This window comes from Streptomyces sp. UG1 (genome assembly GCF_049974585.1).
Classification (GTDB): domain Bacteria; phylum Actinomycetota; class Actinomycetes; order Streptomycetales; family Streptomycetaceae; genus Streptomyces.
In genome coordinates this window covers 57672-138782 of the sequence record NZ_JBNGGG010000033.1, presented here as the reverse complement: position 1 = coordinate 138782, position 81111 = coordinate 57672, and the positions used below count along the sequence as shown (strand labels likewise).

Genomic DNA, 81111 nt, shown 5'->3' with positions numbered 1-81111 from the left:
GAGCGAAAACCCATCGGCATACGCCCCCGGCGCACCCCCTCACCTTGATCGGCTACACCACGTCAAGGGACGCCATCTGTGCCGACGGGCAGCAGCAATGTGCGCGGTGCGAGCGCAACCAAGAACAACGCACGTATGCGGCAGCTCGCGCGCAGATACTGGCCGACGATCCTCACTGCGCCTACTGCGTCTACTGCGGCGAGCGAGTAACTCATGCCGACCACATCATCCCCAGGGCGCGGGGCGGAACCCACGCGCGCGAGCACCTCGCTGCCGCATGCCAGGACTGCAACACGTCCAAGGGCAACCTGACGCCGTACGAGTGGCTGCAATGTCTGGAGGGCGGCCTCCGAAAGGCCAAGATCCCGAGGCCACTCACTTGACCCCGAGTAGACAGGCGTCGACTTCCAGGACGGGCCCCGCTGTTGCCCCGATGCACAGCCCGTCGGATTCTGCTGCTGGTGCCGCAGGCGGAGGTCCGGGCCCATAGGGCCAGGCGGGTCGGGCCGGCCGCTGGGGCTTGGGCTGGTCGGCGGCGCAGCCCCAGGCCCACTGCCGTCCGGCTCCCCGTCATTCGGTGGCGAATCGGCTGGCCGCCTGTGGGTGACGGCTCCCCTATCGGCACCACCGAGCCGGTGGGGGTCACGCTCGGCGATGGGATGCTTGAGACTCGTGTGGTGTGCCCGAAGCGCTGGCGCTCGGCCCAGTTTCGCTCGGCGGGGGCGAGGGAGTGGCCGTCGGCGGCGTGCTGCCTGGCGGTGGTGGCGGTGGTGGCGGTGCGGCGGTCGGCGGCGGCCACAACGTGGGCGAAGGGGCCGTCGTGGGTGCGGAGGATGGAGGGCCGTTTTTGGCTTCGTCGGTCCACGGCTGGACGGTCACCATGGTGACCGTCGCGGCAGTGACAGCGGCTCCCGTCACCGCGCCGATGACTTGGCCCTGATGCTCACGCACGGCGTTGCGTGCGGCTTCGCTGATGGTGGCCAGAACGGCGACCGCACCGCCCAGGTGCAGTCCCAGATGCTTCTTGCGCCGGACCGGCACGGGCCCGGGTGGCTCTCCGGCGGCATGTGGCGGATGCTCCATGCCGCCGTTGGCGACGGCGGCTTCCTCCGATGGCCGGCCGCCGTTCTCTGTGGATCTTCACGCCGCATTTGATCACCTTCGAGTTTCCGCAGGTCAGAGGCTTGCGGCGTCTACGGTGAAGGTGGTCCGCCGCTGCGCGGCGCGGAGTTCGTTGTTGCGGGCGCTGCTGCAGCGGCGGTGTGCGAGGCGAGGGTTCGCTCTGTCGAGCGGGTCACCGCCGAGCCAGAGCGGGTGGATGTGGTCCACGGTGCGGGCCATGGGGTGGGCGGTGCCGGGCAGGGACTGGTCCACCCACTTGTGGCACCACCAGCAGTGGGTCTCTTCTGCGTACACCTGGCTTGGACGCGTAGCCAGGGCCGTCCACTGCGGGCCTGCTTGGTGCGGCGGGCGATCTCTTCTGCGGAGAGCTGCGGCATGGGCGATCACCGTGTGCGCTGCTGCGCCCGGAGCTGCTCGCAGTAGGCGGCCTTGCAGCGCCGGTGGGCGAGGTGGGCGTTGGTCCTGTCGAGGGCGTTGCCGCCGGCCCACGCCGGTTTCGGGTGGAGGATGACGGGACCCCAGGGGTGGGTGCTGCCTTGGATGCTCTGGTCGACGGGGCCGCCGCACCTCCAGCACTCGGTTTCCTCGGCGAGTACTTGGACTTCGAGTCGCCTCTGTTGCTGGGTGGCCCGGCGCTGCTGTGCGGCTTCTGCGGTCTTGCGTCCGGAGCGGCCTTGGTTCTGGCGGGCCTGGTCGGCGGTGTCCTGGCTGGAGGTGCGGGCCAGGGTCGTCACCCCCGGACATGCCGGAGCCCGGCTCTGTGGCCGGGCTCATGAGGCACTACGTGCACCATGACAGATCATGCGCTGCACTGTGCTTGCTGGTCAAGCGGCGCTCCTGTGTTTGTCAAGGGCTTCCGCAATATCGGCGAGGTCCCAGAGGGCAGTGGGCTGGCCGCCGTTGGGGTTGGGCTGGGTGTCCGCGGACTTCACGCCGTGCCTGACCGCCCAGCCACTGAAGCTGCCGGGCTTGATGCCGAGGCTGTAGGCGGTCAATGGTGGCAGAGCCACTTCAGTAGGAGGCCGTGCGGACGTTCACCTCACCGTTCACGGTGTCGGCGTAGCCCCGAGCGAACGAGCTGAGTGGGTCAAGGTCATACACCTGGCGGGTCCAGCACCGTTTGTCGCCTTCGTCGAGGGTGCAGCGGTAGGTGCGGCCATCGTTGTTCCGGACGATCCACGCCCTGGAGCAGGCGAATCCGGCTGCCGGGTCACCGCACTGCCACTGTTGCCTGTCCATGGTCAAGCGCGCCCAAGCGGTCTTGCAGTAGGAGCTGAAACGTAGCTCGATCACGCCGACTCTGGTGCCGACACTGTTCCTCAACACAGCGGACTCCACCGTTCGGGCGCTGGACGCGCATCCGGTGGCCCGCGGGCCCGTCCCGTCGTAGTCGTACGCCTGCGCCTGGCCGGAGCCGACGAACAGCGGGCCGAGCGAACTCACCAATACGGCGGCACGGGCTAAGACTCGTTTGCGCTTTGCCATGACGTCCCCCTGTGTCGTGAGCATGCAGTGAGTCTTTCCGCCGCCCACCCTGAATTCAGGGACGATGGACCGTCAACGGTGCGACCTGCTGTCGACCGGATCGTGTCTGCGGCTGTCCGGAACGGGGCGGGTCGTTGCCGGGTGCGGCCTCGTCGCGGGCCACGCATCGGTGAGTGAAGCGTCTGAGCTCTCGCCTCTCACCCCTACAGTGTGCCCAACTACCAGTCGTACTAGTGATCTCCTGCTTCGCCCCAGGCTGGTGGATGGGAGTACCTCTCTTGTGGGTCAAACGACCGGCACGCTCAGCAACTCGGCCGGGCTACGGTGCACCCGGATCGTTCGACGACGATCCGGGTCCACCTGTGCGCCAAGCCGGGAGAAGACCCCGGCCAACGGAGGGAAGAGCGTGGAGCAGAGCAGGCAGAACGGCGTCTCGCGGCGCGGGCTGATCCGAGGCGGGCTGCTGGCGGTGGCGGCATCCGGCGTGGCGGTGGTCGGCTTCGCGGGGCCGGCGAGCGCGGCCGTGGTCAACCTCGGCCTTGACCGCCAGGGTGCCAAACGGATCCAGCGGTGGATCCTCACCATGTACGGCTACACCGGCGCGATCGACGGGGCGCTCGGGACCAACAGCTGGAAGGCGCTGCAGCGCTGGCTGGCTACCTGGCCCTCCCAGCCCTCTCCCTACAAGGGTGACATCGACGGGATCGTGGGACCCAAGACGATCGTGTCGCTCCAGGCCAACCTGAAGAAGTTCAACGGCTACACGGGTGCCCTCGACGGCATCGCCGGACGGGGGACCAAGGCGGCGTTCTGGCGCAAGGCCTACTCCATGCCACCGGTCTGACCGGCTGAGCATCGCGAGTGGCCCGACCCCCAGGGGTCGGGCCATTTGCTCTCTGGAGTGGACGACTTGCAGACCGGCGCCCTCGGCCGCACCTGACGATCCACCCCCGCCAACGGCCACGCGGGCGCTATCAGCCCGGCCACACGGTGTAGACGGCGCGGGTCGCCTTGCCGACGGCGGGGATGCCGGTCCACTGCTCGCGGTAGCTCATCCCATCCCGGCGGGCAAGCTCTCGGGGACGTTGTCCGAGAAGCCGCTGTCGCCGCCGACGACGCTGCCGTCCTTGTCGTAGAGAACGACCTGCTGTGTGACGCCGTCGGCCATGTCGCGGCCGGTGCTGTTGGTGACCTTCACCGACAGGTTGTAGGAGTACGGGGCATCGGAGAACAGATCATCGCGACCGCCCTCGGTGATTTTCAGTTCGCCGGTCTTCAGCATCGGGAGATCGACAGCGCCAGCTCGGCCGAAGGCATCCTTGGCTGCCGAGACCTCGATCTTCGCCGGGGTTCCGGTGAGTTCGGTGAATCCACCGCCGAGGTTGCCGAAGTAGTCGAAGGTGTCACCGGCCGGGATGTTCGGCAGGGTGTCCTGGGTGGAGCCGACGATGGTGCCGGTCTTGTCGAGGGCGCGGGCGTCGATGGCGACGGAGGCCGCGGACTTGCCCGGGTTCTTGGCGCGTGCCACGTACCAGATCTGCATGTCGCCGGCGCCGTCCTTGCTGGTGTGGCTCCAGGCGAGTTCCACGGTGGCGGCTGCGGGCTTGGCTCTGGGCTGGTTCAGCTCGCTGGCGCTGGTCCCCTTCGGTTCTGCGGTCTGGTCGGTGTCGCTGCCGCAGGCGGTGAGGGTGGCGGCGAGGATGGCGATGGTGGCGAGCGCGGTGGTTCTGGCGTGCATGGTCCCCCCAAGGACGTACTGACTGCCCGTCATTGTGGGGGTGTTGTGCGGGTTTCGGTTGATGTGTGCACGGTTCGTGGCGGAGCCGTGGCACGAGCGAGCCCCGCCACGGGGCGGGGCCCTTCTCGGTGGGCGGGGCACGGAGACGGCCCTGCGAGCCTACGGCCGCCTCACCGGGTCACCACCCCTTGCAGCGGTTCTCCGCACTCGTCATGTCGCTGAGTGAGTGAGCAGCAACCGAGGCACCCTGGAACTTTTCAGGGTGCCTGCTCCCGTGCCCGCCAATACGGTTCGGTGGTTCAACGCGAAGGAGAGAGAGAATGAAGACTCGCTCGAAGCTTGCGTCTCTAGCCCTGTGCGGCGCGGTGGCCGCCCCCGTAATCGGCCTGTCGGCTTCGTCCGCGCAGGCCGCGTCGTATCCGACGTGCGACAACGTGAAGTACGTGTGGCTGACGGACTCGGTGTACACGTTGCAGCCGTTCTACACCGCAACTGGTTCACGGAACTGCGTCATGGGTTACGGAGCCCAGTCGAACGGCGTGCGGCACCTTCAGAAGGCCATCGACTACTGCTACGAGAACATCGGGGTCGACGGCATCTACGGCAACCAGACGAAGAACGCGGTCTACCGCGTCCAGGAGGACGAGAGCATCGGCAGGGACGGTGTGTACGGTCCGGAGACCAGGAAGGCGATGTGGTGGCCTCGGTACCAGCGGGGCGACGTGTTCCTCGGCTGCGTCAAGCCACACAAGTGAACGATCAACGTACGTCTTCGTCCTCAGCGCGGTAGCCGAGCACGCGCAGGCGCCAGCACTCCAGGGCCTGGTGAGCGAGCCGGCAGGTGGGCAGGTAGAGCCGGTGGGTGGTGTGTTCACGGCCATGGACGCCTGCGAGTTGCCGCGCCAAAGCGGAACCCCGGCCACCCATGTGGTGGCCGAGGGCTCTGTGCTGGGTGCCGGGTTACGGCTCGATGCTGGGCGGTGCCGGGGGAGGCGCCGTGCCCGGGGTGTTGTCGGGGGGCGCCGACTGGTGGAAGCGCCCGGTGTTCGGGGAAGGTGTGACGTGCTGCTGTTCCACCGTGTCGCGGGTTCCCGACCACATCACGCCCAGGAGACCGACGGCGCACACCCCTCCGGCGGCCAGTACGATCGGTGGGCGTTTCCGTGATCTCGCCAAGCGCAACCAGAGCCAGCCAGCGCACGCCCCAGCGAAGATGATGATCAACGGGGTGAGCCCACCACGCTTGTACGTGCTCAACAGCGCGGAACGACTCGCGATCAACGGCAAGAGCGCCGCATAGAGCACCCCCAGCACCACGACAACCGCAAGCACCCCTTCCAGGAGGCGCAGCGCAGGGCGACTGGCGTTCATGCTGTCTCCTACCCTCCCAGCCGACCGCACGGGACTGGCAACCGACTCCCATCCGTGCCAACCAGTGCAGGCTACGGCCTGGGACGTGTCAACTGCGCGACAACCGTCTCGGTCACGTTGCCGTCAGCGTCCTTGGTGAACGTCCGCTCTCCCGCGGGGGTCTGCGCCGCAGCCATGATCTCAGCCGCCGTCGGCTCGGGAAGATTCGGCGACACGGTGAACAGCGAGCCGTCGCTGTTCCTCACCGGCTCGCCGTTCTCGTCGGCCACCGGCACGGACGCGGGGTCGTCGCTTGTGTCCGTGGTCTTCAGCCAGTCGGGACCACCGGTTTGTCCTCGGCAGCGGCCGCCATGGACTCTTCACTGAAGTCCGGGAGCCAGTGGTAGCCGGACCAGACGGTGGCGTTCAGCCCCACCCACTCACCGCTGTCCATCATGCCCGCGTAGTTCCGGATCCCGTAGTAGCCCGTACCACACATCGTCTCCCGCGGAGACCTCCAAATGAACTCGAACGCGGAGGCCGGCTCGGTGTAATATCCACCCTTTTCCGTGGTATTGCAGACGAGCCAGCTGCCGTCACCGTTGACGTCCACGTACCACTTGTAGATGATCATCCCTTCGAGAAGCGCTCCGGCGTTGCGCTCCCAGTGACAGCCGCCGATTGCGCTGTGCCCCATCCTGCAGGACATCCGCGAGGTGGCCGCCCAGGTGTCGGCTGAGCTGGGCACGCCGGTGCCGCTGCGGGGATGGACGGACGAGGACGGCTGGCAGAATTGGGACCGTGGATGAGCCCGGCCGCTACCACCTGCTGCTCAGGGCCGCCGGTCGGCCTGCGCAGCACGGCTGGTGGCGAAACGAGGCCGTGGCACGCGACAAGTTCACGCGCTGGATCGGCGAGTACGGCAGTCTGCCCGACGCCCGCGTCATCCTCGCTGACGAGCAGGAAGGCACCGTACTGACGAGCTGGCCGGACACGCCGTAACTGCCGGGGTATCCGGCTCACAGAGCCCTTACCGGCGCGCCGTAGGCTCCCAGGGTGATTGAGACCATCGTGTTGGACATCGGCGAGACGATCCCCGGGACGACCGTTACTGGGCCTCGTGGGCCGACTGGCTGGACACTCCCAGACACACCCTTTCCGCTCTCGTCGGTGCGGTCGTGGCCCGGGGGCAGGACGACGCGGACGCCCTCCGGCTCGCGCGCCCCGGCATCGATGTCGCCGCTGAGTACGACGCTCGCGAGGCCGCCGGCCGCGGTGAGTTTCTGGACGACAGCGACCTCTACGACGACGTGCGCCCAGCCCTGTCCGCTCTGCGGAAGCTCGGAGTGCGGGTGATCATCGCGGGCAACCAGACTTCCCGCGCCGCTGAGCTGCTGCGAGGCCTGGACCTGCCCGTCGACCTTGTCGTCACCTCGGGGGAGTGGAATGTCGCGAAGCCGCAACCGGAGTTCTTCCAGCGGGTCCTAGACGTGGCGCACGCGGCCCCGAGGGCAACTCTCTACGTCGGAGATCACCCGGCAAACGATCTCTTGCCAGCGAAGGCGGCTGGGCTGCGCACAGCGCATATCCGCCGGGGCCCGTGGGGGCACCTGTGGGCTGACGACGCCGACATCGTGGCGGCAGCGGACTGGCGCATCGACAATCTGTACCAGCTCACCGAGATCGTCGAAGGTTGACCCAAAGCGAACGGCCGCACCAAGCTTCGCCGGTGCGGCCGTTCGTGTACACGCGGCGTTTCGGCGCGGGTACGGTTCGGAGTGGATGCACCGAACCGGAGCCAGTATGCCCGCACTTAGGAGAGGCGGAGTGGGCGGGCGGATCGCCTACTACCGCAGCGTCATGCGTCCGAAGCTGACACAGGAACAGCTTGCCGCAGCGGCCAACGTGTCTCTTGGAACCATCCGCAAGATCGAGCGGGGCGAGCGGGGCCTGAGCGAATCCACGCTCGAAGCCGTCGCTGAGGCCCTCGGGATCGATCCCATACGCCTGCGCGCCTATCGCGAACCGGCTCAGACCCGCGTCCATGAAGCGCTACCCGCACTCTCCGCGGCGATCGCTACGTACGATCTCCCCGAAGACGGGCCAGTCCGGCCTGCCCATGAACTGCGCGCTGCGGTCAGCGAGGCCGCTCGCCGGCGACTGGGAGCGCAATACACGCGGATCGCCCGGCGGCTGCCCGACCTGCTCGCCGAACTCGCCCGTGCCTACCACGCGGCCCCCGCCGAGGAGCGAGCCGAACTGGCCGGGCTCCTTGTGCGGGCGTACCGGTCCGCGGACGCCGTCGCCTACAAGTTCGGCGCGCATGACCTGTCAGCCCGGCTGATCGAACTCATGCGATGGGCAGTTCCAGAGGCTGACGATCCAGTGTTGTCAGCCGCCGTTGCCTACGTGCGGACGGAGACCTTCTTCGCTGCCCGCGGCCACGCTGTCGGCCTGCGCGCGTTGGAACTTGCTCTGGACGCCACCCCCGCCACCACGCCGGCGGGGACCGCGAGTCGGGGCGCCCTCCCCATGCGGGCCGCCGTCGTCGCAGGCCGGGCACGTGATGCCTCGGCGGCAGCCATGCCCCTCGATGAGGCCCGCACGCTGGCCGACCGGGCGCCCGAGGACATCTACTGCGGAACCGCTTTCGGCCCAGATTCCGTACGCATCCACGAAGTGTCGGTCGCCGTGAGCCTTGGTGGCGACCATATCGGCCGTGCCCTTGCCGTAGCGAGCGAATGGAAGCCGCCCCACGACCTTCCGGCTGAGCGGCGCTCCGGGTTCTACATCGAACTAGGCCGCGCACAGTTGTGGTCCGGGCTGGCGGACGACGCCTTCGAGTCGCTCAAGGTCGCCCGCCGCCCCAGCACACCCGTGAGCACCCGTGGGTGCGTGAGGACGCTGCCACCCCTGCGCCGTTTGAAGCGCGCGGACTCGGAGAGCCTCAGCAACTTCGCTGAGTGGTGCGCCGCCACCTGACCGAGCTACCCCAACTACCCCTCGCCGGGGTACTTGTGGCCTTCCCGTCCCTCCACCATCTGTTGCACGCGTAGGAACCAGCAGATGGGAACCGGGATGTCTGACGCACCCTTTCCCGCGCCGACGGTCATCGACGGGCGCGTGAGCATCGTCCGACTACACGGTGAAGCCTGCTTCGACTGCGGAGGTGTCGTAACAAGGCGGTCGCGGCGTGAGGACGACACAGACCAGTAAACCCCGGCGACCGCTTGCGACGGCCCCGGGGATGGCCAACGCTCAAACCCGTGAGGGAGCGTCGACATGACGAACGCTACAGCCCCGAGAAGCCCCGGGGTCAAGATGACGATGCGCGTGTACACCGTGACGCGGGACGGCATCATCAAATCGGACAGCGGCACCCGGGAGATCCTGGCCGCGCAGGAACTGCCGGATGTGCAGCACCAGGCCGGACAGACGGCGGTGACCCGGTGAACGCCACCCGCGAGGAGACCGACGCGATGCCGGGCACCGTGTCGATGCGCGCCTCGGCCACATGGTTCCTGGATCAGGACACGCTGCCCCGACACGAGAGCGCGAAGCTCTACCACCGGGACCTCAAGGCCTTCGCGGAGCACCTGATCCCAAAGGTCGAGCAGCTCGCCCGCGGCCCTGCCCAAGGACGACGTGCCCGCGCGGGTGGCCATGGCCGGAGTTGGTGAGGCTCGCCGTCGGCTGCACGAGCCGGAGGCCGCAGGACTGCTCGGAGAAGTGGAGCGCGTGAAGCGGCTCGCGCGCTCCGTCGTGGCCCTGTGCGACCACCACGATGCGCTCAGGGCGCGGCCATGTGCTTGGCATGCGACAAGCCGATCGAGGACGGCCAAGCGTCGCTGCCGTACGAGCACGTCAGTCCCTCCGGGGGCGCGAATCAGTCCGGCCGTATCCACGCGGGGTGTGCGAGCACGGGCCGCACCCGCCGCTGACGCCATCCCGCCCTGCCCCGGCGTGAAGGGGCCCCGGGCGACCACCGGGTCAGGGTCGCACCACGAGAACGCCCGTCCCGCCGGAGGTCCGCAAGCCTCCGGCGGGACGGGTTCCACAACTCCTGCCCTGAGCAGGACGACACGACCGATCGGGGCGGCCCATCCCACCGACTACGGAGGCACCACCACATGACCGCAGGGACGTTCCCGATGATTCGGCCGTTCGGCCGCCGCGGCCGGCAGTGTGGCCGATGCCGTGAGCAGGGCCGCGGCCATCACGAGAAGGCGTCTCGGGCGAGTGGTGCGCATCTGTGCCTCCCAACGTCATTGAGGGAAGGAGCGGTTGAGCGTACCCATGGGTCGGACCGCACCATCCGGGTGCTTGACCCGCCTCGGTCACACACCGAGGATCATGAGTCATGACGCAGGGACAGGGCAGCACGGTTGACGGGGTGCTGCGGCGCAGCGCACGGCGCACCCCGGCGCGGATCGCGGTGGAGTACGGCGACCGCTCATGGACGTACGAGGAACTCGACGAGGCCGTCTCCCGCGCGGCGAGCGTCCTGCGCGATGCGGGCCTCGCCCCCGGCGACCGGGTCGGCGCCTACGGCCACAACTCGGACGCCTACCTGATCGGCTTCCTCGCCTGCGCCCGCGCGGGCCTCGTCCATGTGCCGGTCAACCAGAACCTGACCGGCGACGACCTCGCCTACATCGTCGGCCAGTCCGGCGCCCGGCTGGTCCTCGCCGACCCCGACCTGGCCGGCCGACTGCCCTCGCAGGTGCGTACGTCGCCCCTGCGCGACGCCGACGACTCGCTCCTGGCGCTCCTGGCGACGGCTCCCGCGTACGACGGCCCGGAGCCGCGCTCCGAAGATCTGGTGCAACTGCTCTACACATCCGGTACGACGGCCCTGCCCAAGGGCGCGATGATGACGCACCGCGCCCTGGTCCACGAGTACCTGAGCGCCATCACCGCCCTCGACCTCAGCGCGGGCGACCGCCCCGTGCACTCCCTGCCGCTCTACCACTCGGCGCAGATGCATGTGTTCCTGCTGCCCTACCTCGCGGTCGGCGCCACGAACCTCATCCTCGACGCCCCCGACGGCGACCGGCTCCTCGACCTGATCGAGGCCGGCCGGGTGGACAGCCTGTTCGCCCCGCCCACCGTGTGGATCGGCCTGGCGGGCCGTCCCGACTTCGCGGAGCGCGACCTCGGCGGGCTGCGCAAGGCGTACTACGGCGCGTCGATCATGCCGGTGCCCGTCCTGGAACGGCTGCGTGAACGGCTCCCGAAGCTCGGCTTCTACAACTGCTTCGGCCAGAGCGAGATCGGCCCGCTGGCCATGGTGCTGGACCCGGACGAGCACAAGGGCCGGATGGACTCCTGCGGGCGCACCGTCCTCTTCGTCGACGCCCGTGTGGTGGACGAGCAAGGGGAGGACGTGCCCGACGGCACTTCCGGCGAGATCGTCTACCGCTCCCCGCAGTTGTGCGAGGGCTACTGGGACAAGCCCGAGGAGACCGCCGAGGCCTTCCGCGACGGCTGGTTCCGCTCCGGCGACCTCGCCGTGCGCGACGCACATGGCTACTTCACCATCGTCGACCGGGTGAAGGACGTCATCAACTCCGGTGGCGTACTGGTCGCCTCACGTCAGGTCGAGGACGCGCTGTACACCCACGAGGGCGTCGCCGAGGTCGCCGTGATCGGCCTGCCCGACGAGCGCTGGATCGAGGCCGTCACGGCGGTCGTCGTGCCGCGCGGCGAGGTGAGCGAGGCCCAACTGATCGACCACGCGCGCGAGAAGCTCGCCCACTTCAAGGCGCCGAAGCGGGTGGAGTTCGTGGACGCGCTGCCGCGCAACGCGAGCGGGAAGATCCTCAAGCGGGAGCTGCGCGACCGCTTCGCCGGTCACTGACGGGGGCGCAGGTCCTCGATGCGGCGGATCTTGCCCACGGAGCGTTCCAGCGACTCCGGTTCGACGATCTCCACCGCGACCGACACCCCGATCCCGTCCTTCACGGCCGCCGCGACGGCCCGCGCGGCGGCCTCCCGGGTCTCGGGGGACGCGTCGGGGCGTGCCTCGGCCCGCACGGTGAGAGCGTCGAGGCGGCCCTCCCGGGTCAGACGCAACTGGAAGTGGGGTGCCACACCAGGAGTGCGCAGCACGATCTCCTCGATCTGGGTGGGGAAGAGATTGACCCCGCGCAGGATGACCATGTCGTCGCTGCGCCCGGTGACCTTCTCCATCCGCCGGAACACCCGGGCGGTGCCGGGCAGCAGTCGCGTCAAGTCCCGTGTGCGGTACCGGATGACGGGCATCGCCTCCTTGGTGAGCGAGGTGAAGACCAGTTCGCCCTCCTCGCCGTCGGGCAGCACCTCACCGGTGATCGGGTCGACGATCTCGGGGAAGAAGTGGTCCTCCCACACATGGAGACCGTCCTTGGTCTCCACACACTCCTGTGCGACCCCTGGCCCGATCACCTCCGACAGCCCGTATATGTCGACGGCGTCGATCGCGAACCGCTCCTCGATCTCGTGGCGCATCCGCTCGGTCCAGGGCTCGGCGCCGAAGACGCCCACCCGCAGGGACGTACCGCGCGGATCGACGCCCTGCCGTTCGAACTCGTCGAGGAGGGTGAGCATGTACGACGGCGTCACCATGATGATCTCGGGCCTGAGGTCCTGGATGAGCTGGACCTGGCGGGCCGTCATACCGCCGGACGCCGGGATGACCGTACAGCCCAGCCTCTCGGCCCCGTAGTGTGCGCCGAGCCCACCGGTGAACAGCCCATAGCCGTACGCCACATGCACCTTGTCCCCGGGGCGTCCGCCCGCCGCCCGGATGGAGCGGGCCACCATGTCGGACCACAGGGAGAGATCGGCATCGGTGTAGCCGACGACCGTGGGGCGTCCGGTGGTGCCGCTGGAGGCGTGGATACGGCGGATACGGTCCTGGGGCACGGCGAACATCCCGTACGGGTAGTTCTCGCGCAGGTCGGCCTTGGCCGTGAACGGGAAGCGGGACAGATCGGCGAGCGAACGGCAGTCGTCGGGGTGTACGCCGGCCCTGTCGAAGGACGCGCGGTAGAACGGCACGTTGTCGTACGCGTGCCGCAGCGTTCCGCGCAACCGCTCGAGCTGCAATGCCCGCAGCGCCTCAGGGGCGAGCAGTTCGCCCGGGTCCAGCAGTTCCGTCGTATCCGCCATGGGGAAGCTCTCCCTCGCCAACACGCGTCATTCCGGACGACCGATCGTTCGGTCCAGGTGTTCGGGATCAGTAATCCAGGCGGCTGTTGATCAGGCAAGGGGGCGGGCCGCACCTTCTAAGATCGGGCCCATGCCGACCTTCCGCGCCACCGACGGAACCGAGATCGCCTACCACCTGCGAGGGGAGGGCGAACCGCTCGTCGTCCTGCCCGGTGGGCCCATGCGGGCCTCCGCCTACCTGGGCGACCTCGGCGGACTGGCCGCGCACCGGCAACTCGTACTGCTCGACCTGCGCGGCACCGGGGGCTCGGCCGTGCCCGCCGACCCGGCCACGTACCGCTGCGACCACCTGGTGGACGACGTGGAGGTGTTGCGCGACCACATGGGGCTGGCCCACATGGATGTGCTCGGGCACTCGGCGGGCGGCAGCCTGGCCATGTTGTACGCCGCCCGGTATCCGCAGCGGGTGGCGCGGCTGGTACTGGTGACCGCGAATCCTTGGGCGCTGGGGATGCCGGCCGGCATCGAGGAGCGGCTGGCCGCCGCTCGGCTGAGGGCGGGCGAGCCATGGTTCGCGCAGGCCTTCCCGGCGTTCGAGGCCTGGCTGGCGGGGACGCGCGCCTTCGACCCGGTGATCGCGCCCTTCTCCTACGGGCGTTGGGACGATGTGGCCCGGGAGCACGATGCGCGCGGCGACATCGAGTTCAACGACGAGGCGTCCGACATCTACGGCTCCGACGGCGCCTATGACCCGCCCGCGACCCGCTCTGCGCTCTCCCGGCTCGCCGCCCCGGCCCTCGTCCTCGCGGGCGAACTCGACGCAGCGCCCAGCCCCGAACTCGCCCGCCGCACCGCCGACGTCTTCCCGAACGCCGAGTCGGCCGTGCAACCCGGCGCCGGGCACCACCCGTGGCTGGACGACCCGGAGTGGTTCGTGCGGTGCGTCGTCGCTTTCCTGAACGGGAGTGGGGGAGTACCCCAGGCCGTCAGCGGTGGAGCGTGGCCTCGCCCGTGAGGCGGATGCCCGTCTCCTCGCCGGGCCGCACCGACACCGGACCCGCGACGCGGACGTCGACCGGGGCGTCGACTCCCGCCACGGACACGGTCACCTTCGCGTCGTGGCCGTAGAAGCACACATCGGTCACCGTGCCCCGCGCTCCGCCCGTCTCCGCCTCCGTCAGCCGCAACTGTTCCGGCCGCAGCAGCACCGTGCCCGGCCCGGAGCCCTCGGACGAGGCGGCCAGCGGCACGGTGCCCAGAGCCGTGGCGACCGTGCGGCCTCCGCGCTCGACCGTGCCGGGGAGCACCACGGCGTCGCCGACGAACCCGGCGACCCAGGGGTCGGCGGGGCGCCGGTAGAGCGCCTGCGGGGTGTCGCACTGGGCGACCCGGCCCTGCCGTACGACGGCGACCAGGTCCGCGGTCGACAGGGCCTCCTGCTGGTCGTGGGTGACCAGTACCGCCGTCGCCCCGGTGGCGCGCAGGGCGGCGCGCACGTCGGCCCGCACCCCGGCGCGCAGTGCGCTGTCGAGGGCGTTGAACGGCTCGTCCAGCAGCACGAGCTGGGGCCGCGGGGCGAGCGCCCTGGCCAGGGCGATGCGCTGCTGCTGGCCACCGGACAGCTCATGCGGCATCCGCTCGCCGTATCCGGCGAGTCCGACCAGGTCGAGCATCTCCTCCGTACGGCGTCGCCGCTCTCCCCGGTCCAGGTCGGTCAGCCCGAAGGCCACGTTGCGGCCCACGCTCAGATGCGGGAACAGGGCGCCCTCCTGCGGCACGATGCCGATGCGCCGGCGCTCGGGCGGCAGATGGACACCGGGCCCGGTCAGCAGCCGTCCCCCGACGGTGACCGAACCGGCGTCGGCGTGCAGGAATCCGGCGACGATGCGCAGCAGGGTGGTCTTGCCGCAGCCGGAGGGGCCGAGCACGGCGGCCAGGGCACCGCCCGGCACGTCGAGGTCCAGTCCGCGCAGCACGGGGGCCTCGGGGCCGTAGGACTTGGCCAGTTGCTCGATGTGGAGATCGTTCGTCATCGGCGGTGCCCGTCTCTGAGAGTCATGTGCGGTACCCGTCTCGGAGTGTCATGTGCGGTGCCTGCCTCGATCGTTCATGTGCGGTGCCTGCCCAGCAGATACGAGGGGACGGCGGCCAGCAGGATGAGTGCCGCGGCGTAGGGGGCGGCCGCGGCGAAGGACCCGGCGCCGGTCTCGGTCCACAGCCGGGTGGCGAGGGTGTCCATGCCGGTGGGGCGCAGCAGCAGCGTCGCGGGGAGTTCCTTCATGCAGACCACGAAGGTGAGCGCGGCCCCGGCGGCGACGCCCGGAGCGGCCAGCGGCACCGTCACCTCCCGCAGCACCCGCAGCGGACGTCGCCCCAGCGAGCGGGCGACGTCCTCGAGGACCGGTGGCGCCTGCAGTACGGCGGCCCGGGTGGCGGCCACGGCGACCGGAAGGAACAGCACGGCGTAGGCGCAGATCAGCAGCGGGAGTTGCTGGTAGAGCGGGTAGGCGTAGCGGACGGCGAAAAAGACCAGGGCGAGCGCGACCGTGATGCCGGGCAGCGCGTGACCCGCGTACGCCGCCTGCTCCAGCAGCCGGGCACCGCGGCCCCGGTGGCGTGCCGCGATCACGCCCACCGGAAGGGCGAGCAGGGTGGTCAGGGCCGCCCCGGCCGCGGCGACACCCAGCGTGGCCCAGGCCGTCTCGGCGAGCCCACCGAGGTCCCAGGTCGCGGAGGTGCCGACGGCCAGCCAGTAGCCGAGGGTGCCCAACGGGAAGGCGACCGCGACGGCCGCCACCGCCGAGCACCACGCGAGGGCCGGGATCCGCCAGCGTCCGAGGGGAACCGGGACGACGGGACGGGCACTGCCGGTGCCGGTCCTTGCGTGGCCCGCGCGGCCCCGGGTACGGCCCTCGGCGGCGACCAGCGCCACGGTCATCACCACCAGCACCACGCTCAGCGCGGCGGCCGGGGTGCGGTCGAAGGAGGCGCGGTACGAGGTGTGGATGGCCCAGGTGAAGGTGTCGTACCGCATCAGTGAGACCGCGCCGAAGTCGGACAGGACGTACAGCGCGACGAGCAGTCCGCCACCGGCCGCAGCGGGTCGCAACTGCGGCAGCGTGATCCGCCGGAAGGTACTCAACGGGCCGTGCCCGAGGGAGCGCGCGGCCTCCTCCTGCGCCGGGTCGATGCCGCGCAGCGCCGCGGCGACCGGCAGATGCACATAGGGGAAGCTGACCAGCGTCAGGGCCAGCGCCGCCCCGGCGAACCCGGCGGTCCGCGGAGCGGCGGACAGCCAGGTGAAGGCGGCGACGTAACTGGGCACGGCGAGCGGCAGGGTGGCCAGCACCGACCAGGCGCGCGCCCCGGGCAGGGCGGTGCGCACGGTCAGCCAGGCCAGCGAGACGCCCAGCACGAGGCAGGCCGCCACCACGGTGAGCGCGAGCCCCAGGCTGCGGCCGACGAGTTGGAGGGTGCGTTCGTCGGCGACGACGTCCCAGGCGTAGCCGGGGCCGCGTTCGAGCGCGCGGACGGCGAGGTAGCCGAGCGGGAGCAGCGCGAACAGGGCCGCCACGCAGGCGGGGACGATCAGCACCCACGGAGGCCTGCGGTCCGTGGAGCGGGAGCCGGTTCCGGCACCCGGGAGCAGCCGTGTCACGGTGGTGCGGGTGCGCCGGAGCCCGGCCGCGGGGGACACCCGGGCCGGGCGGCCTTCGGTGTCCGGGTCGGCCGGGTCCCGTACGGACTGAGGGGTTGTGCCCACGTCGGATCAGACCAGTCCGACGTCGCGGAGCATGGCCAGGGTCTCCTGGAGCGACTCCAGCTTGCTCAGGTCGATGTCCGGGGCCTGAAGCGAGTCCAGCGCGGGCAGGTCCCGCACCGGGCTGGTCACGCCGGCGGCCAGCGGGTACTCCTTGGTCTCCTCGGCGAAGTAGGTCTGCGCCTCCTTGGACAGCAGGTAGTCGACGGCCTTCTTGGCGGTCGCGCTCTGCCCGCCGTCCTTGAGGACGGCCGCTCCGGCGACGTTGATCAGCGCGCCGGGGTCGCCGCCGGGCAGGAAGTGCAGCTTGGCGCCCACCTTGTCCTCGCCCTTCTCGGCGACCCGCTCGTACCAGTAGTAGTGGTTGACCAGGCCGAGGGAGACCTCGCCGGACTCGACTGCGTCCAGCGTGGCGAGGTTGTTGCTGTAGGTCTTGCCGTTGGCCTTCAGGCCCTTGAGCCAGGTGCGGGTGGCGTCGTCGCCCTCCAGGACCCGCATGCCGGTGACGAAGGCCTGGAAGGAGGCGTTGGTGGGCGCGAAGCCGACCTTGCCCTTCCACTCCGGCTTCACCACGTCGTGGACGCTGTCGGGAGCCTTGTCGACCTTGTCCGGGTTGTACGCGATGACGCGGACGCGGCCCGACAGGCCCACCCAGTCGCCCTCGGCGCCCCGGTAGGCGGAGTCCACCTTGTCCAGGGTGGCCTGGGGCAGCTTCTCCAGCATGCCCTCCTTCGACAGGGCCCCGAGCGCGCCGGCGTCCTGGGAGAAGAAGAGCCCGGCCTTGGTGCGGTCGCCCTCCTCCAGGATCTGCGCCGCCAACTCGGCGCTCTCGCCGTAGCGGACGTCGACCTCGCTGCCGACGGCCTTCTCCAGCTTGTCCAGAATCGGCTTGACGAGCTTCTCGTTGCGGCCGGAGTAGATGACCAGCGCGGTGTCGTCACCGGCGCCCGAGCCGCCGCCCTTGTCGTCCGAGCCGCAAGCGGCGAGGGCGGGGACGAGCAGGCCGATCGCGGTGAACGCGGTGATCAGGCGGGCCGTGGGGCGTCGCATGTGCTGCCTTCCTGCGTGGCTCGCCACCTGCCGCGCTCGTCGCGTCAATCAGAAGGGCGAGCGGCTGATTGGTGCCGCTGGGGGAACCTTGTGAACGAGCTATGAATAAGGTAAAGCTAACCTCACCGTCAAGTGATCTGTGCTACCAGCGGACGACGCCATGGAAGCGGAAAGGGCGCGCCCCGTGACCATCCCCTCCGACTCACGCCAGGACATTCCACCGCTTCCGTCTCCTTTCGCACCCCTCCGGCCCGCACGTCCGGCCTCCGGACGACGTGTCAGGGAGCGGTTCGCCGGTCTGTTCGCCCCTCCGTCCAGCGGGCCGTCCGTCCTCGGCGGTGCCACCCCCGCCAGGAGAGCGCAACCGTGCGCGGCACCCCGGACCGTGCCGTTCGCCCGGAACCTCGCCGCGTTCGGCGACCGCACCGCGCTGATCACCGAGGACGGTGAGCTCACCTACCGGCAACTGGCCGCACGCGTGGCCGAGACGGCCGACCGCCTCGGACCCGGCCGGCGCCTGGTGCTGCTGGCCGGGGCCAACCGGGTCGACGCCCTCGTGGTCTACCTCGCCGCCCTGTCGGCCGGGCATCCGCTCCTGCTGGTCCCCGGCGACAACGACAGCACCGTCGAATCGCTGACCGCCGCCTACGCCCCCGACGTGGTCGCCGTACCGCAACAGGCCGAGAACGGCACCACGACCTGGGCCCTGGACGAGCGGCACCCCGCCTCCGCCCACACCCTCCACCCCGACCTCGCCCTGCTGCTGAGCACCTCCGGCTCCACGGGCTCACCCAAACTGGTCCGGCTCTCCCACGACAACCTCCAGTCCAACGCCGAGTCCATCGCGACGTACATGGACATCAGGGACAGCGACCGGGCCGCCACCACCCTGCCCATGCACTACTGCTACGGCCTGTCGGTCATCAACAGCCATCTGCTGCGCGGTGCCGGACTGATCGTCACCGGACGGTCCGTGGCCGACGCCGGCTTCTGGGAGCTGTTCCGCGCCGCTCGAGGCACGGTGCTGGCCGGGGTGCCGTACACCTTCGACCTGCTCGACCGGGTCGGCTTCGAGCGGATGCGGCTGCCCGAGCTGCGCCGCGTCACCCAGGCCGGCGGCCGGCTCGCGCCGGAACGCGTCGTGCGGTACGCCGAGTTGGGGCGCCGCGCGGGCTGGGAGCTGTTCGTGATGTACGGGCAGACGGAGGCGACGGCCCGGATGGCCTATCTGCCGCCCCGGCTCGCGGCCGAACGCTCGCAGGCCGTCGGCGTGCCCATACCCGGCGGTTCCTTCCGGATCCGGCCGCTGGACGAACCGGACGGAGCCGGCGAGCCCGACACCGGCGAACTCGTCTACGCGGGGCCCAACGTCATGCTCGGCTACGCCGAGACCCCGGCGGACCTGGCTCTCGGCCGGACCGTCGAGGAACTGCGCACGGGAGACATCGCCCGGCGCGCACCCGACGGTCTCTACGAGATCGTGGGGCGGCGCAGCCGGTTCGCGAAGATCCTCGGGCTGCGCGTCGACCCGCAGCGCGTCGAAGGGCTGCTGGAGCGGCACGGCGTCCGCGCGTACTGCGCCGGGGACGACGACGCGCTGGCCGTCGCGGTGGCGAGCGAGGAGAGCGCGGAGACGGATGCCTCGCGGGTGCGGCGCCTGGTCGCGGACGAGTGCGGACTGCCGGTGCGCGCGATACGCGTCCGCGTGGTGCCGGACCTTCCCCGGCTGGCCACGGGCAAGCCCGACTACGAGGCCGTACGACGCCTGACCCGCCCCGCGGCGGAACCGTCCCGGGACAGCGCACGGAACCGGTCCGGTGAGGCCACGACCGAGGAACTGTGCCGCCTCTATGCCGAGATCCTCGACCGCGGGGACGTCACCGAGGACAGCAGCTTCGTCGGCCTGGGCGGAGACTCCCTGTCCTACGTCGAGATGTCGCTGCGCCTCGAAGAGGCACTGGGCACCCTGCCCGCCGACTGGCACACCACCCCGATCCGCGAGCTGCGGCCCCCCGGCCCGCCGCCGACCCCCCGCCCGGCCCGCCGAAGACGCACGCTGGAGACCGGCATCGCCCTGCGGGCCGTCGGCATCGTCCTCGTGGTCAGCGCACACATACCCGTCTTCTTCGTCCAGGGCGGTGCGCATGTCCTGCTCGGCGTCGCCGGATTCAACTTCGCCCGCTTCCACCTCACCGACGCCGCGCGCGGCCGCCGGGTGCGCGCCCTGGGACGCAGCATCCTGCGCATCGCCGTGCCGAGCGTGGTGTGTCTGGCCTTCGCGCTGGCCCTGACCCGCGAGTACGACCTCGCCAACCTGCTGCTGGTCAACAGCCTCTTCCCACAGGACAATTCGCACCCCGAGTGGCGGTACTGGTTCGTGGAGGCGCTGGTCCACTTCCTGATCGCGCTGACCGCGCTCCTCGCCCTCCCGCTGCTGGACCGGGCCGAGCGGCGCAGCCCGTTCGGTTTCGCGCTGGGCGTGTTGGCGCTGGGCGTGGTCGGCCGGTACGACCCGCTGGGGCTGGCCCACGTCCGGTTCCATCTGAGCCCCACCGTGGTGTTCTTCCTGTTCGCCCTGGGCTGGGCGGCGGCGCGGGCGCGCACGGTGCCGCAGCGGCTGCTGCTGACAGCGGTACTGCCGGCCACCGTGCCGGGGCTGTTCCCCCAGGCTGCGGGCCAGTCGCTGCGGACGTCCATCGTCGTGGCGGGGCTGGCCCTGCTGATCTGGGTGCCGGTGCTGCCCAGCCTGGACCCGGTCAACCGGCTGGCGGGGCTGCTGGCGGGCAGCTCGCTGTACATCTACCTGACGCATTTCCACGTCTACCCGTACATCCGGGATGACTCGCCCATGCTCGCGCTGCTGGTCTCGCTGGTCGTCGGCGTGATGTACGGCGCCTTGATGACCCGTCTGATGCGGTGCGTACCCAGGTGGCTCGACAGGAGGCGAGCGGCCGCGTTCGTGCGGGCCCCCGGCCCTCGTTAGGGTTCGGTCGGAGAACCGAACACCACACCTGACCGAGACAGGGGGGACAACCGTGGGCGCGCCACGCCTGAGCAGTACGCCGTTGCCCGGCATCGGAGTCCGCTACGACCTCACCACGCGCGAGCAACGCCGTATGTCCGTGGTCGCCCACCGGGACGGCTCGCGGACGCTGAGCGCGTACCGCACGGACGATCCGGACGCGTGCGCGCTGTCCGTCAAGCTCAGCCCCGCCGAGGCGGCCACGCTGGTCGACGCGCTGATGCCGGCCCACCACAGTCCGAACCTGCTGTCCACCACCGAGTTGGGCCTGGTCGCCGAGCGCGTCGAACTGTCCGCCGCCTCGCACTGGAACGGACGGCTGCTCGGCGAGACCCGGATGCGCACCGAGACCGGCGTGTCCATCGTGGCCGTACTGCGCCGCGCCGACGCCATCCCCTCGCCGGCACCGGACTTCCGGCTGGCCGGCGGCGACACCCTGATCGTGATCGGCACCCGTGAGGGCGTGGAGGCGGCCGCCGAGATACTCGGGCGGGAGTGAGCCGCGATGCACAACTCCGCGGTCTTCCTCATCGAGTTCGGTGCGATCATCCTCGGTCTCGGCCTGCTGGGCCGGTTCGCCGGGCACCTCCAGATCTCGCCGATACCCCTGTACCTGCTGGCCGGGCTCGCCTTCGGCGAGGGCGGACTGCTTCCGCTGGGCACCAGCGAGGACTTCGTCGCCATCGGCGCCGAGATCGGCGTCATCCTGCTGTTGCTCATGCTCGGCCTCGAGTACACGGCCAGCGACCTCGTCACCAACCTCAAGACCCAGTACCCGGCCGGACTCGTCGACGCCGCGCTCAACGCGCTGCCCGGCGCCGCCATGGCCCTGCTGCTCGGCTGGGGTCCGGTCGCCGCCGTCGTCCTGGCCGGCGTCACCTGGATATCGTCCTCCGGCGTCATCGCCAAGGTCCTCGGCGACCTCGGCCGGCTCGGCAATCGCGAGACCCCGGTCATCCTGAGCATCCTCGTCCTCGAGGACCTCTCCATGGCCGTCTACCTGCCGATCATCACCGCCCTGCTGGCCGGCGCCGGTCTCGCGGCGGGGAGCGTCACCCTCGCCGTCGCGCTCGGCGTGGCCGGGCTAGTCCTCCTGCTCGCGGTCCGCTACGGCCGCCACATCTCGCGGTTCGTCTCCAGCGACGACCCCGAGAAGCTGCTCCTGGTCGTGCTCGGCCTGACCCTGGTCGTGGCCGGGCTCGCCCAGCAGCTCCAGGTCTCGGCCGCGGTCGGCGCGTTCCTGGTCGGCATCGCGCTCTCCGGCGAGGTCGCGGAGGGGGCGCACCATCTGCTGGCTCCGCTGCGGGACTTGTTCGCCGCGGTGTTCTTCGTCTTCTTCGGGCTGCACACCGACCCCGCGAGCATCCCACCGGTGCTGCTGCCCGCGCTCGCGCTGGCCCTGGTCACCGCGCTCACGAAGGTCGCCACGGGGTACTGGGCCGCCAAGCGTGCCGGAATCTCCGTCAAGGGCCGCTGGCGGGCGGGCGGAACCCTGGTGGCCCGCGGCGAGTTCTCCATCGTCATCGCCGGACTCGCGGTGTCCGCCGGCATCGAGCCGTCCCTGGGGCCGCTGGCCACCGCGTATGTGCTGATCATGGTGATCGTGGGCCCGCTCACCGCCCGCTACACCGAACCCGTGGCCATGCGTCTGATGAGGCGGCGCGCGTACGCCTCCGCGTCGCCGGGCGTGGCAACCGTCGAGGGCGAGGCCCGGACCGAGGCGGCGGACGCGTCGTACGACACGGTCGACGGGCAGGACGTGCTGGGCCGGTCCTGACCTCGCGGAGGGTCCGTCACGGCCGGGAGTGGGCGTGCTCAGCGGTGGAGTCGACGCCGGTACACGATGACGCCGGCGGTCAGCGCCGCCGCGCCGAGCGCCAGGCCGGCTCCCAGCGCCACCTCGAAGTCGGCCGGGCCCGAGGTGCCGCCCAGTCCGCCCCTCACTCCCTGGGTGGGCAGCGGCGAGCGGGTGGGCAGAGGCGACAGGGTGGGAAGCGGCGACAGCGTGGGGTGCGGCGTGGCGTGCGCGCCGCGGTGTGGCAGCCTCTCGCAGGCGATGTCGTCGTCCCTGCCCTGGTCCTGGTCCAGCCGGTGCGGGTCGCTGGGATCACGGTCGAGCTCGGCCTGCGCGTCCTCCTGGAAGGCGAAGTCGCGGCAGTTCAGATCGCCCCGGGCGTGCGCCACGTGGGCCGCCGGGCCGACGGTGACGAGTACGGTGATCGCGGTCGCGCACAGCACACGTATGGGTCTCTTCACGGACGTGCCCTTTCGGTCCTGAGGTCTTGGACGACCGTCATTGCGACCGTAGGAACACCCCCTGTGCACCGTCGCATTCTGCTGCGCCGTTCGAGTCACCGCACGTCGGCGATGCCCGAACGGCGCAACGCCGGTTGCTCAGCCCCCTTGCGGCCCGTACGCCGTCAGGAAGCGGTCCCTGAAGCGGTCCATGCCCCAGGTCGGCGCGTTCTCGGCGGGCTTGAGGCCATCCGTCCAGTTCCACTCGGCGATGCGGTCGAGGACCTTCGGGTCGCGGGCGACGATCGTGACGGGGACGTCCTTGCTCGTGCTGCCGGCGGTGACGGTCGGCACCGGCTGGTGGTCGCCGAGGAAGACGAGGACCGTGTCGTCGGTGCCGTAGCGCTCGACCCACTCGGTGAGGCTGTCCAGGGAGTACTCGATGGCGCGGCGGTACTCGGTGCGGACGCGCTCGGGGTCCTGCCAGACCTCCTTGGGGTCCGTGCCCTCCTTCTTGATCCGGTGGAAGATCGAGCCGTCGCCGAGGTCGTCCCAGTCGACCATGCGGGCGATGGGGGACCAGGGGTTGTGGCTGGAGGCCAGGATGATCTCCGCCATGATCGGGTCGCGGTTCTTCTTGCCGTGCTCCAGCCGCTGGAACGCCTCCAGGCTGAACTGGTCGGGCACCGGCGTCCAACTGAAGTACGGGCCCTGGTAGCCCAGGTGCTCGGAGTCGTAGATGTGGTCCAGCGCGAAGAACTTGCCCTCCGGCCAGGCCCGCCGCACACCCGGCACGATGCCGACCGTGCGCCACGCCCCCGTCTTGCGGAAGTAGCTGTTCAGCGTCGCGCGATCGCTGGTCGTCAGGCTCCGGTACCGCTGCTGGTTCTTGATCCACAGGCCGGAGAGGAACGTGGAGTGGGCGAGCCAGCTTCCCGCCCCCGTCACCGGCGCCTCCAGCCAGGCGCTGCGGGACTGGAATCCGGCCGCCTCGAGGGAGTTCGTGCCCTGCTTGAGCGCCGCGTCGATCTGCGGTGCCATCGCCGGGTCGTCGATCGCGACCCGGCCGTAGCTCTCGATGAACGTGAACAGCACGTCCTTGCCGCGCAGCCCCGTCAGCAACTGATCCGGCGGCGTCTTCGCGAAGGCGTCGACGGACGCCTGCTTCTCGAAGATCCGTCCGTCCTTGAGGCCCGCCTGCACCTGCTCGATACGGTTGTTGACGAACTCGGCGTTGCCCTTGGTGGCGAGCGGGACGCCGGCGATCTGGATGCTCAGGGTCATGCAGGTGATCCACGCGGTGCCGAGGATCAGCGTCGTGCGGGTGGCGAGGGCACGATGGCGGACCATCAGGTTCGTCACGCGCACCATCGCCAGCGTCATGAGGACGAGCACCGCGACGAGTACGACGATCGCCCCGACCACTGCGAGCACCTGTCCGGTACGGCCGAAGGACTCCCGGACGAACTCGGCCGCGTCGTCCAGCAGTATCCAGTCCAGGACCAGGTCGAAGGGGCGGGCCAGCACCGAGTAGAAGCCCATGTCGACGAACTTCAGGACGGTGAACAGACCGAGGAACGCTCCCGAGGCGACCGCCAGCAGCCGCCGTGACCGGGGTGGCACCGCCAGCAGCAGACCCGCCAGCAGGATGCCCTCGGCCGGGAGGCGGAAGAACGCGTCGGGGCCGAGCCGTTCGAGACGGTTGGGCACGAGGAGCGCGAACAGCAGGAGCGCGGCGGCCAGCACGCTCGTGCCGACGGCGACGCCGTGTGCCGTACGGGGGTAGCGGCGCCGCCAGCCGAACCAGCCGGGCCGGGGCGCGGAGCCGGCCGGCTGCTCTGCGGGGCGGGCCGCCTCAGGGGCGTCGACAGTCTCCGAGGCCTCCGACGCCTCGGCGGGGTCGACCGGCGAGCTTGTGTCGACGGGCGAGGCCGTGTCGTCGGGAGAGGCTTTGCCATGCGGTGAGCTTGTGTCGTGCGGTGAGCTTGTGCCTACCGGCGCCGTGTCGTCGGGGGATGCCTTGCCATGCGGCGAGGCCGTGTCGCCCGGCCAAGCCTTCTCGGCGGACGAGGCCTTCTCGGCAGACGAGACCGCGTCGTCCCCGTCCCTGCCACCCACCTCCGCGCTCTCGGTCTCGATCTCGCTCCCGGCCGCGACCGCGTCAGCCGTATCGACCGCCTCTGGCGTCCCCGCCTCTCCCGACTCCCGTGTTGCTGCCTCTGTTGCCTCCTGCGACACCCGGAGGACCTCCCGTGCGGTCTTGCGATGGCATGGCGAACAGCGCCCGTTGACCGGGCCTGCCACCACGAGTACGTCCGCACGTCACCTTAGGTTCAATCCGACCTGCCCGGAATTCACCCGTCCGCCGCCACCGCGACCTCCCGCGCCCACCGGTAGTCCGCCTTGCCGCTGGGCGAGCGCCGGATCGCGTCCGTGATCACGAGCTGGCGGGGGATCTTGTAGCCCGCGAGATGGGTGCGGCAGTGGGACTGGACGTCCTCCAGCGACGGCCGTACCGCGCCCTCCCGCAACTGCACCACCGCCGCCACATGATGCCCCCACTTGGCGTCCGGCACCCCGGCCACCAGCGCGTCGTACACATCGGGGTGGGACTTGAGCGCCTGCTCGACCTCCTCCGGGTACACCTTCTCGCCCCCGGTGTTGATGCACTGCGAGCCGCGCCCCAGCACGGTGACGACGCCTTCCTCGTCGACGGTGGCCATGTCGCCGAGCAGCACCCACCGCTCGCCGTCCTTCTCGAAGAAGGTCTCGGCGGTCTTGCGCGGGTCGTTGTAGTAGCCGAGCGGCACATGGCCGCACTGGGCGATCCGGCCCACCTCACCCACGGCGACCGGCTCGTGGGTGGCCGGATCGACCACCTGGGTACGGGCGTTGACGCGGATGCGGAAGCCGCGCTCGGGGCCGGAGTCCTCCGTCGCCGTACCGTTGAAGCCGGACTCGGAGGAGCCGAAGTTGTTCAGCAGCATCACGTTGGGGACCAGCTCCTGGAACTGCCGGCGCACCGTGTCCGACATGATCGCCCCGGACGACGACACACTGAACATCGAAGAGCAGTCCGTGCCCTTCAGGGGCCCGCTCAGCGCGTCGACCAGCGGCCGCAGCATCGCGTCGCCGACCAGCGACACGCTGGTGACCTTCTCCTTCTCGATCGTGCGCAGGACCTCCTCCGGCGCGAACTTGCGGTGGATCACGATGCGTTGGCCGAAGTTGAAGCCGATGAAGGCGGTCAGCGTGGACGTCCCGTGCATGAGCGGGGCGGTGGGGAAGAAGGTGATCCCGTCGCCGCCGGCCGCCACGCGTGAGGCGAGCTCCTCCGGCTTCTGCACCGGCTCACCGGTCGGCGCGCCACCTCCCAGCCCCGAGAAGAACAGATCCTCCTGGCGCCACATCACGCCCTTGGGCATCCCGGTGGTGCCGCCGGTGTAGATGATGAACTGGTCGTCCGCCGACCGCGCCGGGAACCCCCGCGCCGGCGACCCGGCCGCCTCGGCGTCCGCGAAGGCCACGGCCGGCACGACCGGTGCCCCGGCCGCACCCGGCGCCGCCTCGCCCACCCGCACCAGGTGCCGCAGCCCGTCCACCCGGGGCAGCGCCGCCGCCACCCGGTCGGTGAACTCCGCCTCGAAGACCAGGGCCACCAGATCGGCGTCCCGGTAGAGGTACACCAACTCCTCTTCCACATAGCGGTAGTTGACGTTGACCGGAACGATCCGCGCCTTCAGGCAGCCCAGCACCGTCTGGAGATACTCGATGCCGTTGTAGAGGTGGAGCCCGAGATGCTCGCCGGGACGTATCCCGCTGTCGATCAGATGGTGCCCGATCCGGTTGGCGGCCGCGTCCAGCTCGGCGTACGTCAGACGGCGTTCCGCACCCGTGCCCGGATGGTCGATGTACACGAGCGCCTCGCGGTCCGGCACCGCGTCGACGACCGACTCGAACAGGTCGGCAAGGTTGTACTCCACCGCTCCTCCTGCCCTCGCTCTCCACCGGTGCCGGTCATCAGAGCAAAGGGCGGCACAACTGTGAAGGGTCCGCGCACAAGAAATCTGACTACCTGTCAGAAAACCCTTGAAGTGCCCCGGCGCCTCCTGCAACCTGTTCTCGTTCTTTCAGAGGGGAGATGGGTGATGGGCGGGACGGAACACCTCACCGTGCAGCGCGAAGGCGCCACACTGGTACTCACGCTGAACAGGCCGGAGGCCAGGAACGCGCTCTCGTTGGCCATGCTCGTCGGCCTCTACGACGGGTGGCTCGAGGCCGACGCCGACGACACGGTCCGCTCGATCGTGTTCACAGGCGCGGGCGGCTCGTTCTGTGCGGGCATGGACCTCAAGGCCCTGGCCGGGAAGGGCATGGCGGGGGAGCAGTACCGCGACCGGCTCAAGGCCGATCCCGACCTGCACTGGAAGGCGATGCTGCGCCACCACCGCCCCCGCAAGCCGGTGATCGCCGCCGTCGAGGGGTACTGCGTCGCGGGTGGCACCGAGATGCTGCAGGGCACCGACATCCGCGTCGCGGGCGAGTCGGCGACCTTCGGCCTGTTCGAGGTCAAGCGCGGCCTGTTCCCGATCGGCGGCTCCACGGTCCGGCTGCAACGCCAGATCCCGCGCACCCACGCGCTGGAGATGCTGCTCACGGGGCGCCCCTACAGCGCCCGCGAGGCCGCCGACATCGGCCTGATCGGGCATGTCGTCCCCGACGGCACCGCGCTGACCAGGGCGCTGGAGATCGCCGAGCAGATCAACGCCTGCGGGCCACTGGCCGTCGAGGCCGTCAAGGCGTCGGTCTACGACACCGCCGAGATGACCGAGACCGACGGCCTGGCCACCGAACTCAAGCGAGGCTGGCCGATCTTCGACACCGCCGACGCCAAGGAAGGCGCCCGAGCCTTCGCGGAGAAGCGGCCGCCCGTCTACAAGCGTTCCTGAGGAGTGAGCCACCGTGCCGGAAGTCCTCAAAGCCCCCTTGGTCGTCGAGTTCCCCTTCACCCGCTCCCTCGGCCCCGTCCAGAGCGCCTTCCTCACCGGCCTGCGCGAACGCGTCGTGCTCGGGGTGCGCACCGGCGGCCGCACGCTCGTCCCGCCCGTCGAGTACGACCCCGTCACCGCCGAGGAGATCCGCGATCTGGTCGAGGTCGCCCCCACCGGCACGGTCACCACCTGGGCCTGGAACCTCGCCCCCCGCCGCGACCAGCCCCTCGACACCCCCTTCGCCTGGGCCCTGGTCCGCCTCGACGGCGCCGACACCGCCCTCCTGCACGCCCTCGACGCCCCCGGCCCCGACGCCGTGCACACCGGCATGCGCGTCCGCGTCCGCTGGGCCGAGGAGCGCACCGGCGCCATCACCGACATCGCCTGCTTCGAGCCGTACGACGGCGATCCGGTCCACCCCACTGGCAGCACCGTCGAGTTCGAGGACCCGGTCACCGGCATCGTCGCCCCCGCCCGCCTCGACTACACCTACTCACCGGGCCGCGCCCAGACCGCCTACATCAACGCCCTGGCCGAACACCGCAACGTCGGCGAACGCTGCCCGTCCTGCCGCAAGGTGTACGTCCCGCCGAGGGGTGCGTGCCCCACATGTGGGGTGGCCACATTGGAACAGGTCGAAGTGGGTCCCCACGGCACAGTCACCACGTTCTGCATCGTCAACATCAAGGCGAAGAACCTCGACATCGAAGTGCCGTACGTCTACGCCCACATCGCCCTCGACGGCGCAGGGCTCGCCCTGCACGGCCGCATCGGCGGCATCCCCTACGACCACGTGCGCATGGGCCTGCGCGTCGAACCCGTATGGACGGAAGACGCCCGCTACCCCGACCACTACCGGCCCACGGGCGAGCCCGACGCGGACTACGACACCTACCGGGAGCTGCTGTGAACCGCGAGATCGCCGTCGTCGCCTTCGCCCAGACCGACCACCGGCGCACCAGCGAGGAGCTCTCCGAGGTGGAGATGCTCATGCCCGTCCTGCACGAGGTGCTGGCGCGGACCGGCCTGAGGACCGCCGACATCGGCTTCACCTGCTCCGGCTCCAGCGACTACCTCGCCGGCCGCGCCTTCTCCTTCACCCTCGCCCTCGACGGCGTCGGCGCCTGGCCGCCGATCTCCGAGTCGCACGTCGAGATGGACGGCGCGTGGGCGCTGTACGAGGCGTGGACCAAGCTGCTGACCGGCGACGCCGACACCGCGCTCGTCTACTCCTACGGCAAGTCCTCACCCGGCCCCCTGCGCGACGTCCTCACCCGCCAGCTCGACCCCTACTACGTCGCCCCCCTCTGGCCCGACTCCGTATCCCTGGCCGCCCTCCAGGCCCAGGCCCTCATCGACGCCGGCGACACCGACGAACCCGCCCTCGCCGCGGTCGCGGCCCGCAGCCGCACCGACGCCACCGCCAACTCCCACGCCCAGCTGCGGGGTTCGGTGCCGCACGGGGACTACGTCGTACGACCGCTGCGTACCGGCGACTGCCCGCCCATCGGCGACGGAGCCGCCGCCGTGGTCCTCGCGGCGGGGGAACGGGCCCGTGAGCTGTGCGAGCGGCCCGCCTGGATCCGGGGTGTCGACCACCGCATCGAGGCGCACAGCCTGGGCGTGCGCGACCTGACCGACTCGCCCTCGACCCGCCTCGCCGCCGAGAAGGCGGGCGCCTTCGAACGGCCCGTCGACACCGCCGAGTTGCACGCGCCCTTCACCTCCCAGGAGATCGTCCTGCGCAAGGCGCTCAAACTCGGCGACGGCGTGCGCGTCAACCCGTCCGGCGGGGCCCTCGCCGCCAACCCCGTCATGGCCGCCGGGCTCATCCGCATCGGAGAGGCCGCCGCCCGCATCCAGCGGGGGGAGTCCGACCGGGCGCTCGCGCACGCCACGTCCGGCCCCTGTCTGCAACAGAACCTGGTCGCCGTACTCGAAGGGGATCCGCGATGAGCAAGGAGCCCGTGGCCGTCGTAGGGATCGGTCAGACCAAGCACGTCGCGGCGCGCCGGGACGTGTCGATCGCCGGGCTCGTCCGGGAGGCCGCCCGCAGGGCGCTCGACGACGCCGAGCTGACCTGGGCGGACGTCGACGCCGTCGTCATCGGCAAGGCGCCCGACTTCTTCGAGGGCGTGATGATGCCGGAGCTGTACCTGGCCGACGCGCTCGGCGCGGTGGGCAAGCCCATGCTCCGGGTGCACACCGCAGGCTCGGTCGGCGGATCCACCGCCCTCGTCGCCGCCAACCTGGTCGCGGCCCGCGTCCACGGCACCGTGCTGACGCTCGCCTTCGAGAAGCAGTCCGAGTCCAACGCCATGTGGGGACTGTCCCTGCCGATCCCCTTCCAGCAGCCCCTGCTGGCCGGGGCCGGCGGCTTCTTCGCCCCGCATGTGCGGGCGTACATGCGGCGCAGCGGCGCGCCCGACACGGTCGGCTCGCTGGTGGCGTACAAGGACCGGCGCAACGCGCTCAAGAACCCCTACGCACATCTCCACGAGCACGACATCACCTTGGAGAAGGTCCAGGCCTCGCCCATGCTGTGGGACCCGATCCGCTACTCGGAGACCTGCCCCTCCTCCGACGGCGCCTGCGCGATGGTCCTCACCGACCGCGCCGGAGCAGCCCGCGCGCCCCGGCCGCCCGCCTGGATGCTCGGCGGCGCCATGCGCAGCGAGCCCACCCTGTTCGCGGGCAAGGACGCGGTGTCACCGCAGGCCGGCAAGGACTGCGCGGCCGATGTGTACCGGCAGGCCGGCATCGCCGACCCGCGCCGGGACATCGACGCCGTCGAGATGTACGTGCCGTTCTCCTGGTACGAGCCCATGTGGCTGGAGAACCTCGGCTTCGCCGCCGAGGGCGAGGGCTGGAAGCTCACCGAGTCCGGGGTGACCGAACTGGACGGCGATCTGCCCGTCAACATGTCGGGCGGGGTCCTGTCCACCAACCCCATCGGGGCGTCCGGCATGATCCGCTTCGCGGAGGCCGCCCTTCAGGTGCGCGGACAGGCCGGGGAACACCAGGTGGAGGGGGCCCGCAAGGCGCTCGGACACGCCTACGGCGGCGGATCGCAGTTCTTCTCGATGTGGCTCGTGGGGTCCGAACCCCCGGATGCGTGAAAGTCTCCGGAAAGGTCCCCCTCACGTGGCCTGTTGGCGGTTGAGGTCGATCGCTAGGCTGACCGCGGACGACGCAATCGGGAGGAGCACGGACGTGGCCGAGACCACCATCCAGCAGCAGCCGCTCGCAGGCTGGGACAAGCCCGAGCTGGACCTCAGCAACGCCGAGTGGCACTCCAGCAGCCGTGGCCTGGGGGATGTCCAGATCGCCTTTGTCGAGGGATTCATCGCGATGCGCAACAGCGGCCGCCCGGAGAGCCCTTCTCTCATCTTCACGCCCGCCGAGTGGGGCGCCTTCGTGTCGGGAGCACGGGAGGGGGAGTTCGACCTCACGTGATCACGCGCGCGGTCTGACGGGCCGATCCGGGGGTGTTCCGCCCCTTTTTCCGGACACGCGATCTCGAGAGCCCTGCCGGGGCCGACGCCTGAGCCAGGCTGGGCCCGGTAGCGGAGACGGTCGTCATCCGGAGGTGAGGAACCCATGAGCACCCTGCCGGTCATCGCTGCGGTCGACGGTTCGGACGACAGCCTCGTCGCCCTGGACTGGGCCTTCGACGCCGCCGTGCTGCGCGGGGCGCCGCTGCGGGTGGTCCATGTGCAGCAGTACGCCGCCTGGGCGGGGCCCGAGATCGTGCCCGCCGGGCCGCCGGACATCGAGGACGATCCGGTGATCGGCGACGTACGCCGGTATCTGGACGGGCGCGTCGAGCGGCCGGTGACGGAGTACCTCGCCCTGGCGGGGGCGCCCGGTGCGGTGCTGCCCGAACAGGGCTCCAGCGCCCAGCTCCTGGTGCTGGGCAGCCGGGGCCGGGGCGGCTTCGTCGGCCTGCTGCTCGGCTCCAACGGCATGACCGCCGCACGCGACGCCGAATGCCCGGTCGTGGTGGTGCCCAAGCCCGGACGCCAGGTGCACGGCGACATGCCGGTCGAACCGGGCCCCCGCGTCGTCGTCGGCCTCCAGGTCGACAGCCCCGACGAGGCCACGCTGTCCTTCGCCTTCGCCGAGGCCGCCCGGCGCGGCGCCCGGCTCCAGGCCGTCGCCGCCTACGCGTGGCCGCTGCACCTGTGGGCGGCGACCACCGCCCAGGTCGCGCCGCCGTTGGCCGACCAGGACACCATCGAGGCCGAGACCCGCACCCTCGCGGAAGGTCTCCTCGCCCCGTACCGCGAACGTCACCCCGACGTCCACGCCGAGCCCTATGTGGCCCCGGGCCACGCGGCCGGCCACCTCGTCGCCGCATCCAAGGGCGCGACCCTGGTCGTCGTGGGCCGCCACCGGCGCCGTCTGCTGGCCCCCGCCCGCATGATGGGCTCGGTCACCCAGGCGGTCCTGCTGCACGCCGCGAGCCCGGTGGCGGTGGTGCCGCCCGCGCCGCCGGAGGAGTGAGCGGACGAGCCCCATGCCGGTCGGCGCCGAACCAGGCCCGGGCCAGGGGCGGCGGCGTGCCGTCGGCGGGGGCGCCCAACTCCCGTAGGTCCCAGGGGAGGTCGCTCTACACGTGCAGCAGGCTGTACGCGATCGCCCTCGGCCTCGCCGTCCCGGGCGGCGGCTCCCGGGAACAGCTTCAGCACGGCTCGTCGCCGAGGGCGTGGACGACTGTGATCCCTCCGGGAAACGGGTCAGTGGGAGGCCGGCCGGACCCAGGCGGGCGCACGGGTCCGCCCGGGCGTCACCCCCGGAGCAGTGCTCCAACCCCTGCCCTCACGTCACGGAACATGCCCGGCCACGTACCATGGCGACATGTCGTTCCTCCGCCGCCGCAGCGCCACGCCCGCCGGGCCCGACTTCGACGTACTGGCCATGGACCCGGGCGACTGGCCCGGCAATCTGGGTGCCGGGCTGCTGCCCGCTCCCGACGGCAGTTGCCAGGGCGTCTTCCTGCGTTACGACCTGTTCGGCGGCCGCGGTCCGGCGATGATCATCGGCAATCTGCCCGAGGGTTCCCCGGCCCGCGAGGTGGCAGAGGGCGAGATCCCGTTCGAGGTCGCGCAGCTTCTGCTGGCGCTGGACAACGACGAGGAGATCACCGTCGTCGGCAGCGAGGACGTGCCCGTGATGCAGGGCGACAACCTCCTGATCGTGCGCCGGCTGAAGCTCTCCGAGAGCCGGATCTCCTGCGTCCAGTTCGACCGCAGCGACAACGTCCTGGTCACCATCGCCGCCTGGGACCGCCCCATCACCGACGACCTGTACGCCCTCCTGAAGCCGCTGCCGGCGGAGCTCTTCCAGCAGGGCTGAGGCACCACCTCGCTGTCGTCTCCCGCGCGATAGACCCCGGACCCCTGTTCGTCTTGTCATGACCCTTGCCGCAGAGTCATCGGATCTCTAGCGTCAGGGGTCATGTCGTATGAGCCTCGTGGGGTCAGCCGAAGGACTACCTTGATAGCAGGGATCGGAGGGGCCGGAGGGCTCGCTCTGGGAGCCGGGGGCGCGCAGGCCGCCGCCGGTGATTCCTCCGATGTGTCGAGACAGTCATCAGTGCTCTGGTACGCCACCCCGGCCGCCGACTGGGAACGCGAAGCCCTGCCCATCGGCAACGGCGCCCTCGGCGCCATGGTGTTCGGCACCCTCGCCTCCGAACGGCTCCAGTTCAACGAGAAGACCCTCTGGACCGGCGGTCCGGGCTCCGGCCAGGGCTACGACCACGGCAACTGGCGCACACCCCGCCCCGGCGCGATCACCGCCGTACAGGACGACCTCGACACGCGGACCGCCCTCGACCCCGAAGCGGTGGCCGACCGGCTCGGCCAGCCGAGAGTCGGCTACGGTGCCCACCAGACCTTCGGCGACCTCCACCTCGACCTGCCCGGCGCGCCGACGACGCCACCGGCGGACTACCGCCGTCAGCTCGACCTCGACAACGCCGTCGCCACGGTCGTCCACACCCACCAAGGCACGCGCCACCAGAGGGACTTCTTCGCCTCCCACCCCGACGGCGTGATCGTCGGACGGCTGGCGGCCGACCGGCCCGGCAACGTCACCTTCACCCTGCGCTACACCTCGCCGCGCGCCGACCACACCGTCACCGCCGCCGACGGCACCCTGACCGTGCGCGGCACGCTCGCCGACAACGGACTGCGCTTCGAGGCACAGGTCCGGGTGCGCGCCCAGGGCGGCACCGTGACCTCCGGTGCCGACGGCACCATCACCGTGACCGACGCCGACAGCGCCTGGTTCGTCCTGGCAGCCGGCACGGACTACGCCGACACCTACCCCGACTACCGCGGCCCGGACCCGCACGCCGCCGTCACCCGCGCCGTGCGCGAAGCGGGCGACCACTACCAGCCCCTGCTCCTGCGGCACATCCGCGACCACCGAGCCCTCTTCGGCCGCGTCGGCCTCGACATCGGCCAGTCGCTCCCCGCGGACGTCCCCACGGACCAACTCCTGGCCCGCTACACCGGCGGGACCAGCGCCGCCGACCGCGTACTGGAAGCCCTCTACTTCCAGTACGGCCGCTACCTGCTCATCGCCTCCTCACGCCCCGGATCCCTGCCCGCCAACCTCCAGGGCGTCTGGAACAACAGCACCACACCCCCCTGGTCGGCGGACTACCACACCAACATCAACCTCCAGATGAACTACTGGCCCGCCGAGGCCGCCAACCTCGCCGAGACGACGGCGCCCTACGACAGCTTCGTCGAGGCCCTGCGCGCGCCCGGACGCCGTACCGCGCAGGAGATGTTCGGCTCGCGCGGCTGGGTGGTGCACAACGAGACCAATCCCTACGGCTTCACCGGAGTGCACGACTGGGCGACCGCGTTCTGGTTCCCCGAGGCGGCGGCCTGGCTCACCCAGCAGATGTACGAGCACTACCGATTCGGCGGCTCCACCGACTACCTGCGCACCACCGCGTACCCGGTGATGAAGGAGGCCGCCGAGTTCTGGCTCGACAACCTGCGCACCGACCCGCGCGACGGCACCCTCGTCGTCACCCCCAGCTACTCGCCCGAGCACGGCGACTTCACGGCCGGCGCGGCCATGTCGCAGCAGATCGTGCACGACCTGTTGACCAACACCCTCGAAGCGGCCCGGATCCTGGGCGACGCGCCCGACTTCCGCCGCCGCGTCGAGGAGGCGCTGACCAGGCTCGACCCGGGTCTGCGCATCGGTTCCTGGGGTCAACTCCAGGAGTGGAAGCAGGACTTGGACGACCCCACCGACACCCATCGCCATGTCTCGCACCTGTTCGCCCTCCACCCCGGGCGGCAGATCGAACCCGGCAGCGAGTGGGCCGAGGCCGCCGAGGTCTCCCTGACCGCGCGCGGCGACGGCGGCACCGGCTGGTCCAAGGCCTGGAAGATCAACTTCTGGGCCCGGCTGCGCGACGGCGACCACGCCCACCGGATGCTCGGCGAACAGCTCAAGTCCTCCACCCTGCCCAACCTCTGGGACACCCACCCGCCGTTCCAGATCGACGGCAACTTCGGCGCCACCTCCGGCGTCGTGGAGATGCTCCTGCAGAGCCAGTTCGACGTCATCGAGGTACTGCCCGCCCTGCCCGCCGCCTGGCCGGCCGGCTCGGTGCGCGGCCTGCGCGCCCGCGGCGGCGCCGTCCTCGACATCGAGTGGGCGGACGGACGGGCCACCCGCATCGCCCTCAAGGCGACCCGCGCCCGTGAACTCACCGTACGCAGCGACCTGTTCAAGGGCGGGCAGTTGACCTTCAAGGCGGTCGCCGGGCGCCGTTACACCTGGGAGGCGGCGGACTGAGACCCTACGAGCCGGAGGGCACCACCCGCACGTCCGCCGCCCGCACGTACCCCACCCGGTGACCGAACTGGATCTCGTAGTACAGGTCCTCGCCGGCCACGACCCGGTGCGAGGCCTCGTCGAAGGTCACCGCGTAGTAGTACTCGCCCGGCACCTTGCCGCCCACCACATACCGCTGGCCGGCCGGCAAGGTGTACGGCAGCGCCGACACCGTCTGCGCCGGGACGCCTGCCGGGTAGGCGGAGGCCTCGGGATAGGCGCGCCCGTACACCGGGACACTCGTCAGGCCGGCCTTCGGCGTCACCACCTGCCCGGCCGCGTGCACCGCGGTCGGGTTCTTCTTCGGGTTCTTGAACCAGGCCTTCTGGCCCAGGTACCAGATCGCCGTCCAGTCCCCGTCCCGGCCGGCGACCGCGTACTGCTGCCCGGTCGACACCCGCGACGACAGGTCGTTGACACCCTTGGACGGGGTGGAGCCCAGGCCGATGTCCTTGATCAGGGGATACGACTCACCGGGTCCCGAGTACAGCCGCACCGCGCTCGAACCGTGGTCCGCGCAGGGCCGGCCGGCGGTGACACAGCCCGTGTACCCGGGCCGGTTGGCCGCGTAGTCGGGGCGGATCGTCACCAGACCGCCGTTCGGGCCGGCGGTGGGCACGAGGGGGCGGCCGAGCAGCTCGAAGTAGTGCCGCCAGTCCCAGTACGGGCCCGGGTCGGTGTGCATCCCGCTGATCGCCGACGCGGTCGGACCGGGCACGGTGTCATGGCCGAGGATGTGCTGCCGGTCCAGCGGAATGCCGTACTTCTTGGCGAGATACGTCACCAGACGCGCCGACGACCGGTACATGGCCTCCGTGTACCAGGCGTCCGGCCGCGCCAGGAAGCCCTCGTGCTCCAGGCCGATCGACTTGGCGTTGATGTACCAGTTGCCCGCGTGCCAGGCCACGTCCTTGGCCTTCACATGCTGGGCGATGTGACCATCGGTGGAGCGCAGGGTGTATTGCCACGACACATAGGTGGGGTCCTGGACCATGGTGAGGACGCCGTCCCAGGCGCCCTCCGTGTCATGGATGACGATGTACTCGATGCGCTGCGAGGCCGGACGACTGCCCAGGTCGTGATTGCCGTAGTCGCCCTCCCCGAACTCCTCGTACGGCGCCGGGACCCACTCGCAGGACACCGTCGGCGGGCACTCGGTCCCCGCGGTGTCCAGCGTGCGCAGCCCCGCCCGCCGCAACTGCCCGGTGTCGGGGGAGAGGTCCGGCTGGGCGGCCAGGGTCACGAGCCGGCCGGAGTCAGTCACGCGCTCCTGCCCGGTGCGCAGCACGGCGTAGACGTCGTTCGCGTACGCCGCGGCCGTCGCCGTGTCGTCGGCGCCGGAGAACCGGGCCACCGCGCCGTACCAGTCCGCCGGGTCGGAGCTGAGCGGCCGGCCGAGCTCCTTCTGCGCGGCGGCGAGCAGCGCGGCGCCGCCGGCCACGTTGGCGGCCGGGTCCGTACGCAACTGCCTGCGGCTCAGCCCGGTCAGTTCGGCCGCCTTCGGCAGCGTCCTGAGGCGGGCCGGGATCTCGGAGGGCTTCGGCGGCTTCGCCTTCGGGGCCAGGGCCGGGCGGGCGCTGTCGCCGCGCGGGTCCTCGGAGCCGTCACCGTGGTGCGAGGTGCCCTCGGCGAGCGCGGTGCGGGCGTCGGTGAGGTGCATCGGGCCGTAACCGCCGGACACGCTGGGCGCCCCGCCGTGCGCGTCCCAGCGGGACTGCAGATAGGAGACGCCGAGCAGGACGCTCTGCGGCACGTGGTACTCGGCGGCGGCGGAGGCGAAGGCCGACTGAAGACCGGGCTCCGGGTTCCGGGTGTCGGCCGGAGCCGCGCCGAGCAGGGGGAACAGCAGTGCCGCGGCGGCCAGGGCGGTGACGGATCCTCGCAAAGCAGCCTCCTGGGACGGTCGGGCGCGATGAGCCGTGCGGGGCCGGGCGTGGGTCTGTGGTACCGGCTGTCCGACGATCCGTCAATCATGCCAAGAGGCGGGTGAATTCCCTTGTCACCGGGATGTCCGGGAGTTTCGTGGTGACGGCCCGCCGGCCTGCGGGGTGTCAGAGGCGTACCCCGATGGCCGCACACACGAAGGCCCGCGGTACGCCAAGGGCGTACCGCGGGCCACCGTCCCCGTCAGCGAGTGCCGACCGCCGCGCGCACGGCCCGCCGGGCCAACTGACAGTCGTCGTGCAGCCGCCTCAGCAGCAGCCGCTGTTCCTCGCCGGACGGCGCAGCACCCGGGTGGGCCACTCCCGGTGCCGCCGGGGTCGCGTCGTGCATCGAACGCTGCACGGCCGTCTCGTACGTACGGATCTCACGGGTCAGCACCAGCATCAGGTTCACCAGGAACGCGTCCCGTGACGCCGGACCCGCCGTCTGGGCGATCTGGCTGATCTGCCGCCGGGCCACCGGCGCGTCCCCGAGCACCGACCACAGCGTCGCCAGGTCGTAGCCCGGCAGGTACCAGCCTGCGTGCTCCCAGTCCACCAGCACTGGACCGGCCGGTGAGAGCAGGATGTTCGACAGCAACGCGTCGCCGTGGCAGAACTGGCCCATGCCCTGCCGGCCCGCGCTGGCCGCGATGCCGTGCAGCAGCTTCTGCAGATCGCCCATGTCCCGGTCGGTGAGCAGCCCCAGCTCGTGGTACCGGGCGATGCGGGGCGCGTATTCCAGCGGCGCGTCGAAGGTGCCCGCCGGCGGCCGCCAGGTGTTGAGGCGGCAGATCGCGCCGAGTGCCGCCCTGATGTCCGCCCGCGGCGGCACCTCGGCCGGGTGCCGCTGAAGGGCCGCCACCCGGCCCGGCATCCGCTCGATGACGAGGATGCCGTTGTCCGGATCCGCCGCGATCAGTCTCGGCACCCGCACCGGGGGACGGTGCCGGACGAACGAGCGGTATGCCGCTATTTCGTGCCGGATCCGCTCGGCCCAGGCCGGCGAGTGGTCCAGTAAACACTTGGCGACGGCCGTGCTGCGCCCGGTCGTGCCGACCAGGAGCACGGATCGCCCGCTGCGGCGCAGCACCTGGACCGGCGCGAACTCCGGGCAGATCCGGTGCACCGACGCGATCGCCGAACGCAACTGGGCGCCCTGAGGGCCGGACAAGTCGAGTCTCCCGCTGAGCGGTTGAGTGCCGAGCCCCGCGGCGCGCGGCGGCCGGCCCGCACCGAGTACGGGGGTGGCGGCCGGCCGCGCGGGGGCGAGGTAGGGGCCGCCGCCCGCCGGACGGGCACGCAGCGACCGGGGCGGGGCGGACACGGAGGACGATGCTGCGTACATGGGAGAGACAGATCCCTTCGTGTGCCTGCGACGTCAAAGCGCTGCCCGATCCGGTCCCCCGGGTGCACCCTGGGGAATGTCCCTCGGCGAACCGGGTCGGGGTGGCGCGTTCCTACCTGACACCCGATGCGCGGTGGCACACCATCTGGCGCACCCTGGCGAACCCTGGCGAATAGTCCCGAGGCAACTCTGGCGGGGCTACTGTCAACTCAGCCGAGAACCTGGGGGCTTGAAGTGAGCGGAGAACCCAACACCCGCCTGGCGGACCTGTTCGGCCTGGCCGGCTGGTCCAAGGGCGAGCTCGCGAGGCTGGTCAACCGGCAGGCGGCGGCCATGGGCCACCCCCAGCTGGCGACCGACACCTCGCGGGTGCGGCGGTGGATCGACATGGGAGAGATCCCGCGCGATCCGGTGCCGCGGGTGCTGGTGGCCCTGTTCACCGAGCGTCTCGGCCGTGTCGTGACCATCGAGGACCTCGGTCTGGTCCGGCACGGGCGTGCGGGGAAACGGCAGGACGGCGGGAGTGTGGAGCATCCCGACGGTGTGCCGTGGGCGCCCGAGCGGACGGCTGCGGTCCTCACCGAATTCACGGGAATGGACCTCATGCTCAACCGACGCGGCTTGGTGGGCGCGGGTGCCGCGCTCGCCGCGGGATCCGCACTCACCAGCGCCATGCACGACTGGCTGCACACCGACCCGGCCCTCAAGGCCGACGCCCCCCAGTTCGACGACCCCCTGCACGCCGACCCGGCCGGGTTCGACCGCTACGAGGCCGCTCCCATCGGGTCGCAGGAGATCGAGGAACTGGAGCGCTCGGTAGAGGTGTTCCGGGCCTGGGACGCGGCCCGCGGCGGCGGGCTGCAGCGCAAGGCGGTCGTGGGCCAGCTCAACGAGGTGGGCGGCATGCTCGCCTACCATCACCCCGAACATCTCCAGCGGCGCCTGTGGGGCGTCGCCGCCAACCTCGCCGTCCTCGCGGGCTGGATGTCGCACGACGTCGGCCTGGAGCCCACGGCCCAGAAGTACTTCGTCATCGCCGCCCACGCGGCCCGGGAGGGCGGCGACCGGCCCCGCGCCGGGGAGGCGCTCTCCCGAGCGGCTCGCCAGATGGTGCACCTCGGCCGGCCCGACGACGCACTCGACCTCATGAAACTCGCCCAGTCCGGCTCCGGCGACGAGGTGCTGCCGCGCACCCGGGCCATGTTCCACACCATCGAGGCCTGGGCACAGGCCTCCCAGGGCAAGAGCCAGGCCATGCGCCGCACCCTCGGACAGGCGGAGGACCTGTTCGTCTCCGACAAGGGCGACGTGCCGCCGCCGAGCTGGATGCAACTGTTCAACGAGGCGGACCTGTACGGCATGCAAGCCCTGTCCTACCGCACACTGGCGGAGTTCGAGCCGGGCGCGGCCGTGCACGCCCAGCACTACGCGGAGCGGGCCCTGGCGCTGCGCGTCGACGCGCAGGAACGGTCGAAGATCTTCGACTTCCTGTCCATGGCCTCCGCCTGCTTCATCGCCGACGACCCCGAACAGGCGGACAGTTTCGCCCGGCTGGCCCTGGTGTCGATGGGGCAGAACTCGTCCGGCCGCACCTGGGACCGGCTGCGCCAGATGCACCGGCTCACCGCCGAGTACTCCAGCTACCCGAAGATCCATGAACTGCGGGAGGAGATCCGGTTGGCGCTGCCCAAGGCGAAGCGGCCCGGCGGCGACAGCGCACCGGCATAGGGGGCATTTCCCCTAGGCCATCACCATTTCCCCTGGGCCATCACCTAGGACATCACCCTGGCCACGAGCACGCAGGCGTCGCCGTCCGCGCGCTCACTCTCACCGAACTCGTCCACGACCAGCCGCACACAGTCCTGTGCCGTGCCTGCCTCGCCGAGGCGGGGGCCCAGGCCCAGGAGGGGGCTCTCGGAGTCCGCTCCGCCGTGCCCCGGCACCAGTCCGTCGGTGTGCAGCACCAGCAGGTCGCCCACTTCGAGGGTCTCCTCGGCCTGGGCGTACTCGGCACTCGAGGTGGCACCGAGCAGGACGCCCTCCGGCGCGTTCAGCCTGCGCCCCGTCCCGTCGCGGAACAGCAGCGGGGCGGGGTGTCCGGCCTGCGCCCAGGCCAGGGTGCGGGTGTCGGGGCGGTAGCGGCAGCACACGGCGCTGCCGAGGGCGGGCTGGACGGTGGCGTCGAGCAACTGGTTCAGCCAGGACATCAGTTGCCCCGGCTGGGTGCCGGCCATCGCCATGCCGCGTACGGCGCCCAGCAGGGTCGCCATGCCGGATGCCGCGGCGACTCCGTGGCCGGTGAGGTCGCCCACGCTCAACAGCGTCTCGCCATCGGCCAGTTCGAGCGCGTCGTACCAGTCGCCGCCGATCAGTGCGCTCGTCGACGACCGCAGGCGGTGGGCCGCCAGGTCCAGCGTCCTCGGGCCTTGGTGCGGGAGTCGCAGGGAGCCGCGCCACGGCGGCAGCACGGCCTCCTGCAACTCGACCGCGAGCCGGTGCTCGGTCTGTGCCAGGTGCCGGTGGCGCTGGAGCGAGTCACGGGTCTCACTCACGGCGCGTTGGCTTCGGCGCAGTTCGCTGACGTCCCGCAGCACGGCCCACATCGAGGCGGTGCTTCCGTCGGCGTCGAGCACGGGTTCGCCCATCATGTGCACGGTCCGGGCCTCGCCGTCCGGCCGTACGATCCGGAACTCCCCGTCGATGGGCTTGGCGTCGACCAGGCAGCCGGTGACCATCGCCGTCAGCTTCGGCCGGTCCTCTTCGAGCACCACGGACGGCAGTTCGTCGAGGCTGAGCGGCGCCGTCGCGGGGTCGCGTCCCAGGATCTGGTAGAGCTCGCCGGACCAACCGGCCTTGTCCGTCAGCAGGTTCCACTCCGCGGTGCCGACCCGGCTGAGCAGTGATCCGCTCGGGGGCGCGGGCGCCGACGTGGTGGCGGGCGGCCCCTCGCGCAGTTGCCCGAGGTGCTCGTCGAGGTCGTTGAGCTGGTGCAGCGCGAGGTCGCACAGCGCCCGCTGCCACCGCTCCCGCGGATCCGAACCGTCGCTCGCGGTGTCCCGCCGCACGGCGTCGACATCGCCCCTGAGCCGTCGCGTCTGCGATATGAGCGCATCGACCGAGCCGCGCCCGGGCGGCTGGGCGGCGGGGTGGTCCGCAGAGACATGGGGCGGCATGACGCACTCCGAGGCGGGGACGGTACGACCAAGGCTGACGGAAGGACCGTTACGACTGTTGCACAGCCCGCGACGCCCTGTAAGGGATTTGGCAACACCCGCCGCGATGGTGCGTATGGCATATGCCAGAGTCCTCTTCGGTCAGTCGCGTCGCGCGAATGGTGTACGTGACCGAGGGGATCAAGTCGTAGACGGCATACGGGATTTGATGGCACTTCGAGGCGATCGAACGGCCCTCATGTGCATGTTCGACGGCCGCGTGTTCTAAGGGTGGCGCGGCGGTGGCCCTCGATCGTTCGGTTGCATCGATCGGGGGTGATGCAGCTCACAAAATTGACGTGCACGTCGGTGTAATGCGAAGGGCACCTGCGGAGTCGTAAAAGCACAGCGGCAAAACCGTCCGACCGCCGACCCGCAGGGGAGACCGCCCATGGACATCGCCCTCGAGCAGCCCGCCCGCGCCCGTCTCATCACCGGCGAGGAGCGGGAGATCCCGGTACCGGCCACGCTGCGGTACTCCTCGACGGACCCGCTGGCGGTGTACTTCGACTTTCCGAACGACGTCTCGCTCGACGGACAGGGCGCCACCTGGACCTTCGCGCGCGCACTGCTGGAGGCGGGGCTGCGCGGCCCGGCGGGCGACGGGGACGTGCACATCTGGCCGTGCGGTCAGGAGCGGACGGTCGTGGAGCTGCACTCGCCCCACGGCATGGCCCTGCTCCAGTTCGACACCTCCGTCCTCAACCGCTTCCTGCTGCGGACGTACGCCGTGGTCGCGGCCGGTGAGGAGGATCTGGAGGCGGTCGTGGAGCGGGGGCTGAGCGCGCTGTTCGGCGGCGTGTGAGGAGGAGGCGGCGTGCCGCCGCGGTGTCTCCTCCTCGACGCCCCGGCGTCAGTACCGCAGCACTCCCGCCATCCCCTTGGCGTCGCTCAGCGTGCCGTCCGGCACGAAGCGCACCTCGGCGCCGGTCTCCAGGCACTGCTCGACGATCTCGTCCACGATGTCCTCGCGGGCGTCGACGTCGCCGCTCGCCGCCGGGATCAGATGGCCGCCTTCCTCGCCGCGTACGGTCGCCCGGTAGTTCTCCTCGACGGCCAGCAGCCGTACACGGCCCTCGCGGGCGCTGCGCCACAGCTCGTCGAGGCCGGCCGCGAAGGCCTTGCGGCCATGGGCGGATTCGAGTTCACGCATGACGGCTTCGGTGTTCTCGCGGATCTCGGCGGTGATCCGCGGCCGGACGGCCTGCCACACCGCCTCGTGCGTGCCGTGCGCGAGCCCGCCGTGCGGGATGTGCACCGCGATCCTGGTGGCGCCGCCGATCTCGTCCAGCAGGGACAGCGCCGCCTGTTCGCCGGTGACGTAGAGCGGCCGCGGATCGCGCCGCAGGACCGCGCTCATGGCCGAGTCGGCGTCCTTGAGGAAGTGCCGGGTGTCCTCGTCGCGGAACGTGCTCGGCGTGTCGCCGATCTGCTCGCGGCGCTCGGCGTCGAAGTTCTCCGTGCGCCGGGTCAGCGGGAAGCCGCCCGTGCGGGCCTCGGCGATGCGGTCGAGGGTGCCGTTCCACAGGGCGACGCGGTCCGCGGAGACCGACAGGACCCAGTAGGGCCGCTCGGCGGCCTGCGCGGAGACCAGGTGGCGGGTCAGGAAGGTGTCCGAGAGCACCACGCGCTCGGGCACCGTGCGGGCGAGCGACCACACCTGGTGCTCACCGGGGGCCGCGAAGATCACCAGGCCGTCCTCGGCGTAGGTGAGATCGACCTCGGCGAGCGCCTGGTCGAGCTGGCGCTCGACGTCCGTCCGGCGCTCGCGGGTGACCGACGGATCGGCCTCCAACTGCTTCTTGGCCTCGGCCACGACATTGCGCAGCCGGACATGGTCCTGGGTCCGATAGGGCTCCCGGCGATGCGTCGGCGTCAGCACGGACACGGCCGGATAGGGGCGCGGGCGCCGCAGCTCGGTGAGGGTCGTGGGACTGAGTGCGTGCTCCATAACAGCACGATAGGACCGATTCGCCGATCGGGCATTAGGGGCAATCCCATCACTGCGGCCCGCCCCTACCTTTCGTCGTCCTCCGGCCCGCAGGAACTGCCGTCGGGCGGCAGCGTGCCGTACAGCAGGAAGCTGTCCACCTTGCCGTGCACGCACTTGGAGGAGGAGTACCCGGTGTGCCCGCTGCCCTTGTTGTCCAGGACCACGGCGGAGGAGCCGAGGCGCCTGGCCGTCTCCACGGTCCAGCGGTACGGCGTCGCCGGGTCGCCGCGGGTGCCCACGAGAAGCATCTTCGGCGTGGCCACGTCCTTGACCTCGTCGCGTATGAAGTCCGTGCCCCTGGGGCGGCCGTAGCACATCAGCACCCCGCTGAGCCGGTACGGACCGAAGACCGGCGACGCCCGGTCGTACTCGGCGCGCAGCCGGTCGAGGCCGCCGATGATCTGCCGGCCGGTGGGGCGGTCGGGGTCGTCCGCGCAGTTGATCGCCATCAGCGCGGCGGGCATGTTGTCGAGGGGGACGTCCTCCTCGTCCACGAGGGCGCCGTCGTGCGGGGCGTCGGTCTCCTCGCGGCGGGCGGGCGCGGCCCCGCCGCCCGTGAAGGTCTCGATGGCATGCGTGTCGCCGTCCTCCACCAGCGAGGCCAGGGCGCGCTCCAGGGACGGCCACAACTCCTCGCTGTAGAGCGCCTGTCCCAGGGCGCCGACCAGGTCCTGTCCGGTGAAGGGCTCGCCGAAGGCCGACGGCACGGGGTCCGCGTCCAGCGAGTCGACGAGCCGTACCACCTGCTTGCGGGCCTCGCGGACGTCCTGCCCGAACGGACAGGCGATGTCCTTCACGCACCAGCCGATGAACTCGTCCAGCGCCTTCTGCTGTCCCCGCGCGCCCGCCACGCCCTGCTCGGTGAGCGGCTCGGTCAGGGTGTCCACGCCGTCGAGCACCAACCGGCCGACCTTCTCGGGGAACTGGGCGGCGTACACCGCGCCCAGCCGCGTTCCGTACGAGAAACCCAGGTAGTTGAGCTTGTCGTCGCCGAGGGCCTGGCGCATCACGTCCATGTCGCGCGAGGCGTTGACGGTGCCTATGTGGGGCAGCACGGGGCCGGAGTGGCGGGCGCAGGTGTCGGCGGCCTTGCGCAACTGCTTCAGGACGGACTGCGGATCCCGGCCGAGCTCCGTGCCGTCGTCCGGTATCTCGATGTTCTCCTGTCCGTCCCCGCAGCTCACCGGGGAGGACCTGCCGACGCCGCGCGGATCGAAGGTGATGATGTCGTAGTTGTCCGTCAGCTCCATGAAGTCCTTGGCGCCGGTCATGAACTCGGGGACGCCGGGGACGCCCGGCCCGCCGAAGTTCAGCAGCACCGAGCCCCGCCTGTCGCCGGTGGCCCGGTAGCGGGCGAGCGCCAGGTCGAGGGTGCCGGCGCGAGGATGGGCGTAGTCGAGGGGGACGGTGACCTTGCCGCACTGGAGATCCTTCGGCAGGCCTTCGCCCGGGCACTTGGCCCAGCTGATCTTCTGCCCGTAGAAGCGGGTCAGGTCGGGCTCCGGGCTGTCCGGGCCGGTCGGCAGGGCCGTGCCGAGCACGGCGAGACCGGCCGCGCCGGTGACCGCGCAGCGCCGCAGCATGGGCTGCGTTGACAGCTTGGCCAGCATGGATGCCTCCAGGACGCCCGTCGCGGACCGGGAATCGGCGTCCTCGATCACGATAGGCGGGGCCCGGAAGGCACGCCTCCGGACGTGCGGGACCGCCGAAGTGGCCGTACCCTGCGCCCTTTGCGTTCGTATCGGGCGTTTTTGCCACTAGTTCGACAAGCGTGCCACTCGATGGGGTGAAAGGCCGATAAGCCATAACTCGAATGGTTCACCTGCGTTTTATCCGATGCGGGCGAGTGCCCGCGACCATGTCTGGAAGGCAGGGAACCTATGAGACGGGTTACCCGAAACGGTGTGATCGCCATTGCCGCCGCCTCGGGCGCGATGGCCGTGACGATGCCGGCGTATGCCGACTCCGCGGCGGACGGTGCCGCGGTCGACTCACCCGGCGTGCTGTCCGGCAACACCGTTCAGCTCCCGGTGCACGTCCCGGTGAACGTGTGCGGGAACACCGTGAACGTGGTGGGGCTGCTGAACCCCGCCGTGGGCAACGACTGCGCCAACGAGGGCGGCGAGGCCGAGCCGGGCGGCGCGTCGCACGGCGGGGCGTCGGCCGAGGGCAGCGGAAAGGATTCGCCGGGCGTCGCTTCCGGCAATGTCGTGCAGCTCCCGGTGCACCTCCCGGTGAACGTCAGCGGCAACAGCGTGAACGTGGTCGGCGTCGGCAACGCGGCGATCGGCAACGAGTCGGTGAACGGCCCCGGCAAGCAGCCCCCCGCCACCACGCGGCCCGCTCCGAAGCCGTCCACACCGCGAGCCCGGCACCCGCGACCGGCGCCGCCCGCGCCCATGCCGAACGCACCCAGGGCCGCCCTCGCCCACACCGGCGTGGACCAGGCCCTCCCCACCGTGGCGGGCGCCACCGCTCTCGTCCTGGGCGGTGCCGTCCTGTACCGCCGCTTCCGCCCCGAGGCGGTGCGCTGACACGCGTCGCGCAAAGCGGTACGGCAGGCCCCACCGGGCAGGACTTGGGCGGTGGGGCCTTTGTCGTACGACTGTCGTACGACGCGGTACGGAGTCGTGTGAACATCCGTCCGGCGAATCACCCGCGGGGTGGGGCAACGGCTTGATCATGCCGTGACGCCCTCCCGCGTGATCCGCGAGGATGCTGCGAGCGCGGTGGATCACCCGCGCGCACCCCCGGACGGAACGGAGCGCATTCATGGCCGCATCGGCCCCCGAAGACCTCGTCATCACGCAGGCCGGCCTCGACGACTGGCCGGTCGTCCGGGGATGGGCCGTCGACGAGGGCTGGAACCCGGGACTCGCGGACAGCGCGGCCTTCTTCGCCCAGGACCCCGAGGGCTTCTTCCTCGGCCGGATCGACGGCGAGCCCGTCTCGGCGATCTCGGTCGTCAACTACGGCTCCGACTACGCGTTCCTGGGCTGGTACCTGGTCCGCCCCGACCTGCGCGGCCGCGGTTACGGCCTCACCACCTGGAAGACCGCGCTGGCGCACGCGCAGAGCCGCACGGTGGGCCTCGACGGAGTCGTCGCCCAGCAGGACAACTACCGCCGCTCCGGCTTCGAGTTCGCCCACCGCACCTTCCGGTACACCGGAACCGCGCCCGCCGCTCCCGCCCCGGCGGACGTGCGGGCCCTTCGCCCCGAGGACGTCGAGGACGTCATCGCCTACGACGGCGCCTGCACGCCGGCCGACCGCCCCCGCTTCCTCGCGCACTGGCTCACCGGCCCCGGTCACCGGGCCGTCGTCCGCCGCACCGGCCATCGCGTCACCGGCTACGGCGTGATCCGCCCCGGCCACGACTGCCCGCGCATCGGCCCGCTCTTCGCGGACACCCCGGAGGACGCGCGGGCGGTCTTCACCGCCCTGACCGCCGAGGCGGCCGGCCGCGAGGTGGCCGTCGACGTGCCCGAGAACAACCCGGCGGGCGTCGCCCTCGCCGAGGCGGCCGGCTTCACGCCGTCCTTCGAGACCGCCCGCATGTACACGGGCCCGGTGCGGCCGTACGCGCAGGAGCGCGTCTTCGGCGTGGCCACGCTGGAGCTGGGCTAGCGAGGTCCCGGGCCGCCGTTCCCAGGCTGTCGAGCGGTGCCGGACGTGGCCCGTCAGCCCGGCTGCCGGTGGAAGCGGAAGTGCAGTGCGCGGACGTCCTCCGTCAGCTCGGGCACCGGGCCCTCCACGGTCACGCCCGGCGCCACCTCCTGGATCGCCAGGGTCCGTACCGGTGGCGCGGGCACGCCCAACTCGGACAGCCAGCCGCCCAGTTGCTCCGACGAGGCGACGTACACGATGCGTCCCAGGCCCACCCACGCGTGCGCGGCCGCGCACATCGGGCAGTGCTCGCCCGAGGTGTACACCGTCGCGGCGGCCCGCTCCTCGGGCGACATATGGGCGGCGGACCAGCGTGCCAGCTCGAACTCGGGGTGCCGGGTGCGGTCGCCGGAGGCCACCCGGTTGTGGTCCTCGGCGAGCACCTCGCCGTCCGCCCCCACCAGAACCGAGCCGAACGGCTCGTCCCCGGCCTGAAGCGCCTCGGCCGCGAGCGCGACGCAGCGGCGCAGGTGTGGCAGTTCGGTGTCCTTCACGACCATGGTGTACGGCCCTCCCGGCGGCGCGATTCTCGGTGCGCATCCCATGGTCGCCGACGCACGCCCTCACTGGCCGGGAAGGGGCGGCCGGGTCGTAAAGGGCTTGCTGCGGCGGCGGCGCGGTGCTGGAGTGACCCCATGGATCATGCCGGGGTGCTCGCCCTCTTCGACCGGGATCTACGTGAAGGCGCGCGGCCGGACGGCCCCGACACGCGGGTCGAGCGGGTGGGCCGGGTCGTCCGCCAGGTGTCGTCCGCGCACGGCTGGAACGGCGTCGTGTGGTCCGGCCTGGACGAGGCGAGCGCCGACGCCGCGATCACCGAACAGATCGCCCACTTCTCCGGACTGGGGCTCACGTTCGAGTGGAAGCTCTACGGCCACGACCTCCCCGTGGACCTCGGACGGCGGCTCAGGGACGCGGGCTTCGCGCCCGAGCCGGAGGAGACGCTGATGATCGGCGAGGCCGCCGACCTGAACCTGGACGCCGAGCCACCGGACGGCGTCCGCGTCGTCCCCGTGACCGACCGGGCCGGCGTCGACCTCGTCGCCGAGGTGCACGAAAGGGCCTTCGGCGCCGACGGCTCCCGGCTCCGGCACCACTTGCTCGCCCAGCTCACGGCCGACGCGGACACCGTGGTCGCGGTCGTCGCCCTGGCCGGTGACACTCCGGTCAGTGCTGCCCGGATGGAGCTGGTGCCGGGCACGCGGTTCGCCGGGCTGTGGGGCGGCGGGACCGTCGAGGGCTGGCGCGGCCGGGGCATCTACCGTGCGCTGGTCGCCCACCGCGCCCGGGCCGCCGTGGCGCGTGGCTACCGGTATCTCCAGGTCGACGCCATGAGCACGAGCCGTCCCATCCTCGAACGACTCGGCTTCGAACCGCTGACCACGACCACGCCTTACGTGTACACGCCGTAGGCACACGGCGAGACCGGGGGAGCGTTGATGGCCGAGGACTCCCCGTGGACGCGACCAGCCGCAAGGGGCGGACGCGTGCCGAGCTGGATGAGAAGTACCTCGCGGCGCACCGTGCGGGCCGTGACCTGGTACGAGGGGCCGCTCGCTGCACGGTGACCCGAGCCGGTGCGGCCGAGATGTCACATCCGGGGCCGGTCCGTTCGTCGCACCTGCATGACGACGAACCACACAGACGACAGCGGCCGGAGCCGGACCGTCCTCCTCGCGGGTGCCGGCGGTGTCCTCGGCCGGCACATCGCGCGCGCTCTGACCGAGGCGGGCCACCAGGTCACCGGCCTCGGCCGTGGCCCGCGCAACGACATCCAGGCCGACCTGATGGACCGCGACGCCCTCCTGCGCGCCGTCGACGGCCACCGCTTCGACACCGTGATCCACGCCGCGACCGCCCTGCGCAAGCCGCCCATGCGCCATCGCGACATGCACGCCACCAACGCGCTGCGCACCGACGGAACCGCCCACCTGATCGAGGCCGCGCAGGCCACCGGCGCCCGGCGCCTCGTGGCGGAGTCGATGGTCTTCGGATACGGCTACGGAGACCACGGCGACCAAGTGATCACCGAGGACGACCACTTCGGCCCGCGCGGCCGCTCCCCGGAGCTGGAGGCGCACATCGCGGCGATGCGCGTCAAGGAGCAGCTCACCTTCGGCACCCCGGGTCTGGAGGGCGTCGCACTGCGCTTCGGTCTGTTCTACGGCCCGGGCGGCACCGACGCCCTCCTGCCGATGCTGCGCAAGCGGCAACTGCCCGTCCCCGCCGACCACGGCCGCGCCCTGCCCTGGGTCGAGCTCACCGACGCGGCCCGAGCGGTGGCCGCCGCCGTCGAACGCGGGCGCCCCGGCCAGGCGTACAACATCGCCGACCGGGCTCCGCTGGGGTTCGGGGCGCATGTGCGCCGCGTGGCCGAGGAGTTCGGGCTGCCGAAGCCGATGACCGTACCGCTGTGGCTGACGCGGCTCATGCCGTACGCGCACACGGTGATGTCCACGACGCTGCGCGTCTCCACCGCCAAGGCGGAACGGGAACCGGGCTGGACGCCCGTCCACCCGACGTCCCGCGACGGCCTCGCCGCGATGCGGGCCGCCGGGACGCTCACCTGATCGTCAGCGGCGTGCCTTCGCCCGGTCCAGTGCGGCGACGCCCAGCGCGGCGAGGCCGATCTGGATGAGCCACTCGACCCAGTCGACGCCGTCGGTGTCCGCGACGTCGAAGCCGGCCGCGATCGCGGAGCCGAGCAGCGCGGCCGCGATGCCGACGAGGATCGTCCACAGGACGCCGATGCGCTGACGGCCCGGCACCACGAGTCGTCCGAGCACACCGATGATGATGCCGATCACGATGGCACTGATGATGCCCGAGATCTCCATTTGGACCCTCTTTCTCCTGTCCCCGCAGTAGTTCGGGTTCCCCGCGGAGAGAGGGACAGTCCGTTCCGCTTCAACCGGCGGCCGGCGCGGGGCCGGTCGCCGGCGCGGAGCCGTCCACGACCCACCCGGTGGCGGCTACGACCTCCGCGGCGATGTCGATCACGGCACGGCCGTCGGTCACCACGCGCGGCCGTCGGCGGGCGCGTGTTCGTCGAGGAGACGCGCCTTGCGCGCACTGTTGCGCACCTCGTGCTCCAACTCGGAGCCGAGCTCGCGCCCGGTGAGCCGCCGTTCGGCCGTCGCGTCGGTGGCGGTCAGCAGAACCCGCACCAGCCGTACGCCGTCCCCCATGGCCCCGCGGAAGACGGGCGCGGACGCGTCGAGCACGCTCGCGGTGTTCGTGTAGACGAGGCGCCGGTATCCGAGCCCGGCGTAGTTCCCCCACACGGCGGCCAGGTTCCGCGCCGTGATGTCGGCCCGGTGCGCATCGCCGGGCGGCGCCGGGTGGACGGCGCCCATGAAGTCGCCGTCGATCACCGCGTGCGCGACCCGCGCGGCCCGCAGCTGTGCCGAGACCTCCCAGCCGACCGTCGTCTTGCCGACCCCGGCCCGTCCTCCGATGAGCAGTACCTCCGGCTGATCCATGCGGGCAGCGTGCCCGGGTACGGGCATGCTTGGCGAGTGGTTTTGGTGCCCGTCGATCAGTGGAGGTGTGGATGGCCGGGCAGGTACTCGGCGGTGGAGCCGTCAGTCAGGTGGTGCGGGTCGGGACGACCGTGCGCCGCAGACCGTCCGAACGGCCGGAGTATGTGCGGCAGTTGCTCGCGCTCTTCGAGTCACGGGGATGGGAGGGCGCTCCGCGCTACATCGGGACGGACGAGCAGGGCCGGGAGGTGTTGGGGTACCTGGAGGGCCGGGCGGCCGTCACTCCTCGGGAGCGGGCCGCGGCGGACACGGACGCGGCGCTCGTGCGGGTGGCCCAACTCGTCCGCGCCGTCCACGACATGACGCACGGAACACCGCTGGCCGGCGACCGGGACGTCGTGTGCCACAACGACCTCGCGCCCAAGAACACGGTGTACACGGTGGAGGGCGCCGACTGGTGGCCGACCGCCCTCGTCGACTGGGACCTCGCCGCGCCCGGCGAGCGCATCCATGACCTCGCCCATGTGTGCTGGCAGTACCTGGATCTCGGGCCCGGCGTCACCCAGGTGGCCGAGACGGCGCGGCGGATCGCGCTCATCTGCGACGCGTACGGGCCGTACGGCGGCGACGGGATCGTCGACGCGATCCTGTGGTGGCAGGACCGCTGCCGACGGGGCATCGAGGCCGGTGCCGCGCGGGGCGAGCCGGCCATGGTGGGGCTGCGGGACCGTGGAGCCGTGGACGAGGTGCGTGACGCCTACGCGTGGACGGCTGAGCACCGTCGTGAGCTGGAGGTGTTCCTGACCTGACGCCGCCAGTCATTGACATGCAGGTAATTACCTGCATAACGTTGAGTGTGCGATCCGACAGTGGCGACCCCGCGATGGACAAGGTCTTCAAGGCGCTGGCCGACCAGACGCGCAGACGGCTCCTGGACCGGCTGCACGAGGACAACGGGCAGACGCTGGGGGAGCTGTGTGCGCGTATCGACATGGCGCGCCAGTCGGTGACCCAGCATCTGGGGGTCCTGGAGGCCGCCAACCTGGTCAGCACGGTGCGGCGGGGGCGGGAGAAGCTGCACTACCTCAATCCGGTCCCGCTCCACGAGATCCAGGAGCGGTGGATCGACAAGTTCGAGCACCCGCGCCTGCGTGTGCTGGGGGCCGTGAGACGACGAGCCGAGGAAGCCATGACCGACAAGCCCGCATTCGTCTACGTCACCTACATCGAGAGCACCCCCGAGAAGGTCTGGGACGCCCTCACCGACGCCGACCTGGCCGCCGCCTACTGGGGCCACGGCAACGTCTCGGACTGGCGGCCCGGCTCCCGCTGGGAACACGTCCGTACGGACGGCTCGGGCATCGCCGACGTGGTCGGCACCGTCGTGGAGAGCGAGCGCCCCACCCGTCTGGTCACCACCTGGGTGGCGCCGGACGAGGAGGGGCAGGAGGACAAGTACTCCCGGGTCACCTTCGACATCCGGCAGCACGCCGAGATCGTCCGGCTCACCGTGACCCACGAGGACCTGGCGGACGAGAGCGCGCGTGCCGACGTGTCGTCCGGGTGGCCCGCGGTGCTGTCCAACCTCAAGTCGCTCCTGGAGACCGGCCATGTGCTGCCTCAGGAACCGTGGCTCATGCCGGCCCGCTGAGCGGGCCCGCCGAGGTGTGGGCAGGGGAAAGGCCGGTCCGCGGATGGTGCGGACCGGCCTTCGTGCGTACCTGTCCGGTCGCCGCTACGGCCTCGAGGTGCTCCTCGCCGCCGCTCCGGCGCACATCAGGCCCAGGATCACGGCCAGTGCGCCGATGATGACGTTGTTCACGATGACGCCCGCGTCCGGGCTGTCCCCGACGACCCATGGCGCGATGATCATCCAGACACCGATCGCGGAGCAGGCCCAGCTCAGGCCGTACATGCGTTCCGGAGCCCGGGTGAATCCGAGGGCCAGCAGCCCGATCGCGATCCCCACGACCAGGTTGTGGGTCACGAGCGGGGGCTGGCTCGTCGTGTAGTGGAGTATCCAGGGGGACACCGCACAGTACAGACCGAGCAGGAACACCGGTCCGTCCAGCAGCGTCACATCACGACCGCCGAGCATGCGGGCGTAGCGGTCCCGCATTTCGGATACATCGGGGTGGGCGGTTATGTCACCTCTGGTGGGCTGCACGTTGGCCATGACTCGTCTCCTTTGACTCGCAGGCCTGACCGCGTCTGGTGCGGTATGCGGTAAGCGCGCCTACGGTCATTCTGCGCTTATTTCGTCCTTATGTGTAGAGGTCGACGGGTTCATGACGATGTAAACGGAGGAGGTCTCCGAAAAATTCTTCAGGCGCACCGCGTACGGGTGTCGATCCGGGGCCGGGCCGTTCGTGTAGGAGGTGAAGACCACCACGAGGCCCGAGGAGGCCGACATGAAGTACTACCTGCTCAACGTTATGCAGCCGGTCGGGGAACCGCCCGCCCCGGAAGTCCTCGGCGAGATCGAGAAGAACCTCGACGTGCTCAACCGGGAGCTGCGCGAGGCGGGCGCCTGGGTGTTCGCCGGAGGGCTGCACGGCCCGGAGTCGTCCACCGTGCTGCGGCCCCGCGACGGCGACGTCCTGGTCACCGACGGACCGTACGCCGAGGGCAAGGAGATGCTCGGCGGCATCAGCCTCATCAAGGCGCCCGACCTGGACGCGGCCCTCGAATGGGGTCGCAGGCTGGCCCTGGCGACCACCCTGCCGATCGAGGTGCGCCCGTTCATGGGCGAAGCCGACGACTGATGGGCGCCCCGGACGCCCCGGATGTCCGGGACGTAGAGGCCGTCTTCCGCGCGGAGTACGGCCGCGCGGTAGCCGTCCTCGTCCGCTTCCTCGGCGACATCGACCTCGCCGAGGAAGCGGTCCAGGACGCCTTCACCACGGCCCTGCGGCGCTGGCCGCAGACCGGTGCGCCGCCGAGCCCGGCCGGCTGGATCATCACCACCGCCCGCAACCGTGCCATCGACCGGCTGCGCCGCGAGGCCGGCCGGGACGAACGCCACGCCCAGGCGGCCCTGCTGCACGCCCCCGACGCACCGCCCGAGGAGGGCCCCGTGCGCGACGAACGGCTCCGGCTCATCTTCACCTGCTGCCACCCGGCCCTGTCCGCCCAGGCGCGGGTCGCCCTCACCCTGCGCCTGCTCGGCGGGCTCACCACCGCCCAGATCGCGCGAGCCTTCCTGGTGCCGGAGCCGACCATGGCCCAGCGACTGGTGCGGGCGAAGGCGAAGATCCGCAACGCCGGGATCCCGTATCGCGTGCCCCGGGACGCGGACCTGCCGGACCGGCTCACGGGGGTGCTGGCCGTCGTCTACCTGATCTTCAATCAGGGGTACGAGGGTGAGGCGGACCTGTGCGCGGAGGCCGTACGGCTCGGCCGGCTGCTGGCCGAACTCATGCCGGACGAGCCCGAGGTCACCGGACTGCTCGCGCTGATGCTCCTCGTCGAGTCCCGCCGGCCCGCGCGGCAGGACGAGCACGGCGCGCTCGTGCCGCTGCCGGAGCAGGACCGTGCGCGCTGGGACCGCGAGCTGATCGCCGAGGGACAGACACTCGTGCGCCGCTGCCTGCGCCGGGGCAGGCCGGGGCCGTACCAACTCCAGGCCGCCGTCCAGGCCGTGCACAGCGACGCGCCGACCCCGCGGGTCACGGACTGGGATCAGATCCGGCAGCTCTACGACCACCTCATGGCCGTCGCCCCCAGCCCGGTCGTGGCCCTCAACCGGGCGGTCGCCGTGGCCGAGACCGAAGGCCCCGCCCAGGCCCTCGACCTCGTGGACGCGCTGGAACTCGACGGCTACCACGTCTTCCATGCCGTCCGCGCGGACCTGCTGCGCCGCCTGGGCCGGGACGCGGAGGCCGTGCGGGCGTACGACGCCGCCCTCGCTCTCTCGCAGAACCCGGCGGAGAGGGCCTACCTGGAACGCCGGCGCCGGGAGCTCCTCGGTGCCTGACGTCCCCGCGTACGTGGGCCGAGCGGTGCGGTGACCCCGGCGCTTTCCCGACTCCCACAGTGGTCGGGCGGGTTGACTGGTCTACACCCTTGACTGGTACAGACCAACGCGGTTGAGTGTGTCCCCACAACCCCCCACCACGGCCGCCCCCACGCCGTGACCGACTCCGTCGGTGCGTGCGCACGAGGTGCTGATCTCCCCTGCCCTCGTCCGGGTGCGGCCGTGCTCCGCAAAGGAGTTGATCCTGTGAACGGGCGCCGTACCGCCGCACTCGTCTCCTCGCTCGCCCTGGGCAGCGCCGCGCTGCTCCTTCAGCCCGCCCCGAGCGCGTCCGCCGCCGGATTCGTGGTGAGCGAGGCGCAGTTCAACCAGATGTTCCCGAACCGGAACCCCTTCTACACCTACAGCGGCCTGACCGCCGCGCTGAGCGCCTACCCCGGCTTCGCCAACACCGGCAGCGACACCGTCAAGAAGCAGGAGGCCGCCGCCTTCCTCGCCAACGTCAACCACGAGACCGGCGGCCTGGTCCACATCGTCGAGCAGAACACCGCCAACTACCCCCACTACTGCGACCGCACCCAGCCCTACGGCTGCCCCGCGGGCCAGGACGCCTACTACGGCCGCGGTCCCATCCAGCTCTCCTGGAACTTCAACTACAAGGCCGCCGGCGACGCCCTCGGCATCGACCTGCTCAACAACCCCTGGCGGGTGCAGAACGAATCGGCCGTCGCCTGGAAGACCGGCCTGTGGTACTGGAACACCCAGACCGGCCCCGGCACCATGACCCCCCACAACGCCATGGTCAACCAGGCCGGCTTCGGCCAGACCATCCGCTCCATCAACGGCTCCCTGGAATGCGACGGCAAGAACCCCGCCCAGGTGCAGAGCCGCGTCGACGCCTACCAGCGGTTCAGCTCCGTCCTCGGCGTCTCGCCCGGCGGCAACCTCTACTGCTGAAGCCCCGGCTCGCCCGCCCGTGTGTGCGAGACTCCGCCGATGACCTCCGAAACGATCACCGCGGACGCCGCGGGCACCTGGAAGCTCGGCGACCTGCCCGTGAGCCGCGTCGGCTTCGGCGCGATGCGGCTGACGGGCAGCGCCGCCTTCCACCACGGGACGCCGAGCGAGCGGTCACGCTCGATCGCCGTACTGCGCAAGGCGGTCGAGCTGGGCGTCAACCACATCGACACCGCCGCCTTCTACTTCTCCGCCCTGCGCTCCGCCAACGAACTGATCAACACCGCGCTGGCGCCCTACCCCGACGACCTGGTCATCGCCACCAAGGTCGGCCCCTTCCGCGACTACCACGGCGACTGGGGCACCTCGGCGCGCCCCGACCAACTGCGCGGCCACGTCGAGGAGAACCTGCGCCAGCTCGGCCGCGACCACCTGGACGTCGTCTATCTGCGCCGCATGCGGCAGGACTCCATCGCCGAGCACTTCGGCGCGCTGGCCGAGCTGCGCGAGGCCGGACTGATCCGCCATCTCGGCATCTCCGCCGTGGCGCCACGGCATCTCGCCGAGGCGCGGGCCATCGCACCCGTGGTGTGCGTGCAGAACCGGTACGCGCTCGACCGGCCCGACCCCGAGGCCGACGAACTCCTGCGCCGGTGCGGCGAACAGGGCATCGCCTTCGTGCCGTTCTACGCCGTGGCCGGGGAGGCGGGGGAGCAGGGGGCGACCGCCGCCCACGACGCCGAGGTGCTCGCCGTGGCCCGGGCGCACGGCGCGAGCCCCGCCCAGGTACGCCTCGCCTGGACCCTGCACCAGGGCCCGCACGTCCTCGCCATCCCCGGCACCGGCAACCCCGGGCACCTGGCCGAGAACGTGGCCGCGGGCGCCCTGCGCCTCACGGACGACGAGCTGGCCCGGCTCGACGCGGCGCGAGAACAGACCGGTTGAGCCGGACCGCCGGCATCTGCCGGACGTGGTCCAGGTCCTCGCCACGCGTACCTTGATGCCGTTCACGTTCAGCACCACATACGCGAAGCCCTCGTTGGCGTCGGCGGCGCGAAGGGGCGAACGTACGGAAGTTGTTCAGACGAGCCAGATTCCGTCCCGCATGAGGTGCCGCTTTGGCAGTTCGCGCTGCTCGTGCCAGGCCTGCACCGCACGCGGTCGCACCCGGTGGTAGGCGTACGTCGAGGAGTCCCCGCGCGGGTCCCAGCCGGTCTTCGCATGGAACGCCTCGGCCGCCGCGGCCGGCACCTCGTCGCTGCCGTAGGTCTCCACGTCGCCGTCGATGAGGACGACGTCACGCGTGTCCCCGAAAGCCAGCCGGGTCCGGCGGCCGGCGCGGAGGTTGCGGCCCGTGGGGTTGCCGGGGCGGGTGGCCAGCCAGAGCGCCTCGCCGTCCCAGACGAACCACAGCGCGACCAGACACGGCACCCCGTCGGCGCCCGCCGAGGCCACCCAGATGTCGATCTCCCGTTCCAGCCGGTCCAGGACGTCCCGCTTGCGGTGCTCGGGGCTGCGTGGCGCTTCCTTGATCGTCATGGCCGGAACGCTAGCTGCCGGCCGCCCGTCGCACCTCGGGCCGCAGGCGGACCACGGTCCCGGTCATGACTGGCGCCGGAGAAGTTTTACGTATAACCTCTCCCGTCAACCGACTGCCCCGGAAGGCCCCCGATGAGACACGTCGCCCTGGTCGCCCTCGTCGTCGACGACTACGACGAGGCGATCCGCTTCTACACCGAAGCCCTCGGCTTCCGGCTCGTCGAGGACACCCCGCGCCCGGACGGCTCCCGCTGGGTCGTCGTCCAGCCCGGCGAGCAGGGCACCGGGCTGCTGCTGGCCCGGGCCAAGGGCGACGCGCAGCGCGCCCGGGTCGGTGACCAGACCGGCGGGCGTGTCGGGTTCTTCCTGCACACCGACGACTTCGCCCGCGACCACGCCCGGATGCTCGCCGCCGGCGTGACCTTCCTGGAGAAGCCCCGGCACGAGCCCTACGGCTCGGTCGCCGTCTTCCAGGACCTGTACGGCAACCGCTGGGACCTGCTCCAGCCCGCCGGCTGATCCTCCCTCCGCCACCCTGCTCGCCCCGCTCAAAGAAAGACCGCACCATGACCGCTACGCGCGTAGACGCAGATGTGATCCGCCGCCTCCCCAAGGCCGTCCTGCACGACCACCTCGACGGCGGTCTGCGCCCCGCCACCGTCGTGGAGCTGGCGGAGGCGGTCGGCCACACCCTGCCCACCACCGACCCGGACGAGCTCGCCGCCTGGTACTTCGACGCCGCGAACTCCGGCGACCTGGTCCGCTACATCGCCACCTTCGAGCACACCCTCGCCGTGATGCAGACCCGCGAGGGCCTGCTGCGCACCGCCGAGGAGTACGTCCTCGACCTCGCGGCCGACGGTGTCGTCTACGGCGAGGTGCGCTACGCCCCCGAGCTGAACACCACCGGCGGGCTGACCCTCGCCGAGGTCGTCGAGACCGTCCAGGAGGGCCTTGCCGCCGGTATGGCCAAGGCCGCGGCCGCCGGCACTCCGGTGCGCGTCGGCACCCTGCTGTGCGGCATGCGGATGTTCGACCGGGTGCGCGAGGCCGCCGACCTGGCCGTAGCCTTCCGGGACGCCGGTGTCGTCGGCTTCGACATCGCCGGTGCCGAGGCCGGCTTCCCCGCCGCCGACCACCTGGACGCCTTCGAGCACCTGCGGCGCGAGAGCGTGCCGTTCACCATCCACGCCGGTGAGGCCGACGGCCTGTCCAGCATCCACCAGGCCCTGCAGATCTGCGGCGCCCAGCGCCTCGGGCACGGCGTGCGCATCACCGACGACATCCCCGACCTCGCTGCCGGCAAGCTGGGCCGACTCGCCGGCTGGGTCCGTGACCGCCGTATCGCGCTGGAGATGTGCCCGACCTCCAACCTCCAGACCGGCGCCGCCACCTCGATAGCCGGGCACCCGATCACCGCGCTGAAGGACCTGGGCTTCAGGGTCACCCTCAACACCGACAACCGTCTGGTGTCGGGGACGACGATGACCCGGGAGATGTCCCTGCTGGTCGAGGAGGCCGGCTGGGGCGTGGAGGACCTGCGCACGGTCACGGTGAACGCCGTGAAGAGCGCGTTCATCCCGTTCGACGAGCGCAAGGCCCTCATCGAGGACGTCGTCCTGCCGGGGTACGCGGCCGAGCTGTGACGCGGCCCGCGGGTTAGGGAGCCTTTCAAGGCACCCCCTACGGCAGGGGCAGCAGCCCGCGGACGTAGGCGGCCTGTCCGATGTGCTGGAGATCGTCGGACAGGACGCTGACCAGCCGTACGCCCAGCGTGACCGGTGGATCCCAGCGCTCGTCCACGATCCGCTCCAGATCCTTGGCCGCCAGCTCGCGCAGCGCGCCGAGGCTCTGGGCGTGCACGGCGTCGTAGTAGCCGGTCAGCAGGTCACCGGAGTCGACCCGCACCTTGGCGACCTTCGCCGGGGTGTGGCCGAAGCCGGTGTCGTGGCGCGGCAGGTCGAGGCCGAAGGTCTGCTGCCAGTCCTGCGCCAGCCACACCTGGTCGAGGCCGAAGGCGTCGGCGATGTGGTCGTCCTGGACCCGGGTGAGATGCCAGACCAGCCAGGCGACGGAGTTGGCGTCGGGGGAGGGCCGGGCGGTCAGCTCGTCGGGGCCGAGGCCCTCGACGGTGGCGTGGACTTCTTCCTGGATGCGGTTGTACCCGTCGATGAGGATGTCCTTCGCATGCATGGCTCCACCATCGCGCAACCGCCCGTCACTCGCCTTCCGTCTCCAGCAGCGCCATCAGGGCCCGGGCCGCCGGGCTGGTGGCCTGCGCGGGCGGCAGCAGGGCGACCGTCTCGTAGACGGTCTCGTCGGAGGCCTTCACCGGCAGGGCGGTCAGGGCCGGGCGCTTGTGCCGGAAGTGCCGCGGTACGACGGCGACGCCGAGGTTCTCGTCCACCAGGTCCAGGAGGCTGTGCACGTCGTTGACCTCCAGCGCGACGCTGCGCCGTACGCCCGCGGCCGCGAAGACCGCGTCGGTGGTGCGGCGCGGCCCCCAGTCCGGGTGGAAGTCGACGAACACCTCCCCGCCCAGTTCCTCGGGGGTGACCGCCGCCCCGGCCGCCGCGAGCCGGTGGCTCGGATGGCACAGGACGGTCATCGGCTCGCCGTACAGCGGGACGACCCGCAACTGGTCGGTGTCCTCCTGCGCGGCCCGCACGGCGAAGGCCATGTCCAGTCGGCCGGCCGCGACCTCCTCCGCGAGCGCGCCCGAGCCCGCCTGGCGCAGACAGATCTCCACGTCCGGGTGCTCCCGCCGGAAGGCCGCGAGCAGCCCCGCCACATGCACCCCGGCGATGCACTGCTCGGACCCGAGCGCCAGCATCCCGCGCAGTACGCCCTGCACCGCGGCCACCGCCTCGTGCGCGGCCCGCACCTGCGCCAGGATCCGCTCCGCCTCGCACAGCAGGGCGCGGCCGGCCGGGGTGAGCGTCACCCGGCGGGTGGTGCGCACGAACAGCGGGGTCTGCAACTCCCGCTCCAGCGCCCGGATCGAGGCCGACAGACCCGACTGGGACACCAGCAGGCGCTCGGCCGCCCGGGTGAAGTGCTGGTCCTCGGCGACCGCGACGAAGTGCTGGAGATGGCGCAGTTCCATGATTGAGCAGCGTAGCCGCTGAATCCCATCTGATTTACCTGTTGGACCACTGCGCGCAGGTCGCGACAGAGTGGGGGCGAACGGAAACCGGTTCTTCGGAGCCGTCCTTCGTGTGCCAACCCCTCTGGAGTCGCGTTGTACACCGCACACCCCGACCGCTACGCGGACATGCCCTACCGGCGCACCGGACGCAGCGGCCTCAAGCTGCCCGCGCTGTCCCTCGGACTGTGGCACAACTTCGGTCCGGACCGCCCGGTCGAGACACAGCGGGCCATCCTGCGCCGCGCCTTCGACCTCGGTGTCACCCACTTCGACCTGGCCAACAACTACGGCCCGCCGCCCGGCGCCGCCGAGACGGCGTTCGGCGAGGCGCTGCGGACGGACTTCGCGCCGTACCGCGACGAGCTGATCATCTCCACCAAGGCCGGCTATCTGATGTGGCCCGGCCCGTACGGCGAGTGGGGCTCGCGCAAGTACCTGCTGTCCTCGCTCGACCAGAGCCTGAACCGGATGGGCCTGGACTACGTCGACATCTTCTACTCGCACCGCCCCGACCCGGACACTCCCCTGGAGGAGACGATGGGCGCCCTGCACTCGGCGGTGCAGCAGGGCAAGGCGCTCTACGTCGGCATCTCCAACTACTCGGCCGAGCAGACCCGCGAGGCCGCCCGCATCCTGGGCGAGCTGGGCACCCCGCTGCTCATCCACCAGCCGCGCTACTCGATGCTCGACCGCCGTCCCGAGGACGAGGGCCTGCTCGACGCCCTGGACGAGCTCCAGGTCGGCTCCATCGTCTTCTCCCCGCTGGAGCAGGGTCTGCTGACCGGCCGCTACCTCGACGGCATCCCGGAGGGCTCGCGGGCCGCGAGCGACAGCCCGTTCCTGAACTCCGACGCGATCACCGAGGAGCTCGTCGGCAAGCTGCGCGCCCTCGACGACATCGCCAAGTCCCGTGGTCAGACCCTGGCCCAGCTGGCCCTCGCCTGGGTCCTGCGCGGCGGCCGGGTGACCTCCGCGCTCGTCGGCGCCAGCAGCGCACAGCAGATCGAGGACAGCGTCGCGGCCGCCCGCAACCTGGACTTCGACGCGGAGGAGCTGGCCCGGATCGACGCGTTGATCAAGGGTTGAGCCGCTCCGTCAGCCGAACGGTCACGCAGTCGCCCTCCTGCTTCCCGATGGCCCTGCGCACATCGGCCTTCACGGGAAGCTTGTGGGTGCCGTCACCGAGGGCCATGAAGGAACTCCGGAACGGATGTCCGTCGATGGTCCCACGGATCTTGACCAGTCCGCGGGTGCCGAAGAACTCGACGGACTGCGGCCACACGACATAGGTCCAGCCGCCCTTGCCCGGGCTCTTGCGCAGGACGGCGGTGAACTGCGCGTCCACATGCGCGCTCGTGGTCATGATGTGCTCCGTCTCGCGGCGGTCTCTCCTGCCTTCACCGGTACAGACCGCCGCGAGGCGCGGAACTCATCGCTCAAGCCTCGGCGGGCACCCGGTCCAGAAAGCCGAGGACGGAGGTGATCCGCCCGTCCGGGTCCAGCGTGATCACATCGGACCCGGCCACCGGCGCCGACCCGTCGGCCTCGCTCACCAGCTCCCAGGAGAAGCGCGCCGTGTCGTGATGCCCCTCGACCGAGCCGGTGAGCCGGAAGACGAAGCCGGGGAAGCGCGCGTGCGCCGCCGAGACGACGGCCACGATCCCCTCGTGGCCGCGGACGTCGGCCAGGGGATCGGTGTAGCCGCCCCGCGGGCTCCAGGCGGTGGCCACCGCCCGGGCCAGGGCGTCGGGCTCGCGGGTGTTCCACGCCTCGAAGTAGCGGGCGACGGCGCTGTCGTAACGATCGGTGTGCGCGGGCATGGGAGATCAGCCTCCAGCGAGGTCGTAAGTGCTGCTCAGGAGCCGGATCCCGGTCGCGGTGACCCGGCAACCGCCACGATGCCCGCCCGGGCCGGAAAGCTCGATTACGCCCGAGGTAATGCCCGCATCGAAGACGTGATTGACGTGTACCCGCCGCATTTCGGCCAGAACCGGCTGTGAATATGCCAGGAGAGTGGCCGGAAAGTCGTGGTGACAGTGTTTCAGTAGTGAACATACTCGACTACGAGGGCGCTTCACTTGGGGCGACGGCGCCCTTACGCACCGCTCACGAGCCGCATCGGGAAGCGAGGTCCGCCGGCAGGCGAACACGGCACCACGGGGGAGGCTACGTGCACGACGAGTTCCTTTGCCATGTCACCGCATACGGAGTCTGCGGCGGGCGGCGCATCGGAGTGCCCCTGGGGACCTACCGGGCGCCCACCCTGGCCCTAGCCCTGTGGTGGTTACGGGACCGGGCGTCCTGGATGGCCGAGCGATTAGACCCGCGACCGGAGGCAGAGCACTTCCCGCCGAGCTCGCTCGTCCCGGTCGCCGACACCGTCCCCGACGTCCCGGCCGCGCTGCGCACCTGGTGCGGCGACGTCGACCAACAGGAGCTGGTCGCCGACGAGTTGGCGGCCGGCCGCCTGGTCCGGATCGCCGTGAGCGACGACACCACCGAGTACGAACTGCTCGCCGAGTCGGTGGACGCCCTGCGGATGCAGCGGACCATCCCGGCGCTGGTGATGCCCGTCGCCTGACCCCGGATCCGAACGGTTCCCCACCCTGGCGCAAGTGGGCACATATATGGGCAGATCGATAGAATCCTGGCATGGCGGAGCGTTCTGTCGCACCGGCCGCACCCGTACTCGTCATGGAGACCGAGTCGGGCTCGACCGTGCTGACCCCGGGCCGTGACTACCGCGTAGGACGCGACCCGCTCAGCGACATCGTCATCGACGACGCCCGCGTCTCCTGGCACCACGCGGTGTTCCACCCCGAGGCCGGCCACTGGACCCTCGCGGACGACAACAGCACCAACGGCACCTACGCCGACGGCCACCGCATCCAGCACCGGGACGTCGGCCCCGGCTCCGTCATCCGCTTCGGCAACCCCTCCGACGGCCCCCGCGCGGTCCTGCTGGACCGCCACCCGGCCGCGGCGCCGGAACGCCCCTCGGGCGTGTCCATGCCCGGGCGCACGGGCACCTTCCGGCAGCCCACCAACGTCCGGCCGCTGCCCACCCGCACCGTCCGCATCGGCCGCGCCTCCGACAACGACCTGGTCATCGACGACCTGGTCGTCTCCCGCCACCACGCCGAGCTGCACACCCTGCCCGACGGGACGTACGAGATCGCCGACCTGGGCAGCCACAACGGCACCTACCTCAACGGCGGCGCCGTCACCGTCGCACCGGTCGGCCCCGGGGACGTCGTCGGCATCGGACACTCCGCGTTCTGCCTGGTCGGGGACCAGCTCCAGGAGTACGTCGACACCGGCGAGATCTCCCTGGAGGTGCAGGACCTCGCGGTCACCGTCGACCGCGGCCGCAAGACCCTCCTCGACCACGTCTCCTTCCCGGTGGGGGAGAAGTGCCTGCTCGCCGTCGTCGGACCGAGCGGAGCGGGCAAGTCCACCCTCCTGGGCGCCCTCACCGGACAGCGCCCCGCCGAGCACGGCACCGTCCTGTACGACGGCCGCGACCTCTACCACGACTACGCCGAGCTGCGCCAGCGCATCGGCCTGGTCCCGCAGGACGACATCCTGCACGCCCAACTCACCGTCCGCAGCGCCCTGTCCTACGCCGCCGAGCTGCGCTTTCCCCAGGACACCGGGAAGGACGAGCGCCGCGCCCGGGTCGAGGAGGTCATCCACGAGCTGGGCCTGGAGCAGCGCGCCGGGCAGCCCGTGCACAGCCTGTCGGGCGGGCAGCGCAAGCGCGTCAGCGTCGCCCTGGAGCTGCTGACCAAGCCCTCGCTGCTGTTCCTCGACGAGCCGACCTCCGGACTCGACCCCGGCATGGACCGCTCGGTGATGCACATGCTGCGCGGACTGGCCGACGACGGCCGGACCGTCATCGTCGTCACCCACAGCGTGCTCAGCCTCGACACCTGCGACCGCCTCCTCGTCCTCGCGCCCGGCGGACGCATCGCCTACTACGGCCCGCCCGAGGAGGCCCTGCCCTTCTTCGGCTTCGAGCACTGGCCGGAGGCCTTCGAGGCCTTCGAACGCGACCGGGAACGCGACTGGGCGGTCGACTACCGGACCTCGCTGTGCCACCGGCAGTACATCGCCGACGCGACCGCACAGCCCCGCCGGCCCCGCACCGACCCCGTCGTCATCACCCAGCCGCCCCGGCCGCGCACCCGTGGCGCCCAGCTCCGCATCCTGTCCCGCCGCTACGCCACCGCGCTCGGCGCCGACCGCACCTTCCTCGTCATCATGATCGCCCTGCCGTTCGTGATGGGCGCCATGGCCCGCGCCCTTGCGGGTGGCAGGCTCACCCAGGCGACGGCGATGAACGCGCTGCTCATCCTGTGCGTCGGCGGCGTCCTGACCGGCGCGGCGAACGCCGTGCGCGAACTCGTCAAGGAGCGCGTCATCTACCAGCGCGAACGCGCCGTCGGACTGTCCAGATCGGCGTATCTGATGTCCAAGGTGGTGGTCCTGGGCACCATCACCGTCCTCCAGGCCGTCGTGCTGACCCTGGTCGCCCTGCTCGGCGTCGACCTCAACGCCCCCGGCGGCGAAGGCGTGTTGATGCCGCCCCTCGTCGAGATCACCGTCGCCGTCGCCCTGCTGGCCTTCACCGCGATGATGCTCGGCCTGGTCGTCTCCGCGCTGGTGCGCAAGGAGGAGGTGACGATGCCGCTGCTGGTGCTGCTCGCCATCGTCCAGGTCGTCTTCTGCGGCGCCCTGCTCAAGCTCCACGGCGTCCCCGGCCTGGAGCAGCTCTCCTGGCTGGTGCCCTCGCGATGGGCGCTCGGCGCGATGGCCGGCACCGTCGAACTGGCCCGGATCGTGCCCGGCGACCTGACCGGCGATCCGCTGTTCGAGCACTCGGCCGGGGTGTGGCTGTTCAACGTGGCCATGCTGGTCGTGCTCTCGGTGCTCTTCGGCTTCCTCGTCTCCCGGCTGCTGCGCCGCCGCGAACCCGTCGTGATGCGGAAGTAGGCGCAGGCGATGACTTCCCCCGGCTTCCGGCCCACGCACGTCGTCCCCGGCCACGGCATGTCCGCCTGGGAGGCCCCCGACCCCGCCCGGCCGACCGTGCCCCTCGACGCCTTCCTGCCGGTCCAGCTCGTCGAACGGCGCGGCGACTGGGGACGGGTCCTGTGCGCCAACGGCTGGTCCGCCTGGGTCGACGGCCGCCGCCTGGTCGCCGTACCGCAGGACCCGCCCACCGCCGACGCCGGCCCGCTCGCCCGCACCGCCGACCCGCGCCCGCTGCTCGCCCGGGCCGAGCGGGCGCTGTCCGGCTACCGGGCCTCGGTAGAGCACCTGGCGACCGGCGGCCTGGACGGCGAGACCTTCCACGCCCGCACCCAGGGCGTACGGCTCGGGGTGGTCGTCGACGGGGAGTCCGTGTGGCTGTACGACGCCGAGCAGGAGCGGTGGGTGTACGCGGACGGCGCCCGGCTGAGCACCTACGCGACGGACGCCGAGCCCCGTGCGAAGGCGGAGCCCGGCCACGCCCCGACCCAGGTCGTGACGCCCGATGGCCCGTGACACCAGCCTGTTCTCCGGCCGGCCCTCCGAGCTGATCGGCCGGCAGGTCGCGGGCTACCGCATCGAGCGCGAGATCGGCCGGGGCGGCATGGCCGTGGTCTACCGCGCCCGGGATCTGCGCCTGGAACGCACCGTCGCGCTGAAGCTCCTCGCCCCCGAGCTGGCCCGCAACGACACCTTCCGGCGCCGCTTCACCCACGAGTCCCGGGCCGCCGCCGCGATCGACCACCCGCACATCGTGCCGGTCTTCGAGGCCGGCGAGACCGACGGCGTCCTGTACATCGCCATGCGCTACGTCCCCGGCAGCGACCTGCGCTCCCTCCTCGACCGCCAGGGCCCGCTGCCGCCGGGGACGGTCCTGCGCATCGCCGCCCAGGTCGCCTCCGCCCTCGACGCGGCCCACGAGCACGGCCTGGTCCACCGGGACGTGAAACCCGGCAACATCCTCGTCGCACGCGGCACCGACAGCGACCACCCCGAGCACGTCTATCTCACCGACTTCGGCCTGACGAAGAAGTCGCTGTCGCTGACCGGCTTCACGACCGTCGGCCAGTTCGTCGGCACCCTCGACTACGTGGCCCCCGAGCAGATCTCCGGCAAGCCGGTCGACGCGCGCTGCGACGTCTACGGGTTCGCCTGCGTGGTCTACGAGTCCTTGGCGGGCCACCCGCCGTTCCGCCGCGACGACGACATGGCCCTGCTGTGGGCCCACCAGTTCGACGAGCCGCCACCCCTGACCGAGGCGCGTCCCGACCTCTCCCCGTCGGTCGACGCCGTGTTCGGCAGGGCGCTGGCCAAGAACCCCGACCACCGCCAGGACTCCTGCCTCGCCTTCGTCGCCGACCTGCGCTCCGCCATGTCCGGTGGCGCGACGCCGGCGCACGCGCCGACGGAGGTCGACGTCGGGGTCGCGGAGCCGGCGAAGGGGTCCCGGGCCGCGGGACCGCCGAAGGACCCCGCACAGGACCTGCCGAAGCCACCGCCCCGCTGGGCCGCCCCGGTCTTCGGCCGGTGACCGCCGGGGTGGTCGTACGACGGCGTATGGCGAGGCGGTCGTACGGCGGCCTACCCGAGCCGAGTCCCGCAGTCGACCGGCGTCCCGCTCAGCCTCCGGCCGGTGCCGCGACCTCGCCCCTGTGCCGCACCGGCCGCGCCAGCAGCCCGCCGAGGAACCCGGCGACCAGCCCCCACAGCAGCGCCAGGCCGAAGGCCGACCACACCTCTGGTCTCAGGAACAACTCGCCGCCCAGATCACCGCCCAGGTCGCCGATGCCCAGGACCGACAGCCCGTAGTGCGCGGAGATCCGGCCGACGAGGCAGATCATCAGCACCGTCAGCGCCAGCGCCACCGCCATGTGCACGCCGTGCTGCCAGGCACGCATCCGGGCCGGCGAGCGCCTCGCCATCACGAACGCGGCGGCCACCAGCAAAGCCGCGTCCACGGCCACCAGCCACCACACCCGCCCGTCGTGCTCGGAGAGCGTGCCCAGGTTGAGCTCGGCGACCTCCTTGCCACGCAGCACCTCGTCCAGCACATGCGGCATGGGCAGCCCGAACGGCCCGTCCACCCTGCCGTTCCAGGTCGCACCCAGCCCGATCGTCAGGGCGAGCCACACCAGGTTCGGCAACCCGAGCAGGATCACGGCGAACGTCTCCGCCGCGTGCCCGCGCGTCGCCGCGACGACCAGACCGATGACGACGCCCAGCCCGACGTACGCGAGCAACAGCACCACCATGGCGTACGCGGCCGGCCGCACCGACTCCTGGAAGCGCAGCAGCCGCCCCGGCAGCGGGGCCCCGCGCGCGACCAGCAGGGCCAGCACCAGCACGCCCGCCAGCCACAGCAGGCCGAAGAACACGGTCGCCGGCACATCGGTGGTGAAGCCGATCTCGGGGGAGATGCCGAACAGGTCGCCGAGGTCTGCGAGGTCGCCCAGCTCCTCCGGCGTGAGGTCGCCGAGGGAGAGGGAGAAGGTCTGGCGGGCGGAGAAGGCCAGCGCCAGCAGTGCGACCAGCCACAGCACGGCGATCCTCGCGGCCCACCCCGCCAGCTCCGCGGCGCCCGCGACCGCCCGGTGCCGCAGCGGCCGCAGAAAGCCAGCGGCCAGCACGAGGGCGCCGGTGAGCGTGACGGACAGCGGGATCACGGTCAGCCCGGCGTCGGACTCGGCCAGCGCTCCGGCGTTCCCCGAGAGTTCGACCGTGCCGCCGACCGCCGTGACCACGGTCGCCGCGACGACGCGCGGGAAGGCGCCGTCCGGGAGATCGGCCGCGCCCGCCGCCCACAGCCCGAGCGCGGCGACCACCCCCATCGAAACCAGCCCGGCCAGCACCGCGACGAGGGCCTGCACCCAGCCATGGGCGGCCACGGCCGGAGGGGAGGGGGTCGGCGCACTCACCCTGCCCACGCTAAGGAGCACTTCAGCGGTGCGCTCGCCGGGAGGTCCGTCCGCGTCGGCTTGCGGGCCGCGCGGGATCGGAACACAGAATGGAAGCGTCGCGAAAGACCCCAAAGGCTGACAAAAAAGGCCGACAAAACGGCAAGACAGGCCCCGCGTCGGGAAGAAGGCTTCGTGAGCGTCGAACCTCCCTCGTCCGGCCGCCCCACCGGACCGCCCTCGGGCCCCCTTTCGGGCCCCTCCCAGCCGCCGTCCGGCCCGCCCTCGCCGCCCCCGTCCGGCGGTGGCGGCGGCGCGGCGCCCGGCCCGGAACCCCAGCACCCCTGGTGGCGGTCCGTGCCCCGGATCGCGGTGCTCACCGCCGTGGTCGTGGCCGCCGTGGTCATCGCCGTCGTCCTCTCCCGCGGCGACGGCGGCACCGGCAAGAGCGGCGAGGTCTTCCTCCAGGCGGCGGACAAGACAGGCCCCGACCCGTTCACCGCCTCCACGGCGAAGGACAGCTCCGTCGCGCCCGCCACCCCGTCCCCGCCCACCGAGTCGGCGCCGTCGAACGCGGTGCGCGGCGTCGACGGCGGGGCGCCCGGCCTGTACGGCGGCAGTCGCAACGTGGCCGCCTGCGACGTGGAGAAGCAGATCACGTACCTCCGGCAGGTCCCGGCGAAGAACGAGGCGTTCGCCTCCGTCGCCCGGGTCGAGCCCTCCGGCGTCCCGGCCTATCTGCGCTCCCTCACCCCGGTCCAACTGCGCCTGGACACCCGCGTCACCAACCACGGCTACGCCGACGGCGCCGCCACCAGCTACCAGGCCGTCCTGCAGGCCGGCACGGCGGTGCTCGTCGACGCCCGCGGGGAGCCCCGGGTGCGGTGCGCCTGCGGCAACCCGCTGACCCGGCCGGTCGCCCAGCAGGACGCGCCCCGGCACACGGGTGACGCCTGGCCGTCGTTCCGCTCCTCGAACGTCGTGGTGGTCGCGCCCTCGACGACGATCATCAACGTCTTCGTCATCTACGACGAGGACGACGACGAGTGGGTCGCGCGCCACCGGGGCGACGACGGCGGCAAGGACAGGAAGACCGACCGGCCGGCGAAGCCCACCCCGTCGCCGAGCCTGTCGACACCCACGTCGCCGACATCGCCGAGTCCGCCGACGACTCCTGAGACCTCCACGCCCGAAACGTCCCCGCAGACATCGCCGACGGAGCCCACGACCACCGAGCCCGAATCGCCCGACACGCCCACCACACAGCCACCGCCCGACGAGGACACGACCACCACGTCACAATCGGCGCCGACCACCCCCGCACCGCAGTCGCCCGTGTTGTGACGTACGGCGCCACCTGCAGAGTGACTGCTCGGCTCCGCTCTGGGTACGAGGACTGGTGCAACAGCGTCCGGCCAGTCCGGCTTCCGAGAGAGAAACGCATGACCGAGCACGTGGACGGTGCAGTGATTACGACTGGTTTCGACGTGCCCGTGGAACCGCTGCGGCGGGCGGCGCACTACAGCGGTGAACCGGGATGCATCGCCGAGGCGCGGTCCTTCGCCGCGCTGTTCCTCGGGCGGCTGAGGACCGAGTGGTGCGCCACGATCGCGGAGACCGCCGAGGACAAGGTGCTCCTGGTGGTCAGCGAGTTGGTCACCAACGCCGACCGGCACAGCAACGGCCCCTACATCCTGGACCTGGAAGGCACCGACGACGCGGTGACGGTCTGCGTGTACGACAGCAGCTCCGCCCTGCCCCTGCGCTACCCCAGGGACCCGGAGCGGGTCGGGCGGCACGGTCTGGAGATAGTGCACGCGCTCGCGACGGAGGTCGCCGTGGAGCGGGTGCCGGTCGGCAAACGGGTGCGGGCGGTGCTGCGGCTCGCCGACGAGTGAGGGTCGGGGCCTGATTTCCCCCAGGGCGGAACGCCGATTCCTTCCCCTCACGCCCGGCGCTCCTAGGCTGGGAAGGTGAGCGAACAAGCGCCGAACGAAGCCCGCGTCATTCCCCTGCGCCCACCGGCCCGCCACCGGCCGCCGACCCAGCCGTCGGCCCATCCGCCAGGCGTGCGCCCGGGAACGACCCGCCCGCCGTCCGAACGCCCGGGAGCGACCTCCCCACCGGCCGAACGCCCGGCCCTCGCCCCGCCGGAGACCCCCGCCCCCAAGGAACCCCTCTGGCGCGACCTCGTCGGCGACGTACTGCGCCGCGAGCGCCTGGCCCAGGAACGCACGCTCAAGGACGTGGCCGACTCCGCCCGGATCTCCATGCCGTATCTCTCCGAGGTGGAACGCGGCCGCAAGGAGGCCTCCTCGGAGGTCCTCGCGGCCGCGGCCCACGCCCTGGGGCTCGGCCTCGGCGACCTGCTGTCGCTGGCGCAGGGCGAGTTGGTCCGGCTCAGCAGCCGCAGCGTCCCGGGCAGCGGCCGCGGCAGGGCCGGCACACCGCACGACGGGCTGTGCCTGGCGGCCTGAGGACGCGCCGGCGCCTCAGACCCCCACGAGGCGCCGGCTCACCACCTCGTCGGCCAGCCCGTACGCCACCGCCTCCTGCGCCGTAAACACCTTGTCGCGGTCCATGTCCGCGCGCAGCGTCGCGATGTCGTGCTGGGTGTGCCGGGCCAGCACCTCCTCGACCTGCGAGCGGATCCGGACCATCTCCTTGGCCTGCAGGGCGAGGTCGGAGATCATGCCCCGGCTGACCCCCGACGCGGGCTGACCGAGCAGCACGCGCGCGTGCTCCAGCACGAACCGCCGCCCCGGATCCCCGCCGGCCAGCAGCACGGCGGCCGTGGACGCCGCCTGCCCCACGCAGAACGTGGAGATCGGCGCCTGCACATACGTCATGGTGTCGTAGATCGCCATCAGCGAAGTGAACGAGCCGCCGGGGGAGTTGATGTAGATCGCGATCTCGCTCTCCGGCGCCGACGACTCCAGATGGAGCAGTTGGGCGATCACGACGTTGGCGACGCCGTCGTCGATCTCGGTGCCGAGGAAGATGATCCGCTCCGACAGCAGCCGGCTGAACACATCGGAGGAGCGCTCGCCGTGCGCGGTCCGCTCGACGACGTACGGAATCGTGTAGTTCCCCATGTCACAGCCCCATCCGTCGCTTCGAGGCGGCCGGGCGGACGTCCGCGAGGGACTGGACGACCCCGTCCACCATGCCGTACTCCCTGGCCTCCTCGGCCGTGAACCAGCGGTCGCGGTCGCCGTCCCGGGCGATGGTCTCCGGCGTCTGGCCCGTGTTCTCGGCGAGAAGCCGCTCCATGGTCCGCTTGCTGTGGTCCAGGTTCTCCGCCTGGATCTCGATGTCGGCGGTGGTGCCACCGATGCCGGCCGACCCCTGGTGCATCATGATCCGCGCGTTGGGCAGGGCGAACCGCTTGCCGGGCGTGCCGCCGCACAGCAGGAACTGACCCATGCTCGCCGCGAAACCCATGGCGAGCGTCGACACGTCGTTGGGGATGAGCCGCATCGTGTCGTAGATGGCCAGCCCGGCGTGCACCGAGCCGCCCGGGCTGTTGATGTACAGGCTGATGTCGGTGCGCGGGTCCTCCGCCGACAGCAGGAGCAACTGGGCGCAGACCCGGTTGGCGGAGGCCTCGGTGACCTCGGTGCCGAGGAACACGATGCGCTGGCCGAGCAGTTGGGCGGCGAGATGGTCGTCGAACCGTGTCGGCGGGGCGTCGCCCTCCTCGGCCCGGGGCGCGAGCATGGCAAGGGGCGTCATCTGGTCTCCTCGTGGTGGTCGGGATGCCGTCGACTCCACTGTCGACCGCGGACGACGCCGGTGGCGGATTTCTCTGCCCGTGGCAGATCAGCCGACGGCAGAGCCCTAGGCCCTGTCGTCGGATTCCCGCCTGCCGCGCGACGCCATGCACGCTCCCCCACTGCCTTAAGGGCGTGGGAGGTGCCCCCACTCGCCGCACCTGACGCCGCGCGGCCCGCCCTTCGGGCGGATGACGGGAATCCGACGACAGGGCCTAGCGCAACTGCCGGAAGAACGCCCGGACGTCGTCCACCAGCAGGTCCGGCTCCTCCATCGCCGCGAAGTGCCCGCCCCGGTCGAACTCCGCCCAGCGCACCAGGTTCTCGGTGCGCTCCGCCTTGTGCCGCAGCGGGAGCTGCGGTTCGGCGGGGAACAGGGCGAGCGCAGTCGGGGTGGTGGACGGCTCGGCGGGCTTCGCGACCCGGCCGCTCGGGTGCGCCCGCTCGTAGTAGATGCGCGCGGACGAACCGGCGGTGCCGGTCAGCCAGTACAGCATCACGTTGGTGAGCATCCGGTCCCGGTCGACCGCCTCCTCCGGCAGGTCCTCGGAGTCCGTCCACTCCCGGAACTTCTCGACGATCCAGGCGAGTTGGCCCACGGGTGAGTCGGTGAGCCCGTACGCCAGGGTCTGCGGCCGGGTGGCCTGCTGGTGGTAGTAGCCGATGCCGTCGCGGGAGAAGGCCGCCCACCGGCGCCACGAGGCCAGTGCCCGCTCCTGCTCGTCGGGGGTCAGCTCGGCCAATTCCTCCGGCGTCGGCTCGGTGGCCGCCTGCGCGCCCGGCAGCAGATTGACGTGGACGCCGAGCACCCGCTCGGGATGGGACCTGCCCAGCTCCCGGGTGATCGCCGCGCCCCAGTCGCCGCCCTGCGCGCCGAACCGCTCATAGCCGAGCCGGCGCATCAACTCGGCCCACGCGTCGGCGACCCGGCCCGCCTCCCAGCCCGGTTCGGTCGTCGGCCCGGACAGCCCGAACCCCGGGATGCTCGGCAGGACGACATGGAAGGCGTCCGCCGGATCGCCCCCGTGCGCCGCCGGGTCGGCGAGCGGCCCCACGACGTCCAGGAACTCCACGATCGACCCCGGCCAGCCGTGCGTGATGATCAGCGGGGTGGCGTCCGGCTCGGGCGAGCGGACATGGGCGAAGTGGACGTTCGCCCCGTCGATCGTGGTCGTGAACTGCGGCCACTCGTTGAGCCGCGCCTCGGCCGCCCGCCAGTCGTAGGTGTGCCGCCAGTGCCGTACGAGGTCGCGCAGATAGTCGACCGGCACCCCGTAGGCCCATCCCGCGCCAGGGATCTCGTCGGGCCAGCGGGTGCGGTCGAGGCGGTCGTGGAGATCGTCGAGGTCGCTCTGCGGAATGTCGATGCGGTACGGGCGGATGCTGTCCGTGGGCGATGACGTCATGCCCGGATGCTAGTTCGCCTCGGTGTAGCGGCCATCTGGTTTTGCTGCCCTTTCGAGCGATGAGTTTCGCGGCGCGGGCCGGTCGATACGGATGACAGCGGATCCACGCTCCAGGAGGAAGTCATGGCAAGCGACGGTTTCACCACGTGTCTCTGGTTCGACGGGCAGGCGGAGGAGGCCGCCCACTTCTATGTCTCCGTCTTCAAGAACTCCAGCGTCGGCAAGGTCGCGCACTACCCGGAGGGGGCGCCCCAGCCCGCCGGCAGCGTGATGACCGTCGAGTTCACGGCCAACGGCCAGAAGTTCCTCGGGCTCAACGGCGGGCCCCAGTTCAAGTTCACCGAGGCGACCTCCTTCATGATCTTCTGCGAGAACCAGGAGGAGATCGACTACTACTGGGCCAAGCTCACCGAGAACGGCGGCGAGCCCGGCCCGTGCGGCTGGCTCAAGGACCGCTACGGCGTGTCCTGGCAGGTCGTCCCGGACCGGCTGGACGCGATGATCACCGACCCGGACCCGGCGAAGGCGGCCCGGGTGACCAAGGCGTTCATGGCGATGAGCAAGTTCGACATCGCCGCCCTGGACAAGGCCTACGCCGGCGAGTGAGCCCGGCCCTACGGGTTCTCGCGGATCGCCTCGGTGATCGCCTGGGCGATCCGCAGAATCCCGGGGGAGCGGACCGGGCACGGCTTCGGCGTCGAGGTGGTCGGCGCCAGACAGAAGTGCAGATAGTCGTCGTCGCGGTGCAGGGCCGTCCGGTCACGGCCCGGTTGTGTGCAGTACTCCGCGTGCTCCTGCTCGTACGCCGTGCACGGCAGGTACTGCACCCAGGAGTAGCGCGCCCCCGCCGCGCTCACCGCCTCGCCGGCGTCGGCGACCAGGTCGCCCGACGCGGCGGCCTGCTTCTCGTAGAGGGCGTTGACCCGCCGGACCCGGTCGGGGGTGATCGGGTCCGGCCCCTGCAGCACCCAGACGATCCGCGCCTCCCCGGCCGCCGAGATCTGGTCGGTGAGCCGCTTCATGTCCGCCGCGTACCGCTTGAAGTACGTTTCCGGGGAGGCGTCGTGCGTGATCCCGTCCATGCACGGCGTGTAGCCCCACGCGTTCCCCCAGAACTGCAGCACCACGAAGTCCGGCCGCTGCCTGCGCACCAGCACGGCCGCCTTGTCCGCGTCCGGGACCAGGGACCGCTCGCCCGTGCCCTCCAGGTAGTCGCACAGGGTCGTGCCCGAGTACGGGGCGCTCCGGTACGTCGCCCGTAGCTCGCGGCGCAGTTCCTGACCGACGACCTTCTGCGCCTCCATCGCGAGGGAGTCGCCGAGATACAGCACGGAGGGCGCCTTCACGGGCGTGGGGCTCGGTGAGGCGGGCGCGCGCTGCTGCGTGGTGACCGATGCCCTCGGCAGCTCCGGCGGGGGCGCGTCCTGCGGCTCCGACGCCGGGTCCCCGCACGCGCCGAGCAGCACGGCGGCCAGCAGCACCCCCACGACCCACGGTCTGCGCATACGGCGACTCCCGCCCCGGACACCGAAAACGGCTCCCCAGGCAAGCACGGCCGGGCCCCGGAGGGAAGACACGCGTCGGCCACGGAATGGCCGTGGCCGACGCGAGCCCGACGGTCGCTCAGACGCGGTCCGCCGCGATCAGCAGATACTGGAAGCTGCCGTTGCGGTAGGCGTTCAGGAACGTGTCCTCGATGCCCGTCACCAGGTGATCGGCCTCGCGGCGCAGCTCCCAGTAGGGGATGGTCGCCGCGGTGAGGTCCTGCACATGGACCGGGACCAGCCGGTTGCGGGCCATGGCGCGGAAGTACGCCGAGCGTGGATGGATGTCGCAGATGTAGTGCGCGTTGATGAGCGACACCTCGCGGGAGGCGCGCCCATAGGTGTCGTTGTAGCAGCCGGTGATCACCACATAGCGGCCACCGCGGCGCAGCAGCCGGGCGTGCTCGGCGAACAGCAGGTCCAACTCGACGTACATGGTGGACTCGTTGTTCCAGGAGGCCGCGTACGCCCCGGTCGGGAGCCCGGTGTCCAGCATGTTGCGGTGGTGGTAGCGCACCCGGTCGTCGATGCCCCGTTCGCGGGCCTGCGCGTTGGCGAACTCGGCCTGCTTGTCGGAGATGGTGACGCCGTCGGCGTGGCAGCCGTAGCGCAGATGCGCCACCACGCTGCCGCCGCCGCGCCCGCAGCCGGCGTCGAAGACGCGGTCGGTGGGGGAGAGCGGGCCGAGGGAATCGGCGAGGAGTTCGGCCTGGGCGTGCTCCAGCCGGTGCAGTTCGGCGGTGATCCGCTCCCGGCGCAGCGCGGGATCGGGCTCGTCGAGCACCGAGCGGTCGGCGTCCCCGATGCCGTAGTGGTGGTGGTACAGGTTGTCGAGCTTTCCGAGTTCGAGGTTGACCGGGTTCTCCTCGGCGTTCCAGTAGTCCGCGACGCGGTTCTGGTACGTGGACTGGGTCGGCACCGATTTCGCCTTGGGGTTGGCTTCGGGGGCGATGGTCAACGGTGACTCCTCGGGTTGGTGCGTGTGACGTTCTGTCATTCGCTCGCGCTTTACCAGTAGTCGGGCAGGTGGTAGCGGTGGGTGTTGGTGGCGTGCCACTCGTGGTTGCCGGCCACCCAGTCGGACAGGCCCCGGGCGTAGCGCTCGACGAGCGGTGAGGTGGCGGCGAGCAGGGCCGACTCCTCCTCGAACGCCTCCATGATCCGGTTGTGGATCTCGACCGCCTTCAGATAGGCGGCCTTCAGGCCACAGCGCTCGTTGGCCGCGATGACCTGCGGCAGGTTCAGATGGTCGGGGTCGCTGGCCAGTTCCTTGGTGAAGGAGTACAGGTCGTTGACGATCGTGGTGGCGTTGCAGGCGAGGGCGGTGATCCGCTGCATCTCGGGGCGGGCGTACAGCGCCTCGGGCAGTTCGTAGCCATCGATGGCGTCGACGATCGACAGACAGGGACGGAAGTTGTTGAACTGCCGCATCACCAGGTACTCCCACACGTGCGGGACGTACCGCGTCTCGCTCCAGGCCGCCTCGGCGAGATAGCCCAGGTGCAGCCGGGCGAGATCGTGCACCAGCCGGTCGGTCTGGCTGGGCGTGGCGACGGCGGCGTAGTCCTTCAGGGCCCAGTGGTACGAGCGCAGCGGACCGTCCCGCTGCACACCGTGTGCCCACTGTTCCTGGTATTCCGGGGTGCCGTGGTAGGGGTCCAGCGCCGACTGGGCCAGGATCAGCCGCCCGCCGAGTCCGCTGCGTGAGGCGCCCCTGCCCTCGTCCTCCTCGCAGTAGCAGCTGTCGACGATGTTCTCGGCGAGCAGCAGCTCCCCGGCCACCGTCAGGCGCTCCAGGTCGGCCCCGGCCGGATGCTGGAGCACCACCGCCCGGCCGAACTGGAACCCCGAGAAGTCCCCCGACCAGGACCGCGGGAACAGATCGAGGCGGCGGGCCCAGGCCTCCAGCCTGCGGTCGACCTCCGCGGCCTTCTCCGGGTCGGCGGGGGCGACCTGCCGGTACTTGAGCCCCGGGATCGCACCGCCGCGCCGGGCCCGGATGGTGCGGGCGAGGTTCGGCGGTCCGGGCAGGGTCGGCGAGGAGGGGGCCGTGTTCATCCGGTGCTCCACACGATCACTCAGGGGTCCGGCCGATCTGGGCGTTCTCGAGGATCCCGACCGCGTCCGGGACGAGGATCGCCAGCGAGTAGTAGGCGGTGACGAGGTAGCGGATGATCGAGTTGGCGTCGATGCCCATGAACCGCACGTTCAGACCGGGCTGGAACTCGTCCGGAATCCCGGTCTGGAACAGCCCGATGGCCCCCTGGTCGCCCTCGCCGGTGCGCAGCGCGATGATGCTGGAGGTGTGCTGCGGGCTGATCGGGATCTTGTTGCACGGGAAGATCGGGACACCGCGCCAGGCGGGGATCTCGTGCCCGTCGACGCTCGCCGTGCCGGGCACCAGGCCGCGCCGGTTGCACTGCCGGAAGAAGGCCGCGATCGCCTTCGGATGGGCGATGAACAGCTTGGTCTTGCGGCGCATCGACAGCAGCTCGTCCATGTCGTCCGGCGTCGGCGGCCCGGTGAAGGTGCTGATGCGCTGCCCGTAGTCGGTGCTGTGCAGCAGCCCGAACTCCCGGTTGTTGACCAGCTCCCACTCCTGGCGTTCGCGGATCTCCTCGACGGTCAGCCTCAGTTGCTGCTCGGTCTGGTTCATCGGGTTGTTGTAGAGGTCGGCGACCCTGGTGTGGACGCGCAGCACGGTCTGGGTGAGGGACAACTCGTACTCGCGCGGGGCGAGTTCGTAGTCGACGAAGCCGCCGTTGATGGTCGGCTCCCCGCTGTGGCCGGCCTGCACCGGCACGTCCGCCTCGCCCTTGCGGTTCATGGGCAGCCGCTGCCGTTCGGCGTAGGCCGCCAGGTGCGCGGCGAGGGACGGCACGCGTTCGGTGAACTCCCGCACCACGGCCCAGGGCAGCACCAGCAGCACGCCCGCGGTCTCGGCCCGCACCGAGCTCAGCCACAGCGGGTCGGACTGGCCGATGGCCTCGTCGCCGATCTGGTCGCCGTCGGTGACGATGCCGAGGATCTCCTCCTCGCCGTACTTGCCCTCGGTGAAGCGGGTGAATCGGCCGTGCACGACGAGGTAGGCCTCATGGACCGGCTGTCCGGCCTCGACGAGCACCTGGCCGGCGCGGACCTCGCGCACCCGGAACCGGGTCGCGACCTCCTTCAGCACGTCGAGGTCGGGGTAGCCGCGCAGGACCGGCAGTTCGGTGAGCGTCTCGGGGATGACCTTGATGTCGTCGGCGCCGTTGTGCTCGAACTGCACCCGGCCGCGGCCCACGCGCAGTTGCAGACGCCGGTTGACGCGGTAGGTGCCGCCCTTGACGTCCACCCACGGAAGCATCTTCAGCAGCCATCGCGAGGAGATGGCCTGCATCTGCGGTTCGGACTTGGTGGTCGTGGTGAGCTGGCGCGCGGCCTGGGTGCTCAGACTGGTGAGCGGTCCGTCGGGGGCGGGGTCGTCGGCGGCGGGTCCGGTGGCACTCTCGGGTACGGACACTGTCCCTCCCTGGAGGGGTGAGCAGGGGTGAGCGGAGTGGTCGTTGACGACGGCGGCCTCTGGGCGCGATGGCGGCGGCCCTGGGCAGGCGGGACTTACGCAACAGGCCCCACGGATGGGCCGTACGCGCCGCACGGACAAGCCAAACAGCGCCTGTGGCCTGCCGGTACGGCGTGAAGGGGGCGGCTTCACCACGCGAGTGGCGCAAACCCTCCCCCGAAGCGGAGGGCGCACGGGCACGTCCTTTCACGCCGGTAGCGATCGCCCGGACGGGCGGGCGCACACCGCGCGATCACCGGGCTCACGCGTCCCGGCCGCCGCCGGGGGCGCACGCGGCTCAGGACAGGTCGTTCACCAGCACCGCGGCCCCGTCGAACCGCCCCGCCGCGAGATCCCGCAGCGCCTCGTCCGCCCGCGACAGCGGATAGGCGTGCGTCGTGGCGTGTACGGAGTGCTCGGCGGCCAGCGCCAGGAACTCGCGGCCGTCCTCGCGGGTGTTGGAGGTGACGCTGCGCACCTGCTTCTCGTAGAACAGCTCGCTCTCGTAGCGCAGGACCGGGACGTCGCTGAGGTGGATGCCCGCGATCGCCAGCGTCCCGCCCCGGTCCAGGGCCCGCAGCGCGACCGGCACCAGCTCACCGGCGGGCGCGAACAGGATCGCGCTGTCCAGCGGCTCCGGCGGCATCTCCAGCGGGCCGCGCGCCGAGGCCGCCCCCAGGTCGAGCGCCAGCTTCCGCGCCTGCGCCCCGCGCGTGAGGACGTGCACGGTGGCGCCCTCGGCCATCGCCACCTGCGCGCACAGATGAGCGCTGCCCCCGAAGCCGTACAGCCCGAGCCGCCCGCCCGGCGGCAGCGCCGAGCGGCGCAGCGCGCGGTGCCCGATGATCCCGGCACACAGCAGCGGCGCGAGCGACACGTCGTCCAGGCCGCCGGGCAGCCGGTAGGCGAACGCGGCCGGCACGGTCGTGTACTCGGCGTACCCGCCGTCGGCGTCCCAGCCGGTGTACGACGAGGCCGGGCACAGGTTCTCCGACCCCCGCGCGCAATAGCGGCACGTCCCGTCGGTCCGCCGCAGCCAGGCCACCCCCACCCGTTCCCCGGCCGCGAAGCCGCGCACCGCCGCCCCGAACCCCGCGACCTCCCCGACGACCTCGTGCCCGGGCGTCACGCCGGGCCGGTGCACCGGCAGGTCGCCCTCGGCGACATGCAGATCCGTACGGCACACCCCGCACGCCCGCACCCGCACCAGCAGCTCGTCGTCCCCCGGCACCGGAACCGGCTTCTCGACCAGCCGCAGCGGCCCCGCCCCGAGCGGCCCCGGCTCGATCACCGACCACGCGCGCATCGTCCCGTCCGCCATCCCGAGCCCCGTCCGTCGACCGGTCGCCGTCCCTGCCCAGTCTGGAACGGAACCAGGCATTCGGCGCGCGACCCGACCGTCCGGTGGCTAGCGTAAGAATCCGGACAACTCACCGATCCGGGAGAGGGCCGCAGCCATGGCCGTGAAACCTGAGGGAACCCCCATCTGGGCCGACGCGATGTTCACCGACATCGAGGGGGCCAAGAACTTCTACGGCGACGTCCTCGGCTGGACGTTCGGCGAGGAGTCGACGGAGTACGGCAACTACACCCAGGCCTACGCCGACGGCAAGGCGGCCGCCGCGGTCGTCCCGCCCATGCCGGGCCAGGAGGGGCAGTCGCAGTGGTGTCTCTACTTCGCCTCCGCCGACGTGGGCGCCACCGCCGCCAGAATCCGTGAGAACGGCGGCGAGATCCTGATGGAGCCGATGGCGGTCGGCGAGTTCGGCAGCATGTGCCTGGCCCGTGAGCCCAGCGGCGCGGTCTTCGGCCTCTGGCAGGCGGGCACCCACGAGGGCTTCGAGGCGCCGATGGACCAGCCGGGCGCGTTCTGCTGGGGCGAGGTCTTCACCCGCG

The 81111-nt window shown here is 71.3% G+C and carries 82 protein-coding genes and 2 pseudogenes (1 of these 84 cut by a window edge); 47 read left to right on the top strand and 37 right to left on the bottom strand.

What is annotated here, in order from left to right:
- Positions 1–383 (top strand): HNH endonuclease (locus ACP4J3_RS33005; RefSeq protein ID WP_426539858.1); only part of this gene is annotated, 383 nt, incomplete at its 5' end.
- 296 nt (positions 384–679) lie between these two features.
- Entirely contained in the window at positions 680–940 is a 261-nt protein-coding gene (locus ACP4J3_RS33000; protein ID WP_426539857.1) for a hypothetical protein, read from the top strand.
- A 236-nt stretch (positions 941–1176) separates the two neighbouring features.
- On the opposite strand, the gene ACP4J3_RS32995 is transcribed toward ACP4J3_RS33000, so the two are convergent.
- The 3 genes from ACP4J3_RS32995 to ACP4J3_RS32985 all read right to left on the bottom strand — a co-directional run bounded on the left by ACP4J3_RS32995 (position 1177) and on the right by ACP4J3_RS32985 (position 2607).
- On the bottom strand, positions 1177–1374 hold the full coding sequence (locus tag ACP4J3_RS32995; RefSeq protein WP_426539856.1) for a hypothetical protein: 198 nt from the start codon (positions 1372–1374) through the stop codon (positions 1177–1179).
- Between the two features lie 131 nt (positions 1375–1505).
- Complete coding sequence (locus ACP4J3_RS32990) at positions 1506–1856, bottom strand: hypothetical protein (RefSeq protein ID WP_426539855.1); 351 nt, start codon at positions 1854–1856, stop codon at positions 1506–1508.
- A gap of 277 nt (positions 1857–2133) precedes the next feature.
- The gene (locus ACP4J3_RS32985) at positions 2134–2607 is read right to left on the bottom strand and encodes a DUF2690 domain-containing protein (RefSeq protein WP_426539854.1); all 474 of its coding nucleotides are present in this window, start codon (positions 2605–2607) and stop codon (positions 2134–2136) included.
- A 406-nt stretch (positions 2608–3013) separates the two neighbouring features.
- On the opposite strand from ACP4J3_RS32985, the gene ACP4J3_RS32980 reads away from it, so the two are divergent.
- Entirely contained in the window at positions 3014–3451 is a 438-nt protein-coding gene (locus ACP4J3_RS32980) for a hypothetical protein (RefSeq protein ID WP_426539853.1), read from the top strand.
- Positions 3452–3658: 207 nt separating this feature from the next.
- On the opposite strand, the gene ACP4J3_RS32975 is transcribed toward ACP4J3_RS32980, so the two are convergent.
- Positions 3659–4345, bottom strand: a complete 687-nt coding sequence (locus ACP4J3_RS32975; protein WP_426539852.1) for a hypothetical protein — start codon at positions 4343–4345, stop codon at positions 3659–3661.
- Positions 4346–4665: 320 nt separating this feature from the next.
- Between ACP4J3_RS32975 and ACP4J3_RS32970 the strand changes: the two genes are divergently transcribed.
- Positions 4666–5100: a peptidoglycan-binding domain-containing protein gene (locus ACP4J3_RS32970; protein WP_426539851.1), complete on the top strand. Its 435-nt coding sequence runs from the start codon at positions 4666–4668 to the stop codon at positions 5098–5100.
- Between the two features lie 205 nt (positions 5101–5305).
- Here ACP4J3_RS32970 and ACP4J3_RS32965 read toward each other — a convergent pair whose 3' ends face one another.
- The 3 genes from ACP4J3_RS32965 to ACP4J3_RS32955 form a co-directional block, all read right to left on the bottom strand.
- On the bottom strand, positions 5306–5716 hold the full coding sequence (locus ACP4J3_RS32965) for a hypothetical protein (protein WP_426539850.1): 411 nt from the start codon (positions 5714–5716) through the stop codon (positions 5306–5308).
- Positions 5717–5787: 71 nt separating this feature from the next.
- Positions 5788–5991 carry a hypothetical protein gene (locus ACP4J3_RS32960; RefSeq protein ID WP_426539849.1) on the bottom strand — a complete coding sequence of 68 codons (204 nt, stop codon included), beginning with the start codon at positions 5989–5991 and terminating at the stop codon, positions 5788–5790.
- A gap of 32 nt (positions 5992–6023) precedes the next feature.
- A complete protein-coding gene (locus tag ACP4J3_RS32955) occupies positions 6024–6392 on the bottom strand; it encodes a hypothetical protein (protein ID WP_426539847.1) in 369 nt (122 codons plus the stop codon).
- Positions 6393–6496: 104 nt separating this feature from the next.
- Between ACP4J3_RS32955 and ACP4J3_RS32950 the strand changes: the two genes are divergently transcribed.
- The 7 genes and pseudogenes from ACP4J3_RS32950 to ACP4J3_RS32920 all read left to right on the top strand — a co-directional run bounded on the left by ACP4J3_RS32950 (position 6497) and on the right by ACP4J3_RS32920 (position 11555).
- On the top strand, positions 6497–6697 hold the full coding sequence (locus ACP4J3_RS32950; RefSeq protein ID WP_426539846.1) for a hypothetical protein: 201 nt from the start codon (positions 6497–6499) through the stop codon (positions 6695–6697).
- A 54-nt stretch (positions 6698–6751) separates the two neighbouring features.
- Positions 6752–7392: pseudogene (locus tag ACP4J3_RS32945) on the top strand (HAD family hydrolase).
- Between the two features lie 130 nt (positions 7393–7522).
- Entirely contained in the window at positions 7523–8677 is a 1155-nt protein-coding gene (locus tag ACP4J3_RS32940; RefSeq protein WP_426539844.1) for a helix-turn-helix domain-containing protein, read from the top strand.
- A gap of 300 nt (positions 8678–8977) precedes the next feature.
- Entirely contained in the window at positions 8978–9148 is a 171-nt protein-coding gene (locus tag ACP4J3_RS32935) for a hypothetical protein (protein ID WP_426539843.1), read from the top strand.
- A complete protein-coding gene (locus ACP4J3_RS32930) occupies positions 9145–9375 on the top strand; it encodes a DUF6415 family natural product biosynthesis protein (protein ID WP_426539842.1) in 231 nt (76 codons plus the stop codon). Before ACP4J3_RS32935 ends, ACP4J3_RS32930 begins: the two co-directional genes overlap by 4 nt.
- Positions 9359–9829, top strand: coding sequence for a DUF6415 family natural product biosynthesis protein (locus ACP4J3_RS32925; RefSeq protein WP_426539866.1), 471 nt, complete (start codon positions 9359–9361; stop codon positions 9827–9829). Before ACP4J3_RS32930 ends, ACP4J3_RS32925 begins: the two co-directional genes overlap by 17 nt.
- A 226-nt stretch (positions 9830–10055) precedes the next feature.
- Positions 10056–11555, top strand: coding sequence for an acyl-CoA synthetase (locus tag ACP4J3_RS32920; protein WP_426539841.1), 1500 nt, complete (start codon positions 10056–10058; stop codon positions 11553–11555).
- On the opposite strand, the gene paaK is transcribed toward ACP4J3_RS32920, so the two are convergent.
- Positions 11549–12847 carry a phenylacetate--CoA ligase PaaK gene (gene paaK / locus ACP4J3_RS32915; protein ID WP_426539840.1) on the bottom strand — a complete coding sequence of 433 codons (1299 nt, stop codon included), beginning with the start codon at positions 12845–12847 and terminating at the stop codon, positions 11549–11551. The genes ACP4J3_RS32920 and paaK overlap by 7 nt on opposite strands.
- A 130-nt stretch (positions 12848–12977) precedes the next feature.
- Between paaK and ACP4J3_RS32910 the strand changes: the two genes are divergently transcribed.
- Positions 12978–13862: an alpha/beta fold hydrolase gene (locus ACP4J3_RS32910; RefSeq protein ID WP_426539839.1), complete on the top strand. Its 885-nt coding sequence runs from the start codon at positions 12978–12980 to the stop codon at positions 13860–13862.
- Here ACP4J3_RS32910 and ACP4J3_RS32905 read toward each other — a convergent pair.
- From ACP4J3_RS32905 to ACP4J3_RS32895, 3 genes are all read right to left on the bottom strand, one after another.
- Positions 13834–14880 carry an ABC transporter ATP-binding protein gene (locus ACP4J3_RS32905; RefSeq protein ID WP_426539838.1) on the bottom strand — a complete coding sequence of 349 codons (1047 nt, stop codon included), beginning with the start codon at positions 14878–14880 and terminating at the stop codon, positions 13834–13836. The genes ACP4J3_RS32910 and ACP4J3_RS32905 overlap by 29 nt on opposite strands.
- A 74-nt stretch (positions 14881–14954) precedes the next feature.
- Positions 14955–16505, bottom strand: a complete 1551-nt coding sequence (locus ACP4J3_RS32900; protein WP_426539865.1) for an ABC transporter permease — start codon at positions 16503–16505, stop codon at positions 14955–14957.
- Positions 16506–16616: 111 nt separating this feature from the next.
- Positions 16617–17657, bottom strand: coding sequence for an iron ABC transporter substrate-binding protein (locus tag ACP4J3_RS32895; protein ID WP_426539837.1), 1041 nt, complete (start codon positions 17655–17657; stop codon positions 16617–16619).
- Between the two features lie 385 nt (positions 17658–18042).
- Here ACP4J3_RS32895 and ACP4J3_RS32890 point away from each other — a divergent pair, with 385 nt between their 5' ends.
- The 3 genes from ACP4J3_RS32890 (at position 18043) to ACP4J3_RS32880 (ending at position 22456) form a co-directional block, all read left to right on the top strand.
- On the top strand, positions 18043–20640 hold the full coding sequence (locus ACP4J3_RS32890) for an AMP-binding protein (RefSeq protein WP_426539835.1): 2598 nt from the start codon (positions 18043–18045) through the stop codon (positions 20638–20640).
- A gap of 67 nt (positions 20641–20707) precedes the next feature.
- Positions 20708–21178 (top strand): cation:proton antiporter regulatory subunit, encoded by a 471-nt coding sequence (locus ACP4J3_RS32885; RefSeq protein WP_426539863.1) that lies wholly within the window; start codon positions 20708–20710, stop codon positions 21176–21178.
- A gap of 6 nt (positions 21179–21184) precedes the next feature.
- Positions 21185–22456, top strand: coding sequence for a cation:proton antiporter (locus ACP4J3_RS32880; RefSeq protein ID WP_426539834.1), 1272 nt, complete (start codon positions 21185–21187; stop codon positions 22454–22456).
- 38 nt (positions 22457–22494) lie between these two features.
- On the opposite strand, the gene ACP4J3_RS32875 is transcribed toward ACP4J3_RS32880, so the two are convergent.
- The 3 genes from ACP4J3_RS32875 to ACP4J3_RS32865 all read right to left on the bottom strand — a co-directional run bounded on the left by ACP4J3_RS32875 (position 22495) and on the right by ACP4J3_RS32865 (position 26897).
- Positions 22495–22935 carry a hypothetical protein gene (locus ACP4J3_RS32875; RefSeq protein ID WP_426539832.1) on the bottom strand — a complete coding sequence of 147 codons (441 nt, stop codon included), beginning with the start codon at positions 22933–22935 and terminating at the stop codon, positions 22495–22497.
- A gap of 138 nt (positions 22936–23073) precedes the next feature.
- Positions 23074–25152: a sulfatase gene (locus ACP4J3_RS32870; protein WP_426539831.1), complete on the bottom strand. Its 2079-nt coding sequence runs from the start codon at positions 25150–25152 to the stop codon at positions 23074–23076.
- Between the two features lie 116 nt (positions 25153–25268).
- Positions 25269–26897, bottom strand: a complete 1629-nt coding sequence (locus ACP4J3_RS32865; RefSeq protein WP_426539830.1) for an acyl-CoA synthetase — start codon at positions 26895–26897, stop codon at positions 25269–25271.
- Positions 26898–27062: 165 nt separating this feature from the next.
- On the opposite strand from ACP4J3_RS32865, the gene ACP4J3_RS32860 reads away from it, so the two are divergent.
- The 8 genes from ACP4J3_RS32860 to ACP4J3_RS32825 all read left to right on the top strand — a co-directional run bounded on the left by ACP4J3_RS32860 (position 27063) and on the right by ACP4J3_RS32825 (position 35738).
- On the top strand, positions 27063–27863 hold the full coding sequence (locus ACP4J3_RS32860) for a crotonase/enoyl-CoA hydratase family protein (RefSeq protein ID WP_426539829.1): 801 nt from the start codon (positions 27063–27065) through the stop codon (positions 27861–27863).
- 13 nt (positions 27864–27876) lie between these two features.
- Positions 27877–28815, top strand: a complete 939-nt coding sequence (locus ACP4J3_RS32855; RefSeq protein WP_426539827.1) for a Zn-ribbon domain-containing OB-fold protein — start codon at positions 27877–27879, stop codon at positions 28813–28815.
- Positions 28812–29861 (top strand): thiolase domain-containing protein, encoded by a 1050-nt coding sequence (locus ACP4J3_RS32850; RefSeq protein WP_426539826.1) that lies wholly within the window; start codon positions 28812–28814, stop codon positions 29859–29861. Before ACP4J3_RS32855 ends, ACP4J3_RS32850 begins: the two co-directional genes overlap by 4 nt.
- Positions 29858–31024, top strand: a complete 1167-nt coding sequence (locus tag ACP4J3_RS32845; RefSeq protein WP_426539824.1) for a thiolase domain-containing protein — start codon at positions 29858–29860, stop codon at positions 31022–31024. The genes ACP4J3_RS32850 and ACP4J3_RS32845 overlap by 4 nt, the downstream gene beginning before the upstream one ends.
- A 94-nt stretch (positions 31025–31118) precedes the next feature.
- The gene (locus tag ACP4J3_RS32840) at positions 31119–31361 is read left to right on the top strand and encodes a DUF397 domain-containing protein (protein WP_194038532.1); all 243 of its coding nucleotides are present in this window, start codon (positions 31119–31121) and stop codon (positions 31359–31361) included.
- 144 nt (positions 31362–31505) lie between these two features.
- On the top strand, positions 31506–32411 hold the full coding sequence (locus ACP4J3_RS32835) for a universal stress protein (RefSeq protein WP_426539823.1): 906 nt from the start codon (positions 31506–31508) through the stop codon (positions 32409–32411).
- Between the two features lie 354 nt (positions 32412–32765).
- Positions 32766–33263: a hypothetical protein gene (locus ACP4J3_RS32830; RefSeq protein WP_426539822.1), complete on the top strand. Its 498-nt coding sequence runs from the start codon at positions 32766–32768 to the stop codon at positions 33261–33263.
- Between the two features lie 240 nt (positions 33264–33503).
- Complete coding sequence (locus tag ACP4J3_RS32825) at positions 33504–35738, top strand: glycoside hydrolase family 95 protein (protein WP_426539821.1); 2235 nt, start codon at positions 33504–33506, stop codon at positions 35736–35738.
- Between the two features lie 4 nt (positions 35739–35742).
- Here ACP4J3_RS32825 and ACP4J3_RS32820 read toward each other — a convergent pair whose 3' ends face one another.
- On the bottom strand, positions 35743–37662 hold the full coding sequence (locus ACP4J3_RS32820; RefSeq protein WP_426539819.1) for an N-acetylmuramoyl-L-alanine amidase: 1920 nt from the start codon (positions 37660–37662) through the stop codon (positions 35743–35745).
- 242 nt (positions 37663–37904) lie between these two features.
- Positions 37905–39047 carry an aminoglycoside phosphotransferase family protein gene (locus tag ACP4J3_RS32815; protein ID WP_426539818.1) on the bottom strand — a complete coding sequence of 381 codons (1143 nt, stop codon included), beginning with the start codon at positions 39045–39047 and terminating at the stop codon, positions 37905–37907.
- 234 nt (positions 39048–39281) lie between these two features.
- Here ACP4J3_RS32815 and ACP4J3_RS32810 point away from each other — a divergent pair, with 234 nt between their 5' ends.
- Positions 39282–40775, top strand: coding sequence for a hypothetical protein (locus tag ACP4J3_RS32810; RefSeq protein WP_426539816.1), 1494 nt, complete (start codon positions 39282–39284; stop codon positions 40773–40775).
- A gap of 44 nt (positions 40776–40819) precedes the next feature.
- Here ACP4J3_RS32810 and ACP4J3_RS32805 read toward each other — a convergent pair whose 3' ends face one another.
- Positions 40820–42220: a PP2C family protein-serine/threonine phosphatase gene (locus ACP4J3_RS32805; protein ID WP_426539815.1), complete on the bottom strand. Its 1401-nt coding sequence runs from the start codon at positions 42218–42220 to the stop codon at positions 40820–40822.
- A 430-nt stretch (positions 42221–42650) separates the two neighbouring features.
- Here ACP4J3_RS32805 and ACP4J3_RS32800 point away from each other — a divergent pair, with 430 nt between their 5' ends.
- A complete protein-coding gene (locus tag ACP4J3_RS32800; protein ID WP_426539814.1) occupies positions 42651–43064 on the top strand; it encodes an SsgA family sporulation/cell division regulator in 414 nt (137 codons plus the stop codon).
- Positions 43065–43112: 48 nt separating this feature from the next.
- Here the strand turns inward: ACP4J3_RS32800 and ACP4J3_RS32795 are convergent, their stop codons facing one another.
- Entirely contained in the window at positions 43113–44210 is a 1098-nt protein-coding gene (locus tag ACP4J3_RS32795; RefSeq protein WP_426539813.1) for a chemotaxis protein, read from the bottom strand.
- 65 nt (positions 44211–44275) lie between these two features.
- The gene (locus tag ACP4J3_RS32790) at positions 44276–45862 is read right to left on the bottom strand and encodes an alpha/beta hydrolase (RefSeq protein WP_426539812.1); all 1587 of its coding nucleotides are present in this window, start codon (positions 45860–45862) and stop codon (positions 44276–44278) included.
- A gap of 270 nt (positions 45863–46132) precedes the next feature.
- Here ACP4J3_RS32790 and ACP4J3_RS32785 point away from each other — a divergent pair, with 270 nt between their 5' ends.
- Both ACP4J3_RS32785 and ACP4J3_RS32780 read left to right on the top strand, forming a co-directional pair.
- Positions 46133–46786 carry a chaplin gene (locus ACP4J3_RS32785; RefSeq protein ID WP_426539811.1) on the top strand — a complete coding sequence of 218 codons (654 nt, stop codon included), beginning with the start codon at positions 46133–46135 and terminating at the stop codon, positions 46784–46786.
- Positions 46787–47024: 238 nt separating this feature from the next.
- Positions 47025–47879, top strand: a complete 855-nt coding sequence (locus ACP4J3_RS32780) for a GNAT family N-acetyltransferase (RefSeq protein WP_426539809.1) — start codon at positions 47025–47027, stop codon at positions 47877–47879.
- Between the two features lie 53 nt (positions 47880–47932).
- On the opposite strand, the gene ACP4J3_RS32775 is transcribed toward ACP4J3_RS32780, so the two are convergent.
- On the bottom strand, positions 47933–48418 hold the full coding sequence (locus ACP4J3_RS32775) for a nucleoside deaminase (RefSeq protein ID WP_426539807.1): 486 nt from the start codon (positions 48416–48418) through the stop codon (positions 47933–47935).
- 135 nt (positions 48419–48553) lie between these two features.
- On the opposite strand from ACP4J3_RS32775, the gene ACP4J3_RS32770 reads away from it, so the two are divergent.
- Complete coding sequence (locus ACP4J3_RS32770) at positions 48554–49330, top strand: GNAT family N-acetyltransferase (protein ID WP_426539806.1); 777 nt, start codon at positions 48554–48556, stop codon at positions 49328–49330.
- Positions 49331–49543: 213 nt separating this feature from the next.
- Entirely contained in the window at positions 49544–50488 is a 945-nt protein-coding gene (locus ACP4J3_RS32765) for an NAD-dependent epimerase/dehydratase family protein (RefSeq protein WP_426539805.1), read from the top strand.
- A 3-nt stretch (positions 50489–50491) separates the two neighbouring features.
- On the opposite strand, the gene ACP4J3_RS32760 is transcribed toward ACP4J3_RS32765, so the two are convergent.
- Positions 50492–50755 (bottom strand): GlsB/YeaQ/YmgE family stress response membrane protein, encoded by a 264-nt coding sequence (locus ACP4J3_RS32760; protein ID WP_426539803.1) that lies wholly within the window; start codon positions 50753–50755, stop codon positions 50492–50494.
- Between the two features lie 70 nt (positions 50756–50825).
- Positions 50826–51400 (bottom strand): annotated as a pseudogene (locus ACP4J3_RS32755) (hypothetical protein).
- A 71-nt stretch (positions 51401–51471) separates the two neighbouring features.
- Here ACP4J3_RS32755 and ACP4J3_RS32750 point away from each other — a divergent pair.
- The gene (locus tag ACP4J3_RS32750; RefSeq protein ID WP_426539801.1) at positions 51472–52209 is read left to right on the top strand and encodes a phosphotransferase family protein; all 738 of its coding nucleotides are present in this window, start codon (positions 51472–51474) and stop codon (positions 52207–52209) included.
- A gap of 74 nt (positions 52210–52283) precedes the next feature.
- Positions 52284–53051 (top strand): ArsR/SmtB family transcription factor, encoded by a 768-nt coding sequence (locus ACP4J3_RS32745; RefSeq protein ID WP_426539862.1) that lies wholly within the window; start codon positions 52284–52286, stop codon positions 53049–53051.
- 84 nt (positions 53052–53135) lie between these two features.
- On the opposite strand, the gene ACP4J3_RS32740 is transcribed toward ACP4J3_RS32745, so the two are convergent.
- Positions 53136–53576, bottom strand: a complete 441-nt coding sequence (locus ACP4J3_RS32740) for an SPW repeat protein (RefSeq protein ID WP_426539800.1) — start codon at positions 53574–53576, stop codon at positions 53136–53138.
- Between the two features lie 235 nt (positions 53577–53811).
- On the opposite strand from ACP4J3_RS32740, the gene ACP4J3_RS32735 reads away from it, so the two are divergent.
- The 4 genes from ACP4J3_RS32735 to ACP4J3_RS32720 all read left to right on the top strand — a co-directional run bounded on the left by ACP4J3_RS32735 (position 53812) and on the right by ACP4J3_RS32720 (position 57278).
- Complete coding sequence (locus ACP4J3_RS32735) at positions 53812–54165, top strand: YciI family protein (protein WP_426539861.1); 354 nt, start codon at positions 53812–53814, stop codon at positions 54163–54165.
- Positions 54165–55376: an RNA polymerase sigma factor gene (locus tag ACP4J3_RS32730; RefSeq protein ID WP_426539799.1), complete on the top strand. Its 1212-nt coding sequence runs from the start codon at positions 54165–54167 to the stop codon at positions 55374–55376. Before ACP4J3_RS32735 ends, ACP4J3_RS32730 begins: the two co-directional genes overlap by 1 nt.
- A gap of 246 nt (positions 55377–55622) precedes the next feature.
- On the top strand, positions 55623–56333 hold the full coding sequence (locus ACP4J3_RS32725) for a chitinase (RefSeq protein WP_426539798.1): 711 nt from the start codon (positions 55623–55625) through the stop codon (positions 56331–56333).
- 39 nt (positions 56334–56372) lie between these two features.
- A complete protein-coding gene (locus ACP4J3_RS32720; protein WP_426539796.1) occupies positions 56373–57278 on the top strand; it encodes an aldo/keto reductase in 906 nt (301 codons plus the stop codon).
- A gap of 135 nt (positions 57279–57413) precedes the next feature.
- On the opposite strand, the gene ACP4J3_RS32715 is transcribed toward ACP4J3_RS32720, so the two are convergent.
- On the bottom strand, positions 57414–57872 hold the full coding sequence (locus ACP4J3_RS32715) for a pyridoxamine 5'-phosphate oxidase family protein (RefSeq protein ID WP_426539794.1): 459 nt from the start codon (positions 57870–57872) through the stop codon (positions 57414–57416).
- A gap of 132 nt (positions 57873–58004) precedes the next feature.
- Between ACP4J3_RS32715 and ACP4J3_RS32710 the strand changes: the two genes are divergently transcribed.
- On the top strand, positions 58005–58391 hold the full coding sequence (locus ACP4J3_RS32710) for a VOC family protein (protein WP_426539793.1): 387 nt from the start codon (positions 58005–58007) through the stop codon (positions 58389–58391).
- A gap of 47 nt (positions 58392–58438) precedes the next feature.
- Positions 58439–59518, top strand: coding sequence for an adenosine deaminase (locus ACP4J3_RS32705; RefSeq protein ID WP_426539792.1), 1080 nt, complete (start codon positions 58439–58441; stop codon positions 59516–59518).
- Positions 59519–59555: 37 nt separating this feature from the next.
- On the opposite strand, the gene ACP4J3_RS32700 is transcribed toward ACP4J3_RS32705, so the two are convergent.
- Both ACP4J3_RS32700 and ACP4J3_RS32695 read right to left on the bottom strand, forming a co-directional pair.
- Complete coding sequence (locus ACP4J3_RS32700; RefSeq protein WP_426539790.1) at positions 59556–60065, bottom strand: mycothiol transferase; 510 nt, start codon at positions 60063–60065, stop codon at positions 59556–59558.
- Between the two features lie 25 nt (positions 60066–60090).
- A complete protein-coding gene (locus tag ACP4J3_RS32695; RefSeq protein ID WP_426539789.1) occupies positions 60091–60978 on the bottom strand; it encodes a LysR substrate-binding domain-containing protein in 888 nt (295 codons plus the stop codon).
- 135 nt (positions 60979–61113) lie between these two features.
- Between ACP4J3_RS32695 and mgrA the strand changes: the two genes are divergently transcribed.
- Positions 61114–62106 carry an L-glyceraldehyde 3-phosphate reductase gene (gene mgrA, locus ACP4J3_RS32690; RefSeq protein ID WP_426539788.1) on the top strand — a complete coding sequence of 331 codons (993 nt, stop codon included), beginning with the start codon at positions 61114–61116 and terminating at the stop codon, positions 62104–62106.
- Here mgrA and ACP4J3_RS32685 read toward each other — a convergent pair.
- Both ACP4J3_RS32685 and ACP4J3_RS32680 read right to left on the bottom strand, forming a co-directional pair.
- Positions 62096–62383: a DUF1905 domain-containing protein gene (locus tag ACP4J3_RS32685; protein ID WP_426539787.1), complete on the bottom strand. Its 288-nt coding sequence runs from the start codon at positions 62381–62383 to the stop codon at positions 62096–62098. The two genes, mgrA and ACP4J3_RS32685, sit on opposite strands and share 11 nt — an antisense overlap.
- Before the next feature lie 73 nt (positions 62384–62456).
- On the bottom strand, positions 62457–62840 hold the full coding sequence (locus ACP4J3_RS32680) for a nuclear transport factor 2 family protein (protein ID WP_426539786.1): 384 nt from the start codon (positions 62838–62840) through the stop codon (positions 62457–62459).
- 350 nt (positions 62841–63190) lie between these two features.
- Here ACP4J3_RS32680 and ACP4J3_RS32675 point away from each other — a divergent pair, with 350 nt between their 5' ends.
- From ACP4J3_RS32675 to ACP4J3_RS32660, 4 genes are all read left to right on the top strand, one after another.
- Positions 63191–63601 carry a hypothetical protein gene (locus ACP4J3_RS32675; RefSeq protein WP_194038498.1) on the top strand — a complete coding sequence of 137 codons (411 nt, stop codon included), beginning with the start codon at positions 63191–63193 and terminating at the stop codon, positions 63599–63601.
- Positions 63602–63672: 71 nt separating this feature from the next.
- On the top strand, positions 63673–66015 hold the full coding sequence (locus tag ACP4J3_RS32670; protein WP_426539784.1) for an FHA domain-containing protein: 2343 nt from the start codon (positions 63673–63675) through the stop codon (positions 66013–66015).
- A gap of 9 nt (positions 66016–66024) precedes the next feature.
- Positions 66025–66570, top strand: coding sequence for a hypothetical protein (locus tag ACP4J3_RS32665; RefSeq protein WP_426539782.1), 546 nt, complete (start codon positions 66025–66027; stop codon positions 66568–66570).
- A complete protein-coding gene (locus tag ACP4J3_RS32660) occupies positions 66560–67585 on the top strand; it encodes a serine/threonine-protein kinase (RefSeq protein WP_426539781.1) in 1026 nt (341 codons plus the stop codon). Before ACP4J3_RS32665 ends, ACP4J3_RS32660 begins: the two co-directional genes overlap by 11 nt.
- Before the next feature lie 88 nt (positions 67586–67673).
- Here the strand turns inward: ACP4J3_RS32660 and ACP4J3_RS32655 are convergent, their stop codons facing one another.
- Positions 67674–68969, bottom strand: coding sequence for a streptophobe family protein (locus ACP4J3_RS32655; RefSeq protein ID WP_426539780.1), 1296 nt, complete (start codon positions 68967–68969; stop codon positions 67674–67676).
- A gap of 174 nt (positions 68970–69143) precedes the next feature.
- On the opposite strand from ACP4J3_RS32655, the gene ACP4J3_RS32650 reads away from it, so the two are divergent.
- From ACP4J3_RS32650 to ACP4J3_RS32640, 3 genes are all read left to right on the top strand, one after another.
- On the top strand, positions 69144–70292 hold the full coding sequence (locus ACP4J3_RS32650; RefSeq protein ID WP_426539779.1) for a DUF6777 domain-containing protein: 1149 nt from the start codon (positions 69144–69146) through the stop codon (positions 70290–70292).
- A 98-nt stretch (positions 70293–70390) separates the two neighbouring features.
- Positions 70391–70846, top strand: coding sequence for an ATP-binding protein (locus tag ACP4J3_RS32645; protein WP_426539778.1), 456 nt, complete (start codon positions 70391–70393; stop codon positions 70844–70846).
- Between the two features lie 75 nt (positions 70847–70921).
- A complete protein-coding gene (locus tag ACP4J3_RS32640; protein WP_426539777.1) occupies positions 70922–71425 on the top strand; it encodes a helix-turn-helix domain-containing protein in 504 nt (167 codons plus the stop codon).
- Between the two features lie 15 nt (positions 71426–71440).
- Here the strand turns inward: ACP4J3_RS32640 and ACP4J3_RS32635 are convergent, their stop codons facing one another.
- The 3 genes from ACP4J3_RS32635 to ACP4J3_RS32625 form a co-directional block, all read right to left on the bottom strand.
- Entirely contained in the window at positions 71441–72043 is a 603-nt protein-coding gene (locus ACP4J3_RS32635) for a ClpP family protease (protein WP_426539775.1), read from the bottom strand.
- 1 nt (position 72044) lies between these two features.
- Positions 72045–72683 carry a ClpP family protease gene (locus ACP4J3_RS32630; protein WP_426539774.1) on the bottom strand — a complete coding sequence of 213 codons (639 nt, stop codon included), beginning with the start codon at positions 72681–72683 and terminating at the stop codon, positions 72045–72047.
- Between the two features lie 253 nt (positions 72684–72936).
- Positions 72937–74127, bottom strand: a complete 1191-nt coding sequence (locus ACP4J3_RS32625) for an epoxide hydrolase family protein (RefSeq protein WP_426539772.1) — start codon at positions 74125–74127, stop codon at positions 72937–72939.
- A 123-nt stretch (positions 74128–74250) separates the two neighbouring features.
- On the opposite strand from ACP4J3_RS32625, the gene ACP4J3_RS32620 reads away from it, so the two are divergent.
- Entirely contained in the window at positions 74251–74733 is a 483-nt protein-coding gene (locus ACP4J3_RS32620) for a VOC family protein (protein ID WP_426539770.1), read from the top strand.
- Between the two features lie 8 nt (positions 74734–74741).
- Here the strand turns inward: ACP4J3_RS32620 and ACP4J3_RS32615 are convergent, their stop codons facing one another.
- From ACP4J3_RS32615 to ACP4J3_RS32595, 5 genes are all read right to left on the bottom strand, one after another.
- Complete coding sequence (locus ACP4J3_RS32615; RefSeq protein ID WP_426539769.1) at positions 74742–75632, bottom strand: SGNH/GDSL hydrolase family protein; 891 nt, start codon at positions 75630–75632, stop codon at positions 74742–74744.
- Positions 75633–75750: 118 nt separating this feature from the next.
- Entirely contained in the window at positions 75751–76629 is an 879-nt protein-coding gene (locus ACP4J3_RS32610) for a geranyl diphosphate 2-C-methyltransferase (protein ID WP_426539767.1), read from the bottom strand.
- A 50-nt stretch (positions 76630–76679) separates the two neighbouring features.
- Positions 76680–77729, bottom strand: a complete 1050-nt coding sequence (locus ACP4J3_RS32605) for a family 2 encapsulin nanocompartment cargo protein terpene cyclase (protein WP_426539766.1) — start codon at positions 77727–77729, stop codon at positions 76680–76682.
- 16 nt (positions 77730–77745) lie between these two features.
- On the bottom strand, positions 77746–79176 hold the full coding sequence (locus ACP4J3_RS32600) for a family 2B encapsulin nanocompartment shell protein (RefSeq protein ID WP_426539764.1): 1431 nt from the start codon (positions 79174–79176) through the stop codon (positions 77746–77748).
- Positions 79177–79513: 337 nt separating this feature from the next.
- Positions 79514–80521, bottom strand: coding sequence for a zinc-binding alcohol dehydrogenase family protein (locus ACP4J3_RS32595; protein WP_426539859.1), 1008 nt, complete (start codon positions 80519–80521; stop codon positions 79514–79516).
- Between the two features lie 151 nt (positions 80522–80672).
- On the opposite strand from ACP4J3_RS32595, the gene ACP4J3_RS32590 reads away from it, so the two are divergent.
- Positions 80673–81111: the 5' portion of a VOC family protein gene (locus ACP4J3_RS32590; protein ID WP_426539763.1), read on the top strand. It continues 362 nt past the right edge of the window; 439 of the gene's 801 nt are visible here — the first part of the coding sequence; the start codon lies at positions 80673–80675; the stop codon falls past the right edge of the window.

Coding starts and splice junctions, on each gene's coding strand:
- paaK (WP_426539840.1), bottom strand. CDS start 12,847: ATGGCGGATACGACGGAACTGCTGGACCCGGGCGAACTGCTCGCCCCT.
- ACP4J3_RS32760 (WP_426539803.1), bottom strand. CDS start 50,755: ATGGAGATCTCGGGCATCATCAGTGCCATCGTGATCGGCATCATCATC.
- ACP4J3_RS32740 (WP_426539800.1), bottom strand. CDS start 53,576: ATGGCCAACGTGCAGCCCACCAGAGGTGACATAACCGCCCACCCCGAT.
- ACP4J3_RS32685 (WP_426539787.1), bottom strand. CDS start 62,383: ATGACCACGAGCGCGCATGTGGACGCGCAGTTCACCGCCGTCCTGCGC.
- ACP4J3_RS32815 (WP_426539818.1), bottom strand. CDS start 39,047: ATGTACGCAGCATCGTCCTCCGTGTCCGCCCCGCCCCGGTCGCTGCGT.
- ACP4J3_RS32920 (WP_426539841.1), top strand. CDS start 10,056: ATGACGCAGGGACAGGGCAGCACGGTTGACGGGGTGCTGCGGCGCAGC.
- ACP4J3_RS32860 (WP_426539829.1), top strand. CDS start 27,063: ATGGGCGGGACGGAACACCTCACCGTGCAGCGCGAAGGCGCCACACTG.
- ACP4J3_RS32775 (WP_426539807.1), bottom strand. CDS start 48,418: ATGGTCGTGAAGGACACCGAACTGCCACACCTGCGCCGCTGCGTCGCG.
- ACP4J3_RS32715 (WP_426539794.1), bottom strand. CDS start 57,872: ATGACGATCAAGGAAGCGCCACGCAGCCCCGAGCACCGCAAGCGGGAC.
- ACP4J3_RS32790 (WP_426539812.1), bottom strand. CDS start 45,862: ATGCTGGCCAAGCTGTCAACGCAGCCCATGCTGCGGCGCTGCGCGGTC.
- ACP4J3_RS32835 (WP_426539823.1), top strand. CDS start 31,506: ATGAGCACCCTGCCGGTCATCGCTGCGGTCGACGGTTCGGACGACAGC.
- ACP4J3_RS32720 (WP_426539796.1), top strand. CDS start 56,373: ATGACCTCCGAAACGATCACCGCGGACGCCGCGGGCACCTGGAAGCTC.
- ACP4J3_RS32700 (WP_426539790.1), bottom strand. CDS start 60,065: ATGCATGCGAAGGACATCCTCATCGACGGGTACAACCGCATCCAGGAA.
- ACP4J3_RS32905 (WP_426539838.1), bottom strand. CDS start 14,880: ATGACGAACGATCTCCACATCGAGCAACTGGCCAAGTCCTACGGCCCC.
- ACP4J3_RS32660 (WP_426539781.1), top strand. CDS start 66,560: ATGGCCCGTGACACCAGCCTGTTCTCCGGCCGGCCCTCCGAGCTGATC.
- ACP4J3_RS32795 (WP_426539813.1), bottom strand. CDS start 44,210: ATGGAGCACGCACTCAGTCCCACGACCCTCACCGAGCTGCGGCGCCCG.
- ACP4J3_RS32785 (WP_426539811.1), top strand. CDS start 46,133: ATGAGACGGGTTACCCGAAACGGTGTGATCGCCATTGCCGCCGCCTCG.
- ACP4J3_RS32745 (WP_426539862.1), top strand. CDS start 52,284: ATGGACAAGGTCTTCAAGGCGCTGGCCGACCAGACGCGCAGACGGCTC.
- ACP4J3_RS32695 (WP_426539789.1), bottom strand. CDS start 60,978: ATGGAACTGCGCCATCTCCAGCACTTCGTCGCGGTCGCCGAGGACCAG.
- ACP4J3_RS32830 (WP_426539822.1), top strand. CDS start 32,766: ATGTCGTTCCTCCGCCGCCGCAGCGCCACGCCCGCCGGGCCCGACTTC.
- ACP4J3_RS32770 (WP_426539806.1), top strand. CDS start 48,554: ATGGATCATGCCGGGGTGCTCGCCCTCTTCGACCGGGATCTACGTGAA.
- ACP4J3_RS32925 (WP_426539866.1), top strand. CDS start 9,359: ATGGCCGGAGTTGGTGAGGCTCGCCGTCGGCTGCACGAGCCGGAGGCC.
- ACP4J3_RS32985 (WP_426539854.1), bottom strand. CDS start 2,607: ATGGCAAAGCGCAAACGAGTCTTAGCCCGTGCCGCCGTATTGGTGAGT.
- ACP4J3_RS32880 (WP_426539834.1), top strand. CDS start 21,185: ATGCACAACTCCGCGGTCTTCCTCATCGAGTTCGGTGCGATCATCCTC.
- ACP4J3_RS32730 (WP_426539799.1), top strand. CDS start 54,165: ATGGGCGCCCCGGACGCCCCGGATGTCCGGGACGTAGAGGCCGTCTTC.
- ACP4J3_RS32970 (WP_426539851.1), top strand. CDS start 4,666: ATGAAGACTCGCTCGAAGCTTGCGTCTCTAGCCCTGTGCGGCGCGGTG.
- ACP4J3_RS32735 (WP_426539861.1), top strand. CDS start 53,812: ATGAAGTACTACCTGCTCAACGTTATGCAGCCGGTCGGGGAACCGCCC.
- ACP4J3_RS32705 (WP_426539792.1), top strand. CDS start 58,439: ATGACCGCTACGCGCGTAGACGCAGATGTGATCCGCCGCCTCCCCAAG.
- ACP4J3_RS32670 (WP_426539784.1), top strand. CDS start 63,673: ATGGCGGAGCGTTCTGTCGCACCGGCCGCACCCGTACTCGTCATGGAG.
- ACP4J3_RS32935 (WP_426539843.1), top strand. CDS start 8,978: ATGACGAACGCTACAGCCCCGAGAAGCCCCGGGGTCAAGATGACGATG.
- ACP4J3_RS32750 (WP_426539801.1), top strand. CDS start 51,472: ATGGCCGGGCAGGTACTCGGCGGTGGAGCCGTCAGTCAGGTGGTGCGG.
- ACP4J3_RS32680 (WP_426539786.1), bottom strand. CDS start 62,840: ATGCCCGCGCACACCGATCGTTACGACAGCGCCGTCGCCCGCTACTTC.
- ACP4J3_RS32710 (WP_426539793.1), top strand. CDS start 58,005: ATGAGACACGTCGCCCTGGTCGCCCTCGTCGTCGACGACTACGACGAG.
- ACP4J3_RS32665 (WP_426539782.1), top strand. CDS start 66,025: ATGACTTCCCCCGGCTTCCGGCCCACGCACGTCGTCCCCGGCCACGGC.
- ACP4J3_RS32805 (WP_426539815.1), bottom strand. CDS start 42,220: ATGCCGCCCCATGTCTCTGCGGACCACCCCGCCGCCCAGCCGCCCGGG.
- ACP4J3_RS32765 (WP_426539805.1), top strand. CDS start 49,544: ATGACGACGAACCACACAGACGACAGCGGCCGGAGCCGGACCGTCCTC.
- ACP4J3_RS32955 (WP_426539847.1), bottom strand. CDS start 6,392: ATGGGGCACAGCGCAATCGGCGGCTGTCACTGGGAGCGCAACGCCGGA.
- ACP4J3_RS32615 (WP_426539769.1), bottom strand. CDS start 75,632: ATGCGCAGACCGTGGGTCGTGGGGGTGCTGCTGGCCGCCGTGCTGCTC.
- ACP4J3_RS32620 (WP_426539770.1), top strand. CDS start 74,251: ATGGCAAGCGACGGTTTCACCACGTGTCTCTGGTTCGACGGGCAGGCG.
- ACP4J3_RS32595 (WP_426539859.1), bottom strand. CDS start 80,521: ATGCGCGCGTGGTCGGTGATCGAGCCGGGGCCGCTCGGGGCGGGGCCG.
- ACP4J3_RS32910 (WP_426539839.1), top strand. CDS start 12,978: ATGCCGACCTTCCGCGCCACCGACGGAACCGAGATCGCCTACCACCTG.
- ACP4J3_RS32625 (WP_426539772.1), bottom strand. CDS start 74,127: ATGACGTCATCGCCCACGGACAGCATCCGCCCGTACCGCATCGACATT.
- ACP4J3_RS32635 (WP_426539775.1), bottom strand. CDS start 72,043: ATGGGGAACTACACGATTCCGTACGTCGTCGAGCGGACCGCGCACGGC.
- ACP4J3_RS32975 (WP_426539852.1), bottom strand. CDS start 4,345: ATGCACGCCAGAACCACCGCGCTCGCCACCATCGCCATCCTCGCCGCC.
- ACP4J3_RS32645 (WP_426539778.1), top strand. CDS start 70,391: ATGACCGAGCACGTGGACGGTGCAGTGATTACGACTGGTTTCGACGTG.
- ACP4J3_RS32780 (WP_426539809.1), top strand. CDS start 47,025: ATGGCCGCATCGGCCCCCGAAGACCTCGTCATCACGCAGGCCGGCCTC.
- ACP4J3_RS32895 (WP_426539837.1), bottom strand. CDS start 17,657: ATGCGACGCCCCACGGCCCGCCTGATCACCGCGTTCACCGCGATCGGC.
- ACP4J3_RS32965 (WP_426539850.1), bottom strand. CDS start 5,716: ATGAACGCCAGTCGCCCTGCGCTGCGCCTCCTGGAAGGGGTGCTTGCG.
- ACP4J3_RS32605 (WP_426539766.1), bottom strand. CDS start 77,729: ATGAACACGGCCCCCTCCTCGCCGACCCTGCCCGGACCGCCGAACCTC.
- ACP4J3_RS32630 (WP_426539774.1), bottom strand. CDS start 72,683: ATGACGCCCCTTGCCATGCTCGCGCCCCGGGCCGAGGAGGGCGACGCC.
- ACP4J3_RS32845 (WP_426539824.1), top strand. CDS start 29,858: ATGAGCAAGGAGCCCGTGGCCGTCGTAGGGATCGGTCAGACCAAGCAC.
- ACP4J3_RS32800 (WP_426539814.1), top strand. CDS start 42,651: ATGGACATCGCCCTCGAGCAGCCCGCCCGCGCCCGTCTCATCACCGGC.